The sequence below is a fragment of the Limnoraphis robusta BA-68 BA1 genome (genome assembly GCF_034932365.1).
GTDB classification, from domain to species: domain Bacteria; phylum Cyanobacteriota; class Cyanobacteriia; order Cyanobacteriales; family Microcoleaceae; genus Capilliphycus; species Capilliphycus robustus.
In genome coordinates, this window is sequence record NZ_JAYGHR010000065.1 from 1 (window position 1) to 115,343 (window position 115,343).

Here is a 115,343-nt window from a genome sequence, read left to right on the forward strand (position 1 = left end):
CTGGGGAGACTCACCCCTCTGGAGTAGGTTAGGAAACTAGCTTGCTGTAAGGGTTGTCAATGAATCAGTAATCCAAAGCCGTGAGGCTTGGAGAATCCCCTTTCTTTAGAAATGGGGAGTATGTCAACTCCGATGGTTCAACGGGTTCACAACAGGTCTTTAGGCCTCTAAATGTTCTGCCTGAACGGATCGACTTTGTGCGACAATGGGTAGGCATTCTTGTGTTGAACGATTTTTGTTCATAAAGACTTACCGGGCTACAGATTAGGGTGTAAAAAGTGCTGAAACTGCGCTAACACACCCCATTCATTCAGGCTTTGCGTAGGTTCTTTCAGTTCTACATCACTGACGAATCACTGTGTTTGCGATCGCTTTAGAACAGAAACAATACAAAACCTACTGCTTGTCTGACCTGGCTGCTCAGTCTCGGTTAGAGGTTGTACCCGAGCGAGGGGGGATGATTACCCGGTGGCAAGTCAAAGGAAAGGAACTCCTCTACCTGGATGCAGAACGGTTTGCCAATCCCAACTTGACGGTACGAGGCGGGATTCCGATTTTGTTTCCGATTTGCGGAAATTTGCCGGATGATGCCTACCGTTACAATGGTCGGCGCTACAGCCTCAAGCAGCATGGTTTTGCTCGGGATCTGCCTTGGACTGTCAGCGATCAAGTGGCCAGAGATCACGCGGCGATTACGCTGACGCTCACCAGCAATGGCGAGACTCGCTCTGTTTATCCGTTTGATTTTGAGCTGGAGTTTACCTATAAGCTCAAAGGCAATGAGTTGATTATCTTTCAGCGTTTCACAAACCTCTCGGGGACGATGGAGGGTTTACCCGCTCAAGTGATGCCGTTTTCGGCGGGGTTGCATCCCTATTTTTGGGTCTCGGATAAGAATCACTTGCATTTTGAGATTCCGGCGATGCAATATCGAGACCAGATGACCCAAAAACTCCACGATTTTACAGGTCGCTTCGATCCGAGTTTAGATGAAATTGATGGGATTTTTGGCCCGTTAACGGGGTTGGCTGCGATCGCAACGGATACCAGTCGCAACTTACGAATCGCCATGAGTTACAGTTCTGCCTACTCAAATGTGGTGTTTTGGATGGTCAAGGGCAAAAACTACTATTGTCTCGAACCTTGGACGGCTCCCCGAAATGCTTTGAATACAGGTCATTTACTCACCTATCTCAAGCCGGGAGCCAGTTGTGAGATGTTGGTTCATCTGAGTGCAACATTTTTTGGAAAATAGTGTTTACATTGATCAAGAAGCTGTGCTAGAATGATTAATCGTTGAGCAAAAATCAATGAAAGGGTCGCTAGCTCAGCGGTAGAGCACTCGGCTTTTAACCGATTGGTCCTGGGTTCGAATCCCAGGCGACCCATAAAAGTTAATGTCATTGCCTTAAGCTTCTTCCAGCTTTTGTGTCCCTGTAGAGAAAATCATGCTACAGATGATAAATCTCTAGAGAATAGGCGCATGAGGGGGCGGGAAAATGTAAGTTGTTGCTGAGAAGACATCAAATTTTGGCAGAGGCACGCATTTTTTACTCAACTTTCCAACTTGTTTGGTAGTGAGTAAAGGGTGAGGAACGTTAGAATAAGGGTTTCAAGTTACCTATTGATTATTATGTTTGCTCAATTTCGATCTCGCTACCCGACAGGCAGTTTAATCTCTGAGTTGCTGGCGATCGATCATGGCAAGTATGTAGTTCGGGTTTTGGTTGAAGTCGATAGTACCATTATTAGTTCGGGACTGGCGGCGGCGGATACGGTTGAATTAGCAGAAGACCAAGCCCGAGTTCGATCGCTTCAAGTTTTAGGCATTGAAACCTCTACAACCTTACCTCCTTTGTCGTCTACTCGTTCTTTTTCTGCCTCTGCGAGTACACCTCAATTTGAACTGAATTCAGCCCCCGAACAACCCCAGCTTTCCGCCTCTGTGGTAGAGTTTGAATCTGAGGCTGAGGCTTTTCCCCCTTTTCCTGAATTGGAAGATTCGCTTCGGAGTTCGACTGCAAGTTCATCGGAGGATTGGCTCTCAGCAACCTATATTAACCCCAGTTCTTCCCTTAAATCAACTCCAACGGATTCGAGTTCGACGTCCTCAACGAAGGGGCGAGGTGCTTCATTACCTCCTTTACCGGATCAGCCTTTAAATAGCAGTAATGATCTTTCCGCTTATCCTGAAGAGATTTCTCCGACTCCTGGGACTGCTAACAAGAAAAAGTCAAAAGCATCCCTAGAGTCTACAGATTATTCCCCGGAAATTGCTAAAACCGATCTGGAACTGAAACGTTTAGGTTGGACAAAAGAGCAGGGGATAGACCATTTACAAAAAACCTACGGAAAGCGATCGCGTCATTACTTGACAGAAGATGAGTTGCTGGACTTTCTACATTACCTCGAATGTCTTCCGACTCCCACACCCCACGCAGACAGTTAAACAGGGAGTGGGGAGTGAGGAATGGGCAATAATGGGGACAGGTTACTGAATAAAACCCGGTTTCTCAAAGAAGCCGGGGTTTTTAGGGCGTAACTGTTAACTGATTTTTATCCGCCGTTGTGAGAACTGGTGTGAGCAGCTAAGGCTTTGCGATCGTAAACTTGATCAATTAAGCCATAATCAACGGCTTCTTTAGCGGACATAAAGAAGTCCCGTTCGGTATCTTCTTCAATACGGGAAAGGGGTTGACCTGTGTGATCAGCCAAATGTTGGTTGAGGCGATTCTTCAAATAGAGAATTTCTCTAGCTTGAATTTCGATATCGGTGGCTTGTCCTTGGGCGCCGCCTAACGGTTGGTGAATCATTATCCGAGAATGGGGTAAACTCATCCGCTTTCCTTTGGCGCCCGCACTCAGCAAAAATGCTCCCATACTTGCAGCTAACCCGATACAAATGGTGCTAACATCGGGGCGAATATGGTTCATGGTGTCGAAAATCCCCATACCAGCCGAGACTGAACCCCCCGGAGAGTTGATATAGAGGTAAATATCCTTTTCGGGATCTTCTGCATCGAGGAACAGCATTTGAGCGACGATCAGGTTTGCTAAATCGGCGGTTACGGGTTGTCCGAGAAATATAATGCGATCGCGTAAAAGTCGGGAATATATATCAAAGGCGCGTTCACCGCGACCCGATTGTTCAATAACGGTTGGAATCATAAAAACCACCAATCAAGTTCACTGTTTTTGATTGTAGCGACTGTTGTGGGGTTAGAATCACGCAATAGGGAAATCACTACCTGTGAAGGGAAAGGCGATCGAGATCAAGATTTCGTTCAACTGAAGAAAAAAGGGTTTTCTCACCCTTTACCAAATCTCCAATTAAATAAATCTTGAAGATATAGAAAAAAATAAGCAGAGATCTCTAGAAAAGGTGTAAATTCTGGATTGTCACCCAGCCTACAGGGAAACTATGTTTTTTTAGGGTTTTAGGTTTTCTGAAGAAAAAAGTGGTGAAATGCTATCCCACGATAGGTTTTGGCGATACGCCTGACGGCACGCAAAATCTTAGAATGAAACAGCCCTGGGAGCCTTAAAAGAGGGGGTTTTTACTCATTTTTTTACTAATTTTATAGGTTTAATTAAAGTTCCGTAAATCTACGGAGGCTCGGCGATCATTTAACGGGTATCTTGGAGTTAGAAGTTCATCGCTCGGATTTTATCAATTTTCGTTTCGGGAGTTCAACTCATGCTTGGATGGATTTTTGGCGGCTTGGTGAAAAAGTTAGAACGTTCGGCGAAAAGAGTGGAACGGGATTTTGTTGATCGTTCTGCAAAAAAGTTAAATAAACTTGCAAATGACCTTGATTACATGGTTGCCAAACGAACGGACAAAGTAATGAACCGGATGGAACGCCTAGAAAATAAGACGGTTCAAGATATTAACGAAATCATAGATCAAACCACTAAAAAAGTTGATTACATGGTTGCCAAACGAACGGACAAAGTAATGAACCGGATGGAACGCCTAGAAAATAAGACGGTTCAAGATATTAACGAAATCATAGATCAAACCACTAAAAAAGTTGATTACATGGTCGCCAAACGAACGGACAAAGTAATAAGCGGGATGGAACGCCTAGAAAATAAAACAGTTAAAGATATTAACAAAATAATAGATCAAGCCGATGAAAAAGTCAAGGAAAACCTGCGGGAAATTGATCGCATTCGCAGGGAAACTATCGAAGAAGTCAACCAGACGATTCAAGAAACGGATTATTATCTTGAAAACCGCATTAACCAAATTTCATTGATCGTGATGGAATCAATCGTTGAAACCAAAGATTTAATCCGAGATCTAGAATTATTGGAAACTCAAGTTTTCGATGATGCTGGTTATTTAATCGATCAAATCGAAGAAATAGTCGATAAAACTATCGAACAAGTTCGCGGAGAATTGCGGCGACATAGTGCAGAATTAATTCCCAATCCTTTTGATCCCTGTCGCCAAAAACTGGGGTTGGGATTAAAGCTTGGTTTTCAGTTATCGGATATTGAATATTATCGGTTGATAGAATGTTATGAACTAAGCAAATTAACCCCAAACACTCCCGTACAAACCATCATTGAAACTTACGGTCAACTTCAACTGAATGCAGCCAGAATGGTTGCTTTAACTCGCAAAGCGCCGGAGTTAAGAAAATTCGCCGTTGAAGATTGGTTAAAGTATGGTGTTTTGTGTCAATTTTGGAGTAACACCATCAAAATTTATGATTCGACCGAGTTAGAAATAGAGTCTTCTCCCTCACCGCAGCAGTTCAATTATCAAGAGTTACAAACAAAACTGATCGAATCTATTTCTAGTTTGCAGCAAAAGTTTTCTAAACCGACGGATTAGCTTATAGTTTGTAGTAGTAGTCAGTAGTAGTCAGTAGTAGTCAGTAGTAGTCAGGGGTTGAAACCCCTGCCTAATAAATAAAGTCCTCTCAAGAGGACTAATAATTAAAATATTAGTCGGTTTTAACCGACTTTCACTATTAGCCGGGGAATTAATTCCCCGGTGCGATCAAATCTTAAACCCAGGATAAATCTAATGAACTCCAACGACAACAAAACCCCTCTCGAATATTACGAAAGAGCAATTCAAGAGTTAACCAATACTCGCGAACAGCTTCAAACCGAGTTGGAAAGTCTCAAAGAAATGCAGACTTCCTATCAAACCTTGAAGGATGAACTTGCAACAACCCAAGCTAAACTTGATGACACAGACAGACAATTATTAAATACAAAGCAAGAACTTCAACAAGAAACAGAACCTTTGAAAAAATCAAGTCAGAAAATTGAAGCACAGGTCAATTATTGCTATTCAGAAATCCAAAATGTCAAAAATCAGATGGATACTGAGTTAGAAACTCTCAGAAAAATGCAGGCTTCCTATCAAACCTTGAAGGATGAACTTGCAACAACCCAAGCCAAACTTTACCACACCCAAAGAGAATTATCAAAAACCAAACAAGAACTTCAAAATGAAAGCCAACTCTTGAAGGCTCAACTCAATCGTACTCAAGCAGAATTATCAAAAACCAAACAAGAACTTCAACAGGAAACAGAACCTTTGAAAAAATTGACTAATAAAATTGAAGCGCAGGTCAATTATTGTTATTCAGAAAATCAAAATATCAAAAGTCAGATCAATAGCTTAACTTCTGATATTTACGCAGGTTGTTTATCCTTGAACTATCGAAAGCTGAAGTATTTTCTAGAAAATAAAATGTGGAAAGAAGCCGACGAGGAAACATTTAAAAAACTGCTTGAGTTAACCGGGAGAGAAAAAGAAGGAAAATTACTGGAAACCGATCTTAATTTACTGTTCTCTGAAGATTTGAGAACTATTGATCGACTCTGGATAAAATATAGTAATGGAAATTTTGGCTTGAGTATACAAACTAAAATTTATCAAAGTTTGAAAAATACTCAACAACAAAAAGATGATCAAGTCTGGAATGCTTTTGGAGAAAAAGTTGGATGGTATGTAAACAATAGCTGGCTTTGGTACAAATCTGTAAATTTTTCGACTTCGGCTCCTTCTGGTCATTTACCTGCGAGAATATGGGATAACTGGAATCAAGGTGGTGTGGGTTCTTTTAAACCTCTTTTATCGAGACTGATTGATTGTGGAATTTGAAGTCTGTCGAGGAATGAATTCCCCGTCTAATAAACAAAGTCCTTTTCAAAGGACTAACAATTAAACTTTAGTCGGTTTTAACCAAGTTTCGCTATCACTAGAATTTGAATCAAGGATAAATCTAATGAACTCCAACGACAACAAAACCCCGCTAGAATATTACGAACGAGCAATTCAAGAGTTAATCAATACTCGCGAACAGCTTCAAACCGAGTTGGAAAGTCTAAAAGCGTTGAAGGATGAATTAAAATCCACACAGAATGAACTTGCAACAACCAAAGCGGAACTCAAAAAAGAAATGCAAGCCACAAACGCCGATCTACAAAAGCAAAAAGAAAAGTTATATAGAATAGAAAGCGGTATTTTTGAGGGAAGCGTTAACAAAACTAAGGGATGGAAAGGAACTCTGAGTGATGCAAAAGGAGATAATCGCTTTATTCGACAATACATTGAGTTTAAGAAAGCTTTCAACAACCCTCCAAAAGTTGTAGTGGGAATCTCTTATGCTAACGTTTCTAGAGAAGCTACTCATCGATTAAAAGTTAAAGCTGTTGATATTGACTGCAAAGGATTTTTCTTAGAAATTCAGACTTGGGGAAACACTGAAGTTTTTGGATGTGATGTTAACTGGTTGGCTTATGGTTTGTAGTTGCGCTTGAGTACCATCTTAGCTTGATTTTTCTGCGTGCATCGCAACAACGAGCTTAGTTAATTTTTTGTAGAGATCTCTAGAAAAGCTGTAGAGTGGGTGACATGAAAGATTTGTGAATTCTCCTGTAAACTCTCGACTGTCACCCACCCTACTTTTAAATTTTGATGAACCAACGCTTCTGATACATCCCATACAATACCACCCACCAGATTAAAATATTAGCGATCGCAAACGCTAAAGAACCGTTCATTTCACCCGCCCAAGACACAAAGATATTTTGATAAATCCAGGTTTTTAATGTCATTGGTTCGGGATATTGATCAATTTTAGTATAAATTAAAATTCTGGCTACAAATCCTGAAGCGACAAATAAAAATATAGGGTTTAGTCCCATTACTTCTAAGGTAAATGCCCACTTTCGTTTCTGACGAACTTCGATGATTTCATAACATCCTGCAAGTAATAATAACGCCCAACCTGCGGTAACGAGAACATAAGAACTTGTCCATAAAGCTTTATTGATGGGAAAGATTAATCCCCAAAAATGACCGATAATAATATTACATAAACCCATAACGACTAAATTGAAACTGGTGTGGCTGTTTGCGGGTTGTTTTTTCAGCCAGTCTCCAGTGAAATACCCGATTAAAACGGTGACAACTGCGGGAAATGTACTAAATATTCCTTCTGGATCGTATTTTCCCTTTCCTAAAAGATGATTTTCACTCAAGATTAGGCGATCAATATAAGCGGCTAAATTTCCTTCTGGAGTGAGATTTCCGACTCCATAACCGGGAACAGGAATCAGTTGCATGGCGATCGCATATCCCACTAAAATTATAACACATAAACCTGCTATTTGTTTGCGGGATAGGTGTAAAATTGCGATCGCGGAGAGTCCGTAAGCGAGGCTAATTCGTTGTAAAACTCCCATGATTCTAATATTGCTGAAATCATAGTTCGGATAACCATTAAGAAGCAATCCCAATAAAAACAAAATAAGACAACGACGTAGAATTCTCAGATAGAGTTGAGGAGAAATTGTCTTTTCAGACTCTCGATTTTCTGGGGTGTATTTAGCGAGGGAAAATGCGATCGCTACACCGACAATAAAGAGAAAACTGGGAAATATTAAGTCAGTTGGGGTGTAACCATGCCAGTCTGCGTGTTTTAAGATTGGATAGACATGATTCCAGCTTCCGGGATTATTGACTAAAATCATGCTTGTAATTGCAATTCCCCGGAAAACATCTAGAGAAGTGAGTCGCATTAGTTCAGGTTTATATTAACTTTTTATTTTGACTTGTCATCTTAAAAGTCTATAATATAGCGGTTTTTAATTTTTAGAGGAACAGTGGGGATTAAAAACCCGGTAACTGATACCATTTCTTTCTAATTATGCAACTTTTTTCGATCCCCCCGCCTGCGGCTTCCCCCCACCCCCCTTTTTAAGGGGGGATCAAGGGGGGATTGGGGGCTGGGGGGATAAATTAGATGCAGCTTCATAAAGAATTGGTATGAATAGAAACCGGGTTTTTGGCAGTGCTTTTGGCAATGGCACGACCCATCAATTGTTTTTGATGTTGAGTTAAAACTCGCCTAAAATTGAGAAGTTTTGGAGTTTTAACTGTGGATCAATTCATGGCAAATGCAAGCGGGAAGATTATTCTTCAATGTCGCTGAGTTCGCCAACTTTAACGGCTGAAACAGTAACGTCTCCGTCGTTATCTTCGAGATAAATATCGAAGAAAAAGGCACAAAGGGTGATGGGTTCTGATACAGCTAGAGTAACGGTATCATCAAAACCATTTAAAGTTGACCAACCTGCGGGAACAATTTTATTGGTTTTAAGGTTTTTAAACTTCCCACCGTACATCCAAAGCATAACTAAAGGTTCACCTTTTTGACCATTTGGATCATCTTTGATATAATCAAAAGAACCTTTACGAATGCGAACAACCCAAATTCCCTGCGTTAATTCTTGTTTAACGCCTGTCGTTTGAATCGCCTCAATATGATCTTTAAGCAAATAGCAATTGTCTTTACTGTTAACCACTAAATCGATCACTTCAGTGGGCCGAGTTTCAATGGACATAGTTTGACACTCCTTGTTTAAATTGAGGGTTCGGTTTTGAGGGTTCTAGGCTCTTGAGAGAGGGGATTCTTGGACATCAAGCCAAGATTTAACCTTCTCGTCAGGAACCGTTCAAACCCTTATTAAGTGTCTCACATTTTGAGTAAATTTAGTCTATTGCTGAAGTTGAAAATTATTCTCGACATCAAACAAATCATTCAGTATTGACAATAAATCATACTATCTCGAAAAAATCATGCGATCGCACCGTAAAAGGGAACAGACCTGTGTGTAGGGGCGCGCCTCCGCCGAGAACTGTTTTTCGCAGCAATAATTTAGATAAACCCGCCCTATTTTATACTCAAACTTCATACCATGTCCGGTTGATTAATGCGTGTTCTGAAAACGGGGCGGGTTTTTTAAATTTAGTAATAGGTGTTAGAGATGGTTTAGAACCCGCCCCTACATAATCATAATCGATTAACCGGACATGGTATCAACTATTCTTCGATCCAAACGGAAACTGATCCTCCCTTACAACGAAATTCAGCCCAACCTTCTTCGTTAGTGTAAATGGGTTCTTTAATGTGTTCAGTCAGATCGATAAACTTAGTATTCCGTTTACCGACTTCCATCCATTTCCAACCGGGAACACTATCACTCATAATCACAGCCATTGCTTTGGGATGTTCTTGATCTCCTAAACGAGTCCAACCAATGGTATTATAGTGATCAATATAATCATATTGTTCACCATAAGCGTAGTGTTTGCGAGCATAAAGAAGCTTGTCAATAATCCAACGATGAGAAGGTAAGAAAATCGGATAACGATTGCCATCACGCCCATAATCTTCGTATTCTGCCCCGTAATAATCGGCATGAAAAATACAAGGATATCCTTCTCGCCGCAGTAGAATGATGGCATAAGCAAGCGGTTTAAACCAAGGTTCAACGGGGGATTCTAACGCTTGCAAGGGCTGAGAATCATGGTTTTCGACAAAAGTCACCGCATGAGTCGGACGTTCCTTCATCAGCGTGCCATCAAAGATTTGTCGCATATCATAATGTCCCCCCGATTTACTGGCATAATAAAAGTTGTAATGCAGGGGTACATCAAACACAGACATTTTGCCTTGTACTGCGTTCACATACCAATGTAATGTCGAAATACTGTTCTGCCAATATTCCCCAACAACAAACAAATCTTTGCCGACATGACGTTCTAATTCGTCAATCCAAATAGGGAAAAACCAAGAAGAAATATGTTTAATTGCATCAAGGCGAAACCCATCAGCCCCGGTTGTATCAAGATACCATTTTCCCCAACGGATTGCTTCTAGTTGCACTTCGGGTTTTTGAAAATCGAGATCGCATCCCATTAAGTAAGCAAAGTTGCCTTTTTCTAGGGCAACATAATCATCAAATTGTTTTCCCTCAAACAAATAAACGACGTTTTGTTCTTTGCTATAATCATCATAATCAACCGCATCAAAATGCCACCAATGCCATTCAAAATTTGAATATTGGCCTTGACGTCCGGGAAAGGTAAAATGAGTATAGGCTTTAACGTCTCGTAACCCTCCGATTGGATAAACGCGATCATTTTGGTGAAAGGGAGTTGCTTTGGCAATTTCTGTAGATTCACCTCCCATTCGGTGATTGAGAACAACATCGGCATAAACTTGAATCCCGGAATTTTTCAGGGATTGAATGGCATCGATATATTGTTGATAAGTTCCGTATTTTGTACGAACTGAACCTTTTTGATCAAATTCACCCAAATCATACATATCGTAGACACCATACCCGACATCATTCCCTCCACCACTTCCTTTGTAAGCAGGAGGAAGCCAGAGGGCGGTAATTCCAGCATCGGCTAATTCTTGGGCTTTGTTTTTGACTTGTTCCCACAGAGTACCATCGCCAGGGAGGTACCAGTGGAAATATTGCATGATTACGCCGTTGATAGACATGAAAATTGCTCCTTGTTTTGATTTGAGAGTCAGAAATTGAGGACAAATTAGCCGCAATTTACCCTGACTTCATTAACTATTTCACAAAAACTGCTATCTCTTACAACAGTTCTACGGCCTAAACCGAATAATTTCACTATAACTTGCTTGACTTGAATTGACGATTCCCACTTTTGGGGTCGTTCAAGTGAGTTAGACAATCATTTTTCTTGAATAAATTTAACTAAATTATGAATGTAGAATTATCAATTATGAAAGTAACTTACGGATAGGATAACAAAGATCACAGTCCTCCAAGAATTAATCCTTTTTCTCATTCATAATTGATAATTCATAATTCCTCAACTGATATAATACCCTAATCAAAACGTTCTGCACCTGTAGGTTCTTGATAGTTGAGTCGTCGTTTTTGATGACGATATTCACCGACTAAAGAATAAACAACACTCCGCAGTCGATTTAATGCACCGACTGGACGATGAACGGCTAAACCATTCCAAGGAGAAAAACGTAAATTTTCACAAAAATCGCATTGTTTATCAAGGTTAATCTGTTAGTGTTTTTAAATTTATTGTTGTGATCGATGCGAAGAAATCCATCCGTAAACCACTGGACAAAATAAGGAAAGAGTAAGGTTGATTTTTTGGAATAACGGGTGATTGGGTTGCCGTTTGCATCCTTTTTTTTATGATACAAAATGGCTAAATCTTCAACGGGTGGGAGATTTCCTTCTGTGTTAAATTTGGGAGCGGGGGGTAAATGGCGTCCGACATAAGTGCGATCAGTGAGTGACTCCCAGGAGGTATAAGTATCTGTTTTCTTGGGAATATCCGTTCCGGGAATATGTTCCTCTAGCGTTATCATGCTAAAAGGATAGTGAGTTGCATTGTCAAAATTTTATGATCCTTATAATGAAGAGAGAAATGCTATACTAGAAATGATATAAATGACTGATAACTAGAAAGAGAAACTACTCGTGAAACGTCAGTTGAAGCCATTCCTAATCCTATTCTTATTGGCGATAACAGTATTAACTGATCCACATACAGGAATCGCTGAGTCTGAATCCCCACAAACCGAGTCGCCAACTGAACCCGAGTCAATCCCATCAGAAACCCCACCTTCAGAATCAGTTGAGAAAGATGATAGCTTCATGGACTGGTGTATCAATCGAGAGCAACTTCCTCCCTCGGCTCAACGAACCATGAGTGTTATTTTACAACGAGCCGGAACCTTTAACTGCGCCAGAGCCGCAGAAAATTTAATCACCTACTCTCAACTCGACTTGAGTACCAGTCAAATCTCTGATCTGAGTCCCTTACAATCTTTAACCAGCATTACCCGACTGAAGTTAATTAACAATCAAATCACTGATTTAACCCCCTTGCAATCTTTAAAAAATTTAACGGAAATCAACTTGAGTTATAACAAAGTTAAAGATGTTAGCCCCTTACGCTCCCTGGAAAATTTGAATTTCCTGAACCTCAGTTTCAATCAAGTCGAAGATGTCACCCCTTTACAGTCGTTGAAACAACTCAATGAACTGAATCTCAATAATAATCAAGTCACCGATATTAGTTCGCTTCAACCCTTAGAACGGTTAACCTATTTATTTGTTCGCAATAATCCAATTAAAGAGCCAACCTGTCCAGTCAGTCCTAAGTATATTTGTCAGTTTTAAATCCTGTCCAACGGTCTAACTACAGGTTGATCAATGCTGATTTCCGAAGGCCTTGAGTCGGTTAAACCGTCATTAAAAATCGGCATTCCCGCCTTAACTTGAACGGATAATTTACCGATACAATAGAGGCAATCTTAGCTAACTCCTGGTTTGAGATCCAAAGGAGAGAAACCCATGAACCTCTTAAAAACCGTTGCTTTATTAGGAATACTGAGTGCATTACTCGTGACAATTTGCTCTCAAGTGATTGGCGGAACAACAGGTTTAATGGTGGGCTTAGGTATAGCGGCGATCATGAACCTGGGTTCTTGGTTTTATTCCGATAAAATTGCTTTAGCCGCTTATCGCGCCCAACCTGTTAGCTACGAACAAGCACCCGAACTGCATAAGATGGTGAAGCGACTGTGCGATCGCGCTAATTTACCCATGCCAGGAGTCTACATCGTTCCGACTCAGGCGCCGAACGCCTTTGCCACAGGGCGCGATCCGAAAAATGCCGCAGTTGCCGTTACAGAAGGCATTCTGAAAATATTACCCCAAGATGAACTTGAAGGAGTGATTGCTCACGAACTCACCCACATCAGAAACCGTGATACCCTTACCCAAGCGGTAGCGGCGACGATAGGCGGTGCAATTTCGGCGATCGCTCAATTTGCAACTTATGCGTTATGGTTTGGAGGAAGTTCGCGCAATAATCAACAGGGTGGAAATCCGATTGGTATTCTATTAACGGTCATGTTGGCACCGATATCAGCGACTGTCATTCAAATGGCAATTTCTCGAACCCGAGAATATTCAGCCGATGCGGGCGCGGCGAAATTAACGCAAAATCCCAAAGCATTGGCTCGGGCGTTACAACGCTTAGATAGTATGGCGCGACAGGTTCCCCTCAGAGCCAACCCTTCGTTTGAACCACTTTTGATTATGAATGGATTTTCGGGTCAAAGAATGGCAAGTTTGTTCTCAACTCATCCTTCTACAGAAGCTCGGGTACAAGCGTTATTGAAGATTGAACAAGAAATGTCGAGTTTGCCATCCGATTAGTTTAGCGTTAAAGTAACAACTAGCTCGATTATTGATGGCAGCTCTTATTATTCCAAAACGATACCTTCTATCGTTTATCGATACAATACACTGGGAAAAAGATAGACTTTTCCCGAATTAACTTAGAAAAAACTGAAAGAGAGATTGATCAAACTCAGGAGAATAAAGAATGACTGAAGAACACAATGTACCGAAAGAGTCTGCACTGGTAGAAACATCTTCAAGTGAAATGACTTCAACCTCCGAAAATTCTTCTACAAGTGAACCCCAGAAAGAAACTGAAGCGTTATTGCAAGCGATTCAGAATTTGGTCAAAATAGAACTGCAAACCGCAGCAGAAATCAATCGTGATGCTTATACCGAAGCGGTGCGAAGTGTCCGAGAGAGAATTGAGCAAATTCGATTGATTGATAAAGATCAAATTGAGACTTCTTTCAAACAGTTTGAGACGGAAGCTGAAAGCAACTTGCAAGGAATTGTCAAAGATTTAGCCGATTTAGGGGAACGCTTAACAAAGGCGACTCAAGCATTTTGGGATGTCTTAACGGCTTCTAATAACTCAGAATCTAAATAAGTCAAATTCTGAGATAGAAAAACCCGGCTTCTCCAAAAAACCGGGTTTCTTATACAAAAGATTAACTTACTCTCGGAGAAGTTCCGCTTTAGAGACTCGACATCCCATATTAAAAAGACTCGAACCACATTCAAGCGGAAAAACTTTCTGCTCCATCTTGGCGCTACAACTAATATACTGATTATTGTCAGTATCACGCATCATACAATCAATCGATTGAGCGCCCGATTCTCTAGACCATCTCTCCAAACCAATCATCGCAATCTTATAGGGATAATAGAACCAAAAAAGCCCCGCCACTACTATTAATAAACCTGCAACGGCTAACCCAACTTTCAACTTCCAACCGTTGAGAAATCCTTGAACTCCAGTCGTAGAAGAATTCTTTTGGGGTGCTGGGGGTATAGTCGGGGTCTGTGGAACCGTTTCAATCTTTTTAGGGCTTTCGGGTTGAACTTCAGACATAAAATAGCTCCTCTGTATTGTTTTATCTACAAATCTCTACACTTTTTTTGTTAAAATTGCACTCGCTTCCCGAGTTTAATTTTAGCTGAATTGATCTCAGCTTACATCCGCTCTAGGACAGATATGCCTAAGAGGGATAATCCTAATTTTAACGTGCGTGCGGTCAGATCGCATAGCCCTAAACGAGAGATTCGTTGAGCGTCTTCTGCTTTCAACACGGGACACTGGTCATAAAATTGATTAAATTTTTGACTAAGTTCAAATAAGTATTGACACAAACGGTTTGGGAGTAAGTCTGTCGCTACTGCTTCAATCACTTCATTTAACTGTAATAAATGCTTGGCTAGGGTAAATTCAGCCTCTTCTTGAAGCTGCATTTTCGCCTCGGTTCCCACTTGTTTAAAGTCGATTTCTCCTTTGCGACGAATTCCTTGAATTCTCACATAAGCATAGAGTAAATAGGGCGCGGTATTTCCTTGCAATGACAGCATTTTATCAAAACTAAACACATAGTTACTGGTGCGATTTTGGCTGAGATCGGCATATTTAACCGCACTCATTCCTACAACTTTTGCCACATCATCAATAAACGCTTGGGACTCGGTTCTTTCTTCTTCTTTTATCCGCGTTTCTAAATCTTTTTCGGTGCGGTTAATCGCTTCATCTAATAACTCTCGCAGTCTAACCGTTTCCCCGGAACGAGTTTTTAACTTCTTCCCATCTTCCCCTAAAACTAACCCAAACGGAACATGAACCACCTCAACATTATCGGGTATCCAACCTGCTTTTCTCGCCACCTGCCAAACTTGTGTAAAATGATTCGCTTGACCTGCATCGGTCACATAAATCATTCGATCCGCTTCATCTTGATTAATTCTATATCGTAGTGCCGCTAAATCAGTTGTGGCGTAATTATATCCGCCATCAGACTTCTGTACAATTAACGGTAACGCTTCCCCTTCTTTATTTTGAAACCCATCTAAAAAGACACATTTCGCGCCTTGATTTTCTTCTAATAAGCCTGTTTTCTCTAAATCGGCTACAACTTCTGACAAGAAGGGATTATAAAACGATTCTCCTCGTTCTTCTAATTTAATATCCAACAAATCATAAATCACTTGAAATTCGCGCCGAGATTGTTCACACAACAGTTGCCAAGCCCGACGGCTATCTTCAGCGCCTGCTTGTAATTTGACCACTTCTTGACGGGCGGTTTCTTTGAAGTCTTCGTCTTCATCAAAGCGAACTTTAGCCTGACGGTAAAATGCGACTAAATCCCCGATATCTAAGGCATCGGCTGTGGTTAACGCTTCGGGATAAACTTCTCGTAAATAAGTAATTAACATTCCAAATTGCGTCCCCCAATCTCCCACATGATTGAGACGCAAAATATCATGTCCTAAAAATTCTAAAATCCTCGCGATCGAATCTCCAATAATCGTTGAACGTAAATGTCCGACGTGCATTTCTTTAGCAATATTCGGGCTAGAAAAATCAACAATCACTTTTTGGGGATGGTCAACACGGGGAATCCCTAAACGTTCATCTGTTAAAATGGTATTCAGTTTTGCTTCTAAATATTCGGGTTTCAGACGAAGATTGATAAACCCTGGCCCTGCAATTTCTGGCGGTTGACAAATTTCGCTGATATCCAGTTTTTCGATAATTTGAGTGGCGATCGCTTTAGGATTATTTTTTAATACCTTCGTCAGCGACATCGCCACATTACATTGATAATCCCCAAATTTCGGATTACTCGCCGGAACCAACATCGGGTCAATTCCCGCCATCTCCTCACCAAACGCGGCGATAATGGCGTTGTCAAATTTGGCTTTAAGTTGTTCGACGGTAGAAGGCATTGGACGTGATCCAGTTTTGATAGGGGATTACAAGCTTTATGATAAAGGAATATTACCCAAAGCGGCCTAGCAGGGAAGAAAACGGCGCATTTGAGTAATCAGATGGTCAAAATAAGGGGCGAGATCTTCTGGGTTCGTCTCCGGGAAACGCTTCAAACTTGCGGCTTTCAAGCCTTCTAGCCCAGAAACCATCGCCTGTAAAGGGACATTTAATTCTTCATACAACAATTCCATATAATCTAGCCCTTCTTCGCTGGTATATTCGCGGCCTCCAGCTATCCCATAGGTAATACAGCGCAAAAAATGCCAAAAATCTCGCCAGCAAGCGTTAGCGCGATCGCTCGGATAAAGATCACCCCCCGGATCGGTAATACCTGGATATTCAGACAAAACCGTTTCACGGGCTTCTGTGACGATCAGATCCGCCTGATCTCGCAGTAAACGCACAACACCGACTCGGGCGAGGGCGGCAGCTTTTTCGGGTTCAGGGAAGTCTTGGAAGGTAGCGACTAACGCTTCAAGATCGCTATCGCTGGGATAACGTCCCTCGTCGTCTGCGGCTTGAAACCGGGCTATCGTCGCCGAGGGATAGATTTGTTCCCAGTTAGCCAAGCTGACAATGCGGGCTTTGGGAATGAGTTGTTTGGCTCGTTCGGTGAGCATGGGTTTGAAGGTTTAGAGTTTTTAGGGGATTATGGTTCATTTTATTGTTAACACGTCCAGCCTGGTTTTGGGAAAAATACGGCTCAAACTGTACGGTAAATTAATATTTTTTACCAAAATAAAATTATTCTGATCCTAACAATGGCTTCACTTAGGTATGAATACAGTGATTCTGCCCCGGTATTGCCGTCAATCCAAAACCTTAAACTGTGAAACTCAGATTCCGGAAAGTTTAAGAAAATTAACACTTTATTCCGTAAAAATACTAATATCATAATCGGAACGCTATGATAGCTTTGAATTAAGCAAAATAACTTACAAAAGGCAGAAAACAATGACTTTCCCCAATACAAAAGAAAACGTTAAAACTTTAGATAAAGTAACGTCTGATACATCAGAACAAATAACTCACTCAAACTTAGCAGCGATTGGAGTGGGAGTTCTGGGGGGATTTGGAAGTGCATCAGTAAGTGCGCCTGTAACGGTTGCAGGAGCAGTGGTTTGTGTGGCGGCTTATGGCGCGAAAAAAGCGATTCAAGAAAAGGACTGTTGCGCCCTAATTTCTGTAGCTGGAGGTGCATTTACGGGTGCCGGAATTTCTGCCATTTTAAGTGGAATGAGCTTGGCTTTGGCTGAAACAGCCGTCGGTATAAGCATGGGTCCAATTGTCGCCGCAGGTGCAACGATTGGATTAGCAGGGTATGGTTTAACTCGGTTGGTTCAACGGGTGATGACTGTTCAAGCCAATTATGTTCCTTTAAAAAATATGGTTGCTCTTCCCCTTCGTTCTAAGCTATAAGCATATAAGGTTTGTGGGGCTAGATACTGAAAGCAAGACGTTAAATAGGGGTATACTCAACCAGTCAAATGAAAGATCTTCAACCGGGTGTTTTTCTGCGAGATTCTGTTTGGATAGTCCAGGCGATTGCTAAGAATTTATACTCAAATCTTAACTAGAATCCTCAAAAAAACATTACAAATTATTAAGAGTAGAGTCGGGTCATCCGTATATTCACGGAGAGAGAAAAAAGTAACGGAATCTCTTGATCAATTGCAGCGTTAATCGATTCCCCTCAACTGTATCTAATCAAACGGGTGAGCGTGAGGAACTTATGATAAAAGCAAGGGGTTAACTCTCAGTTTAGATTCAGCATGAAGTCAACCCCATCAAAAAGCGCTGCGTTTAAATTTGTCATTTTGCTGGGAATTGTCAGTCTGTGTGCGGATGCAACCTATGAAGGGGCGCGAAGTATCAATGGGCAATTTTTAGGATCTCTCGGCGCGACGGGTACGGTTGTCGGGCTGGTTGCGGGGTTCGGTGAATTAATTGCCTACGGGTTACGTTTATTTATTGGTTTTTTAAGCGATCGCACTCGTCAATATTGGCGGATTACGACGATTGGATATATTATTAATACCCTGGTTGTTCCCCTATTAGCTTTAGCCGGAAATTTACCTGTAGCGGCGGGACTGATGATGGCGGAACGAACCGGAAAAGCTATTCGCACTCCTCCGCGAGATGTGTTGTTATCTCATGCGGTGACGCAAGTGGGGACAGGGTTTGGCTTTGGTGTCCATGAAGCGTTGGATCAAATTGGGGCGGTATCTGGGCCATTAATGGTGGCGGTGGTTTTGTCTCTGCAAAATGATTATTCTGCGGGTTATACAACGTTAATGATTCCGGCGGTGATTGGGTTAATTGTACTACTCACTCTACAAAAAGTTTATCCAAATCCCCGTGAATTTGAACTCGCAAATCGACCAATTCTCAAAGCAGAAAAATTTCCCAAAGCCTTTTGGTTGTATTTGGGATCAGTGGTGTTAATCGCCGCCGGATATGCTGATTTTCCCTTGATTGCCTATCATTTTCAACAGGTGAATCTGAGTGATACTAATTCAATTCCGTTGCTGTATGCTTTAGCAATGGGCGTTGATGCGATCGCCGCTATTTTATTTGGACGACTCTTTGATCGAATTGGACTATTGAGTTTAGCGATCGCGGCTTTTTTGGCTTCAGTATTTGCACCGTTGGTTTTTTTAGGAACGCCTCAAGTGGCTATTGTTGGTATAATCCTTTGGGGAATTGGTATGGGGGCGCAAGAATCGATTATGAAAGCTGGAATTACCCGAATTGTTTCTGCGGATCAGCGAGGTTCTGCGTTTGGAGTTTTTGCAACAGGTTATGGTTTAGCCTGGTTTTTAGGGAGTGTGTTGATGGGGATTTTGTACGATCGCTCTCTCCTGGTTTTGGTGATTTTTTCTGTGATCATTCAACTGCTAGCATTACCGCTTTTGTTAGGCGTTCATCGCCAGATGAATACACCCAACCCTCAATAAGTTCTCGGCTTGTCTATTTAGGCATCTCCGGTGTTAATGATGCTCAAAGATATCTTTAAAATGCAGTAAATCTAAAGTCACCAAAGTCGGTAAACAGTCAAAACAGTTTTGGGCTAAATCTAAGCGTTCTTCTCGCTCTAACATCGCCATCAGTTTTTGTTGTACACTCAATAAATAGCGTACATCGTTGGCTGCATAGTTCAATTGATCTTTGGAAAGATTGCCGACATTTCCCCAGTCTGAACTTTGAGAAGTTTTATCGAGTTCGACTTGTTCGAGTTCTTGGACTAAATCTTTTAGCCCATGTTTTCCGGTGTAGGTTCGGGCTAATTTACTGGCAATTTTGGTACAGAAAACGGGATTGACATCGATATCTAAATAATACAACAATGTGGCCATGTCAAACCGCGCAAAATGAAAAATTTTCAGCACGTTACTGGCTTCTAATAGGGTTTTTAAATGGGGGGCTTCGGTTTGATCTTTTTCGATCCTCACCGCCGTTACTTGACCCTTAGCATCACAAATCTGCACCAAACACAAGCGATCACGCCAGGGTAGTAAACCCATCGTTTCGGTATCGATAGCTAACCGATCAGCCGTTAAGTAACTGGCTAGAATTTCCTCAGAAAGATCGCGATCGCAAACCTGAAAATTATTCATAAGAAAAGAGAAATTTAACTCCGAATCTGATCACCGACTGCGAACAAAAATCTGAGTAAAATAATACTCTCCCTTCGCATTTCTGGCAATCCCGATCCCCGTTAAATTAAAGTTTCCTTCCATATTGCGACGATGACCATCACTGGCGATCCAGCCTTCGACGGCTTTTCGACCCGGATCAGCATATCCCGAATTATACGCTAAATTTTCAGCAATCATCCGATATGGAATTTTTTGACCCACCGCCTGAAATCGTTGTTTTGATCCATCATGGCTAAATTTGACTTCTCCACTCGCCATCGCCTCGCTATGCTTCACAGCTTCCTCGCTAATACGCGGATCAAGTTGTAGGGGAGGTAAGTTTTTTGAGGCGCGATATTCATTGACTTGTTGATGAACAGACTGTTTTAACTCATCGAGATTATCAACACGTTTGGCGATCGGAAAAGATGACATTTCAGGAATAGAGAATGAAGGATCGATAGGAGTTTGAAAACCCCGTTCCTTTAAAAATAACACAACTGCTATGAATCCGGGTATAAGAAAGGGTAGGATATGCGATCGCTGTTTGGGCATTTCTTGATGATTAAAATAGATTTTGTACGCTACTTATGGCGATGGGGGATGGTTGGTAAGTACACCGCAAGCATTTATTCTAATTTAACTCATTTTTTAGAAAACAGGAAGAGGTGTAGGGTTTATCAAACGATCTTCTCGTGATGACTGAGGAAAATTACGGCAATTTATTGTCCGGTGTGATGTTTTTGAGGTTTATTTTATTTGTTTTATTAAATTTCCGTAAATCTACGGATGCTTGATGAGAATCAAACGAGTATATTTGAGTTATAAGTTCATTGATAAGATTTTATAAATTTTCACTCTAGGAGTTCAATTCATGCTTGGATGGATTTTTGGTGGCTTCGTTAAAAAGATAGAACGTTCCGCGAAAAAAGTAGAACGAGATTTTGTTGATCGTTCGGCCAAAAAGTTGAATAAACTGGCGAATGACCTTGATTACATGGTCGCAAAGCGAACGGACAAAGTAATGAACCGGATGGAAAGTCTAGAAAATAAGACGGTTCAAGATATTAACAAAATAATAGATCAAGCTACGGAAAAAGTTGATTACATGGTCGCCAAACGAACAGATAAAGTAATGAACCGGATGGAAAGGCTAGAAAATAATACGGTTCAAGATATTAACAAAATAATAGATCAAACCGATGAAAAAGTCAAGGAAAACCTGCGGGAAATTGATCGCATTCGCAGGGAAACTATCGAAGAAGTCAACCAGACCATTCAAGTCGAATTTGAAGTCTGTCGGGGAATGAATTCCCCGTCTAATAAACAAAGTCCTTTGAAAAAGACTAACAATTAAACTTGAGTCTGTTTTAACCGACTTTCACTATCAGACAGGGAATTAATTCCCTGGTAAAATGATATTTTTTTAGCAAAGGTTGAATTAAATCTTCCTAAATACACCTTCAGATAGAAGATGATTGAGGAAATAATTGTTAAATTAAGCGCGAATCTTTGTGTCTTTGTGGTGAGTTTCCCAAATAAAATTTATGGGTGAACTCCCGAGTTTTTAATTAAAATTCCTCTTTTTTCAAGACTTTCCGAAAACAAATAATCCGCTCTACTTCCAAGTATCCTAACGCTAAATGGGCTTGTAAACTTATCGAGTTATCTAACTCACAATCACTCGCCATTTCTTCAATTCCCTTCTGTTTTGCCCAATTTTCTGCTGCTAAGACTAACGCTTTCCCCCATCCTTGACGGCGTAAATCTGAGTCAACATACCATCCCTCAATATATCCAACCCGGGAAGATTTACACCCTTCAGCATAGCTACGAATATTCACTTCTAGAAATCCGCCTAATTTCCCGTTCGGTCTTTCGATCACAAACGTTTCTAAATGGGGGTCATTTGTGCTATAATATTGATCGATTTCTTGGGAATGTTCCTCTAAACTTTCAGGGGGAGAATACCATAACTGATTCCGCATTCTCAACCATTCAAAAGCATCGCTTTTTCGCACCTGACGAATTTTCATAGTCGTTAATATTCATAAGGATTTCTCGGTTCAGGAATAGGGGTTAATTTTGTGGCTTTTATCGTTAATCTTCGTTCCCCGTCAATAGTTTGCGTTATCATTTGACCAACCACCTCTAACCAACTATCTTGAGGATAATCTTGGCGGTTCGTATTAGCTGGAAGTAACACAGGTAAACCGACAGGATAAGCATCAGCCGCACAACAAGTAATCACAAACCGAGACAGCCATAAATATTCTGGAGGAAGGGAAGGCGGATAAATAATAAAACCCGTTACTTTAGCGTTTTGGCCGGTGTAGGAGTCTGGTTCTGGGTTAACATTCAACATCCTTACCCATTCTATCAACGATCGCTCCTCGGGTTTGGCTGCCGTCCGAAATTCTTGAGGTTGAGTGCGAGTCACAGGTAAAGATTCCGTTAGCCCCCGTTGTAAAGCCGTATGACTGCCGAAAGTTTTTGGGGTGATCCATAAACCCAAAATAGCCGCAGCGAGGAAAATCAGGCTACTCCAGCCGGGAGGAAACAGGCTAATATGTTGAAGAGTTTGGGATTTTTTGGGGATTTCCGACTCAAGACTATCGGTTTCTAGGACTTGGTAAAATTTCACAGTGCCAATTCCCAGTAAACCAATTCCGCCGATAATCGTCAATATGAAATAATTGGGATGAATGAGAATATTGAGTTTACCTGTTATCCAATATTTCAATAATAAAATTCCCCAAGCCAAAATCGCGATCGGATCAAGCCAGGGTTGAACCTTTTGCCATAGGGGAGTTAGGCGACGACGGACAGCAGTGAAGCGACGATCAATCATAGGTAAACGACTACCAACTGAAGTTTAAATTTACAATCAAAGTCAATAAAAAAGTCAGTTGAGCCGCTAATACAATTAAGTAAACCACAGCTCGTCCCTTAAATACAGATAACATCAAGCCAACGGTTTTAATGTCAATCATCGGCCCGAATACCAAAAATGCTAACAGTGATCCACTGGTAAAAGTTGAAGCGAAAGAAAGGGCAAAAAACGCATCAACGGTTGAACAAATCGAAACCACTCCCCCCAACAGTAACATCGCGACAATCGAGGAAACCGGCCCATGTCCTAAACTGAGAATAATTTCACGGGGCATCGCCACCTGAATAATAGCAGCGATCGCACTGCCAATCACCAAAATACCGCCTAACTCCCGCAATTCTTGTACCATATTTTCGACCATCAAGCCCAAACGTTCTTTTGAGGGGCGAAAAAACAGAGATCGCAAGTGAATTTTCGGGCGTTTATCGAGTTTTGAAGTCTTTTTGTCTGTTGTCCCCATGCCTTGTCCGGCTTGCCAAAACGGGATAGACTCTAATCTGACAGGTTGTTCAGCCGAACCTAACAAATAAGTCCCCGGTTGCAGCAAGGGTGAACTTTCACTCGCCTCAGTCGTTTTTTTGTTGGGGGGCGGGGACGGTAACAGACGGGCGAGAGTCGGTTGGAGGATGGGGCGTAGGTCTTTCTGGAAACTAAACACCCAACCGAGTAAGGTGGCAATCATCAACGATAATAGAACACGCAGAAAAACAATTTCCGGTTGGTCACGAAAAGCGATCCAAGTAGACCAGATAACAATAGGATTGATCGTGGGGGCGGCAAATAAAAATCCAATGGCGGCGGAAGCGGGTATTCCCTGAATGAGAAACCGACGGGCTACCGGAACGTTACCGCATTCACACACCGGAAACAAAAATCCCACCAAACTGCCGAATAATGCGGCTAATAGTGGATGAGTAGGAACCAATGACAGAAGTTTGCGTTCATCGACTAACTGATTGAGAACACTTGAGAATAAGACTCCTAATAGCAGAAACGGCAATGCCTCAACGAGTAAGCTGAGGAAAAGCGTAAACCCGCTATTAAGCTGATTAATAAAGGTTGATTCCATGCCTCATCAAGTTTGAACAGGGCGCATCCGGTTGGGAGTTGGCTTCAATGGTGTTAAAAACCTCTGTGCCTAACCCACTAGGATGTTGACGATCTTTGCAAAAATAGGCATTCCAAGGATAGAGGGCGGGTCAGATTAAGATGAAAATGCGATCACAATTTTCGCTCGAAACTTTTATTCTATCCGATGATACCATTTAGACGGCAATTGAGTTTTCAAACAACTCAAGCACTCAACCGGATGATTGCCCCTCAATAGCCCATAAAATTTAGCGTACTGTAACGGGTTCACCGACAATAACGCGATGATCGCCGGATAACCCAAACGCCCGATGAACTGCTTGTAAGGCTTGTATACTCTGTTCTTCATCCACGACGCAACTAATTTTAATTTCTGAGGTGGCAATCATGGAAATATTAATGTTTTCTTTTGCCAAAGCCTCAAACATTCGCGCCGCAACTCCGGGATGATCCACCATTCCCGCCCCGACTGCGCTTACTTTGGCGATCGCTTTATTGACGACAATTTCCCCACAGCCTAACTCGCTAGTTGCTTCTTCTAACACCCTTTGGGCGTCATCCGCATCGGCTTGTGAGAGTGTAAAAGCAATATCACGAGTTAACACACCATTGACTTGATGACAGCGTTGGGACTGAATAATCATATCGACGCTAATATTATGTTCAGCCAACAGGGCGAACACTTTCGCGGCCATTCCCGGACGATCGGGGATGTGACGAATGGCTAAACGGGCTTGATGGCGATCGAGGGCAACTCCCCGCACAGGCGGTAAAGGAGTCGTAGAGGTTGGAGTGGATAACGGCATTTCTGGGGTGCCTAAATTCACTTCAAACTGTTGACACAAGGCTTCAACGGCGCGATCGCAGTCAACGGCGGCGATCACACAACTCACCTTGACTTCCGAAGTGGAAATCATCTGAATATTAATTCCTGCTTCGGCTAAGGTGGTAAACATCCCCGATGCCACATTCGGACGGCCAATCATTCCCGCCCCGACAATACTGACTTTGGCAATAGGGGTTTGATCGCCTTTGACTTCGGGTTGTCCTAAATTCGCATCTTCGTTGTAGCCCAACGTTGGTAATAAAGCCTCTGCAACGGCGATCGCTTGATTGTAGGAATCCTTGCCAACGGTAAAGGTGATATCGTTAATATTGGCTTCGTGAATCGACTGAATAATCAAATCCACATTTAACTGTTGTAGGGCAATTCCCCCAAACAGTTTCGCCGCAATACCCGGACGATCCGGCACCCGCAACAGAGAAACCGCCGCTTGGTTGGTGTCAAATTCTACCGCATCAACCGGATGCGTTAATTCTAAGCCTTCTAGGGGTCGAGGTTGACGAGTCGCAGAGGTAACGCGAGTTCCCGGTTCATCACTCCAACTCGATCGCACCACCAACGGCATCCCATAGTTTCGGGCTATTTCCACCGCCCGAGGATGCAACACTTTCGCCCCCAAACTGGCTAATTCCAACATCTCGTCACAGGTAATTTCCGTCATTAACTGGGCTTCAGGAACCAAACGCGGATCAGTGGTTAAAATGCCGGGAACATCGGTATAAATTTCACATTGATCGGCTTGTAGGGCTGCCGCCAACGCCACCGCCGAAGTATCTGAACCGCCCCGCCCTAGCGTTGTGATTTCTAAATCTTCCCTGCCTGTAATCCCCTGGAAGCCTGCAACAACGACAACTTTACCTTTTTTGAGGTGACGTTCAATTCTATCGGTTTGAATGTGCAGAATTCGGGCGCGAGTATGTTCAGCTTCGGTCACAATTCCCACTTGGGCGCCGGTCATAGAAATGGCGGGTTGTCCGAGTTCTTGGATCGCCATACTCATCAGGGCGATGCTGACTTGTTCTCCGGTTGAGAGTAACATATCCATTTCTCGGCGGTTGGGTGTTGTAGAAATTTCCGTCGCCAGCTTGACGAGTTGATCCGTTGTTTTTCCCATCGCTGAAACAACGACAACCACCGAATGTTCGCGGGCTGTTTTCACGACTCGTTGAGCAACCGCTTGGATGCGTTCAACAGATCCGACAGAGGTACCACCGTATTTTTGGACTATCAGCATAGCAACTTGAGAATATTGGGAATGGAATGCGATCGCAAGTGAGTCTGGGACATTGGACATCTGTAGATGCCCTTAAGTTCCGAGCCGAATCCCTTCAAAAACGGATTTGACTCTATGGATGCCTCTCCATATTTTAGAGGACAGGATATCATACAGAACGTTGCATGACACCAATCCTGAAGCGACAAGAAGCTCAAAGTAGAAGTTTCAAGTTTAATAGAAGTGAGCGACTGCCATCAGGATAGACTGAAAAACCCGGTTTGGCCTTGATGTACGGGGAGCAACATACAAAATTCTACAAAATATAACAAATTGCATAACCTCTGATAAGCCAGACATATGTACTGACAAGTTAGTTAAAGTCAAACTTAGCAAATTCTACCCATTGAGGTAGGATTCTTCTGCAAAAGTTACAATTTTGGCCGATAAGTTAGTTATTTTAATCTAGAAATTGTGATTGCAGTTCGCCCAGTTAAAAAAGGAGTGTATTCGATGAAAAAGAACAGTAAATTTCTCAGCAGTTTTCAACGCAAGTACCTAGAAAAAAGTCTTGAAAAAGATCTTCCCAAGCAGTATTCCCAGCGAATTCAAATTATGCTGCTTGCTGATGAGGGTAAAACTCAAACTCAGATTTGTCAAGCTTTAGGATGTTCTCAAAGTACCGCACGCCATTGGATCGCTACAGCCAAGTCGGGTCAGGCTCATCAGTGGGATCATTCTACTTTGGGTAGACCTCAAGTGATGGATGAGCAATGCTTGCAGCGTTTAAAAGAATTAGTGACTCAAAGTCCCAGAGAGGTTAAGGTTCCCAACTGTGATTTTACTTATTCGGCTCGACATTGGACCGGAAAAAAACTCAGCGAACATATGAGCGCAGAATTCGGAATTAAAATTAGCGATCGTCACATTAACCGACTTTTGAAAAACATGGGTTTATCGACTCGTCCTCAACCCAGTTATGGGGAAACTAATCAGACTCAATCTCCTGAAAATAGCATTGTGATTGATGATATTAAAGGTGAGGCGTTAGCAGTTTCAGATGAGACGTTCCTCGCTCATTTCTTTAAAAAACAAGATTTTATGGAACTCAGCTTCTCTCATTGGAGTTACTAACCTCTGAAACCCCTCGACAAGAATGATTCTATGAATGTAAATTATTTCAATATTTAACTGAATTGCATAAAAATTTTTAAGCGTTTGCGTCATTAAAGCTAAGAAATATGTCAAAATCGATTGCGATTACGGGTGAGGATATTCTCAATCATCTTAAACTTTCGCTACAAATCCCTGAAGTTATTCAAGGGATTATGAGTCGTAAAATCATTATTAACGCAGCATTAGAAGCAGGGATAAAGGTAGAGACTCAGGAACTTCAGAAAGCAGCAAATACGATTCGTTTGCTTCAGGGTCTTCATACGGCTGAAGAAACATTTACTTGGTTAGAAAAACATTGCTTATCTGTAGATAAATTTGAAGAAACGGCTTATCTCAGTCTGATTTCCCAAAAGTTAATTTCTCATTTGTTTTCTGAAAAGGTTGAGCCTTATTTTAATCAAAATAAATGGGATTATGTGGGTGTAGTGATGTATGAGATCATGCTGGATGATCCAGATTTAGCGATGAAATTGTTCTCCGCAATTGAGAAGAAAAAAATCAGTTTCTATGAAGTCGCTCATCAATACATTCAGGATCAAGAGTTACGTCGTCGAGGGGGATATCGAGGTGTGCTGTATCGCCAGGATTTGAAACCAGAGATTGCTGCTGCTGTTTTTGCTGCTCGACCTCCCCAAATGATTAAACCCATTATCACTTCTGAGGGAATTTATTTAATTTTTGTAGAAGAAATTCTTCAAGCAGAGTTAGATTGTCAGTTGCGTTCTAAAATTTTATTGCGGTTGTTTGAGGAGTGGGTGAAGCAGCAAGTCAAGTCTGTTGAAGTTGTGAATAATTTCTGAATTGAATAGAGTCATGGAACCTGTTGAGAAGTTTGGGAAATTTATAGATATAGCGGTGTGCGCTCGTATGAGGTATCAACCAGAAACCCGGTTTCTATGAGAAACCGGGTTTCTACCCAATCGTTGAGAAGTTAGGGAAATTTATAGATAACCTCAGCAGGAGTTAAAAAAATCAGGGTTTAATTGATTTAATAGGAAATCCCCGTCATAGATTGCGGGGATAATCTTGAATAGAGTTAATCGATGAACTTCTATTAATTGAATGTTTGGATTTTCGCACCGACCAGTAAACAGGATTGCAACTTAGTCAAAATTGAAGTTTGATCATCCTTTCTTTTTCCTAAGCTTTCCACTGAAGAAAAAGGTTTAGGTAAACGATATTGATAATATCCCATTGTCCTTAATTCGGTGGCTAGACGATCAAAACATTGGCGAGCTTTTTGGTCTTGACCCACAACTTCTCGATCATAAACCAAAGAGGTCATCACATACATTTCCCTGGAATTAACGCCATCCAAAACAATCATTGGTTCAAAACCATAATCTGTAAAAAATTGTTCAATTACAGGAACAAGATTGAGCGCATCAGTACCCGAAGACGGTGCTGTTATCGCCATCCACAGAAAACCACATTGATCTTGATCTAGATCCATAACCTGTGGAATTGGGCTTTTCTTCCGCCAATAACTCATCGGAACACTTCCTTGAACTGGAATTCCAGCAAAGGTTAATAGACGACCTTTTAACACGCGATGAGTCACTTCAGGAACTTCTAATGTATGCTGAAATCGCAGGTTTTGAATTTGTGCTTTATCGACGGTGAATGATTGCAAACGACTGACTTTCTGACTCAGAACTTCGTGAATATCTGCTTTGACAGCTTCAGCGTGTCTTAACGTGGGAGAATAAACCGCAAAAACTCCGTTATAAATTCCTGACCAAACAGGGATTTCTTGTTCCCGCAACAGTTTCAGCATCAGATCGCGATCAAGGGTTTGTTTTTCATCCGCTTTTTGCCAAGGAAACTGACTGACTTCTGCTAGAATACGATAGCCATGTAACAATATCCAGTTACTTTCAATTAATCCACTTTGCTTCAAGTTTTGCAATTGATCAATGAGTTCATCTAACTGTTCTTCCTCATCGATAGAAAAATAGAACATTTGTAAATATTCCGGCAAGAGTCGTAATTCTATCGTCATTTCGGTGACAATTCCTAAATTTGATTGCCGAAATAAACCTTTCAAATCCGGCCCTACACCACAATGAGAAAGTCCAGCCGTTGAAGCATTAGATAAACCGTCAAATCCTGTTTTTAGGAATTCACCAGAGGGTAAAATTGCCTCAAGGGAAATAACATGATTCCAGCGAATTGAATTTAAACCATTGGCATAACCTGCGTCTAAAGCATTTCCAATTACACTAGAGTGAGGAGAACTCCCTGTCAGTGAGAACAGTAAGTGAGGATAGTTTGACCGCAAATATTCAAATAATTGTTGCTGACTGACTCCAGGGCCAACAGTAACGGTGGCATTTTTTCCATCGACTTTAATCTGATTAAGCCGACTTAAATCCATCACCACACTCCAGTTTTCATCAGGAACTTTAGAACCGTATCCCCAGTTATATCCTCGACTAATGGGGTAAATAGGTACTTCAAATTTTTGAGCCGCTTTCAGGCATTCTTGGACTTCTTTTGCAGAACCAGGTTGAACGATGAAACAAACTCGTTGTGAGGTTTCAAATGTTGCTGTTTCTAAAGCTCCGATGACATTTTCTTTGGTAATAACATATTCAGAGCCAACGATTTCTTTACAAAAATCTAGATAGTTCCATCTTGATTTCAGACTGGGATTAAATTTTAATGTTGATACCATGACTATTCTCCTTAGTTACTCATTTACTCGGTTAATTCATTCAGTTCAAAAGGATTAAGAGAAGATTTTAGATGGGGATTTACTTCTCTCAATCTGTTCTAGGAATCCTTCTAAAACTTGATATTAGATTGGGATTTATTTTTCTTCTGAGCCGCTAGTAAAGTCATTGCCAAAATTCCCAATCCAACCAACGAACTCGGTTCTGGTACGGTTTTGTAGTTGACATCATCACCTCCGATAATGCGAGTATCAACGACTCCTGTTTCAGCGTTAGGACCCCATAACGACCAAGCACCAGGTTCTCCGGGTTTAATTAACTCATCTCCTCCATCAATGAGAAGTACATACTCACTACTTTCTTGAGATTCACCTCGGTATTCAACCCCTAAAAATTCTCCGTCAAAGAAAACAGCATTTGCTTGTTCAATAGCTGTAAAAGAAAATGATTGAGAGTCATTTAAAGTCAGATTTGCTTCAAACTCACTCAGGGCTACTTTTTCCCATTCTGTCAACGGATTGGGTTCCGCCTCAAAGCTCACCGAACCCGTTCCAAGAATATTTTCAAAATCATCAATTAGAGGGAAATCGAAGTTGAAACGAGCAGCATGAGCCGGAGCTTCTGAAACAATAGTTAATAGAGTTAAAGCAGCAATTGTACCTGTTAATTGTTTGAAGATGTTGTTAGTAATCATAGTGATAGAGTGAATGTCTCGGTTGTCTTTACACTCAAATCATGGCATAGCTTTTTGAGTTAATGCAAGGGGTTGAACAACTTTAAAACTCAGCTAACTAACACAATTATGTCTCGATTTTTAGGGTGATCATCCTTCTCATAAAGTCAAATCAAGATTAATTCTAAATTTTTGAAGATATAACTAACATCTTTATGTCTTTTTAGATCTTTCCTGAGCTATTTTCTCCAAAAGTGCATAACCTGTCAGTATCCAGACATAGGTAAACTTGAGCAAGAATAAAGACTTTTTATCAGCAATCAAACAGTAAATCCATACAACAGGCTAGATGTAGAAGCTTGGAACGTTGAGCGCAAGCGAGATAGCCTTCTCGTTACTTTCTAGCTCTGTTCCTCATTTTTGTCAAGCCTTTGGCTCGTCTTTATCTTGCTGCTCTGAAGTTTAAGATTGATGCAATTTTTCAACAGGAAAGCTAAAAATATGATGACAACTGCTTCTCATTCTCCTATGGAAATTCAATCTCATTCTAACCGTTTCACTCGGTTTTGGAATCCTTTTAAAATAGTAATTTCTGACTATGCGATCGCTTTTCAACGTGATCCGGCAGCTCGCAATTGGTTAGAAGTCCTACTCTGTTATCCTGGCCCACAAGCCTTATTATTTTATCGCATTGCCCACTTTTTATATCAATTAAACCTCCCCGTTATTCCTCGACTTCTGTCTCATTTTGCTCGATTTTTAACCGGAATTGAGATTCATCCGGGTGCAACAATTGGTCATCATGTTTTTATCGATCATGGTATGGGAGTTGTCATTGGAGAAACCGCAATTGTCGGCGATTACTGTTTGATTTATCAAGGGGTAACACTGGGAGGAACGGGAAAAGAAACGGGTAAACGTCATCCCACTTTAGGCTGCGGTGTGATTGCAGGTGCTGGAAGTAAAATACTCGGTAATATCACCATCGGCGATCAAGTTCGTGTCGGTGCAGGTGCCGTTGTTTTAAAAGATGTTCCCCCCCATTCTACGGTTGTGGGTATACCTGGTCGCATTATTTCTCATTCTGTTTCTTCCTTAACAGCTAAAGTCGTCAATCTTGTTTAATCGGATCAAAAAAAGTTGAAATTAAAGTTGAAATCAAAATGGATACAATGCTTCAGTCTACGAATATTTCCAATTCAGGATCACTTCAAAAAGAGCAAAAGCCAATTGTAGAAGAAATGTTCTATTATTTTGCTTATGGATCATGTATGTGTCCGGTTGATTTGCAGCGAACAATGAAAGAACCCACTCATCATTATGTAGTTGGGCCTGCTCTAATCAAAGGATATCGATTAGGATTTTATTTGCAATATCGTCGCCGAAATTGTGGCGCATTAGATATTGTCAAAGATCCCAAGAGTCACGTTGAAGGGGTCTTGTATCACCTTCCGCAACGAATGATCAATCTTTTAGATCAGCGAGAAGAAGTGTGTTTCAATCATCATCAAGCTATTCATGTGGGGAGTTATCGACCGGAAAGAGTTGAGGTTTTTTGCAAAGGTCAACGTTATTCTGATGTTAGAACGTATACGGTCGTCAATAAATTACCCGAAGAACTTGCACCCAATGACTGGTATTTCAACGTTGTGATGCGAGGTGCTATCACCTGTGGTCTGACTGAAGAATATTGCTGGAAATTATTTCAACATATGTACAGTTTGCAGAAAGAACAACTTCAATATCATCTCGGTTCAATCCAAGCTTCAATCTCGCTCAAATCACTATCCAGTGATTAGGGATTTAAGACAAACTCATCAAATTTTATCACATCTGAGTCGGGTTGTCGTGTATCAAAATAGTAACTACTGACGGTTCCGGTGGCGGTGTCAAAAATACTAAAAGCGGTGATGTCATCACTGGCAATATAGGGTAAAGGTTCACCTTTTTCTGATAAAATAGGTTGTAGAGTTGGCATTACAGCTTCTAAGTTATTCGGATCGCCCACTGCACTATAATTTTGAGTTTGAAAACCGGGAGGAATAAACCGTCGTTTGTCTCCTAAATAAGCCCCATAAGTATTTCCGACATTGGATGATTCTAAAAAATGTATCCCGCTTTTACTGACAAAACGGTTCCACAGATGGGAATGTCCGTAATACACTAATTGTACTCCCGCTTGTTCTAATAAAGGGATAACATCTCGAATAATATAATCTTCAGACTTGGGATATTCATAACGAATCATTTGAATATTTCCTTGTTCATCTCGGTCAATGATTTGTACAGGATCAGTGTAGGGAGGAACAATATTATCTCCTAAAGAATGAGGCGGATGATGAAACATAACCACTTTATATTTGGCTTGTTTAAATTCAGGACTGTTTAATTCTTGCTGTAACCAATTATATTGTTCACTTCCTTTTTTGATCGGTTCAAAAATATGTTGTCCGTAGCCCCAATTTTCCGGTTGGTTAAAATCACGATCTCGTTCTCGATATTTACCCCGAATATTTTGACTTAAACCGGGATTTCGCCAAATATTGGTCACATACAAAACAACTAAACGAACATCTCCAAAAGTAACAGCATAATAGTTTTTATCTCCATTGGGTAAAGTGAAAATTTCATTGTAGGTATCGCTGTTAAAGCTATTATTTTTTAACCATTCTGTTTTGACTTCGGGATTATTATTGGGATTAATAGTTTGGATATTTTTCTGATAAACTGTTTCAGCCGCTTGGCGAGGATAGGGATTACCAAACTGTTCATTCAAATCAATCTCGGTTGAGAATTTACCCATAATTTCATGGTTGCCAATAGCGGTAAATAAAGGCATATTTTGAATAAGTTTACCGCCCTTATAGGTAGTGTTGACGCCATTTTTTTCGAGTTGATAATTTCCTCGACCTTGTAACAGTGGAAAAAATGCACCGCCTCGGTTATCATCAAACCATTCCGAAGCCCGATCAGGAATATTGATTAAATCTCCGGCTAAGAAAATTCCATCAATATTATCTATTGTTTCAACCACTTTTTGTAAGTTTGCAGCCGTCATCGGTTTTAACTGATGATCGGAAGTTAATAAGATTTTTAAAGGGGTTCCAGGTAGGGGTTTAGCCGCTAAAGAAAACACCTCACTCTTGACTGTTCCGCCTTGATTCGTTAGACTCGTAACTTGATAGGGAACTCGCACTCCTGGCGTTAAATTGGGAACTTCTGCTTCGTGTCGCCAAATGTCGCGCATTGTTGGTTTTTGATAAACGGTTCCCTCTGCGGTTTGTTCTCCGACTCGGGACTTTTGATCTTCTTGAGTGCGACTCAGTTTAGTGGTTTTAGCCGCTACGTTTTGTTCTAAATTTTCACCGTAACTAACGAAGTGACGAGAACCGGCAAACTCAGTAAACCACACAACTCTAACTGAGTTTTCTGTGGGAATCTGTAAAAATGGATCGGTTAAAAGTTTGGGTTGAGGAAATTGTAAAATCATTGCTAAAATGAGTAGAAATAGTGTAATAATTAGAACAGCTATAATCCAAAGATTACGCGGTGAGTCGGGAGTGATGGGAGTTGGATTTGAGGATGATGACATGGTGTAACTCTGCTTGTCACTTTTTAATTATAGAGTAGTACGGTGATTCAACACAAAGACACAAAGATTTGCTGTTAAGTTTTCTCTGTACATTGGTGGTTTTTCTTGTTTTAAAAATAGCTCTAAAAAATTAAAGAATTTTCAGCTTGCTTTGAATTTGAGTTGAATGTTTTATGATAAAATAAAGACAACAAGACATAAAAAACTTCCCTCACCTGTTTTTGATAGGTTAAGGGAAGTTAATGATTACTAATCGGTTAGACGAGAGGAACTGTCAAGTAAGCGGCGAGAACGAAAAATGAAAACAGGCATAAAGGAAAGAACATGACAATACCTCCTGAAGTTATAGGGTTATGATTAGAATTTATTCTTCTAATTATAAATATTACCTAAACTGGGATTTTCGTCAAGGTGGAAAGACCGTAATTTTTCTGGGGGAAAACCTCTCGAGTTGGACATCTAACCCGAGTACCCAAACTTCCGAAAAGGGGTTGAAGTGACAGGATCACGCTATCTTCTCAAGTTATCTATTTTTCTTCGTCAAAAAGTTCTCAATTTGTATAAGAATATAGAGGTAAAACACCTGATGCGAGTTCCCGCTAAATAATTATGGCCAGTTCAGACGAGCAGAAGCAGAAAATTCAAGAACACCTAGCCCGTAGTCTAGGACAGTTCACCCAAGCTTCATCCACCTCGTACAACCCCTTGAGTTCATCGGATGAACGCAAGCGTCGGGTGATGGAGCATCTTCGCCTCACTAAAGGCTAAACTCTAAACTGGGTGCAGTTTTCTGATCCCTGGTGTTGAGTGGTGAGGTGAAAAAATATCCCGATTCAACATTAGCGTTAATCAGGACTGTACCCCATTGATTGTATCTTAAAATTAACAGATATTAGTCTATGTCTTTTCACAGTCAAAACCTAAAAGCCTTTCTGCAACTTTTGAAAGAAAAACCTCAACTCTTCCCCGAGTCAAAACGTCAAGAACTACTTGAGTTAATAGAACCGTTAGAAGATGATATCGAAACCTTATCAGTTGCGATCGCCAAGTGGTATGAAAATTATGATGAAATTGTTGATGCTCAGTTAGAAATTCTGAATAATTTTATTTTACTCAATCCGAATTCGGAACAAACATCAACCTCAGCCGCCGCAATTGCTCGTTTTCCGGGAACTAAAGCAGCTTCTGCTTCTCAAGCCAAACCCCAGTTAAATAAAGAGACTTTATTATTATATTTATAACCTGTCAGAGATCCAGAGATCCAGAGATTAAAATCTCTGTCTAATACATAAAGTCCTCTTAAGAGGACTTAGGTGGGTTTTTAGACGGGGAATTTATTCCCCGCTTTTAAGCTTTCAAACTCCTCGTAGGAGACAGTAGGGAGAGGTCGTTGGGGGGTTAGTTAAAAAATAAACTCAACATTGAGTTTCCAGTTTTTTTCTTGTCGAATAATCTCAATTTTACGGATAAATTCTCGAAAATAAAAGCGCCGTTCAGTTTCCGATAAATCTAGCCAAAACTGCTGTATAGAAACGGCTTGGGCGGTTTCTTTTAAACTCACTGGGGGAAATTGAGCGAGTTTTCCTTGGAGTTGGGCGATTTCTGTTTTCACTTTGTAGGTTCGCAGTTGGGCGGTTTCTTCATCTAATATTCCCGTTGCGGTTAACTGGGGTAATTGAGAGAGAATTTCTTGTTTTATTGTTAGGGCTTGTTGAAGTTCTATTTTAATTCTATCTAAATTGGGTAGTTCTAACTCAGAAACCGCTCGGGGTAAATCCTCACAAATTTGTTGAATTGTTGCCTCTAAAATGTTATTATAGGATAAGGCTTTACACTTGGGTTGATCAGGGCAAGCGGTGGGGCGAAGATACAAATATTCGCGGCTTTTCCGATAGGTTGTGACTCGGCTAACCGTCATCAAACAGCTACATTCCCCACAAAACACTAAACCCGCTAAGGAACGAGGCGCACTTGCAGTTTTCGGAGACATTTGTTGGTTGCGGCGCAATAATCTATCAATTTGGGCGGCTTCTTCCCGAGATAAAATTGCCACATGAGTATTGAGAAGAACTTCCCCATTTTTATATTCTAAATCTCCTCGATAAACGGGATTTGTTAACCATCTTCTCCCCGTTGTGACTGAGATTTTCTTGCTATATCGCTTTTCTAAATATCGCACCGCACCCCGCAACGAACCGTAAATTAAAAACCGTTCAAAAAATTCTTTAACGACTGGGGCGGTGGTTCGATCTACAGTATAGCGCTCTTTTCCCCGACGATAACCGTAGGGGGCTTTTCCGGGGGGTGGTGTGGCATTGATGCGGTTGCGGGCGTGTCCCTGACGGATGCGGCGACTGCGTTGACTGGTTTGAATTTCGGCAATCAGTTTAATTAAATCAACTTGAGTCGCATCAGAAATTGCACGATTCAGATTAGATTCTATGGCAATAATTTTAACATTTAATGCTTCTAATTGCAAGAGGCGATCGCTAACTTGTTTTAGAGAGTCTCCTAATTCTTCAAAGCGTCGAATTAACAGATATTCTGTCGGTTCAGCTTCACAGTCTGCTAATAGTTTATCCAGTTGTTGACGTTCTCCCAAATCTTGATAAACCTGATCGATTTCCCAACCCCAAATCATCCGGTTCGGAGGTGTTTCTAGCAACGGATCGCTGTAGGAATAAGCAATAATTTTCATGGAATGATTTAAGCTTGACTGAGTTCGATAATATTACCATCAGGATCTTGCACAAATAACGCCGCCCTACCCGATGAACTCATTTGAAACGTGCAGTTATTTTCGGTGAGTTTTTGTTGGAATTCTTCTAAGTTATCTACAGAAAAGGCGAGATGTCTGTTTCGTCCCCATTTTTCGTTATTAACCACATCAGGAACTACCGCAGGGGCTTGAATTAAATGAATTTGAAAGTCTCCGACTTGATACCAAGTTCCGGGAAAATTAAGGGAACGTTCAACTTGAGGAAGTTCGAGAATATTTCCATAGAAATAATTGGCTTTTTCTAAATCAGCAACTAAAATCGCCGCATGGAGAGATTGAATAATTTTCATAATCTACACCTAAGTATTTTCAACACAGCAGTAACAAACAATCACTTAATTTCCGTGATATTACGGATTTTAATCTAAAATGACCTGGCATACAATATTAGATAGAAGGAGAATCTAAGCTGATGCAAATGTGAACAGCCTCAGTTAGTACCGTGAAAATCATGCCCAATTCTGTAGATTCAAAAATCAAAACTCGTCTGTTGCTGATGCTGTGGGACTTAGGCGGCGCAACTGACCAAATCAAAAAAAGTGATTTAATCAATTCGGTTAAACAAGGTAAAGAGAAAGTCGCCACCTATCAACCTGTACTAGACGAATTGGATGAAAAAGGTGCGATCGCGATCACAACGAAAAACCGATCTGTTAAAGTTTCTTTAACCGATATCGGTTTGCAGATTTTAGAGGACTGTCTGAAAAGTCCTGACTTTGAATATAACGCCAGACAACGGGTGAGAACGAAGGATTTTAACGCCGTTTTGCGGTGGCTGCGACAGAGCAATTATAACACAAAACAGGTCAATTCTCAACCCTCTATCTCAGAAAATAAGATTACATCTTATGATCAGTTTAAGTCCGTCGCCTTGGAGGTTTATGAGCGCCTCAACCGTGACTTTAATTATGACAATCTTGTGCCAATTTATCGCATTCGCCGGGAAATTGGGGAAAAAGTCACGCGATCGCAATTTAGTGATTGGATGTTGGAAATGCAAGCCAATGATATTTTTCAGCTTCAGGAAGGTAGTGTAGAAGATAGTGCGCCCGACAAAATTCAGGATTCTATTACTACGGAATTGGCGGGACTGCGATGCTATGCCAAGCTTCTGAAAAGTTAGCCTTTTTTTCCTTTATTTCATTCATTTTATCACCAAAATCCCATGAATACAAACTCATCTGCTATTAACGCTCTGATTCGAGAACACAATCCCTTTGAAGGCAATATGGTTGTCAGATCGTCTCAAATTTGGGGAAAGAGTTTTCCTGATGTTCCCTCTATTAATGCCCCTGCTTCTAATGCGGTACTTGAAGCCCTTTCTAAAATCAATCAGGGTAAACTGCAAATGGTTGGAGTTACAATTACTGGAGAAAAAGGTGTTGGAAAAAGTCAAGTCATTAGCCGAATTCGGCATCAACTGCAAAAGGATGAAAAAAGTTTATTCATCTACATGGGTAAATATGGTTCTTTAAATAAGATCAAGTTTGAATTTCTGAAAGCACTCGCGTCCAGCTTAAGAGTACATGGGAAAGATCCGGGGGTGATGCAGTGGCAAGAAATAGCAGCAAGTTTAATTAATAACGCCCGAAATTTAAAGTATACACCTCAGTGGTATATTGACAAGTTTCGCAAACCCTCAAGCAAACTTATTGAAGATCTGGTTAATCAGATCCTACAAACAAAACCAGAAATTAATAACCCCTATCTGATCAGAGCAATTTTATTAACACTGGCTCCTCAATCGTTGTCTATTTATGCAAATCATTGGCTTGCTGGCTCTGAATTAGCGGAAAAGCAAGCTAAGACTCTAGGTTTACCTAATCCGAAACAGGAAAACCGAGAAGCAGAAGCATTTGAAATGGCTTGTCAAATTCTTGAGGTGGTGAGTGACTACAAATTACCCGTCATTTGTTTTGATGAGTTGGATCGAACGGATATTGATGATAATGGTTTTACGACTGCTCAAGTTGTTGCCAGTTTATCCAAAGACTTTTACAACAATTTAAAGCGGGGAATTTTCTTACTATCCATGTATGAAAAGACCTGGATAGATCAAGTTAAAGTTCTACCCCAAGCGGAAGCAGTTATAGATCGAATTGCAAATTATCCCACTCCCAAACAAACTATCCAGTTGAGTTATTTAAACTCGGAGAGTGTAGTCACGGTTGTTAGTCACTGGTTGAAAGAGTTTTATGACTCTCATCAAGTTACACCGCCTTCCCCTCTATATCCTTTTGATGAAAATAAGCTTCGAGAATTTGGAACGCAAAAACCTTCTGTGAGACAGATTTTAAACTGGTGTTCTCATCATTGGACTGTTTCAGGCGATGAGCCATCTACAGTTTCTCATAAATCTCCTGTTGAACTGGCTTTTAATCGAGAATTACAAGAAATTGAAGGATCAATCAAAGATGCAATGGAAAATAATGATTGGATGGCTGCTGCTCTAATCACAACTTTCGAGAATTTAATTGGAAAAACTGTAAATGGGGTTGAAGTTGAAAAAGTTGATAATCTTTTGGGTCGTTGTCATGTGCAGTTTAAGATTTATGGTAAAGACAACGGAAAAGAGGTGAAAATTGGCGTCGCAGTGGTTCAACAGTCCAACGGTATCGGAGTACAAGCCCGATTAAATCAACTGATCGACTACGAACGATTTGATCTAACCCGAGGCTGTCTAGTTCGTTCTAAAAAAATTAGTCCAAATGCAAAATTAGCACAGCAGTATTTCCAGCAACTTTTGAATGAAAAGGGAGGCAAATTTGCGGTATTAAAACCCGAACATATTAAACCTATTTTAGCAATTTTTCAAGTCCATAAAAACTGTGAAAATTACGAACTTAATCCCGAAGATATTCGGAGTTATGTAAACGAAAAGGGACTGTTGATTAACAATCCACTCATTCAAGAAATTATCAGCAAACCCCTTCCTCGAAACAAAGCTTAATTTTGCCACCAATGACAAGATCTAGATGCCTTTTCCGAAAACCGGACTTGCATCTGATGCTTAATTAGAGTTAAATTAGTTTTGAACTAAAACAATCAACCTATGGTTTCATTATCAACAGCTTTGCGTCTACCCGCTCCCGATTTGGAAGCATTAAACCAAGGGCGAACTATCTTAATTATTGCTGGAATTTTTATTAATCCCGGTAGACAGTTCGCTCTTTATCCCGCAGATACATCATCCAATACCCTCCCAAACGAACAATATTATCGTCCGAATTTTTTACCAACAGTTCATCAGAGTTTAGCTGAATTGGGTTCGGAAACGGTAACGATAAAAAGTTGGGCAAAATGTGAACTTTGTCAAATCGTTAACGAAGCAGAACGGTTGGATTTGTTATCTCAGTTAACGGTTTGGACTGAGGAAGCTTTGCATCAAACTTTAGCCAAGCGAGGACATTTTTTTCTAACCTATTTGCGGGTTTATCAACTGAGTGAACCGTCAGAAATTGCGGTTAATTCTAGTCCCCGTTTTCTTCCTATTTCCCCCGCTTTAACGGTTAGTGAAAATAACCCAATTTTAAGTAATGACACCTTCGATCAACGATATCGTCAAATTCTCAACCGTCAGCCTCCATTACATCCCGAATTAGAAGAATTACAAACCGCAATTTCTCAGTTAGCAGTAACTCATTCTGCGGCGAAACAATTCGATGAGCAAATTCAACAATTTATAGGTTGGAAAATGGCAAAAACAACTAAACCTTTACCCGATTGGATTTCTACAATTAATGAAAAAGGAACAGCAGAAACAGGCGGAAAATATGAAAAAGGAACCGCCTTTGAAAATATCGTTCGTCAAAGTTTAGCGTATTTGGGTTTTGAGGTTGATACCAATGCAAAAGGGGGTGCAGGTGGGATGGATTTGTATTGTCATAAACCCTATCCAATGGTGGGGGAATGCAAAGCCGGAAAGGGTCTTGGAAATATGGCGGTTAAAGAATTAGTTGAACTCGGAGGTACTCATCTAGGACAAGAAACATTTATGAACTCAGTAAAGTTAGTTATTGGCCCTGGAAATCCAAGTCAAAATTTATTAAAAGCTTCCCAACAATGGAATGTTAGCATTATGAATCCGATGAGTTTACAAAAATTAGTCGAACTTCAAGCAAAATATCCCGGTTCAGTTAATCTGATTGAACTGAAAGAATATTTGACCGCCGGACAGATTGATGGTAAAATTGATGAATATATTGATAAAGTTAAACAAGACCTTCAACTGCGAAGCAAAATTATTGAAGCGGTTAAACATTGTCAAGAACAAACAAAGCATAACGCTGTAAAAGTAGATTTAATTTATGGTGCTTGTCTACAATTGAATATCTCTCAACAAAAATTATCAGAAATTTTGATAGAACTGTCATCACCGTTAACGGGTTATTTAGGTCGTGTTGACGGAACTGAGCAATTTTACTTTCTGCGGGAACTAGAAGTTAATTAAACCCCTGTAGGGGCGGGTTCCGCAATAACTTCTCGTACTCAGAAATAATTGTGATAAACCCGCCCCACCCCAACAATTATAGCGGTGTGTGTTCGGATGAGGTAGAAGCCAAAAACCCGGTTTCTTTAATCATACACATTATCTATTTGAGGAAGCCGTAGAAGAAACCGGGTTTTTTAGTCTCTACTGAATTCATACCGGGGAAGGGGCGAGTTTATTTAGATTAATTCTAGGTGACAAAATTCACGTCGAACCCGCCCCTACATTTATATAGATCGGTCTTATTTCTCAGTTAATTTCCTGCTTCTGTGGACGGGCTTTGCGGAAAATACCCAACATTTGAATACCTGTCACTAACATAGCAACTAAACTAACCCCAACTAATAAAACATAGATCGGTTTAAGCGCTGAACCCAGGTATGATCCCTGATGAATTTTCAGAAGAAAACCGATCTGATCAGAAGATAACCCAAACCAGGCTTTTCCGAGTCGATAACCAACGCCTGTAATTGCACTAATTGCAAGAGGAAGAAATGCAATAGGAGCGAGAATTTGGTGAAGTCTTCGTTCATTTAGCTTGACAGGTTTAGATTGTTTGCGTTGCTTGACCAGGACGAGACCACTTACAATCATTCCTAACAGTCCGAGTCCAACCAACAAAACATAAATAGGAACAATCGGTTTACCCAAAAAACGTCCTTCATGTAGGAACATCATTAAGTCACCAAATTCATCAGATAAACCAAACCAACTTCTACCAATTCGGTAAGCAACACCTGTTAAAGCAGAGATCAATAAAGGAATAAACAGAATCGGAGCAATTTTACGGTGAAGTTTTCGTAGATTCATAATCAAAAATATTCTATGTTTGTGTAAGATCTAGTAAACAGGGAAAAAGTAAAGAACTCGGAAAGAGACTGGGTATCTTTCAAGCTTGTGGTAGGTAAACCTGAAAACAACTACCGATTGAGGGTTTACTGGTAACAATGATTTTGCCGCCGTGACGTTGAGTGATAGTTTTGGCGATCGCTAGCCCTAACCCACAGCCGTCTTCGTATTGACTACGGGCCTGGTCAGCCCGCCAAAAGCGATCAAAAATATGCGGCAACTGATCGGGGGCAATGCCAATGCCAGTGTCTTCAATACTGACAAGGGCATGAGTTCCCATTCGTTGGAGTGAAACAATCACCGTCCCACCGGATGGTGTATATTGCAGAGCATTCGTTAAAAGATTAGTGAATAAGCGTTGTAGCTGGGATACATCTCCATAAACCTCAATATTAGAGATGAGTTGGGATTTTAGAGAAATCTGGGCTTGTTCGGCGCGATCGCAACAGATCAACTAAATCTTCCCACATCTCATCGAGGCTCAGAGCTTTATCTCCCCAAACAATTTAGCGATCGCCTGAGTAATTAGAGAATTGTCCTCCACGAGCAGAATTTTCATTTTCCTTATTGTTCAGGTTGTTCAAAATTCACTCGTTCGTAGATTTCCCCTAACGACATCTGTAACTCAACAGATTCTAATGTTAATACTGCATCTTCGCCTTCATAGTCTGTTAACACCCATTTATTATCGTAATTTTTAGCAAACTGTTTAATATAAAACCTATATTGATCAATTAAAATATATTCTTTAAAACAGGGAATTGAACGATAAAAATCAAACTTATCCCCTTGATCATAATCTTTGGTTGATTTTGATAATACCTCTACAATTAACAGGGGATTTGTGACAATATCTCGGCGATTGTCTTGATAAATCGGTTCTCCTTGTATTACCATGATATCAGGATAAGTGTAGGTTATATTCTGAGGAATCCATAACTTAACATCACCGATAAAGACCCGATAATCTTTTCCTCGCAGTGCAAACTTTAGGAATGCTAAAACATTACCTGCGATTTCATTATGATTTGTGCTTCCGCCAGCCATCGGTATAATTTCTCCATTTCGATATTCGTTTCTAAATTCTGCTTTTTCTTCTAATTCAAGATATTCTTCTGGGGTGTAAGTTTGTTTTTGAGTTTGTGTCACCATCAAACGAACCTCAGTGTTACTTTCTTTTATTATATACAGCTCGTGCCACAAATTGAACTTTTTGTCAAGCCGAAAAATGCGATCGCAATGTCGAGAAAACCTCACCCGATTTTGAGCAAAAATCACGTTATCTTAAACAGAAGAAGTCAACTCAATCAACCCATGAAAGGCAAACAAGTCTTACTAACTGGAGGAACAGGGGGTCTCGGCATGGGCGTTACTCCTCTTGTTATTCGCCAGGGGGCAAAAGTCACAATTCCTTATCGTAGCGAAGTAGAAGTCGAACGTTTAAAAGGCATTCTCACGCCGACTGAATTTGAAACGATTCGATTTGTTTCTGTTAATCTCACCGAAGAATCTGCCGTTAAACAACTGGTAGAAGATATGGGACGAGTCGATGTTTTAATTCATTTAGTCGGGGGATTTGCGATGGGAAAAGTTCACGAATATAGCTATGAAAACTGGAAAAAAGACTTTGATTTAAACCTACATACAACATTCTTGGTTTGCAAATATAGCCTCGCTAAAATGTTGCAAAATGGCTATGGGCGTATTGTCACTGTGGGTTCACGAGGCGCTGTACAACCGGGGGCGCAACTGGCATCCTATTGTGCATCAAAAGCGGGTGTTGTTGCTTTAACTCAGTCTATCGCCGAGGAAACCAAAGGCATGAATATCACCGCTAATACTGTCCTTCCCAGTGTTATTGATACGCCGACTAACCGAGAAGCAATGGGGGACGCCAACGCCAACCAATGGGTCAAACCCGAGTCCATTGGAGAAGTGATTTGTTTCCTGGCCTCCGTTGCCGCCCAAGATATTCGAGGCGCAACTGTTCCGGTTTATGGCAATATTTAAAATAGAGAAAAAATCGTCAAGATGCAAGATGTTGAAGAATGATATCGAGCAATTTCTATGATTGAAAACAGACCTTTGTCTATTCAATCCTCGATCATCAAAGCCTTTAAACAAATCTTGTTAAATTTATGCGATTTCTTCTCAGTCTAAAGATAGACGGATACGGTGCATCAAACCCATTAACCTTGTAGAAGTTGCCAAAACGTTGACAATTTCCAAACATAGCTAGGGTAGATTAAACCTAATTTTTTGAAAATTGCCAAAAGTTTAGCAATTGATACACCCAAAAAAATCGACCACACAACAGAAAAACTATGGCAGTCAAAGACGAAAAACCAAAATTTCCGAATAATATCCCCCTGGGAAGTATCTTGTTATGGTTAGCAGGTTTAGTCTTGCTAGTCAATACCTTTTTACCCAGTTTATTCGGACAAAATATTCCCCGTGTTCCCTATAGCCTATTCATTGAACAGGTCGAAGACGGAAAAGTAACTCAAGCTTACATTGACCAAACTCAAATTCGTTATCAACTCAAACCCCAAGGCGAGGAAGAAAAACCACAAGTTCTGTCTACAACGCCGATTTTTGACCTGGAACTTCCCAAACGTTTAGAAGCCAAAAACGTACAATTTGCAGCCGCCCCGCCTCCTCAGAGTAACTGGTTTACTACATTACTTGGTTGGGTGGTTCCCCCGTTAATTTTTGTGGGAATTTGGATTGGGATTGGCCGCTTTTTACAAAGTCGGGGAGGCGGTGGTTTTGGAGGGCCGCAAGGAGCGCTTTCGATTAGTAAAAGTAAGGCAAAAGTTTACGTTGAAAACGAATCAACCCGCGTCACCTTTAAAGATGTTGCAGGCGTAGAAGAAGCCAAAGCCGAACTCGAAGAAGTGGTCGAATTTTTGAAATCTCCCCAACGGTTTACTCAAATTGGGGCGCGTATTCCCAAAGGTGTGTTACTCGTTGGCCCGCCCGGAACAGGTAAAACCTTGATGGCGAAAGCCGTAGCCGGAGAAGCGGGAGTTCCCTTTTTTAGCATTTCCGGTTCTGAGTTTGTCGAATTATTTGTTGGGGCGGGTGCGGCGCGAGTTCGAGACTTATTTGAACAGGCGAAAAAGAAAGCCCCTTGTATTATTTTCATTGATGAATTAGACGCCATTGGTCGGTCTCGAAATGCCGGGGGTATGTACGGGGGAAATGATGAACGCGAACAAACCCTCAACCAATTATTAACTGAAATGGATGGGTTTGCTGCCGGACAAGCAACGGTTATTGTGTTAGCTGCAACCAACCGCCCGGAAATTCTTGACCCCGCTTTGTTACGTCCCGGACGTTTTGACCGACAAGTTTTAGTAGACCGCCCCGACTTGAGTGGACGTCTGCAAATTTTGGAAATTTACGCCCAGAAAGTGAAACTGGGTAGTGATGTTAACCTCAGAGCAACTGCCGCTAGAACTCCTGGTTTTTCTGGGGCTGACTTATCGAACCTCGTCAACGAAGCCGCCCTGTTAGCCGCCCGTCGTCGTCAGGAAACCGTCGCCCAAGAAGACTTTTCCGAAGCCATTGAACGAGTTGTCGCCGGGTTAGAGAAGAAAAGCCGGGTTCTCAACGAAAAAGAGAAGAAAATTGTTGCTTACCACGAAGTTGGTCATGCGTTAGTCGCGGCGGCTGTGGGTGACTCGAAGAAAATTGCTAAAATTTCCATTGTCCCTCGTGGGATGGCGGCTTTGGGTTATACGCTGCAACTGCCGACTGAAGACCGTTTCTTGATGAGTGCCGAAGAAATTCAAGCCGAAATTGCCACGCTATTGGGTGGACGTTCCGCCGAGGAAGTTGTGTTTGGCAGTATTACCACTGGGGCGGCTAATGACCTACAACGGGCAACAGACCTGGCTGAACGCATGGTGACAATGTACGGCATGAGTAAGGTGTTGGGGCCGCTTGCCTATGAAAAAGGACAACAAAATAGTTTTCTAGGCGATAATATGATGATGAACCCCCGTCGTAATGTCAGCGACGACACAGCAAAAGCGATTGATGCGGAAGTCAAAGGTATTGTTGAATCTGCCCATAACAAAGCCCTGAATATTCTCAAAAATAATCGGGATTTATTGGAAACCATTGCCCAAAAAATCCTGGATATTGAGGTGATTGAAGGGGATGAGTTGCAAAATTTCTTGAATCAGATTCAATTTGAACACAAAAAAACTGCAACGATTGCTTAGAATAATAAGAGTAGGGGTTTACATCTAGCCCCCCTTGAAAATTAGATCCCCCCTAGCCCCCCTTGAAAATTAGATCCCCCCTAGCCCCCCTTGAAAATTAGATCCCCCCTAGCCCCCCCTTCAAAAGGGGGGAACTGAACTTAAAAGTCACCCTTTTACCCCCATTATTGGGGGTCACGGGGGCGGGGGATTTAGGGGGATCTCACCTCCGATTAAAATCGAGGGAACTGAACTTAAAAGTCACCCTTTTTAATGGGGATTTAGGGGGATAAAACCCCTACTGATTCTCCGCTACCCCTAAACTTGCAATGAGTATTAAAAAAAAGAAATCTCGATTCCCAGACTCCCAACAAATTGGTAAAATATTATTAATTATTTCCGGTCTTTTATTTGCAGCTTATTTGATTTTACCTCGTCAACAACGAGTGCCGCGTGTTCCCTACAGTATTTTTATTCAACAACTCGAAAACAAGCAAGTTGCCGGGGTGCAGGTGGGGGATAATGAAATTCGCTATCGCCTCAAAGGAGAAAAGCAAGATGAGTTAGGGCCATTACTCTCAACTACGCCGATTTTTGACCCCGATTTAGCCAAACGTTTACAACAAAATAATGTTGTTTTTCAAGCGGCACCGCCTCCGAAAAATAGTGGCTTATATGTGCTGTTGAGTTGGATTATTCCGCCGTTAATTTTAGTCGCAGCCTTTCAGTTTTTAGGAAAACGGGATTCAGGAGGTTCCCTGTCAATTCGTAAAAGTAAGGCGAAAGTTTATGTTGAGGGGGCTTCTGATAAAATTACCTTTGCTGATGTTGCTGGCGTTGAAGAAGCCAAAACTGAACTCGCGGAAATTGTTGATTTCCTCAAAAATCCTAAACGATATACCGAAATTGGGGCAAGAATTCCTAAAGGTGTATTGTTAGTTGGGCCGCCCGGAACAGGTAAAACGTTGATGGCGAAAGCGGTAGCTGGAGAGGCGGGAGTTCCCTTTTTTAGTATTTCTGCTTCGGAGTTTGTAGAATTATTTGTCGGGACGGGCGCGGCACGGGTTAGAGATTTATTTGAACAGGCGAAAAAGAAGGCTCCTTGTATTATTTTTATTGATGAATTAGACGCTATTGGTAAGTCAAGAAGTAGTGGCGGGATGCAAAGTGGTAGCAGCGATGAACGGGAACAAACCCTCAATCAATTGTTAACAGAAATGGATGGGTTTACCGTTGGAGATCAGACAGTCATTGTACTCGCCGCAACCAACCGCCCAGAAGCATTAGATGCGGCGTTATTAAGACCGGGAAGGTTTGACCGACAGGTATTAGTTGACCGTCCAGATTTGGCGGGGCGTAAAGCCGTTTTAGAGATTTATGCGAAAAAAGTTAAACTGGGAGAAGATATTGATTTACATCAAATTGCTACCCAAACTCCCGGTTTTGGCGGTGCAGATTTAGCCAATTTAGTTAATGAAGCGGCATTATTAGCAGCCAGAAATCAACGTAAAACTGTTGCCCAAAAAGATTTTAAAGAAGCGATAGAACGAGTCGTTGCCGGGTTAGAAAAAAGAAGTCGGGTTCTCAATGAAAAAGAGAAGAAAATTGTTGCTTATCACGAAGTGGGTCATGCGATTATTGGGGCGTTAATGCCGGGTGGTGGAAAGGTGGCTAAAATTTCGATAGTTCCGCGTGGAATGGGGGCGTTAGGCTATACGTTAAAGCTGCCAACAGAAGACCGATTTTTGATGGATGAAACCGAATTTCGCGAACAAATTGCCACTTTATTAGGCGGACGGGCGGCTGAAGAAATAGTCTTTCAACGGGTCACAAACGGGGCTTCTGATGACCTGCAACGGGCGACAGACCTAGCCGAACGGATGGTAACAACCTACGGCATGAGTCAGGTTTTAGGGCCGTTAGCCTATGGGAAAGGGGGCAAAGCGAGTTTCTTAGGAAATGAATCCAATAGTCGTCGAAATATGAGTGAAAAAACAGCCGAAGCGATTGATTTAGAAGTTAAAGAAATTGTGAATGCTGCCCATCACTTGGCGTTGGATATTTTAAAGAAAAATCGCGCTTTGTTAGATGAAATAGCTAATCAGTTATTAGCAACAGAAGTCGTCGAAGGGGAAGAATTACAAGCTTGGCTGGATCGGGTTCAGCCCCTCAATTAAGAGAATTTGATTAATTTGTTTTCAGAGAAATTAACAAGGGGTAAAATAGTAGAAAAGAATAGGTTGAATTTGATGTCATGGGTAAAATCGCATCGGCATTAATTGGGTTATGTGTGGGAGATGCGTTAGGCGTTCCGGTTGAATTTCATGTGCGATCTGAACGACGTCTTCACCCCGTTACGACGATGACTGGCTACGGTACTTATAATCAACCGCCAGGAACTTGGTCTGATGATAGTTCTCTAACGCTTTGTTTGGCGGATGTATTATGTCATCAAGGCTATGATTTAGACGCGATCGCCGATTCGTTTTGTCGGTGGTATCGAGAGCGATTTTGGACGGCTAGAGGCGGTGTATTTGATATTGGGGTAACGACTCAAATTGCCATTAATCGTTTGCGAAAAGGAGTTCCCCCAACAGAAGCCGGAGAAACCAGCGATCGCAGTAATGGAAATGGATCTTTGATGCGAATTTTGCCCTTCGCTTTCCTCTACAAACAAGAGTCTTTTCCAGATTTAATTGCTAAAGTTCACGACTGTTCTAAAATCACTCATGCTCATGCGCGATCGCAAATGGCTTGCGGAATTTATATTAGCATCGCCATCAGCTTATTGGAAGGAATGACGCTCAAAGACGCTTATTTAACGGGTCTTGAACGGATTAAACCCTTGTATGAACAAGGAGAATTTGCCGAGCAATTAAGACATTTTAAACGAGTTTTCCCCGGAGATATTGAGACGTTAGACAGTAAACATATTGAATCGAGTGGTTATGTTTTACATACCTTAGAAGCATCCTTGTGGTGTTTGTTGACCACATCTTCCTATGCTGAAGCTGTTCTCAAAGCCGTTAATTTAGGCGATGATAGCGATACCACCGGAGCCGTAACCGGAGGATTAGCGGGGATTTATTATGGAGTCGAAAATATTCCCTCTGAATGGGTAGAGGTACTGGCGAGAAAAGACGATATTCTCAATTTAGCTCAACAGTTAGAAGACCGTTATCCTGTTTGAGTGAGGAGGTGATTATTCAATGGCTGTAAAGTAGTATCGCCAAATATAGCGCATAGCGCTATAGCCTTGACACCCGCTAAAAGTTAGAGATATTGATCAAGCTTTAATATTTAGGGCGCAAGCCTTATGCCTCTACAATGTGTTTTATTTCTGTGACTCAAATGAGTTAATTCACTTGTGTTACAGTTCGCAAAATTATCAAAAGTAACACAAAAAAGCGACTGTTAACACTTCGATCTCATCGATTAGATTAGATACATAAATCGAACAAGGGAAAACAACTTTAACTCTTGTTTATCAATCCAGGAGATCAACCATGAGTGCAATGACCAACATCGAAACCAACGGACAAGCAACTGCAACTGCTGCTGTTATCCCCGCTTCTGAACCGGTTCAATATGCTGCGGCTCAATCTCGGGGAATTGACTTACCTCTTTTAAAATTAGGTTTAGCAGGTGAGGCGGTTCGTTTCGCCCAACAACGTTTAATTGCTAACGCATATCCAATTAAGTTTAACGGACAATTTGGCCCCCAAATGAAAGCGGCTGTTGAGCATTTTCAAGGCAATTATGGTGGCTTAGTTGTTGATGGAGTTATCGGAGAAAATACCTGGCGGGCGCTGTGTAACGGTGACGCAGAATTTCGTCGCTTGGGTCGGAGTTTCTATTCTCCGTTTGTAGAGACACGGTACCGCTACGATGTGAATATGCCTGAACTTTATCAGGGTTCTGTCGGCGATGCGGTTGAATGTCTCCAATTGCGTCTGTCTGACATTGATTTCAAACTTTCCTATCCCTTGTATATTGATGGCATTTTTGGTCTAAAAACTCGCCAAGCAGTGGAAGCTTTTCAACGGTATAAAGGTTTAAAAGTTGACGGTGTGGTTGGGAAAGAAACTTGGCGTAAGTTGGGCGAATAATCACCTCGAAATGGTGGGAAATCCCCCGATTAAGCCCATTCGTTTGTAGAAGGGAACACACCCTAAAAACCCGTTTTCTCTTTGAAAGCGGGTTTCTGTATGGCGGCCCGGGTTAAAACACACAATTCATTCCAGTTTATCGATTTTATTTTTGAGTTTAATGATGTTGTTTTTACTGTAGTTTAGATGAGCTAAATCAATTGAATAACTGTTGATAACTCAACTAAAGTAACACAAAAAAGCGACTTTTAACCTGGCAATTATAGCGGCTATATTAGAGTTGTAAAGCAAACAAGACAAAACACAATTAACTCTTGTTTATTAGTCTAGGAGATCAACCATGAGTGCAACGACCAACATCGAAACCAACGGACAAGCAATTGCAACTGCTACTGCTATTCCCGCTTCTGAACCGATTCAATATGCTGCGGCTAAATCGAGCGGAATTGTCCTACCTCTTATAAAATTAGGTGCCGCAGGTGAGGCGGTTCGTTTCGCACAACAACGTTTAATCGCTTACAAATATAACATCGGTTTCAACGGACAATTTGGCCCCCAAATGAAAGAGGCTGTTAAGCATTTTCAAGCGAATTATGGTGGCTTAGTTGTTGATGGAATTATCGGGAAATATACCTGGCGGGCGCTGTGCGGACAAGAATTTCCTCTCGGTAAGAAGTTCTATTCTCCGTTTGTACCTACATCCTATCCCTACGATGTTCAGATGCCTGTCCTTTCCAAAGGTGATGTCGGTGATGCGGTTGAATGTCTTCAATTGCGTCTGTATGACCACGGTTTCTTTTGGCTGTATATTGATGGCATTTTTGGGCCACAAACTCTGGATGCCGTTAAAACTTTCCAAGCCAATAAAAGTTTAACAGTTGACGGTATTGTGGGTAAATACACTTGGCGGAAACTAGGTGAATAATCACCTGAGAGATGGGGGATTTTTCCCCACTCCCTAAAATTTCGTCGGTTAACATTCAAAGCTAAAAAACCCGGTTTCTCTTGAGAGATCGGGTTTTTCCGATCAACTTCAATTTATAGGCGCCTGAGAAAACCTGAGAAAACCTGAGAATCACTTCAGTTGAGAATTATCACTTCTAATTAAAGTTCAGAGATTTTCTGTAACGACAAATTAAAGTTTTGCCTTTACCGTAGTAAATACTGAACATTCACAGTCTACTTTAGCCGAAATTACCTGTAAAACTCTAGAAAAGGTTGGAAATTGAACGGGAGGGGAAATCAAATGTAACCCATTGAATTGTGTATTTTACTACTGGCGATCGCGATTTCCGATTAACTCTTTTTATTCCGCTTTCAGTAAGCGAATAAACTCTAAGGGTAAACCATCTGTATCAGCAATAAAAGCCACTTCATAAACCGAATTTCCAATCATTTGCTGAGTCGGTTCGAGTAGAATCTTCAACGGTTGGTATAAATCCGGTTGTTCTTGAGTTGCCTTCTGAAACTGTTCTTTGAGATGATTTAACCATTGAGGTAAATCGGGAGTAGCGGCACTCAAGTCAAAGGAAAGATGATAATATCCCACATAATGCTCATCGCCAAAAGCATCGGGTGGGGGTGAGGGCTGAGGAATTTGAATCAATTCAATTCGCCCATTTAATCCTTCCATCCAACAAGCCAACGTGTAACCTGTTGTAAACCGTTCACAAACCTGAAAACCGAGCTGTTGATAAAAAGCGATCGCCCGATGAATATCAGCAGTGCGAATAGAGGCATGGTGCATGAAAAATGGGGGGTTGAGTGTTTAGAGTGAGCTGAGAAACGGCGATCAATTTACCATGATTTATTCAAACAAGCGAAAATAAGGATAGGGAATCGGCACATCTTGTTCTTTTTCTAAATCAAAATTAATCACATTCCAACAAGGTTCATCTTGAGGATCAGGACTAAAATCAACAGGTAAACCATAGAGTTTGGGTTGAGCGGTATCCGACTGCTCTCGCCAAGGGGTACTGCGTTCGAGATAAGAACTAATCAACTCTCGATAGCGTTGGGCAATAATGACGCGAGTGGCACGATAGCCTTGAGTATAGAGCCGATCTAACGCCTCGTGAATTTCAAATCGAATCCCGTCAGGATGGGTGTGTTGTCGATACCACTCCCCATTCCACTCACGCCAATGCCGTCCTGACTGAAGATGGACTAATTCACTCGTTTCTGGATCAGCTTCAAAAGCGCCATGACGAGGACATAAGTAGGTATCTGTCAGCGTCAAAGCAGGAATCTTTTGACGACAGTGAGGACAGCGAATTTCCGGGCCGAATATAGGGTACTGCAAGGCAGAATTCATGGTGAATACGTTTCGCACCAGAGCTTGTAGACTCTATTATAGCGGGGGTGATTCTTTCCTCCCGGTGAATATTTGCCGAATTAGCCATCAATTAATGATTAAGCCATGAATAATCATGCCGATCAATCTTTCTGTAATCATCCTATAGACTGGCCTGTTCCTGATCTCTCACAAGCGGCTTTTATCGCCCCTAATGCGATGGTTATGGGTTGGGTAGAAGTGGCTTCAGGGGTGAGCATTTGGTACTCAGCAGTGGTTCGAGGAGATGTTGAACGGATTATTATCGGAGCGAGTACCAATATTCAGGATGGCGCAATTTTACACGGTGATCCAGGCCAGATGACAGTATTAGAAGATTTTGTCACCGTTGGACATCGAGCAGTCGTGCATTCAGCTTATATCGAACGAGGAAGCTTGATCGGCATTGGGGCGGTGATTTTAAATGGCGTGCGAGTCGGTAGTGGTAGTATTGTCGGAGCAGGCGCTGTTGTGACGAAAGATGTTCCTCCCCGAACGTTGGTGGCGGGTGTTCCTGCTAAATCTTTGCGAGAGGTGTCAGAAGCCGAAGCGGCTGACTTGATCGAACACGCCCAAAAGTATGAGCAATTAGCGTTGGTTCATCGGAGGAAGGCAAGCTAGCAATAAGCCGTTAGTCTAGGGGCGGGTTGATCTGAGTTATTTTTAGGAAAACATAGATCTGGGTAGAACCCGCCCCTACCCAACACCTGACACCTGACACCTGACACCCTATAAAACTTTTTAATTGAGCAAAAGCAAAAAATGAGATAAAAATAAAGTTATGAGAATTTTTTTAAGAAACTGGAGGAGAACAAATGGATTTCGATTTTCGTCTCGTTGTGGTTTTACTGCCGCTCTTGATTGCTGGAGGCTGGGCTTTGTTTAATGTTGGTGCCGCTGCCCTCAGACAAGCTCAAACCTTTTTGAGTAGCAAATAAGACTCAGACTCGCAAATAGCATCTGCCGACTGTTCTCTCATTTTTAGAGGATGGTCGGTTTTGAGTTTGGGGAGAATTCCCAGAGCTTGGTATGATGGGGAGTGTTTTTGGCTTTATTGTCCCCTAATTAATCCTATGACTCCAGAAACCGCCCTAAGTGAAATCGCCATCAAGCAAAACCTAGAGCAATTTTTATTGGTTCTACTGGTTTCTCTGAGTGTCGCAACAATATCCCGGCTGTTTGTTTGGTTTCGTCGGATTCCTTTTACCCTGCTGTTAGTCATTGTCGGATTAATTCTAGCATTTGGGGATATTCGCCTCGTCAACCTCTCCCCAGAATTGATTTTAGAAATTTTCCTCCCCCCGTTACTGTTTGAAGCGAGTTGGAATATGAAGTGGCGGGAGTTGCAACGAGATTTAATTCCCGTTACCTTGTTTGCCATTGTTGGGGTAATTATTTCGGTTGTTGGTATCGCTTTCGGGTTAAGTTGGTTTGCAGGAATTCCCGGAGCGATCGCTTTATTAGTCGGGGCGAGTCTATCTGCAACTGATCCGATTTCTGTTGTCGCGTTATTGAAGGAATTAGGCGCTAGCCAACGTCTAAAAACCTTAATGGAAGGAGAAAGTCTCTTTAACGATGGAGTGGCGGTTGTCGCTTTTAGTATATTAGTCGCGATACCGATGGGAACCTCTGAGTTTTCAGTGTCCCAAACCTTACTACAATTTTTTACTTTTGTTGGAATTGGGGCGGGAGTTGGATGTTTAATTGGATTTGGAATTTCTTACTTAACTCAACGGTTTGATTCTCCCTTAGTTGAACAGTCTTTAACTCTGGTTTCTGCTTATGGCACCTATGTTGTTACGGAGCAGTTGGGCGGTTCTGGTGTGATTGGAGTCGTTATTGTTGGTTTGATTTTAGGGAATTTTGGTTCTCGCATTGGCATGAATCCCCGAACTCGGATTATTGTGAGTGAATTTTGGGAATTTCTCGCGTTTTTTGTCAATTCAATTGTTTTTCTGTTGATTGGCGATCAGATTCAATTTCCCAGTTTAGCGGCTAATATTCAACCCATTCTCATTGCAATTGCGGGGATGATTATTACTCGAGCAATGAGTACCTATGGCTTAAGTGCGATCAGTAATGGGTTAGCCAATTCTAAAATCAATTTCAAAATTCAAACGATTTTGTGGTGGGGAGGTTTAAGGGGTTCGGTTTCTATCGCGTTGGCGTTGAGTGTCCCGACTGCGTTACAACAACGGGATGAAATTATTGCGACTGTCTTTGGAGTCGTATTATTTACGCTATTGGTTCAAGGCTTAACCACCCAACCTTTATTAAATATCTTAGGGTTAATTGGTGATCAACCCCTGCAACAAGAATATCAAGAATTACTCGCTCGTCGTGTGGCGTTAAACCGAGTCAGAAATCATTTATCAGATGTCATTCGCCGACAAGAAGTTGAACCAGAATTTTATCGATATCAAGCCGAATTAGTCAATTCAGAACTGACTCAAGTTCAAGAGAAACTTGATCAACTTCAAGAACAACATCCCCAACTCCAAGAAATAAGTCTCAAGTTGTTGTTAGAAGAAATGGTTGATATCGAAGCCAATACCTATGCAGAGTTAATTCGTTCAGGTCGTCTTGATAATAACATCTCGCCTATTCTTTGGGAGGTGTTTGAAGGACAGGAGGAAAAACAGCAAGAAGTTGAATTAACTTCGGAACAACAATCTACATAACCGGATTTATTCCCGACTTTTAAGCTGACGAAGTTTATAGTTTAAATTGTCAATTTTCTGATTTAAAAACTTAGAAACAGCTCGTTTTTTCTGTTCCAACCAACTCGGAGGTTTAAGTACAGGGCGTTCGTTTGGAGAGTTCAAATAGCGGTAATGCAAGAATAAATCTTTATAGGGGATACCTGTATCTTCCCCTTCACAGAGTTTCGTAAATTTAGAAGACGGAACGCTCATATAATGAAGATAAGTGATGGGTTTACCGTTGTCATACAATACATGATCAATCTCATCAAATTTTGAAGACCAATGACTTCCTGTTGCGGTTTCTATGCCATGATAAGCAAAATTATAGAAACGAATATTACTTCGTAACACCATATAATTAAACAAAGATTGATCAGGCCCAAATAAAGCCATCACATCAGCTTCACCGGATTTTAATTGATTGAGTAAATCATCGAGATTTTGTGAATTAAAAACTCCCTTTTTAGAAGCAAACCATCCTGCACAAAAAATATGAGAGGGTAACTTTTCCTGATCAAAGACCTGAAGGAGTTGATCTTGAGGACGATCAAAAATATACTTTATATCTGATTTATACTGAAAATCATTGGCAACCCAATCATACTCATCTAATTTTTCATAAACAGCATCCAAAGGACTCATTAATAGCGTATCTGCATCAAAATAAATAAACTTATCAAATGCTCCATTAATTCCACAAAGCTTGCGGTGCATTGCTAAACGATAAACAGAAGGTAAGCCTCGCACTTTCCAAACTTCCTGCGCTCTCTGGTGGGCTTTCCAGGCTTGAGTGACAAAATTTTCCCAGTATTCTATGACTGTTAAATCATCAAATAAGCTGACATTTTTTCGCCTTTCCACCTCGGCTTTAACTTTCTCTAAACGATGATCATAAGGAATAACACAAACGGGAATATCTCGACCTGCATTGACTTCAATACTATTGAGTAATGCAACTAATTGATCATAAACAACATCATTTGCCAGCGTATAAATACCCTCACTCATTTATTTCTCCTCATGTTAAGTCCGAGTTGCTAAAAAAGGGAAGAAACGGCTTAATTTTCTTTGCCAGGCGGGTTTTCCTTCGTGCAAATAGCGATAATGTTCCCAAATATTCCAGTAGGGACAACCGGGCTGCATTCGAGTCCCCGCCCAATGAATATATTGTAGACGTTTCCCGTGATCATAAAGAATATGATCTTTTTCTTGAAAATGAGTTGAACCCGCCCAACTTCCTGGCCCGCCTTCGGGTATTTTAACTAAATTTCCGCGTTTGGGAATGTTTTTGAGAACCAAATAATTGAGGATAGGTTGATCGGTAACACCTTCACTAAAATCAAAATATTCTCGATGTTGTGAACATTCTTTCAAGGTTGCATAGAGTTGTTCTAAGCTAATTATCCCTTTTTTAGAAGCCCAAAACCCACTATTAAAAACATCCTCTAGTTCTTTCTCGGTGAAAATATTCTGTTCGACTACAAATGGTGAAAAAATATTCCGCAATTTTTGACCGGAAAAATGATAGTCACAACAGAAAAAACCAACCTCAGAAAGATAGTCTAAATTCGCGACAATATCCTCAAAAATAACAATATCCGTATCAATATAGAGAAATTCATCTAACGGCCCAAACCAAACAGCTAGCTTTCGCATTTTGTTGGGAAGTTTAAGAAAATCTCGATCAAAAATTTCTCCGATTTGTTGCGTTAACTGTTCAAGAAAATCTAAATCAGGAAAAACTTTAACGTCATGTAAACGACCTAAAATTTCAGCAACTTGATGATAGTCTTCGTTAAACGGTATCAGAAAAATAGGCACAGTTTTATTATAACAGCGAATGCTATTGAGTAAAGCAATCGCATTTTCCATCACTCGATCATTGGCAACAATATAAATTCCACGCATGATGTTTGATCCTCATTGGGTTAATTTTAATTTTCTCAAAATTCGTTTCAATAAATTAGGTTTTGAACTGGATTTCGGCTCCGGGGGTGGACTGGTAAAAACCGGACGATTTTCGGGTTCGTGAAGATAGCGATAATACAGGAATAAATCACGGTAGGGAAAGGCTAAATTTTCGCCTTGACACACACTTTCAATCGTTTGAGGTTTGACTCCAATATAGTGTAAATAGGTGAGTCGATTTCCTTTGTCATATAAAATGTGATCTTGTTCTTGGAAATGTTTAGAAGTAACGCTACACCCTGTTTTCTCACCTTCTGGTAAGCTATAGGCAAAATTATAACTCGGAATGCCTGAACGCATCACCATATAATTCAATAAGGGCTGTTCTCCCGCACCATCATATAAGATGTCAGATTCTCCATTTTGCAAGTTTGATAATATAAAATCACGAACTTCTTGATTAAATAAGCCTCGTTTAGCACCATAAAAGCCCGAACAAAAAATCTCTGAATCAATCCGCTCTTTTTCAAAGACATTCAGAAGTTTGGGAGATTGTAAATTATAAACTTTTGTGGGATCAAGGAACTGAAAATCATAAACAATCCAATCATATTCATCTAGTTTTTGAAACACGGCATCCAAAGAGTTCATTACCAGTGTATCTGCATCCATATAGATGAACTGATCAAAAGGCCCATCAAACCCACAAAAACGCCGATGGGCGCCATAGAGTCGCAATTTGCGATTGAGTCGTTCGGGGGCTGCGGCTAACATAAATTCATCCCAACGTTGAATGGATTCAGCATCATCGTAAATGAAAACATTGGGTCGCTTTTCGATTTCTGCTGCCACTCGTTCCATGCGATCATCAAAAGGATGAATACAAACAGGCATCTCTGGGCCGAGAATCGCTTCAATACTATTCAATAAAGCGACCAGTTGATCGTAAACGACATCATTTCCGAGTGTACAAATTCCCTTTGTCATCTTTTTAGTCTCCTAATAGATTGATTAACAATTTTAGGCGGTTATGCGATCTTTGCTGCTTTGCTTTGATATTCTTTATATTTCTTGCGAATCCATTCATTAGCAGGTTGTTCAACCCAAAAGGTGATCAATGTTGCTAAGGTGATCGAAACGCATATTGCGAAAATAATGCTTAAGTTTGGGTTTATATTGTATTGGTAAAACTGACGAATAATCACATAACCAAGATTTTGATGAATCAGATAAATGGTATAAGAAACTGTTCCGATAAAAATTAAAGGTTTGAGATTGATAAAAGATAAATATCCTTGAATGGCTAAGTACAATAATCCGATAAACACTGCAACATAAACAGTTGTTTCCCAAGACGTTTCCCAAGAATAAGCGACTCGTTGAGCTAAAATACAAACCAGAAGAATAAACCCTCGACGCAGGGAAAACCCATATTGTTTAATGCGATAAAGAATTAAACCAGCCACGAAAAGATGAGCATATTTAATAATCAAAACTTCTCTAAATAAATCTCGAATGCCTTGAATTGAACCCGTTCCTTCTGTCATTCCCATCTGTATTACATTATAATCTAAGACAGGAAAGTTTAAAAAAAGGCTAGTTGTTTCCTCAACACCCGGAGAAAAAATTCCGTCTACACCCCAACGTGCGAGATACGTTTTCAGTGAATAAAACAAAGCCAGAACTAACCAACCTGTCATCACAGCTTCAACGTGTTTTAGAAGTCTGAGTTGAAAGATAACAAGCATAATAATATAGAAGAAAATCTCAACTTTTAGTGTCCAATATACCGGATCAACATGAGGAATACCGAAGAATTCTTGTAGCATGGTTAAGTTACCTAAAGCTTCCCATAGACTCACTTGTTGTCCTGGAAGTTTAGCAATAGCCACGATGATAAATGTCAGGGCGATCGCCACCCAATAGGCCGGATAAAGACGAGCAAACCGCTTAATGATAAAATCCCAACAGCTTTTGGTTCGTTCTAATGTAATCAGAATTACAAAGCCACTGAGAAGAAAGAAAACCTCAACCCCATGTCGCCCCATCCCAAAATAATATTTAACTTCAGGTGAGTGTTGAAATAGGGTACTATATTGACTGGTATAATGAAAGAATACCACTCCTAATGCCGCTAAACCTCGAAAAACATCGAGTTCTAAAAGTCGGTCTGAGGTTCGATTAATCATAGGAAAATTTAGAGCATCAATGCTTCTATAAAAATTTACTAACGTAGCCATCTAACCAAGCCATTAAATTCAGCTTGTGTAGAATAATTTGTCGAGCTTCTGCGATCGCCTCTTTCGCCGCATACCAGTGTTCTGGGGTAGAAATTACTTCTTTAATAAAAGCAATTCCTTTTTCATCAATACTCGGTAAACGCAAGAAACTTCCGGGGGGTAAAAGTTTATCTGCGGCTGGCCCTCCATAATAAATGGGTAAACACCAAGCTAATAAAGCATCCCAAAGTTTTTCACTGACATATAAATCATTTTCGGCATAATTTTCAATCGATAGATTGTAATAATATGGAGCCATACCATACCATTTATTATTGAGAGAACCTTGAGCATTTGACCAGCTTGGTAAATTGCGACCATAGATATCAACCTCAAACTTTTGTTCGACAATTTGTTTTAAAAAATTGAGTCTTCTTTGATGATTTTGAGAACGATTAACGCCGGATGTAATCCAAGAACAGGTTCTAATTTTTTCAGGGGATGCCATCTCATTGAGTTCTCTAAAAGAGTTACCATGATACCAAATGGCAGGCATATAATCAGGAACGGGAGCCAACTTATCCGGCCCTGAAACATAATCACAATACAGTTGAGCTTGCTGATAGTTATGTTGATTAATTTCTAATATTTCCTCAAGAGGAGGTTCTCTTAGTAGATAAATCATTCGTTCTTTAGGAACACCCCGAAATTTTTCTTGAAGATTGGGTTCGGGTGGTTTAGGTTGACGCAGTTGACGAAGACGTTCTCGCAGAGATATCTTTTTTTTGGGGGTTGATTTGCGGGGAAAATCAAACTGATAGAGGAGCAGAAAATCCGGCTGAGGAGCATTAGCTCGGATGATAATATTACCCCATTTTCCAAAGCTCTCAGGGGTTTGTTGCCACAACCAATCACTTTGATTTGCTCCGGGATAACTGGTAATCATACCAACAGTTTTAGGGTTCATGTTTTACCTGTCTAAACATTGAATCATGTGGGCTTTTAAGTTGATGAGATGTTGCGATTCATCCGCAGTTTAACACTGTCTTCTATAAATTCCAAACTTTCTAGAATATGAGTTGCAGACCGATAAGACTCATTAATCAATTCAGAACGTTCGTCTGGATCATCAATTAAATCATCTGATAATAACTGTAGGAAACCAATCATGGGATTGAGACGAGAACGAACGTCATAGGAACTTCTAATAATGGCTTGATCACGTTCAGCTTCATCGGCAAATTGCATCGTATACAATTTAGCATATTGACCTCCTTTTGCGAGAAGTTCATCGTGGGTTCCGAGTTCTACTAATCGTCCTTTCTCTAACACTGCAATTTGATCAGCTTTTTGAACAGTAGAAAGACGGTGAGCAATTACAATGGTTGTGCGATCGCGACTCAGTTCATCAATGGCTTCTTGAACTAATCGCTCTGAAACCGTATCTAAAGCAGAAGTTGCTTCATCTAAAATTAAAATTTCTGGATTTTTTAAGAGCGCTCTGGCAATTGAAATCCGTTGACGTTGACCTCCAGATAATAATAAACCGCGATCGCCGATTTTTGTATGAAATCCGTCAGGTAATTGAGCAATAAATTCATAAGCATTAGCTCGTTCGGCGGCTTGAATGACTTCTTCATTTGTCGCATCGGGTTTAGCATAGGCAATATTATCCCGAACGGAAGTATTAAAGAGGAAGGTATCTTGACTGACAATTCCCATCGCTTGTCTGAGACTTTGTAAATCAAACTCTCGCAAGTCTTGACCATCAATGCTAATTCTACCTTGAGTTGGATCGTAAAATCTCGGAACCAGATCTGCTAAAGTTGATTTTCCGGCACCTGAACCGCCCACTAAAGCCAGGGTTGTCCCTTTCGGAACAAAGACACTAATTTCCTTAAGAACGAGGCTATCCTGCCCCGGATAACCAAAGGAAATCTGCTCAAAACGAATTCCCTCTTGTAAGCTTGTAAATTGAATCGTTCCCCGACTCATAATCGGTTTATTTTTGCGGTTGAGGAAATCTTTAACAATTTCCACCCCTGCATAAGCATTCGCAAAACGACTGCGAGCGCCATTTAAGTTAGAAAGGAGGGGTAGAGTTCTAAATAAAATGAATAAATAAGTCAAAATAACCGTTGATAAACTATCAATTCGCTCGGCAAAAAATAGGCGTCCGAGGACAACAATTAAGAGAATTACAATCATACTGGTAATTTCATTAATCGGCGCAATTGCCGACTCATTAATTTGATTTTGAAAGCTGACTCTCTCTCGATCAATAATTAACTTCTGCAAGCGTTTATATTCTCGATCTTCACTGGCGACTGATTTAACCAGTCGTATTCCGCCTAATGCTTCTAAAGTTGCAATCGAATAAGCTCGAGTGACTTCTGTTAGTTTTTCTCCTAAAACTTTTGATCGTCTAATAAACAACTGATTCGATAAAACAACAATTCCCACTAAGAAGGTTGAGGCGAGGGTGAGTTCCCAAGAGATAGAAATTAAAATAATTAGATAAACTAAAATTGTAATCGATAACGTTAAAATTTGAATAATAATACTCACCGCACTGGATGTTCTGCCAATTTCTCCTGACAAGCGATTCAGAATATCTCCGACTCTGGTTTTTGAGTAATAATCTAAATCAACTTCTAGTAAAAGTTTTATTCCATCTTCTCTCATGTCAGACACTAAACTGCGTCCGAGCGAACCCGAAACCAAACCGCCAATATAATTCGTTAAATTTTTCAAGGCAACTGCCAAAATAATGCTGGCTGCCATTACCCCCAGTCGATAGCTTTCTGGAATATTTTCAAAGGGGGACAGCAAAACTTTCAGAATGGCTGCATCAGCCGATAATTGCTGTTCTTGACCCAAAAACGTGAGAACAACTGGAACAATTAACGTGGTACTAATCCCATTAAAAATTGCTCCTGAAAACCCGAGGAGAACCGTCAGAAAAATCTTGAGTGGATAACGCCTAGCACGCTTGAAGAGAAACGGGAGATTAGAAGACATAAAACGACCATCCTTGACGGAAAAACATTAACCGAGAACCCCACTCAAACCGATAAACCTGCAATCACTTTTGATAGAATCACAGCCATTGCTTCTAAGCTATAGTTCTCCACACATTTTTGTCTAGCCTGACTCCCTTTTATTTGTGCGTCTTCCCAGTTTGAAAAAATCTGGCGAATACTTTCCGCAAGCTGTTGGGGGGAGTTGGGCTTGACAACATAACCCGTATCCCCTAAAATTTCGGGAATATCTCCAACACAGGTCGATAAAACTGGTTTAGCCATTGCCATCCCATCCGTTAGTTTAAGGGGAAACTGGGCTTGAGCGGTGACGGTATCTCGTTGAGGAACAACTACCACATGAGCCGCAGCCACAACTTCCGGCATCTTCTCAACGGGACAAGGCGGTAATTTAATCATCCACTCCCCCCATTTTTCCATGAGTTGTTGATCATAATCATCATAGGGACTTCCTCCAACAATCACCAGTCGTAGATCGGGTTCATTTAATAGATCCAAGGCCATTAACACATCTTCAACGCCCTTGTGAGGTCGCGGAGCGCCGGGAAACATCAAAACTCGATATCCTCTTAACCCATAGCGTTCTCGACTGATTTCGGGGTCGTATTGTTGGGGATTAAACATCTCGGTGTCTTTGCCATTGGGAAGATAAACCCCACCAAACCGCTTTTTCAAGAACTCTGTATCAACCGTAATGGCATCAGCACGGGACACCAAACGTTCCATCCATTGCAGATAAATCGGATGATCTGACTGTCTCAATTGACCGTCTTTTTTAAAGACATCCCGATAAAACTGCTTGAGCGAGGGTGGACGATATCTCCAGTTTTCTCCGCCACACCAGCTTAATTCCCAATCATCAATGTCAAGTATAACAGGCTTTCGAGTTAATACTTTTTTCAGTAAAGCCACACCAAAGCTCGTCGGTTTGGGTTTAACAGCCAGGACAATATCGCCATCAATTTTATTTAACAATTGTTGAGCAGAAATAAACAGTTGGGGGTAAATTCCTCCTGGCACTGAGTCTACGGGTAAATTGGGAGGTGGAAGCGGATAAATTCGCTCAGTGAATAAACATCCCAAAATAGCAACATCATAATTGAGCGTTTGCAGAGCTTGACCCAAGATATAGGCTCGATCTAAACCCCCTTTCGACAATGTGGGTGAAAGGATAGAAATTTTTAACTTTCCCGCAGTCGTTTTAGGCTTCATAAAAATTAAAATTTGGGAAGCAGAGGGTGATCGGAAACTTGTTAATCGAGTTTAGTCAATTCTAGGAACATTGTCGTTATCTTATCATACTCAACAACTCATAAATTCTCGCAAGGGAATTAGAGAGTATTCATAACCTTATTGTAAAACCAACGGTTGCGATCGCGACACTCTTCTAAACTATTAGGATAAGATTGGCAAAGATCTAGATGCGATCGCCAGTCCTCTGTACTGCACAAAAATTTAGTTTGATCGAACTGCTGATACAGTGTTTTTCCAAAGAGTTGAAAACGTCGTTGAGGTTGTCGCCATTTTTCTACTGGATAGAGTGCGACGGGGTGCTTAAGCGTAAAAAACTTGCTGGTAAACGGAAATGCTAAAACTTTTCGACCCAGTAGTGTTCCCCAGTATGCTCCATGAAAAGAACTTGTCAGAATGGTTTCACCTGATGCCAAAAAACTAATAATTTCCTCGAAGTTCTGAGACTCATTCGTTTTCCGAGGAAATTTATCTATGGTAATTTGAAATTTTTTGTGAGAAAAAACTACAAACTCATGTTGAATGGAATATTGGCGATCAAACGCTTCGTGCATACAGCTTACACAAGGAACCCAATCATATCCTGACTCAAAATCTCGAACGCCAACACAATCAAACTGTTCTAAATAAGGAGTATAATTAAACTGAACAGAACGATCAACTTGATAAATTTGCTGTCCGGCTCCCCAAAGAATTAAACGATAACCATTTTTACGCGCTTGTAGACGTTTAAAATGATTGATAAATCGCTCAAACATTAACCCACCCCCACCCAGAATTGCGTGATGCGTTAATTGAAATTGATCATCATCTTGAGCCAGAGCTTCATCTAGAGTCCGAATATCGATCTTGCTGACTTCATACCCGGGAAACTCAAAGTAATTTAAGGGAGAAGATAGTAAATCTCCAATATTTGTGGGATCGATAACGTGATAGTTAGCAATGGTTTTCATTATAGAGCGATTCTAAATAATTGATGAAAAAAACAGCCGCCTGGTAAAATAATATCATAAAATCAGCCAAGGGGTAAAAATGATGACGATAGATTCTCAAGAAGTCGAAGATTCCATAAAGATTCTTGAAGAGTTTATTAAAGGCAATCCAAAAGCTCAAGAACTGAAGAGAGCATTGGCGGTAAAATTGGTGTTCAAAAAATATCGGTATGAAAAAATCAAGCAAATCTTATCACTGTCATTAGGGTTTATTAGCAAATGGTCTACAGCCTATACATCTGGGGGACTAGAAGCGTTAAAATCTGCATATAAAGGAAAAAGAGGATATTGAAGTCCAGGTTAAAGGAAAGAAACAATTAAGTGGTTGATTCAGCAAAAAGCTTGGGATATTTCTGATTTAGAGATGTATTTAATTCGGCAATATGATGTGGTTTTTAAGTCTCGTCAATTGCGTAAATTTACTGAAGTGAGTTAACCTGTAGGTTGGGTTGAGCGAATCAAGACTTGGGATAAAATTGATTAACTGAGTAGCAGAGCGAAACCCAACGAAGCTTTTAATAGCTAGAAATAAACTTGATAAAAGTGAGTTAACCTGTAGGTTGGGTTGAGCGAATCAAGACTTGGGATAAAATTGATTAACTGAGTAGCAGAGCGAAACCCAACGAAGCTTTTAATCGCTAGAAATAAACTTGATAAAAGAGCCATAAATTATTTTTTGTAAAAGCTTGCTTCCCTCCGAAAAAGGGACAAGCTGTAAACTGAATTGGGTATGATGTTGGGTTTCGTTCCTCAACCTAACCTACTGGGAGAGGTTAACAAAATTAGTTGCCCAGTTAAGATTAAAGGAAGGAACAGCGAGTTTCAGATTTAAAATAAATAGAGTATACTTAGTCAGATCCGTTTGGGATTTTAACCAAATAATTGATATGGCTGATTTTACCTTCAAACGTTCTCCTAATTTCTTGGGGTTGATTTTATGTGTTACAGTGAGTTTAATGAGTAAACCAATCTGCTTGGCTACTTGTCGGGCAAATCATCTCAATAATTAGACAGAAGTTTTAATCTTTTTGGGGATCAATGATTGAAGGGGGGATTTGATCGGGGGTTAAAGTGACGACTTTTCCATCTTTCCAAATACTAATTGATTCCCCCAGTTTGCGATGTCTTTCGATAGCGTTTGCGATCGCTTGTTTTACCCCGGCGTCAATTTGGGTAGATAATTTATCAGGAATGGGTTTATTCATCGTTATTAGTTGTGATTTGTGTCCAAAATTGAGGTTGATAAATAATCGCTTCTTGATTGAAAGGACGTTCGGCGATAATTTGTAAATTAGGGCTAGAATTATCATAAACAATCCAGCGATCGCATAAAGGCAAATACAAATCAGTGAGGTTTTTTCGTCCCCGTTGATAGCGACGGCGAATGGTGTCTTCTGGGATATTGTGACCACCACTTTCTACCCGTCTGCGTACCCGTGCGATCGCCAATTCGGGACTTTGTAACCAAAAGTAAATTAAGTTTATTCTGTACCCTTTACTTTTACATTTTCTCAAAAAACGGACAAAACTGCGAGTTGCTAGGGTAGTTTCAAAAGCAAAATCAATTTCAGCGTTAACTAAGGTTTCCAGTCTTTCTAACATTAATCGTCCGGCTTGAATCACCACAGATTCCGGATTAAAAGGAGAAAGACCCGCAGCAATTTCATCGGCGTTGACATATTCAAGCACTCCCAGAATATTCGGGAGTATTTGCAAAGATGCGGTCGTTTTTCCCGAACCGTTTGCACCTCCAATCACATATAAATCCGGCATGATTCTGTTTATAACTTATAGCAACTTGCTTAACAAAAAAATAAATTTATTATCTAATATATCATCAAAAAGTTTGTAGGATGAGCAATACCCATCCTACTACTGATTACTACCTTAAAACGTCCATTCGTGATTCGGATCGTTCAAAGCCGCATGATTGACCTGAGTACCCCTGCTTATACTCCTTAAAGATAACCATATTTTTCGCGCAGATTTTTAATGATGGGATTTGGATGTCCTTGATTATCTAAAACTGGAGTTTTCATAATTTCTAACATCGCTTTCACCAACAATCCTAGTTTTTGAAACTTGGCAGCATCTCGGTCACGATCAAAGGGTTTAGATTCTAGTTCTTTCAAGGCTAAAACAGCACGGTTGTTCAAAGGTTCCAACAAATTTTTAAACTCTTTTATTTGTTTTTGTACCTTTTTTATATACTCCTGAGCTTCTTCAATTTTGGCGATATCAACATCAATTTTAGACTCATATTCTCGCGTTTTTGTAAGTTTTTTCTTGCCTTCACTTGCTAATACAAATCCTATGACTGCTAAAGCAGGGCCAGCTAAAATTCCTCCCGATACTGCTGTGCCGATAGCCATTCCTCCGACTCCTGCTGCTTTGACGCCTCCCGTCACTTTTTTGTAAGCTTCTACTTTGTACTTCTTTATGTCTTCAATAGAAAAGCCTTCTAAATCTTCTAAAAATCGTTTGTTTTGGGAAGCTTTTTGACCATTCCGTTCAATAAAAGCAATAAACCGACCAATTGTGCGGCTTTTAACGTCAAATTGAAGTTGAACATATTCTTCTGCAAGCTGTTCAGTTGTTTTCCATTCCTGTTCCGCACGTTCTCTCGCTACATCGTGTCGTTGTTGTGCATTCTTGACAATTTTATCGGCTTTCTGCTTTTTAGAAATGCCTGATACACCCTTTCCCACACCCAGAGCCGCACTACCAACAGCCGCCGCTCCCAAAACAATCGGGATAATAAAAATCATAGATGTTGTGTCCTCTGTTTGTTGCGTGATCAATCCTTGATAATCAAGATTCAAAGTTTTGTAGGATGAGCAATACCCATCCTACTGCTGATTATTACCTTAAAACGTCCATTCGTGATTCGGATCGTTCAAAGCTGCTTTCACCGAAGTTAAATTGGCTAAATCTTTAAACGGGCTAGACTTTGCCAATTCAGTGATTGAATGTAAAGCCAAAGCTAATTGTTCGTTATCACCGTTATCAATAGCTTTATCCACCACATTAAACAGTAGACGAAAATTGTTAGCCCGTTCATCAAACGAATGGTCTAAATATTTAATCAAGAAATCCCGTTGGGCGTTAATTTGAGCGATGGTTGTTTTTTCCCAGGCTTTGATTTCCTGTCTTTTGGTGCGTTCCTCCTCAGCAATTTTTAGATAGTCTGTGCAAGCTGTCACAACTTCACGCACACATTCAAGCGGATCTGTAAAACCGTTAAGAACATCTACATGATTTACCTTAGTACCCATGTTTATACTCCTTAAAGACAACCATATTTTTCGCGAAAATTTTCCGTCGCCGGATTCAAGTTCCCCTCACTATCTAAAATTGGGGTTTTCATAATTTCCGACATCGCTTTGATCAATAATGCTAGTTGCTGAAACTTGCCAGCATCTCGGTCACGATCAAAGGGTTTAGATTCTAGTTCATTCAAGGCTAAAACAGCACGGTTATTCAAATTTTCAACCAATTTTTTCAACTCAATCACTCGTTTTTGTACCTGTTTTAGCAAGTCCTGAGCCGCTTCCATTTTGGCAATTTCAGCGTTAGCTTTAGACTCATATTCCCGCGCATTTGTGAGGGCTTTTTCACCTTCACCTGTTAATACAAATCCTACAACTGCTAAAGCAGGGCCAGCCATAATCCCTCCCAGGACTACTGTACCGAGAGCCATTCCCCCTCCACCTACAGCCAGAGAACCACCCCCCAACCAGGCTAAGGTTGCGTTCCAAGCCGCAGCGCCACTGAGTCCAGAAATAGCAGTTCCGGTACTCGCAGTACCAAAAAGTCCTACCATTGTTAATGTTCCCTGACCTGCGGCGGCTCCGGCTGCTGCTGCTGCTGCTGCTCCGGCTCCTACTGTATTGAAACCTCCTGTATTGAAACCTGCGGTTCCTTGAGCTTGTGAACCTTGTGCGTATGCCTTGCTATCTTCAGTAGAAAAGCCCTTAAAACCTTCAAAAAATCGTTTGTCTTGGGAACCTTTTTGACCATTGCGTTCAATAAAAGCAATAAACCGAGCAATTGTGCGGATTTTAACGTCAATTTGCAGTTGACCATATTCTTCTGCAAGCTGTTCAGTTATTTTCCATTCCTGTTCTGCACGTTCTTTAGCTTTTTCATACCGTTTTTCTGCATTCTTGCCAATTTTCTCCGCTTCCTGCATATTAGAAACGCCTGATACACCTGATCCTACGCCAAAAGCCGCAGCACCAAGAGCAACCGCTCCCAACACAATCGGGATAATAAAAATCATAGATGTTGTGTCCTCAGTTTGTTGCGTATTCAATCCTTTATAATCAGGATTATAAGCGCAAAATCGGGTTCAGCGAATCCGTTGATTTACGGATTTTTAATGTTTTTTTCCGACTCAAAAATTGCGTAAATTTACTGAAGCGAGTTAACCTGTAGGTTGGGTTGAGCGAATCAACACTTGGGAGAAAATTGATTAACTCCGTAGCAGAGCGAAACCCAACTAAGCTTTTAATAGTTAACCTGTAGGTTGGGTTGAGCGAATCAAGACTTGGGAGAAAATTGATTAACTGAGTAGCAGAGCGAAACCCAACGAAGCTTTTAATAGCTAGAAATAAACTTGATAAAAGAGCCATAAATTATTTTTTGTAAAAGCTTGCTTCCCTCCGAAAAAGTAGTAGGTTGGGTTGAGGTCAATAAAGTTCCCCCCAAATTTGGGGGGCGGAGGGGGGCAGAGGCTAAATTTGAGGGCAGAGGAGGTAAATAAAATTAGATGTCTTTATGGGTAAAAGGTTTGGCATTTTCGCCGGAATAAGTCGCTGCAATATGACCATTTCCGACAACTTTATACTTATAGGTAACTAACCCTTCTAAACCCACTGGCCCACGCGGAGGCATTTGTTGAGTGCTAATACCAACTTCCGCCCCAAACCCATAGCGAAAACCATCGGCAAACCGAGTTGAACAGTTGTGAAAAACGCCCGCAGCATCAACAAAATCAAGGAATGTTTGGGCGGTTTCTGCGTCTTCCGTTACAATGGCTTCCGTATGTTTAGAACCGTAGGTGTTGATATGAGTAATTGCATCTTCTAAGGAGTCTACAATTTTAATGGATAAGATTAAATCGCAATATTCTGTAGACCAATCTTCGGCTGTAGCCGCTTTCATTGGGGTAATATTTTGAGTGCGTTCATCGCCCCGCAATTCAACGTTATGCTGTTGTAATTTCCCCACAACTTTAGGCAGAAATTCGGCTGCAATATCAGCATGAACTAACAGCGTTTCGACGGCGTTACAGGCTGCGGGATAATTTGTTTTGGCGTCAACAGTGATGTTAACCGCTTTCTCAAGTTCCGCTAATTTATCGATGTAAAAATGACAAATTCCGTCGGCGTGACCCAACACGGGAATTCGGGTATTTTCCTGAATAAATCTCACAAAAGCGTTGGAACCTCTGGGAATAATTAAGTCAACATATTCATCGAGTTTCAACAGTTCGATAATTTCTTCTCTAGTTGTTAACAGTTGAACTGCATTCGGATGAATAGCCGTTTTAGCGAGTCCGGCTTGAATGGCTTTTACCAACACCTGACAGGTATTTGTTGCTTCTTTTCCGCCTTTTAAAATCACACCATTTCCCGATTTTATTGCTAAAGCTGAAATTTGAATTACCGCATCAGGACGGGCTTCAAAAACCACCCCTAAAACCCCTAACGGACAAGTGACTCGTTTGAGAATTAATCCTTCATCTAGTTCTCTATGAATTTGAATATTACCAACAGGATCGGGTAATTTTCCCACATTTCTTAAACCCGTTATTGCACTTTTTAGCTTCGTTGCATCCATCTTCAACCGATGATATAATGGTTTAGGAATGGCATCAATTTCTGCTTGCTGACAGTCGGTTTTGTTGGCGGCGATAATATCCGCAGTAGCCGCTTCTAAGGCTTCGGCTATGGCTTCAATGGCCTGATTTTTTGCTTCTGTAGAAACAACCGCTAATTTTTGGGCGGCTTGACGGGTTTGTTGGGCGAGATCGGTTAGAGAGTGAGAAGTCATCATCTTTGTTGTTGATTCTTAATATTAGGTGAGAAAATTTGCGGTATTATAAATTTTAACTGAGTCGGTTGATTCATCAAACAATACATTTAAGACTTGAACTCAAACCCAGTAGAATTACTTATTATTTTAACAGATTTAGGAGAGTCAATCTAAGTCTAAAAAAAATCTAAAGTTTACTCTAATTGTTCAATCTGCTCATCAAAATAGAACTAACTCTCAATTTTCAACTCAATTTAGGATAAACTTATGGTAACGACGGCACGACCTCAAGAAAAAGTTAAAGTCAGCCAGACGAAACTGTTAATTAATAATGAATGGGTAGACAGCGTTTCTGGGAAGCGGTTTGAGACTATTAATCCCGCGACAGGAGAGGTGATTTGTGATGTCGCTGAAGCCGATGCTGCGGATGTGGAAAAAGCGGTAACAGCCGCCCGCAAAGCCTTTAATTCTGGAGATTGGCCGAATATGTCGGCAAGAAAACGGGGTGAACTTCTGTATAAATTAGCCGATTTAATCGAACAAAATAAGGAAGAACTCGCTTTTTTAGAAACCCTTGATAATGGGAAACCTATCGGCGAGTCGATGACAATAGATTTACCGTTTGCGATCGCTTGTTATCGGTATTATGCAGGTTGGGCGGATAAAATTCAAGGCAAAACCATTCCGGTTGACGGCCCTCATTTATGCTACACTCGCCATGAACCTGTGGGGGTTGTGGGTCAAATTATTCCCTGGAATTTCCCTCTCGTCATGCAAGCCTGGAAACTCGGCCCTGCGTTGGCTGCGGGAAATACTGTGATTCTAAAAACGGCGGAACAAACGCCACTTTCTGCCTTACGAATTGGGGAATTAATATTAGAAGCAGGCTTCCCGCCCGGAGTTGTAAATATTCTATCCGGTTACGGGCCTACTGCGGGTGCTGCGATTTCTCATCACATGGATATTGATAAAGTTGCGTTTACAGGTTCAACAGAAGTCGGACATTTAATTATGGAAGCGGCTGCTAAAAGTAACCTGAAACGAGTGACTTTAGAATTGGGTGGAAAGAGTCCGAATATTGTGTTTGCGGATGCTGATTTTGATGCTGCTATTGCCGGGGTTCATCTGGGTTTATTTTTCAATCAAGGGCAATGTTGTAATGCGGGTTCACGGGTGTTTGTGGAAGAAAGTTGTTATGATGAATTTGTGCAGAAATGTGCAGAAAAAGCCCAACAGCGCCGAGTCGGAGATCCCTTTGATGAAAACACTCAACAAGGCCCACAAGTTGATGATGTTCAGTTTGAAAGAGTGATGAGTTATATTGAGTCGGGAATACATGAAGGGGCTAAAGTTTTATGTGGTGGAAAACGTGTCGGCGATCGCGGTTATTTTATTGAACCGACGGTTTTTGCTGATGTTCAAGATCACATGAAAATCGCCCGTGAAGAAATTTTCGGCCCGGTAATGAGTGTGATCAAATTCAAAGATATTGAGGAAGTCATTCAACGGGCAAATGATACAATCTATGGTTTAGCCGCAGGAATTTGGACGAAAGATATCACAAAAGCCCATAAAGTTGCTCACAGTGTTCGGGCGGGAACGGTTTGGATTAATACTTACCATGCGTTTGATGTAGCGGCGCCTTTTGGGGGCTTTAAACAGTCAGGAATTGGCCGTGAATTGGGTGAGTATGGGTTGCAGCAATACACCGAAATTAAGACGGTAAATATTCGATTGTAAGTAGTATCAGAAACTGGGTTTCTTACAACTGCTTTTAGCTTGTCGCCTAGATTTTGAGTTGAGAAACCCGGTTTCTCCGTCTAAACTAAATCCTAAAAACCCGGTTTCTGATAGAAACCGGGTTTTTAATCCCCACTAAAAAAGAAAGATGGGTTAAACTTTCGCTAACCCATCCTACAGTTTTTTAGGTGTTATTTTAGGTGATTTCTAGATATTCCAAAGGGCTAAATAAGTATCATTTCCGCCTAAAGGATTGGGATTAATTGCACCGGGAGTAGTCGCAACTGCGGGTTTAGTAATGGTTGCAAAAATCGCTGCTGTACCATTGCCAACAGCAAAGCCATTAATACTTCCTGATGAACCATCGGTATCACCTGTTTGAGTTAACGGAGTCCAGAATTTTCGCACAGTATAATCAGGGGTTAATCCTAACACTGCGATTTCACCCAAAGTATAGTTTCCAACTGTTTCACCGTTAATTTGTTGAGTATCTCGGTTTTGAAGTTGAAAAGCAGATGAACCGCCAATATAGACATTTCCAACTTCATCGGCAGTGATAGAATTGGGGGTGAAACTATTCGGTTTTGTTCCGTTGTTGGTTAAGATAAATTGACCTCGTTCGATACTTCCATTTGTTGGATTAATTTTAGCATGGAAGGTGAATGAACCGGAACCTGCGCCGGAAAAATTGTTGTATTTATCGACATCAACTTTAGTGGCTAATGCTTGGCTAATATCTTCACCATCCCGTTGATAAACGTTATTTCCGCCGTCTGTTTTCCCCAAGAAATAGAGTCCGCCATTTTGTCCAAAAGTAATGCGTTCTCCGCGTGTATCTGCCCCTAAATTCTGTCCGGTAACTTGGGCTGCACTATAATCCCAAGTGTTCCAAATTTGGGTTAAATTGGTATCAAATGCGCGAATAAATGGTGTTTGTAAATCGGCACTGACTTGATTAAATCCGGTTAAATAGACTTGTTTTGTTGTGGGATTAATTGCAATATCAGCCGGACGAATATCGGTTCCGGTTAAGGTTGTTGTGGCTAATTGGGTTCCGGTTGAACTCCACAATGTAACGGTATCATTGCTATTTGTTAGTGTGGCAATGGTGCCATCATTTGCAACTGCAACTCGGTCAAATGTTCCTGTTTGTGACCATAAAACAGTTCCGGCATTTTGATTATAAACTTTAATCCCAAAACTGCCGACTGTGACAATTTCACCGCTATCTCGATCAACGTCCATATCGTTAACGACACCGCCTAAAGCTGTTGTTGAAAGGGGTGCTGTATTCCCATCTGTTAGGCGACGAATTTCACCTGCACCATTGAAATTTCCGGCAATAATAATCGCTTGATCGGTTGGAGAAATTTCAACCGCACTGGCTACATCATTATTAGCTGTTCCTAAGTAAGTTGCACTACTGAGTTGAAGATTATTGCTTGGATCATTATCAACAATTTGCAAGGTGGCTGTATTTTGAGTTCCCAAAATTACACCGCCTGTTGGTGCTTCTAATACCAAATTTAGGGATTCTATGGGTTCAAATGTGGTATCATTGATAATGGGAATTATCACGGTTTTTGCTGTACTATCCCCATCAGCAAAGTTAACAGTTATTGGTGCATTGGTATAATCTGATGGAGAAGTTGCTGTTCCGTTTGTTTGTGTGAGATTAACACTAACAGCGCCTTGACTTCCTTCGGTTCGGGTAACGGTAATTGCTGTTATTGGTGTGCCGTTTTCGTTAACACTAAATATAGGAGAACTAAAGTTAATTGTTCCTGCCATCAACACATCATTATCAACAATATTAACCGTAGAAATCGCTGTTCCTAAACTCGCGCCACCTGTAGCATTGGTTAACGTTAAATTAAACAATTCATTGCCTTCAACTAAGGTGTCATCAAGAATTGGAACGGTGAAAGTTTTACTGAGTTCAGCATCAGCAAATGTGAGGGTTCCTGATGTAGCAGTGTAGTCAATTCCCGCTAAAGCTGTGTTATTTTCGGTAGCATAATCAACAGTTACAGTTCCATCACTTCCCCCGGTTCTATTAACAGTAATTGTGGCGGTTGTTGCATTTTCATTCACGTCAATATTCGCCAGAGAAAAACCTAATGTTCCCGCAATAGGAGTAGGTGTTGGCGTCGGTTGAGGAGTAGGTTCGGGTGTTGGCGTCGGTTCAGGAATGGGTGAGGGAGTAGGTTCAGGAACAGGTTCGGGTGTTGGCGTCGGTTCAGGAATGGGTGAGGGAACAGGTTCGGGAGTAGGTTCAGGAACAGGTTCGGGAATGGGTGAGGGTGTTGGTGTCGGTTGATTATCTGAATCTGGTGATATAAAATCATCAGAATTCAAGGTGTTACTATTAACATTTTTGAGAATTGCCAAGAATTCATTTGTATTTTTATTTTGAATGATAGTATCACTGGAAAATTCATCGGTACCTTGATAGATATTCAAATCATCAAAGCTGAGTAAATTTAGTAACCCAATCGAATCTTGTTCGGAGTTGAAGTCATTGATAATATCGGCTTCAGTAATACTAAATCCTCCAGTTCCTTCACCCATATAAAATGTATCGTTTCCTTCTCCACCTGTAATTGTATCCGATCCGCGATCGCCAAATAGAGTATCATTTCCTAAGTCACCAAAAAGCAAATCGTTTCCCGCTCCTCCAGCAACGAGATCGCTTTCTTTTCCACCATAAAGAATATCATTACCATTGTTTCCGAGTACCTCATCTGAACCGCGATCGCCAAATAAGATATCATTACCAATATCACCAAATAGGATATCATTATTTTGACCTCCGGTTAAAGTATCATCCCCTTTTCCGGCATAAAGAGTATCATTTCCTTGATTTCCAACCAAAAAGTCATTCCCTTCATTTCCGCCTAAAATATCATCCCCACCTAAACCAAAAACGGTATCATCTCCTGCTAAACTAAATATTATATCGTTTGCTTCTGTTCCTAGAATGCTATCTGATCCTTGACTGGGAACTAAAGAGTTTATACTCAAAATTAAGTCAGATTCATTAGAGGAGGGAATAGTAACTGTATTAAATGTTTGTAAATCATTAGCAAAAGAAGTATCAAGGCTGTTTATAACTACAGCATCTAGATGATCATTACTGAGAATCATATAGATTCGTCTCCTAAAAGAAGGATAATTTGTTCTAACTTCTTTTTCGAGAATGACGAGATAGATCCGGAGATTTTAAAGTTGAAAAATAAAAATAAACTTGAACTTAAATAAGAGGTTTATACGGATAAAAATAGAATAAGAGATCATTTAAGATTGAGATTTTAAGTAAAATTAACGAGAAGCCGATGTGATTTAAAATACTAAGAGCAAAAATTATTTTCCTCCGATAAACTTTGAGGATTTATGAGCGGTTTTTATCTCCACTTTCTTCGAGAAGTGGGGGAGGGGGAAAAATCCGGTTTCTGAAGAAAACTACAGTTGATTTTAGAGTGAAAGTGCTTTCAATCTGATCACCTTTGTTTTAAAATAGATTTAGCTGAATGATAATAGGATAAAAATGACGATTTTGGGTAGCACTCAACCGGAACCAGACGAAAAAAGTTGGCAATATCAGTTAGATCGATTTGTTGACAATAATCAGCAAGAATTAGCAGCGTTAGCTTGGGGATTTTATCAAGAACAAACTGAACATGACAATACACTAGGAATTGATATCATACCAACCCCTCATTTTATTTCCTGTTCACGAGAAGCTCTTGAAAAATTGAATAACAGCGTGAATAATAAGCTGCAAGAAATCTTAGGATTAATCGATGGCTACCAACCTGAACAAGAGGTTTTAATGATTGGTTTTGCAAATAATGGCGTTAAACTGATCTATTTTGAACCGGAATTAAATCCGCCCGAATGTTTTGAAAAATCAGGTCAAAATATTGCGAGTTTATTAGAAAAACTAGAAGCCAAAATGCTTGCACAGATTCAAGTTTAGTTTTCAATAATGATTTCGTTGATCTCCCAGTCCAAACAGAACAAATCAATCGGCCCATTTGGATGAACAGCACAGTTAATTCCGTCCTGACCATGATAATATAAACAAACTTGGCAAGGTCGGGTTTGATCAAGTTGTTGCTGTAAATTTTCCCATTTATTTTGGGTAATCTTCAGGGTTCGACTTGCTAATAAATGATCGGGGTTAATTTCTAAGCTTTGCTGAAAGGCATTTAAAGCCGTTTTGTATAACTTGAGAATTTGATCACCTGATTTTTGCCAAGCAGAAGTTCGATTTTCGTAGAATTTAATGAGTTTTAGCGTTAAAATACCATATCTAAACCAAGCATCAGCCGAGAAGGTTGTTGTAGAACCTTTAGCCTCGAGTAAGACTCGTTTAATGGTTTGTAAAAGTTCGCGAGTTTGCCAAGGCTTACTCACATAAGCTTCGGCGTGTTTGATACCTTCATAAATTGCCAGTTGTTGTTCTTTTCCGGTGATAAAAACAACGGGTATATTCTGTGTTTTGGGGTTGGCTTTAATTAAACGACAAAGGCGATAGCCATCAATTCGAGGCATGACAACATCCAACAAAACCAAATCAGGACAAGTCGCTTGCAGTTTATTCAAAGCATCAATCCCATCATAAGCTTGAATGACATTCATTCCATTCCAAGCTAACTGATAGGAAATACATTCTCGCTGACTGTGAGAATCTTCGACAATTAAAACAGTGTTCATGGGTTCAAGGGCAGGATCACGATTAGGCACAAATCATCAACTCTTGTTATGAGTTTACCCAGTTTGACTCCTATTGTTGTCGCCCTTCCTAAAAATTTTACATAAAATTTTGCTCAATGACTGCAACCAAATTTTATGATAGAAAGTTTAAAATATGCTGTGCAGTGATTTGGGGCTGTTCTAGATGGGGGACATGACCACAGTTTTTAATCCAGATTAATTGAGAATTAGCGATCGCTTTTTGGAATTTTTGGGCATCTGCTGTCCCTAAAATTCGATCATTTTCCCCCCATAAAATTAATGTTTGCTGCTGAATTTCACTTAACTTTTTACCAAAAGCCCCATATCCGCCACTTTTAGTAAAGCTAATTAAAGAACGATTCCAAACAGGCATTTCTAAATGCAAGGCTGCACAAACTTGGGCATCGGGAGAAGCAAAGGTTTGATCAAAATAAGCCGTTTCACTAATTCCCTGTCTGACTTTAGGATTGCGTAAAAATTCAGTCGCCAGATTGTCTAAAGGAGGAAACAAAAACTTTCCTAAAATCGGCCCAGAACTCATTCCGGCACTTCCAATTAAAACTAAAGATTGAACCGCTTCGGGATAAGTTAGCGTAAAATCAAGGGCTGCTGCACCGCCCATTGAAGTGCCAACTAACATCACAGGCTGATTAATTAAAGTCTTCCAAAAATAGTATAAATGAGTCGAGATTGCTTGAGGATTGATGATGATATTAACATCTCGTTCAGTAAACCCAAATCCTAATAAATCAACCGCCCAAGTCTCATTGTTAGCTGCTAGTCGCGGCAATAATCGTCTAAACTCTAGTACCGAACTATCGAAACCATGCAACAGTAAAATCGGCGTTCCTTGACTCCCTTGATGAACATAACGGGTGAGAATGGGTTCTTTTCTCAAGGGCGTAGAAATGGGGTGAGATTCGATTTGTTGGGCGAGGGTAATTGAAGTTAATTCAGTCAGTTTTTGGACTGGGGCCGGAAGAAAACTAGGAAACATGATAGAGTCTAAAAAGAGTTAACCTTTGATGCCTGTGACTAGAGCTATCATACCAAATCCTAAGATAATTACACCAGAAATTTGGTTAACCGCTTTCAGGGTGCGATCGCTAAATTTTTCTCGAAATAAACTCACCCCACTCGCCAACAACAACCACCAAGATGCTGATCCGATAAACACGCCCAAGACTAAAATAACAGCATCTAGATAATGATTTGCAGTGGCGAGTCCCAATCCCGCAAAGATAGCTAAAAAAGATAAAATCGTCATAGGATTGGTAATCGTCAAGAAAAAAGTTGAAGCAAAAGCCCCAGCAATTTGATTGGATGTTGCGGCTTCCGTTGCGGGTTTTTCTAAAAAAGTTTTCCAGCCCAAATAACAGAGAAATAATCCGCCAAAAATCTTGAATAAAACCTGTTGACTGACTAAAAAATTAGACACTAAACTCAACCCAAATCCCGCAATACAGCCATACATTGCATCCGCCGTCGCCGCCCCTAAACCGGAGATAAACCCCGTTTTTTTTCCATAGGTTAAAGAACGACGAATACATAAAACACCAATCGGCCCGACTGGGGCTGCAATAGAGAAACCCACCAACAAACCTTTTAAGAAAAAACTAATTTCCATAAACCTACTCAACTTCACGTTCAAAGGGAGGTAGCGGAATTGCTGAAGTCTCTTTTGATGTCGATAAAACAACCGTTGTGCGAGTTCTTAAAATGCCCGAAATACCTTTAATTTGTTCACTGACAATTCGTTCTAAATGACGAGTATTCTGACAGCGAACCTTCAATAAATAGTCATCATCCCCGGTGACGTGATGACATTCCATCACTTCGGATATTTCCTGAATTCGTTGCAAAAAAGCGTCGCGATATTGCGGTTGTTGTAGAGTAACAGCAATAAAAGCCATGAGTTCACAACCGACAGCTTCAGGGTTAATACGGGCGTTGTACCCTTGAATGATACCTCGTTCCTCTAGGCGCCTGACTCGTTCGGCGGTTGCAGGTGCAGACAGCCCCAAGAGGGTGGCCAGTTCAGACCAGGTGATGCGACCCTGAACCATAAGATGCTGAATCACCTTATTATCTATTGCATCCACAGTAATTTACCTTTTTTTCGTAAGTATATATTTAATATACCATATAAAACATTGAGAAAAAATCAAAGCTACCCTAGAATCTCCTAGAGTAGCCTGATTAAGATTAAGTTTCTCAGATGAGAACGATCAACTAGGCGATCGCAGCGACTCGAACATCATTATTTCCTAAGAGTTCTTGCAGCTCCTCCGAGTCAACCGTCTCTTTCTCGATCAACATTTCTGCCAATTTATCCAGAACGTGGCGATTTTCCATCAACACATTTTTAGCACGAACGTAAGCTTCATCAACTAACTTACGAACTTCATCATCAATGGTTGCGGCTGTTTCTTCGGAGAAATCCCGCTCAGACATGATATCACGACCGAGGAACACATTCCCCTGTTGACGACCCAAAGCCACAGGCCCCAAACGGTTACTCATCCCATAACGGGTAATCATTTGACGCGCCACACGAGTCACCTGTTGCAAGTCGTTAGAAGCGCCAGTGGTGACTTCTTCTTCGCCGAAAACAATTTCTTCCGCCAGACGTCCGCCTAAAGCAACGGCCATCTGATTTTGCAAATAAGAACGACTGAACAACCCAGAGTCCATGCGATCTTCACTGGGCATAAACCAGGTTAACCCACCCGCACGACCACGAGGAATAATGCTGATTTTTTGTACCGGGTCGTAGTCTGGCATCAACGCACCGACTAACGCATGACCCGCTTCGTGGAAGGCGACTAAAGTTTTGCGTTTTTCGCTCATTACCCGATCTTTCTTCTCGGGGCCTGCGAGTACGCGGTCAATGGCGTCGTTCACCTCATCCATTGAAATTTCGGTTAAGTTGCGACGGGCCGCCAAAATAGCCGCTTCGTTGAGTAAGTTCGACAGGTCAGCCCCGGTAAACCCAGGAGTCCGACGGGCAATTTTTTCGAGATCTACGTCTTTAGCGAGGGTTTTGCCGCGTGCATGAACCCGCAGAATTTCCAGACGACCCGCGTAGTCAGGACGATCAACAACAACCTGACGGTCAAAACGACCCGGACGCATTAACGCTGCATCCAAGACATCAGGACGGTTGGTGGCGGCAATAATGATAATTCCGGTATTGCCTTCAAAACCATCCATTTCGGTGAGTAACTGGTTGAGGGTTTGTTCCCGTTCATCGTTACCACCACCTAAACCCGCACCCCGTTGACGACCAACGGCGTCAATTTCATCGATGAATACAATACAGGGAGCGTTGGCTTTGGCTTGTTCAAACAGGTCACGGACGCGGGACGCACCCACACCGACGAACATTTCTACAAATTCTGAACCGGAGATACTGAAGAAAGGAACACCTGCTTCACCCGCGACGGCTTTGGCGAGGAGGGTTTTACCGGTTCCAGGAGGGCCGACTAACAGCACGCCTTTGGGAATTTTCGCACCAACGGCGGTAAAGCGATCGGCGTTTTTCAGGAAGTCTACCACTTCGCTGAGTTCGAGTTTGGCTTGTTCAATTCCGGCTACATCCCCAAAGGTGACTTGAGTTTGGGGTTCCATTTGAACTCGCGCTTTAGACTTGCCAAAGTTCATGGCTTGGCTTCCGGGGCCGCTTTGGGCGCGACGCAACAGGAAAAATAAGCCAACTAACAGTAAAATAGGGAAGAATAAGCTGCTGAGAGCTTTGAACCAGAAACCCTCATCACTTTGAGGCATCACGGAAATGTCAACGTTATTCTGACTCAGAATATCGATCAAGCCGGGATCGGGAGGAAGGTTAACCATGACTTTGGAACCATCTTCAGCCGTAACCAGGGCTTTAGAGCGATCAGCACTCAGGCTAACCCGCTCAACTTGCTTATTTTCGACTTCCTGAATGAAGGTACTATATTTCCAAGTTTCCCGTGTTTGAGGTTGTTTATCAAAGAAGGCGGTTGCCAGGGCGATGACAACGATTGCTAAAAGTGCGTATAAGCCTGCGTTTCTCCAGCGTTTGTTCACCGGGGTCTATCCTCCTAATGTTGCTCCGAGTCCTGTGGACTCTGGTATCTTTTTTATTATGTTTACCAATCTTAACGTATTTTTCACCAATCCTGGGGATCGCGATCGCAAGTTCGACGTTCGGTGTAAGGTTGTACGGTGAGATTGACTCGTTATCGGTTACGACAGGAGCAATTACAATGAAGACCCACAGATTTTAGATGCTGCTGTAATCCATACTTCAACAGACATCTACTCATTAACAAGGATGATTCTCTGATAGGTTTATAAGAGAAATGAGAATTCAATCCAATTTCGTTAGAGCATACACGGCAAAAGACCAATTTATTATTCAGAATCATCGGCGAGAACCAAACTGTGAATAACTCTAATTCCTCAAGCACTAGGTTTTGCAAAATTTGTGAAAACACTTCTTCAAAGTTTTCTGAAGCTACAATTTTAAATCGCTATGATATTAGTTATTTTCAGTGTTCGGTCTGTGGATTTGTGCAGACTGAAGATCCATTTTGGCTGCAAGAAGCTTATTCTAGTCCGATTGCTGCCAGTGATGTTGGATTGGTTTCTCGAAACTTACAACTTTCTCAAGTTACTGAAAAGTTAATCTTATCGAATTTTCACCCCCAGGGAAAGTTTTTGGACTATGGTTGTGGTTATGGTTTGTTAGTGCGGTTAATGCGTGATTCAGGACTCGATTTTTACGGTTATGATAAATATTGCCAGAATCTATTTGTTAAAGGGTTTGAGGGAACCGTGAAAGAAAGATATGAATTGGTCACTGCTTTTGAGGTTTTTGAACATTTTGTCGATCCGATTCAAGAAATTGAAGAACTGTTGAAAATTTCTAGAAATATATTCTTTAGCACGCAACTATTACCAGGGCATAATCCCCAGCCAAATGAATGGTGGTACTACGCCCTTAACGAAGGTCAACATATTGCCATCTATACTCAACAATCATTGGCTGAAATTGCCAAACGATTTGATCTAAATTTGTACTCTGATGGGAATAGTTTACATTTATTAACCGAAAAAAAATTAACGGAATTTTCTTGGATAAACTCTATATCTATTCATCAATCAAAGTCACAGCTTCCATCTTTAATTGAAAAGGATTTTTCCAAAGCAGTGGAAGGCTCTAAAATTAAACAAAAACTAAATGATACTTTAAAAATTATTATTGATGGAGCATTTTTTCAAATTACAAAAACGGGAATTTATCAAGTTTGGGTTTCCTTGCTCAAAGAATGGAAAAACTATGGATTTGCTAAAAATATTATCGTTTTAGATCGAGCGGGAACGGCTCCGAAAATTCCGGGAATTGAGTATCGAACGATTCCGGCTTATGACTATAGTAAAACCAACGAAGATCGACAAATGCTTCAGGAAATTTGCGATCAAGAACAAGCGGATTTATTTATCTCTACTTATTATACAACGCCACTAACAACACCCTCAGTATTCATGGCTTATGACATGATTCCTGAACGTTTGGGATTAAATCTCAATGATCCGATGTGGCGAGAAAAACATTATGCAATTCGACAGGCTTGTGCTGCAATTTCTATTTCTGAAAATACAGCTCGTGATTTAACACATTATTTTCCTCAATTTTCTTCTGATAAAATTACTGTTGCTCATTGTGGAACGAAACCCATCTTTACTCCAGCATCAACGGAAGAAATTCAAAACTTTCAATCAAAATATGGGATTGCAAAACCTTACTTTATTTTAGTTGGGGAGCGAGTGGGAGCCGGAGGATATAAAAATACAATCTTGTTTTTTCAAGCCTTTGCTCAACTTGCGAATAAATTGGACAGAGAAATTGTTTGTGTGGGTGGAAGTGCTGAAATAGAACCCGAGTTAAAAGCTTATGTTCAAGATAGTCAGGTTCATCAACTGCGGCTCAGTGATCAGGAGTTAAAAGCTGCCTATTCCGGTGCAATTGCTTTAGTTTATCCCTCAAAATATGAAGGCTTTGGAATTCCAATTATTGAGGCGATGGCTTGTGGTTGTCCAGTCATAACCTGTAGAAATGGTGCAATTCCAGAAGTAGCGGGAACTGCTGCAATTTATGTCAAAGATGATGATGTTGAAGAATTAGTTCTGGCTTTAGAGACTGTTCAAGAATTAGAAAGGCGTCAGTCTTTAATATCGGCAGGTTTAACCCAATGTCAAGGCTTTAATTGGTCAACAATGGCAAATATTGTCAGTTCAACTTTGGTTAAAATAGCTCAAAAAATAAAGACATCAAATATAAATAAAAAAACGCACTTTCAGAAGTTTACCTATTCCAAACGCAGTCATTTTAATGAATTTCGTCGCTTTGGATATTATACAACTCTCAATCCTAATCAGTGCGATCTTAAAGCCTATCAAGATTTATTAATTTATAATCTGATTATCGAACATCTCCCTCCCGCATCTAAACTCTTAGAAATTGGGGGTGGAAATTCCCGAGTGATTCAAGCGTTAAAACAGGATTATGAGTGCTGGAATCTGGATAAATTAGAAGGTGCTGGAAATGGCCCAACTCAAGTTGATAATCAGTTAGGTTATCGTTTGATCAAAGATTATATTGGGAATTTTAACTCAGAACTTCCTTCAGAATATTTTGATGGTGTCTTCAGTATTTCTACTTTAGAACATATTCCTGAAGATGAAACAAACTATCAAAGAATTTGTCAGGATATAGATAGAGTATTAAAGCCAGGAGGATGGTCTTTTCATTGCTTTGATATTGTGATCAAGCCTCAAGAAGTTTGGACAAATAAACTTTTAACCTACCTATTTAATCAGCTTAAAACTCTGAATCCTTTAATTCCTTTTGAACAAATGCGGCAGGATTCAGATTTATATGTCATGCCTGAATTAGCTTATAATCACTACTGGCAGCATATAACCCAAAAATCTTATCAAGAATTTGGTAAACCTGCTTCCTACAATATTTTCTGGCAAAAACAATCCCAGCATAAACAAGTTTCATCTCCACAGATCAGGATACATCAGTCTTTACCTAAAATTTCAATTGTTACTCCTTCTCTCAATCAAGCTGAGTTTTTAGAAGCCTGTATTGACTCAGTTTTAAGTCAGAACTACCCGAACTTAGAATATATTATTATGGATGGGGGAAGTGTAGATGGTTCGGTGGAAATTATCAAAAAATATGAAAAGTATTTAACTCATTGGCAAAGTCAATCCGATGGGGGTCATTATGCTGCAATCAATAGGGGATTTAGCCAAACAACAGGGAATATTATGGCTTGGTTAAACTCTGATGACAAATACCATCCAGATGCTTTGTTCAAAGTCGCGGCTGTTTTTACTCAATATCAACAGGTTGAATGGATAACAGGAATTCCAACAGAATGGAATCAACAAGGAAAAGGAATTCAACATCCAAGCTATCAGCTTCCTTGGTCAAGAAAACTCTTATTAGAAAAGCAAAATGTTCGAGATAATCCTCAACTTCAACATCTATGGATTCAACAAGAAAGTACATTCTGGAAAAGATCGTTATGGGAAAAAGCAGGAGAGAAGTTACAAAATAATCTGCAATTAGCGGCAGATTTTGAACTGTGGTTACGTTTTTCTCGTTATGCTCCTTTGTATCGAGTTCAGGCGTTAATTGGAGGTTTTCGTGTTTATAATAATCAACGTTCAAACCTCTATAAACAGCAGTATTTTCAAGAAGTTGAACAGGTGGCAACAGCCGAATTACAATTGATTCAGCAAGGATTGTATAAGGCTGAAATTCCTACACCGGAAGTTCTTCGACTCAATGAAGAAGATATCATTGAGCTGAAAAAAATGGCTAATATGATCAGTTCATCTCTTTTAAATATAGTTCAAGACATCAAAGAAAAAATAACAATTGTTACCAGCATCGCACCGAACAACCTAGAAAAACAAAAAACTGCGATCGCCAGTTGGAAATCACTAGGCTTTTCTGTCGTATCCCTCAATACTTCTTCGGAAATTAAACAGCTTCAAACTTTGTATGAGAATGTAACTTTTCATCCCGTTACTCGTGATGCTGAAGCAGAAGTTGGAAAACCCTTAATCTATCTCGATGATATTCTTAGTTTTTTACAGGGTCAAAACTCTAAAGTTTGTGGAATTGTTAATTCAGACGTGCAGCTAAAAGCCGATGAAAAATTTTATTCTTGGGTTCTAGAACAAGCTGAAAATGCCGTTGTTTTTGGTTCTCGCATCGATATTGAGTCTTCTAATGAATTGCCAGGAGAAATTTATGATAAAGGGTTTGATTTCTTCTTCTTTAACCAGCAATTTTTAACAGCATTTCCCAAGACTTCATTTTGCTTGGGTTTACCTTGGTGGGATTTTTGGGTTCCTTTAATCGCTTTACAACGAGGATGGACGTTAAAACGCCTGGTGACACCGATTGCTTATCACCTTAAACATTCTGTGAATTACAGTAATGAAAATTGGCAAAAATATGGTATTTTGTTTGTTGAGTTTTTCAATAGTCAATTATCAAGCCAACTTCGAGAACAGCAGAAAATTAATCCCGTTCAATTGCAAGGAAACTTAATTAAAATTGCTAATCAATTTATTGAACAAGTTCTCACACAATCTATCACTCTAGAATATCAACCTTTTGTGAGTGAATCTGATGTCAGTCATAGCAGTCAGCAACACAACCCGTTACTATCTGTAGAACCCCAAAATCAGATCATTGCCGAAAATAGAAAGAGAATATTTCCGAGTATTGAACTTTTAAATCCTCATCTTCAAAGACCCTTATTTTCGGTAATGATTCCCACCTTTAATAAAATTAAATATCTCGAACAAACCCTGAAAAGTGTTCTAGAACAAGCATTCACTCCAGAGGAAATGCAGATAGAAGTGATTAATGATCATCCAGATGCGACAATACAATCAGAACTAGAAGCAATTGTCAATCGAGTTAGCAACCGAGTTAAATTTTATCGTCATCCTGAACAAAATATTGGTCAAACTGCAATCTTTAATTTGTGTTTACAACGCGCTCAAGGATATTGGATTCATTTATTACATGATGATGACTTTGTGTTACCCGGATTTTATCAAAGTTTCCGAACTGCAATTGAACAAAATCAAAAGATTGGTGCTGCATTTTGTCGTCACTTTTATGTTGATGAAAACAATCGTCAGCGATCTCTATCATTTTTGGAACGAGAAACACCCGGTTTACTCGAAAATTGGCTAGAAAAAATTGCAACGTCTCAACGTATTCAACCCTCTTCAATTGTTGTTAAACGAAGTACCTACGAACGTTTAGGAGGTTTCTGTAAAGAAGCTGGATCAGCAGCAGATTGGGAAATGTGGAAGCGAATTGCAGCTTATTTTCCCATTTGGTATGAACCTAAAGCACTCGCTTGTTACCGCTTACATTCGACTTCTTGGACATCTCGCTTATTGCAAACGGGAGGGAATATTTTAGATACCCTCCAATCTATTGAAATTTCACAGTCTTATCTTCCACCAGAAAAAGCAGAAACACTCTCTAAACAAGCCCGAGAACATTATGCGTTTTATGCGTTAAATACGGCGAAACAAATGTTAGGAGTGGGGGAAGAAAAAACAGCGATCGCACAAATTAAAGCAGCAGTACAATGTAGTCAGTCTCAGCCTGTCAAAGATGCGATTATTCAGCTATTCAGTTCAGAAATATGGGGTTCTCAAGACTTAAATGGTATTTTGAAAGAAGTAACAACTCTATCAGAACAATATCGCCAAAATCCCAAAAATATAACTGTTTTAGATAAACTGCGAAAAATCCGCCAAACATTAGGACAATTTTGGCTGAATACATCCTTGGAAAAATTAGATAATTTTTATACAGAAGATTGCGGAAAAATTCACCAAACCTTACTCAATACTGGGATAAAAAATGAACCGTTAACTGAAGATGAACAGTTAGCTGTTAATCAATGGATAGCCTATCTTTCTCAGGGTTTAAATCAACCTAATGCTATCCCACATCTCCTCGCCACAATGTTGTATTGCTATCCCCATCAACTCCCCTCTCAATGGTACAAAAACGCTCCTATTCCCAACTGGTTTGTGAATGATTATCTGACATTTATGCTGACACCACCTCATTTCTTTCAGCAAACCGGAGAAGTTGAACGTTATTATTCTTATCTGAAAGGATGGGTTGACTATCTTCATAGTCGAATCTTTAGTGATAAAACCTCAAAAACTTGGCAAGATATCGCTAATGTGTTTCTGCTTAGAATGAACGCGATTCCGCTTTATTTTAGTTCTGAAAATCTCAAAGATATCTATATAAAACGAGCGGAAATTATGGAGTTAGCGCTCTTAAGTCAGGGTAATAAACTAGATTATACCTTTCCGAAACGCTCTGAAAGCCTAGATAAAATTCGTTTAGGAATTCTCAGCACTCACTGGAACCCCCAAACGGAAACCTATTCAACGTTACCTGTTTTTGAACATCTTGATAGAAATCAGTTTGAAATTATTCTCTACACTTGTCAAATCAACAATCATCCTCTGGAAAAATATTGTCAGAGTCGTGCGGATCGTTGGATCAAACTTCCTCAAAAATTAAGCGATCAAGTAAAAACCATTCGTGCTGATGATTTAGACATCCTTTTAATTGGTACAAATGTAACCGCAGTCACCCATTCTATTACCCTGTTAGCGTTACATCGACTCGCAAGAATTCAAGTCACTTCGACTTCTTCTTGTGTGACAACGGGAATGCGAAATATTGATTATTATATCTCTGGAAATTTAACGGAATCTCCCCAAGCACCCCAACAATATAGTGAAAAATTAGCCGTCATTGAAGGAACTGCACATTGTTTTAATTACTACGCTATCCCACCTGCTCAACCAACAGTTCATCCTCAACGTTCTGATTTTAAACTTGATGAAAATACGGTTGTTTTTATCTCGGGTGCGAACTTTTATAAAATTATACCGGAGTTGAGAGAAACTTGGGCAAAAATTCTGGCAAAAGTTCCGAATTCTGTTTTAATTCTCTATCCCTTTAACCCCAACTGGACATCTAATTATGCTCGAATTCCTTTTCTCAATACCCTCAAAACCGCTTTTGAACGTTACAATGTTAAACCGAGTCGTCTGATGATTTTAGACACTCAACCCAGTCGAACGGATATTAAACAATATCTAAAATTAGCAGATGTTTATTTAGATTCCTATCCCTTTTCTGGGGTGAATTCTTTGGTTGATCCATTAGAAGTTGGTTTAGTAACCATTACTCAAGAGGGTGATTCTTTCCGTTCAAAAATGGGATCATCTTTATTAAAATACCTAGCTTTAAATGACTTAATTGTTGACAGCGAAGATGCTTATATTAACTTAGCAGTTCAGTTGGCGACAGATGCTAAACTCCGACAAAAATATAGTCAAAATATTGCAGAAAAAATGCAGAAAAATCCTCCATTTTTAGATAGCTATCGTTATTCTAAAAAGATGGAGTCGCTATTTAAGCAACTGTTCAATACTTTGAAACAACAGCAAGAATTTCCTGAAATTCCTCTCAACACAGCGATCGCCAGACGAGACTATTTATCGGAGTTAGTTCATCATATTAATCTCTACACACTTAATCCCTCTGAGGAAGCTATTATCGAACGTTTACGGCAACTTCGTAAAGTGATGGCGGAATATTGGTTAAAAATTTCTCCTGATCAATTAGAAGAAGTTTACAAAGGACATATGGGAAATGGTTATCAAGTGTTACTCAGTCGCGGAATTCAGCATGAAGCTTTAATCGAAGCTGAACGTCAATTTGTCGATGAACTTACTCAAGTCGCAACGGGTTTAAAACATCCAAATTCACTCAACTGTTTAATGGCGGCTATGTTGTATTATGTCCCCGGAAAAATGTTAGTTCGAGATGCAGAGAAACGTTTACCCAGTTGGTTAATAAAAGACTATCAAACGGTATTTGAAAATCAACAAGCTTTGCAGAAAGTTGAACAGACATTAGCCGCAGCACAGGTAAAACTCACACCGGAAACCTTAACTCAAAATACTCTTGATCTTCAAAATAAACAATATCAGAATCGCCTACAAGGTTGTCTAAACTTATATCGTATTGATCCGTCCAATCAATCTGTTGTAGAAGAATTACGTCAAATTCGGCGACAACTAGCAGATTTTTGGTTAACTCTAGCAGAAACGGAGTTAGAATCAGTTGAGCAAAGTTCTATCGGAAAATGTTCTCAACTTTTCTATAGAAGTGATTTTATCGGCGAACCGTTAACGGAAACCGAACAGGAATTTTATCAACAATTAATAACTCAGTTGAGTCAGAGATCAAAAGCTCAAAAAACTGTCAATTTTATCTTAGCTGCAAGGCTTTATTCCCCTCTTGAACCATTGCAAATTCCCGAACTTTTAGCTTTACCTTCATGGCTACACTAGGGAGAATTCATCAATATCCCTACCAATGTAGGGGCGGGTTCAGTCGAGATTTATGTCTCTCACAAACCAGCTTAATAAACCCGCCCAACCCCTCACGAGTTTTTTCAGTGTAAGGGTGGGTTCAACCGAGATTGAGCTCTGTAGCCCAAAAATCAACGGACAGACTGAGTTTTTAAAGAATTTTTGGGGAAAGTTTGAAATTTCAGTGCGCTTATTTAATAATAAGATCTGTACTACGACATCATCATCAAAAATGCCTTTACCCACTGAGCTAAAAACCTTAGAAGGACATCCCCTTTCACCCGAGAGACTGGCCAATAAAGTCATCCTTTTTGTCAACGTTGCGAGCAAATGTGGCTTAACACCTCAGTATAAAGGTCTAGTGGCACTACATAATGAATTTGCAGCTCGTGGCTTTGAAATTGTTGGCGTTCCTTGCAACCAGTTTGGCGCTCAAGAACCCGGTACTCCCGAAGAAATAAAAACCTTTACTCAAAGCAAGTACGAAGTAGATTTTACCCTACTGGAAAAGCAAGATGTTAACGGAGCAAAGCGCAGTTCTTTATATCAATTTCTCATCGGTGAAGGGCCAGATATTGCCTGGAACTTTGGTAAGTTTTTGGTGGGGCGAACAGGTGAAGTCGTCGCTCGTTTTGAACCTCAAATTGCTCCAGATGATCCGAGTTTACGGGCTGAAATCGAAAAAGCTCTCTCATAGTTTTGAGCGGTATCGCCAGCTAAACAAAGCTTAGAACAGATCCTCGTCTTCAGCGCAAGCAAGACGGGGAAAATGTAAAATCATCAGTCAGTTTGAAGTGACTCCGATGTAAAATATTAACAGACGAAAAACCACTAAGACACAAGGAACACCAAGAGCGAGTTTTAGAGTCTTTGTGTCGTGGGGGTGAATTTACCCATCCCAAAAATCCCATCAGTATAACACATTTTTTGCATTAGTATTAGTGTAAAATAGAGTTAAGTTTTAATCTTCCTAATGAAGATAAATTTTCATTGAGTTTATATCAAAGGTGAGAGAACCTATAATTTTTAGATCTTCTTTTCTCAGTCTCCTCTCTCTTGAGTTATAAAACCCGTTGAACTTCTATCCTCAAAAATATTTCTTAAGCCAGAGGTAAATAATTAGCTATTTTTTTACAGTATTAAACAGCAAGTTAAATTGCAAAATAACAGCCATAAAATCTACAGGAGAGTTTGCATGATTAGAAGATTAATAGGCGCTATCAAATCTACTTCTTTGAAAAGTGTTTTAACTATTGTTTTAGCGGGGATTTTAGTCGTTGTTACAACGGCTTGTAATGCTAAACCTCCGGCTCCTAATATTACAGGTTCGGGAGAATATCACAGCAGTAAAGGACAGCAGAAAGAGCTTTATGCACCTGTTCAGAAGAAGAAATCAGGTGGAATGTATCCTTATGAAGATATGGATACAGAACCGAGCAATTACACAAAACGCAAGGCTAATGAGTTAGTAGAAAATGCAAAGAGAAATGTTAGCAAAGTGAATGGCCCTGAAGAATTTGCCGAAAATTACAGACAGGGAACCCCACTGAATGAACGAGTGCAAAATATCTCCGAAGATGTCGGTCAGTCTGCTAAACAGTTCACAGAAGATGTAGCATCTGGAGCAAAACGCAACGTTCAGAAGTTGAAAGAAAATACTCAAAACGCTATCGAACACCCGGAAACTTTTGTTGATCACTTACAACGGTAAGTTTGAGAAAAAATAGAATCTTTACAAGGGGCTTAAGCCCCTTGTTTTTAACTGATCTAAACCTTAAAAACTTGCATAACCAAATGTCACATCAAATTTACGACACCAAATCCCAACAGACTTATATTGACTGATATCCAGATTATCCGGAAGTAGATACCGTTGCGCTCCCTCAAAACTTTGTAGAGAGGTCAGTGTCATATATTCTTCTTTTTTAGGTTTAACTGGAATTGTGCTATTTCGATGTAAAATGACATTAACATCAGGGCCTTGAGCTGTGGTAAATGCACCATCAAATTCTAAATACCGTTTACCATTTTCAGTAACAATCCGAGCCATTCCTTTCGTGGGATGATCCTGTTCAACTGTTACAAAAGAACCCGTTGCAATAATATTATTATTTTGAGCGATCAATGGAGTTGCAGCCGAGGCGGGAAGCGTCGAAGCGACAGAGGTCAAAGCCACTTCACCGATCACTGTATTTAAGAGAATAACAGAAGCGATACTAACCGTTTTTAAAGTGTTGATGAGCATAAACTTATCTCCGTTTCCGATTTCCTTACATTCACTAAGATAGAAGCTAAACTTGGGAAACAGATGATATGTAAAATAGAAAATGCTGAAAATTAATGAAATTGACCTCAGACCCTTCTCAGGGTTTTCTCACATTTTGTCTCTATTTCCAAGAGAACTCGCTACAATAGAAGGTTGAATATAGAAGATTGCCAGTGACGAGCTGCTCTAAACCCCATGCCCTTACCGATTGTCGCAATTATTGGACGCCCAAATGTAGGTAAATCTACCCTGGTAAACCGCCTCACTGAAAGCCAAGAAGCCATTGTTCACGATCAACCGGGGATGACTCGCGATCGCACCTATCGCCACGCCTATTGGCAAGATCGAGAGTTTTCGGTGGTCGATACCGGAGGCTTGATTTTTGATGATGATACCGAATTTTTGCCCCTGATTCGTGAACAGGTGATGGTCGCTTTAGCAGAAGCCACAGTCGCGATTTTTGTAGTAGATGGACAAGTCGGGCTAACGGGGGGAGATGAAGCGATCGCCAGTTGGTTGCGTGAACATTCGGTTCCGGTACTCTTAGCCGTGAATAAATGCGAATCTCCCACAGCCGGCTTAATGCAATCGATGCAATTTTGGGAACTTGGCTTAGGAAATCCTTTCCCCATTTCCAGCATACATGGCAGTGGGACAGGCGAGTTACTCGATGAATTAATCCAATATATTCCCCGCCGTGATGAAATCGAAGAATCCACCGAAATTCGAGTGGCAATTGTCGGGCGTCCGAATGTTGGAAAATCCAGTTTATTGAATGCCTTTTTAGGAGAAAATCGCGCCATTGTTAGCCCGATTTCTGGTACAACTCGGGATGCGATCGATACCGTCGTTGAACGCAACGAAAAGACTTACCGTTTAATTGATACAGCCGGAATTCGTCGCAAAAAAAATGTCGAATATGGGGCGGAATTTTTTGGCATTAATCGTGCCTTTAAAGCCATTCGTCGAGCCGATGTTGTGCTGTTAGTGCTTGATGCCGTTGATCGCGTCACCGAACAGGATCTCAAGTTAGCAAATCGCATCGTAGAAGAAGGTCGCGCTTGTGTAATTGTCGTCAATAAATGGGATACCGTTGAGAAAGATACCTACACCATTTTAGAATACGAACGAGAAGTCAAATCAAGACTGTATTTCATCGAATGGGCGAAAACCATTTTTGTCAGTGCCTTAACCGGACAACGAGTAGAAAAAATTATCGATTTAGTCGATCAAGCCGTCGCCGAACATCAACGCCGCGTTAGTACCGCCGTGATTAATGACGTGATCGAAGAAGCCGTCAGGTGGCATTCTCCCCCCACCACTCGCCAGGGTAAACAAGGGAAAATTTATTATGGGACTCAAGTCAGTAGCCAACCGCCAACACTGGTATTATTTGTCAATGATCCCAAACGATTTAATGAAAATTACCGTCGTTATATGGAAAGTCAATTTCGCCAACAATTGGGCTTTTTAGGCACACCTATTCGGTTAATTTGGCGCGGGAAACCAGCCCGAGAAGTCGAACGCAATACAGCCAACCGAGCCACAAAAGTTTAACTCTCACCAGTCTTTGCAGTTGACAGTTGTAGGGGCAATTGATGAATTACCCGTACCAGTTCTTTTCCTTGTCCGGCAGTCGTAACCTATTCTTTGTTCACTGTTCACTGTAGCCTATTGACTACAACCTCTTTACTGGTCACTGATAACTCTCTTACGAACTTCGCTCTCGGCGGAAACCGCCGGGCCGCGAGTTCGCGCTGTTCACTGATAACTGTCCCCTGTTCCCTGCTGGATTGAAATCATGGATTTATTGCGATCGCTGCCGATCGGTTTATATTTAGAAGAACCAATCACCTGGCTACATCGACTGGATGCGCGAGTCAAACTAGCCTGGTTGATGAGTTTTTTGTTAGCGCCGTTGTTAGCTAACGCCATTTGGCGACTCGCGTTGGTGGGGTTACTGATTATTATTACTCTTGGTGCGAGAATTCCTTTGCGAGTCTGGAAACGACAAATGGGCTGGCTGCTGATGTTTTGTAGTTTGCTGTTTGTCGTCAGTTGTATAATGCCCGATGGAATTATCGCCGAACATCAACCCCGTCTCCCCTCTGATGAGATTAGCTTTGCACTCCCTCAACCCCCAGAACAGATCACTACACCTTTACCCCAACCCACTTCTTATCGCTATGTGTTAGTCGAGCAAGGGCCATTAAAAATTACTCGCTACTCGGTTGATTTAGGAATTCGCGTCAGTACATTACTGTTTACACTGGTCTACAGCACCAACTTATATTTGCTGACAACAGCTTCCGAAGAAATCGCCACCGCCATTCAAAATGTGATGGAACCCTTGCGACGATTTAACTTACCCGTCACCGAAATCGCCTTAACGTTGACGCTTTCCCTGCGGTTTTTTCCCTTAGTTTTAGAAGAAATTCAAAATTTAGTCCGCTCTGTGCGAACCCGAGCGATTAACTGGAAAAAACTCGGATTTCGCCGAGCCACTCAAGTTTGGTTGATGATTGCGGAACGCTTGTTAGAAAATTTATTACTACGAGCCGAACAGATGGCGAGTGCGATGACGGTGAGGGGTTTCACCACTCCTAATCAACATCATGTCAAATGGTATCAACTGCAAATCCGATGGGTTGATCGGTTCGCACTGGCTGCTTTAACTGTATTCTGGACGCTGCGGTTTATTTTGGGAGCGCAAGCTTAAGACGATTTCGGAAAAATTTCAGTCAAACCGATTGAAGATTAGTAAATTTTCCAGTACACTTTAACTTTTCAGCCAATTTCAACATTGATCAGTGACCCCGACCCTTCTATAATTGTAAATCTCAGATAGCTCTATCCTAGAGACTACCTCGGACTGGTTTTCTGAGTATCCTCAAAGCACTGGGGATGAGGGGGATGTTTTACAGAATCTATAAAGGTAAAGTTTACATTAACAGCAAACCCATAAGCGATGATGCAATTTATAATGATTCGAGCCTGGTCTGATCCCAAATTTTAAGTTCTCAAGTCCTGCTATCAAGGATCTGAGAATCCGCTCAGTTGAACCTCAGAAACTCACTCTAGTAACCCTAGAAAACAGTCAAAAACAACAGAGATCATCTTACAGGAGAAAGAATTTATTGGAGGGGAGGATGTCAACAACCTTGTTCAGTATCCTGTCTAGATATCTGGATCTTTATGACTGCCAATAGATGGTAGAGTTAGATTTCATAACTTGCTCAATCTGACTGCTATCGACTGTTTTAGAGAGCTACTTATTTGCTAAATTTTAGGCTGAATGACAACTGAAACTTACATGAATCACCCCAACTTTGGCTTACTGTTTAGAGTATGTCAAGTTGAGGATAATCAAGAACTGTTTACCACGCTGTACGCCCAACGACTGTTTTTTTTAGTCACTCACGGGCCAAGCGGTTTGAAATTTGAACCCGTTAGCCGTTCAGACGCCCGACTGGTTGTAGAAATCCGTCTGAGAATGTTGCGCCGAACAGGCCAGGTTGAAGAACATAAAAATCTACAAGTCATTCATCAACGCACATTTCAATAACTTTGGGGTGTTTATTGTTTGTGGTTTCACGAGAGAATAAGAAAGGGAAAAGAAGACAGAGAGAACCCAGGTTTTCCTGACATCCGACTTTCCCTCCCTTCTCGAACCACGCATCACGAAATTATGACCCATTCCATCGCCGAACGTATTGCTGAAATTCGCTCCCAAGTCCCCGATTCTGTGCGAATCGTTGCTGTCACCAAAACAGTATCGGCTGATGTGATTCGTATCGCCTACGCAGCCGGAATCCGGGATTTTGGCGAAAATCGCATTCAAGAGGCGATGGAAAAACAAGAGCAACTGCAAGATTTGTCCGATATCACCTGGCATTTAATTGGTCATATCCAAACCAACAAAGCGATAAAAGCTGTGCAGCACTTTCAATGGATTCACTCCGTTGATAGCCTCAAACTCGCTCAACGCCTAGACAGACTCGCTGAAGAATCGGGTTGTCAGCCTCAAGTCTGCCTACAAGTTAAGATTTTAAGCGATCCCAATAAATATGGTTGGAGTGTTTCTCAACTTTTAGACGACTTAGCGGAACTTAATCAATGCCAGCACATTCAAATTCAAGGTCTAATGACTATTCCCCCATTAGGATTAAATGATTCGGAAACGTTGAATGTCTTTCAGCAAACGGCAGAGTTGGCCCAAAAAATTCAGCAGCAAGGATGGTCAAATTTAGACCTAAAACATCTGTCAATGGGAATGTCTGGGGATTATACTTTAGCTATACAAGCAGGTGCAACAATGATTCGGCCTGGACAAATTCTCTTTGGTGCGCGTACAACCTAAACAAGATAGTATATTTTCTGGTAAAGCTATCGAGTTCGAGAAAAACTGACTATAGTCAATCCCTGCTAGCTCCCCTAAAATGGGTGTCTAGTCGGGAGAAAGAGTCGTTATGGAGAAGAAACCGTGAACTCTATTTTTGGTAAGCTACGGGATTTTGTAGGACTCAATGACTCTGTTGAGTACGATTATGAATACGATGAAATGGAGGGGGATCAATATCAAAATGTTTATCAGCCTCCCCAAGAACTCGCTTCCCCTGCACCCGTAGAGGAAGAACGTCGGAGCGTCCGTCGCCCTAGAGAACGGACAGTTGGGGCTACTAACCCTACAGCAAGTACGGTAACATCAGAAGGATTGGGGTCAACCATGAACAATGTGATCGGTATGCCAGGAGCGTTAAACGGAATTTCAGAAGTCGTGGTCATGGAACCTCGTACTTTTGAAGAAATGCCTGCGGCTATTAGAGCGCTCAAAGAAAGAAAGTCTGTCGTTCTCAATCTCACCATGATGGACCCAGACCAAGCCCAAAGAGCAGTAGACTTCGTAGCTGGAGGAACCTACGCCCTTGATGGTCATCAAGAACGAATTGGTGAAAGCATTTTCCTGTTTACGCCCAGTTGTGTTCAAGTTAGAACTCAGTCAGGCGTGATGAACGAAATGCCCAGCCAAGGACGCACTCGCATTCCTTCCCCGATGACTTCGATGTGGCAATCCGAGAAACAAGCGGTGCAGTAGTAGCGTTATCCAAGTCAGAGATCAGAAATCAGACTTTACAATTGCTGACCACTGACTCTGACATTTTACACTCAACAAGTAAACTACCCATCGCCAACGCAAAGCTTTTGGCAGAGGCTCTATCCCTAACCCACCCCATCAGGAAACAACAAAAGTTGCCCCTCTAATTGACAAGAATAGGTCGAGATTTCAGACTGGTTTACAACAGCCCCTAACTGAGCAATATTCAACGCTCCATTAACGTCAGCGTCATGTTCAAAACCGCAAAAACCACACTTAAACACTTTTCCCTGACGGTAAGACTTTCCCGGTTCGGGGTGGATGTGGTGGCATATCGAACAGGTCTGAGATGTGTACCTTGGAGCAACCAAAATCACGTCAACTCCGGCAATACAAGCTTTGTACTCGGTAAACAAGCGCAACTGATAAAAAGCCCATCGGTTGATTTCGGTGAGGGTTTTCTTTCTAACTTTTGTTCTCAGCCGAATGCCCGACAAATCTTCAAAAGCAATTGCAGAATTAAGCTGTTGAGCAACTTCAACAAGCTGTTTGCTGATGTTGTGATTGACCCATTTTTGAAACCTCGATTCCTTCCCAGAGAGCCTCCTGAGCAGGCGTTTACTGCTTTTGGTGCGTTTGGATTGTATCGAGGCGCGAACGCGAACAAACCTACTTCGGGTTTCCCTCAACTGCGTTCCATCCCAGGATTTTCCGGTGGAAGTAGTTGCAATATCTCTCAGTCCCAAATCTACCCCCAAAACCTTCGGCGTTTTATTTTTGGGTTGAGTGGGAACTTCTACAACGATATTGATGTAATAGTTGCCATTTCTGCTCTTAGAAAGAGTGGCACTTGTGGGAGATTGACCCCGAAGCAAAGCGATTTGATATCCACCAATTTTCAGGCTAAAATTAACCCGTCCAGACTTCAGCGTTACTCCAACTTTTTGCGAGGATTCAATATATTTAAACGTCCGAGCGTCAAGGTTGATGCTGGTGGGTCGAAACTTGTGAATTTGTTTGGTGGCTTTGCGCTGATTAATCACCCTTCTGATTGCCTGACAGACGTGATTGGCTTTCAGTCCCGTCGCCTCTCTGACTGGCTTGTAAACCAGATGGTGCAGTTTGGTGGTGTTCCAACAGTTGTTTTCTTTTGCTACTTGGAATATGCGGTTGCAGGCATCGGAAAATCCCACCAGAGTTTCGTTGACCCGCTCGGTAAAGTCTGGTGGGGCTATCAGCTTGCATTTAACCGTAATTACTTGTGTCATGGCTCTATTATACTCATCTGAGTGTAGCAGAGTTGTAAATTTTAGTGGAGCGGCATTCCTCCTATCGCGAACGTAAACTTATGGCGGGGGTCTCCTGCCGATTTAAAGATGACAGGATTCAAATTCGGTTTAATTGGTGGCGGGGTGATGGGAGAAGCGCTTCTCTCCCGTTTAATTGCTCAGAATATCTATCACCCAACAGATGTAATCGTTAGCGAACCCCAGGAGCCGCGTAGAGCGGTTCTTCAGCAACAGTATGGGGTAGAGGTCACAGAGGATAATAGCCAAGCCGCACAGGTCACAGAGGTGCTGATGTTGGCGGTTAAACCTCAAATCTTAGACACTGTAATTTCAGATTTAGCAGCCCTCAGTTTAGGAGATTCTCCGAACCCTGAATCTGAGGTGACGATTATTTCGATTTTAGCAGGAGTACCGTTAAGTAAGTTAGAAGCGGCTTTCATTCATCGTCCCGTGATTCGGGTGATGCCCAATACTCCCGCTACAGTCGGCGCTGGAATTAGTGCGATCGCTCCCGGTAAAGCTGTTCAACCCCATCATCTCAAACTGGCTGAACAAATTCTAGCAGCAGTTGGGGACGTTGTGGAAGTACCAGAATATTTGATGGATGCGGTAACAGGGTTATCCGGTTCTGGGCCTGCTTATGTTGCCCTGATGGTTGAGGCTCTAAGCGATGGCGGTGTAGCAGCAGGACTCCCGAGAGCGATCGCTTCAAAACTGGCTTTACAGACCGTTCTAGGCACCGCAGAATTATTAAAACAGACAGGTATGCACCCCGCAGAATTGAAAGATCGCGTCACCAGTCCAGGCGGAACTACAATAGCAGGCGTCGGCAAACTCGAACAGGCGGCTTTTCGTTCCGCATTAATAGAAGCAGTAAAAGCGGCTTGTGAACGTTCAAAACAGTTAGGAAAGTAACAGAAAAAGGAGAAAAAAACACCAAGACACAAAGAAATCAAATCTTCGTGACTTTGTGCCTTTGTGGTAATTTTAGGAGGATAAACCACCAAGACACTAAGACACTAAGCAAGCATCTCTTTCTGCCTTTGTGGTAATTTTAGGAGGATAAACCACTATAGCGGTGTGCGCTCGTATGAGGTACAAACCAGAAACCCGGTTTCTAGCAGAAACCGGGTTTCTACCCAATCGGTGCTGTACCTCACAGAACTGAAAACTGCTATAAGACACTAAGACACTAAGAAATCAAATATTTTGGCTTTTGTGATCATTTGTAGGAGGATAAACCACCAAGACACTAAGAAATCAAATCTTCGTGACTTTGTGCCTTTGTGGTAATTTGTCGGAGGATAAACCACTAAGACACTAAGACACTAAGAAATAAAATCTTTTGGCTTTTGTGGTAATTTTCGCGATCGCTTTAAAAACTGATGAATGAGTAATAGATTAACAAAATACAATTTCACGTTTATTGATTTATTTGCGGGAATTGGGGGAATTCGTATTCCTTTTGAGGAACTGGGGGGAAAATGTGTGTTTTCTTCTGAATGGAATGAAGCCGCCCAAAAAACCTATCAAGCAAATTTTGGTGAATGTCCTTTAGGTGATATTACCACCATTGATCCTTGTTTGATTCCTCAACATGATATTTTATTGGCGGGGTTTCCCTGTCAAGCGTTTAGTATTATTGGCAAAATGGCAGGGTTTAATGAAGCCAGAGGAACGTTATTTTATAATATTGAGATGATTTTAAGAGAACATCTTCCTCAAGCGTTTTTATTGGAAAATGTCAAACAGCTTAGAACTCACGACAAGGGAAAAACGTTTAAAGTTATTACCGAACTCCTGCAAAATCTAGGTTATCACATTTATACAGAAGTTCTCAATGCGCTAGATTTTGGTTTACCGCAAAAGCGAGAACGAACTTATATTGTTGGATTTTTAGATAACATCAATTTTGACTTTCCCAAACCCGTAAAAAAAAGAATGAGTTTATCCGATATATTAGAACCCGATGAAAAAGTTGATCAAAGTTTGTTTGCTTCTGAGTTTATCCAACAAAAGAGAATTAACAAATTGAAAGTTAAGCCCTTTTATCCATCAATTTGGCATGAAAATAAATCGGGAAATATTTCTGTGCTTCCCTATTCCTGCGCTTTGAGAAGTGGGGCTTCTTATAACTATCTTTTAGTGAATGGAATTCGACGTCTATCGTCACGGGAACTTTTACGTTTGCAAGGCTTTCCAGAATCGTTTAAAATCGTTGTATCTCACGCTGAAATCAGAAAACAAACGGGTAATAGTGTTCCGGTTCCAGTCGTTAGAGCGATCGCCAAACAGATGTTAAAAGCCTGAAAGAAACAACAAAAAGCCCATCTTTGTGTCTTTGTATCTTTGTGGTTTTTCTTCTTTATCGTCAATGAATTTATTGCTGTTCTGTCGATAAAGTTTGACCAATGCGGGGTTCGGTTCCTTTTAATAACCGTTCAATATTCGTTCGATGACGCCAGATGACGTAAATTCCGCCAACAATCGCAAAAATTTGATAAGGTAAAGGTTGATTTGTAATCACCATTAAACTGGCAATTCCTATCGCTCCTGCAATAGAACTCAGAGAAACAATGCGAGAAATTGCTAGAAATAAGCCAAAAATCCCCAAGGTGGCTAAACCCAATTGCCAATTTAAAGCGAGTAAAATCCCTAAACTGGTTGCCACCGCTTTTCCGCCTTGAAAGCCAATCCAAACGGGTTTAGTATGACCTAAAAGAGCCATTAAACCCGCTCCTGTTGCTATCCAATATAAGAACAGATTAACATCTTGAATATTCGCAGAAGCAGCAATTTGAGGGGTAATTTCTAAAGCATAAACAAAGAAAACCAATGCGATCGCCAAAACCCCTTTAAGGACATCAACCAACAACACAAACGACGCCGGAGACTTGCCACAACTTCTTAAAACATTCGTCGCACCCGTTGAACCCGAACCCACAGATCGCAAATCAATTCCATAGAATGTTCTAGCCACTAGATAGCCAGTGGGAATAGAACCTAACAAATAACCCGCTACTAACAACCCAAAATTTAATCCAGTCCACTCAAGCATCTTTCTCTACCCAATGCGCCATACTCACTTTTAAACAATAATGCAAAATCAGCCCGCCCCTACAAAACTGTTCCCTGTTAAAGTTCACGGTAAAGGGGTTGCTGTTGTTGAGATTGAGGTTCGGGTGCAAAGGCTAACCAGAGGGGATATTGCAGCAACGACAGACTAATTTTTTCTTCGCTATCATCCACCACAATAAACGGCAGTTTTCCATCTTGAACAAGTCTATCTGCTTTAATTGCCACAATATTGGCATCTTCAAACAAAGCAATACCCCGCTCCGGGCTAAAATCGCGTCGATCGAGGCCTAGACAGTCCTGTAAGCCACGCCGCCACTCGCCCAGACGTTCGGGGCTATTTGCTAAAATTAAAGTGCGTAGACGGCGATCATAGAGGGTTCTGAGAACAGAAGTAATCGCCGAGGCGATCAAAATATTTTGTAACCGACTTCCCATCGTGCGTAATGCACCCCGTCCCCCTTGGTTAAAGAACCAAGTCGAAACTCGTTTAGCGTGGATGGGTTCAAAGGTGCGTCGCAACTGCCAGGGCGGGCCATAATAGTCTGGCATGGTGCGATATTGATCAAGAATGCGGCGAATTTGTTGGGATTGTTCCTGAAATCCTTGTTCAGCAAACTGAGGCGTTAAACTCCGCTCGGGTTCGATCTCTCGTTTGGGAAGGGGGCGATCGCTTTCAATGGGTGATTCTGGATATTGGGGGATCAGTTCCAACTGTTCGGCGGTACTGACTAAATCCTGCAAACTTCCGACGAGATAATCTTTGAACCCCTGAACCCGAATAGCTAAATCCTGAGAAACTCCTGCAAAACTGGTTCGCATTTCATTTTGAATGCGTTCTCGACGGCGTTCAAGCTTTTCGACTTCAATTTGTAGAGTTTGGCGGCGTTGTTCGAGTTGGCTTAACGTTTCAGAGACTAAATTCCCCATTGTCTCTGTCAAAGCCATCTGTTCATGCTGCATTTTGGCTTTAGCAGCTTGTAAATCAGCGATTTCCTTTCTGAGTTGCTGAATTTGGTCTTTTAAAATCGTCGCGGTTTGGAAGTCTGTCGCAGCTTGCGTAGACACGAACAATTCGTCCGATACAGGGTTTTCATCCGGTTCGGATACTTCTTTTGAGCGATCGTTTTGCTCTTGATTTTGAGGTTCGTCTAAATTCATGGAATCAACAGAGGTTCAATTCGGGTCAGACGAGTTCGACAACATACACTGAAACTGAAGCCAGGGATGCCCAAACGCGATTTGATAGAGGGGGGTTGTCTTTATATTATGCTCAACAACTGTCGAACTGATAAAAAGTTTCCCATCAAAGTTAATTTTAACAACAGGATGGGATTTACAGTTATCAGTTGTAGGAGTAATTGATCAATTACCCCTACCAGCCACTCCTAACTTCTAAGTCCTACGCCTGGGGATTTGATATTACCACACTTAGTTTCTAAACAGCCTTTTAGGGTTTTGGGATCAAAAATAATCGGCAGAAAGTGAATGCTGTTCACTTCTTTGAAGTAAAACAAGATCGGTACACCGGGCCAGAAAATTTCCCAGTTGATCCAATCTGCGTAGGGAAAATGTCGAAGTAATTTACCCGAACGGGAGACATCGAGTGCTGTTTCGGTAAACTGGAGACGAATGGTTGTCGTCTGTACCAGTAGAAACAGTCCCAGTAAGGCAATAATCAATCCTAGTGCTTTCTGAACGAAAATTAACGGTATTCCCGTCAACAGCAGTACAGCCGGGATGATAAAATTGGGCCTCAGTTCAACACTTGAGGGAATGGTTGTCGTTGATGGAGTTGTGGTCATCGTTCATGCTCCAATGCGTCAGGTGTGCGTCATGTAAACAAATGTTACCAAAATAGGGGTAAGGCGAAACTCCGTAAAAAGGAAGGGATTTACAGTTGGTTCCCTGTAACCTGTTCCCTAACTACAGTACGGAATTTCCGACTCCCTGAAACATCAACCAAGACAGGAAGAAGTCAAGGATAAAGATCGAAAGTAAAGCCGTCACAACCGCCGTTGTTGTTGATTGTCCAACACCTTTGGCGCCGCCTGTTGTTGTCAGTCCCCAATTCGTCCCAATCACTGCAATGACTCCCCCAAACACCGCCGCTTTGATTTCACCACTGATTAAATCCCAAAGGGTGAGAAAATTATTCACAGAGTCTAGAAACAAATTCGGAGGAATGTTATATAAGTTACTAGAAATTAGTAAGCCACCTGCTAAACCTGTAATTAGACAAATTATATTGAGTAAAGGTAACATCAAACAACAAGCAATCACACGGGGGATCACCAAATAATCAACGGGATCAGTTTTTAATACATAAAGCGCATCAATTTGTTCCGTAACTTGCATCGTTCCAATCTCTGCCGCAAATGCAGAACCCACTCGTCCAGCAATAATCACAGAAGTTAAAACCGGACTCAATTCTCGTGCTAGAGAAAGAGCAAGAACACCCCCCACTAAATTTCCTGCACCCAATGTGATAAACTCACGGGAAACTTGAATAGTAAACACCATTCCGACGAAACCTGCCGTGATTAAGGCAATTAGCAAGGACTCCGGCCCGACAGTTGCCATTTGTTCTAAAGTGTTACGACGATGAATTTTACCCTGAAATAAATGAACAATCACCTGTCCGCCCAAAAATAAAGCAGCAATGAAGCGGCGCGTCCAAAGTCCGAGGCTGGAATTAATTTGCATCTGGCTTAAATGAATCCTAACGGTAAAATGACAAAGAAACATAACAACTATCTACAAATCTTAACCAAGATTTTTGAACATTAATTTAAGTTTTCTGACAGAGTGGAACGAAACGAGAAATTACCTTTATCTTAGAAGTTATATCGTCTAGATTAACTTGCCTCTCTTGTGGCGGTAAGCGAATTCAATTCTCAATTCTTCTAACTATGGGTATATTTCCTGATTTTCTGCGTTCTGTATTACTGACGATGACACTGAGCTTTTTTACTCCCATTCTGGTGATCAGTTTAGGATTAACTAGCTCGGTGATTATCGGTTGTCTTCCCTATCTCGAAACTATCGGTCAATTTTCCAGTAGGCAAATTTTACAATTTCTGGCAACCTTTGGCAGTGGACACCCCTTACAAGGCAGTATGATCATTGCTATAACCTGTAGTCTCGTTGGTGCTTTATTTGATACCTATGCCTCCTATCAAAGTCCTCGAAGTCAGTAAAATGACTCAATCAAACTGTTCTCATTACACTTAGCCTCCATCGGGAGGCTTTCGCTTAATGCTACAGAAAAGACAAGCAAATTGTTCACCTATTACCTCTGTTTAAATTGAAATTTCATCAAGTTCAAGCTGTGAACTTCAAAAATATCTCGTCGTTTTGAGGAAACAATCATGTTAAACTAGAGCCACACAATAGGATTCCCAAGAACAATCGAGTTAAATAAAATCAATGGCTGATATTGTTGATATTGCAGTTGGTGCAGGCTCATTTACTACGCTGGTACAAGCGGTTCAAGCCGCAGGTTTAGTGGAAACCCTCAAAAGTCCTGGCCCTTTTACCGTTTTTGCTCCCAATGATGATGCGTTTGCGAAACTTCCTCCCGGAACGATACAAACTTTAGTTCAAAATATCCCTCAACTGACTCGGATTTTAACTTATCACGTTGTTTCCGGTAAGCTAATGAAAGCGGATTTAGAACAACTTCAAACCCTCACTTCTATTGAAGGTTCTCCTCTTCCCCTGATATTTACTGAAGGATTTGAAGTCAAAAATGCCACCGTCGTCGCTGCTGATATTGAAGCCGATAACGGTGTAATTCATGTAATTGATACGGTACTTTTAATGGGTTAAAGTTTCAATAAATTTAGGGGTTCTATCAAGTCCAGTTCAATACTCATCATCAAAAACAGGCTGTTTGTAGCTTTTTGTAGGTTGGGTTAAAGAAACCCAACCGCGTGATTATTCTTGAGTTGCGACTCACGCTTAACCCAACCTACAAGTTGATACAATTCTTTCAATAACAGTCTCTATCACAGAAAATGATGCCATGATTCAATCAAAACCCCAATTCCTCAGCTTTGATGAATTCATCGCTTGGTATCCCGAGAATTCAGAACACCGCTACGAACTGCACAACGGGGTTATTATTGAGATGCCGAAACCCAGAGGTAAACATTCGGAAATTGCTGGATTTCTCAGTTTGGAATTAGGTCTTCAGTGTCGTAACCGCCAATTGCCTTACTTAATTCCTAAAGAATGCGTTGTTAAACCCTTGCGTGAGGAGTCTGGATACGAACCAGACGTTATTATCCTCGATCGCCTTTCTGTTGTCAACGAACCCCGTTGGGAGACTGGATCTATCATTACAATGGGTTCATCCATTCGTTTAATTGTTGAGGTTGTCAGTAGCAATTGGCGGGATGACTACGCTTTAAAAGCAAGTGATTATGAAGAAATGGGAATTGCAGAATATTGGATTGTAGATTATCTCGGTTTGGGAGGTAAGCGGTTTATTGGCAACCCTAAACAACCAACAATTTCGGTTTATCATTTAGTTGATGGCGAATACCAAGTTAATCAATTTCGAGGGAATAATCCTATTGAATCAGTCGCTTTTCCCGAACTTAATCTAACAGCAGAAAAAATATTTCAAGGTATTCGTTGAAGTGGCGAAAGAAAAAGAATCCCCCTAAATCCCCCTTGAAAGAATCCCCCTAAATCCCCCAATAATGGGGGACTTTGAGAAATGGGGGACTTTAACATTCCGGTTCCCCCCAGAATTGGTAGGGGGGATTCACTCTCTATCCCCTCTAAACGCAAAATATGTAACCTTCCTGAAAGTTCACCCGCTACAATTGTCCTCCCATCCGGTGCAACAGTACAGCAGAATAAATCACTCTCGCCAGTAAAACTGACAATTTCTTCCCCGGTTTGGAGATTCCAAACTTTCAGCGTATTGTCATCTGAAGCGGAAATCACCCAACCCTTTGACATGGCTTTTATGATATACTCATCATTATTAACTTATAAGGTAAAAAATATGGATCTACGACCTGGCCAACATCTAAATCTAAGGTATAAAAATCGCCAGTTTGAAGCTATCATTATTAATCCTCACGCTTTTGGCAAGAATAAACCCAGTATAGGTTTGAATTTCGGAATGTCAGAAAAGTACGCTGGCATTACTTATGATAAATTAGCAAAGTGGACACGTCAGACCCGAGATAAAAACCCTGATGACTTTAACACTATTGATATAGTTCACTATTTTGAATTGCCCTCGAATAAGAAGCGATTTGCAGTTTATCACTTGCCATTTGATGAAGACTATAACAAACGAGGTTATGGTAATCTTACAAACTCCTATCATAAAGTCATAGAGGTATCCGAGTTCTTTGATTTTACTCTTGAACTTCTTACAGAAAGGGGTTTACCTCGAGGAACTCAAGAGAAGATTAAAGATTTTGTTAAATGGTTTGCCACCGAAGGTTTTTATGCTCAGGCATACACTGTTATTCAAGGAGTTTACACAAAAGCTGATAGTGAGGCACTACATCAATGGTTAGAGGCACGTTTGAGGAATAAGCATGAAAGGTTGCCTTATGCTCGGTTTATTGCCGAGCTTCGAGAGTCACCTGCCTACTGGACTGACTATACTTACATAAAACTATTCGGTAAACTTGCTTCTGAAATGCGTTTAGAGTGGCAAACAATAGATGGCACTCCACGCATTGCTCGTAATCATATTCCTGAAGCTTTAGGGCTTGAAGCTGTCGGTTATGTTGAGCGTATGACAACTGAGCTTTATACAGGTGATTTGCAAGAAGCACATGATATTTCTATCAACGCTGCCAAACGCAAATTCAAGTTGCCTGAGCCAGAAGATGTAAATGTTGAGAGGTTGTTTGAATCAAAAACTAGAAAACTTAACCCCCAACAAATCCAACAAATTACAAATGATTATGCAAGAGGCATATCTGCAAGAGAACTTGCCGAGCGTTTTGAGGTAACAGTACCAGCAATTAATTATCACTGTAAAAATATGAAGCGAACAATCTAACATTAATACTAAGCCCTGCTGCGTGTAGGGTGGGTGACAACCGATCAATTAACGTTAAAATTCTTAAGTTTTTTCCGTCACCCACCCTACTGTATTTAACAGCCAAATCCATTTTTTTAATGATTCACTTCCACTTCTGCTTCGGCTGAGGTATGTCCTAACCCATTCCTATTTACTCCCCATAATAGTATAAAAACTAAAAAACCCGGTTTCTGTGAGAAACCGGGTTTTTTGAATCAAACCGGGTTTAAACACTCTAACGATAATTTTGAGTTTGGATATTTCTCAAACGCGCTTCAGGACGTTTAAACCGATCTAATTGCATCTCAAAAAAGTCGCGATTTGCTTGTAAATGTCGAGGATTCGGATCATCTAAAGGATACAATAACGCCGTCCGTAACGCTTGAATTACCGCAGAGGTTACGCAATACATTGAACGTTGGAAACTATTGGCAAGCTGAATCAACATATCATCTTCACCCCGACAATGTTTTTGGTAATATTCCACCAAATAAGGCGGTAAGAAATGAAACATATCTTGCATTAACAAAGTCGGCGGAATTCCCGCAGTTCCCACCGGGAAAATATCAGCGTATAAAATGCCATAATGGAAGTCTTTTTGATCTTGGGGAACTTCTTGGGCTTGGGCGTTGTAAGACTTCGTTCCTCGGAAGGGTGCAGTCCGATAAAATACCGCTTCAACATAGGGAAGTGCAGCCTCATATAACCACATAAATCCCTTCGACTTGGGAATAATTTCGTAACATTCCCCATCGATATAAACATGATGATAAATGGGGCGTCCTGCGATGGCAAAAATTCCATTGACCAAGAAGTTCATCGCTTCGGGAACTGTGGTAATTTTTCCCTCATCATACAAATCGCTCATTTCAAAGAAAACAGGCGCCATTACTTCCCAGAATAGCCCCAAATTACTGTAATAGGAAAGTTGGCGAACTTGTTCAAGAAACAGATCGGGAAATAGCTTATATAAGCCTAACATCACCGGATTGTTTTTAAAGTAAGCTTTAATCGCTCTATCTGCATTAGCCTTGTATTCATCCGTATCGAGATAAGGATCAAATCTTCCGCCCATTTCTCGATGCCAAAACATCGCCCGCATACAAGCTTCGGCAAACTCCATGTTAATCCTATCATGCCACAAATGATGCAGTAATTTCGGGATTTTTGACGTTTCTCCTTTTTCAATAAACGCCAATAATTCCGGGTGTACTGTTGCTTCTCCTCGCCAAATTCTTAAATCTGCATCATCGCCTGCATAATGATTAGGCAAGTCTAAATACTCTTGAGGAAGGAAGTATTTAAAAAAGGGTAAAGGGTCTAAAAATACCCGTTCAGCGATATACAGCAAATCCCGCCAATAAAAATCCATTGGCACGGCATAAGCTTTATAAATCCCGATAATTTGCATTAAATTCTCAGGCGTATCGGGAAGCATCGCCCCTCCCGCTTCTAAACGATGAATAATCTCAGAAAATTCGTGAGTTGAAGGGGGTAGTTTTGCAGGTTTAGTTTGAGTTTTCATTTCAGTTGTGATTGTCATAATTTTTTAAAATCTGAAGTTAAACGGGTAGAAAAATTAAGGCTGTAAGTTAATTGAAACTTGAGTCGGGGCGTTATTTTTTAACACAACAACTATGGCTTCAGCCGTCGGTTCACTCCAACGTAATAACCAACTCGGTTGTACGCCCAAGAAGAAAATCAAAACCGCTAAAATTAAAGCGGGTGCTTGTTCTGAAAATTGAACTTTGGGATAATAAGCTAACTCATTATTCAGTTTACCAAAACAAGTTCGGTTGAGCAGAATCACGAAATAAACGGCTGTTAAACCGGAGGCGATAATACAGAGTAAACTTTGGATGGGGAAAACCGGAAAGGTGCCTTGAAAGACCAAAAATTCAGCCACAAAACCCACTAATCCCGGAATTCCAGCACTCGCCATTCCCGACATAATTAACAACCCACTCACAAGCGGTAAACCGCGAATGGGGTTCATCAAACCGTTGAGAATTTGTAAGTCACGAGTTCCGGCTTTAGCTTCTACAACTCCCACTAAATGAAACAGAATCGCGAGAATTAAACCATGAGCAAACATTTGAGAAATTGCCCCAATTAAACTAATAGAAGTTCCGGCGGCGGCTGCTACCATAATATAGCCCATGTGACCAATTGAGCTATAGGCAACCATGCGTTTAATATCCTGTTGAGCGATAGCGGTTAACGCCCCATACATGACACTAAAAACGCCAATAATTGAGAGTCCGGGTGCGATTAATTGCCACGTTTCAGGAAACAGTTGCAAGCCAAAACGAATTAAACCATAGGCTCCTAATTTAGCTAGAATTCCTCCCAATAAAATAGTGACAGGAGCGGAAGATTCAACGTAAGCATCGGGGAGCCAAGTATGGAGGGGAACTATGGGAATTTTGATGCCAAACCCAATCAGTAAAACACTTAATAAAATTAGTTGAGTCGTTTGAGATAAGGTTTGAGTATTGATAGTGTTGTAATCAAAATTTGTTGAACCACTCAACCAAGTGATGCCTAAGAATCCTGCTAATATTAGGATTCCTGACAAAGCGGTATAAATCAAGAATTTGGTTGCTGCATAACCCCGTTTTTCGCTTCCCCAAATCGCAATTAATAGATAAAGGGGAATCAGTTCTAACTCGTAAAAGAGAACAAACAACAACAAGTTTTGCGCGAGAAATGCGCCTGCAATTCCAGCATTTACTAGCAAAATCATCGAATAATACAGGCGTGGGCGTTCCAGTTCGGGGCGAGTGCTAGCAATGGCAATAATCGTCAAAATGGCATTTAATCCCATCAACGGTAACGATAAACCATCCACTCCTAAACTGTAGGATAAACCCAATTGAGGAATCCAAGAAAGGTATTCATAAAATTGAAAAGTGGGGTCAGTTAAATCAAAATCTATTGCTAGTTTAATCGTGAAAGTGAAAATAGCGATCGCAATAATTAACGCAACAGAACGAACTTGACGGCTGATTAAATTTGCGGGTAGTATCCCCACAATCATCGCCCCAATCACCGGAATTAAAATGAATAAACTGAGCATAGGTTGTTTATTAAAGGCTGTGTATGTGATCAAAAAAAGAGGATTTGGGGCCAAATTAATTTAAGCTGACCCCAAAATAATTGATTAGGAAACTAACTCGATTTTGCCTGTATCTAGATTATAGTATCCGCCAACGATTTTCAGTTTTCCCTCTTGAATGAGTTGGGAGAGAACCGGAGAAGTTTGCAAGTTTTTAATTTGAAACTTGACGTTGGCTTTGGTTGCTTCTTCTAAGCTTTGATTGGCTTGAATTGCGGGCTTGATCGCATCGATAATACTGCTAATACTACCCGGAACCGCTTTGCCTTCAATAGTCGCTTTAACCGCTCCACAGCTTTGATGTCCGATGACCATTAAAACTTTTGCTCCTAAAACTAAAGTCCCAAATTCTAAGCTACCAATTTCTTCAGGAGTGGCAATGTTTCCAGCATCTCGAACGACAAAAATATCTCCCAATCCCTGATCAAAAATCATCTCTACAGGAACTCGTGAATCTGCACAACTGAGAACCGCAGCAAAGGGAGTTTGACCTTTAGCCACTTCTGTGAGTCGCACTAAACTTTGGTTGGGATTTTGACGTTTGTTATTCACAAAACGCTGATTCCCATCCATCAATTTTTGCAACGCTTCATCAGGAGTCATGTTTTGATTTTCAACAGCAGATTTCGGTTGTTCTAAATCACAACCAACTCCTGCTATTAAAGTTGCTGTTCCTAATGCACCCGCTCCAAACTTTAATAATTTACGACGAGAAAATTCATTAGACTGATAAACTGTATTCACTGTTTGAGTTACCCTAAAAAAATTGATTCTTCGACATTAATTGAAGTCAAACTTCATTCTCACTAAAACAAACCGTAAGCCAGTATTGCTAAAATTGCAGCAATTCCAAGCACAATCGTTAGAGCATAAAACTGGGTTTGACCTGTAACATTATACCGCAAACTTTGACCACTAAAAAGAGTTGCAAAACCCACTAAATTGACAACACCATCCACCAGATAACGATCCACCCAAGACATCACTTGAGAAACTGAAGCAACAACGGCAATAATGGTCAAGCGATAGAGTTTTGCGGTGTAAAAATCGTAAGCAAAAAAGTCTTGAACGGCTTTTGAACCCAATTGAACAGGTTTTTGCCAATTGTCATTGACATAAATTAAACAACCAAGTCCACAACCTGCCAAACTTGACAACAGCAATACACCCGCAACTGTTTGATCTAAACTGGCAAATTCTGGTAATAAATTCCAGTTAGCTAACAGTAAAGGAATGTGTAAACAAAATCCCGCTAAAAACGTCATGGGTAGCACTAAAGCCCAAAGTCCTTCAGGAGATCGCACCGTCATTTGTTTAGGTTTTCCTGCAAAAATCAAACCAAATTCTCGCGTTAAACTAAACGCCGTTAAACTATTAATCATTAACAACACAACAACAATTGCAGGTTCAGTTGTCCAGAGATTTTCAATTAGGGCTTGTAGGGTCCAAAATCCCCCGAAAGGTGGCATGGCAATTAAAGCAAAAATCCCCACAATAAAACACAATCCAGAAATCGGACGACGTGACCACAAACCGCCATATTGGGTTAAATCTTGGGTAATATTATTGAGGATAATTCCGCCCGTACTCATCACCAATAACGCCATCGCAAACGAGTAGGTTAATAGCAACAGTAAAGTGATGTCAGCATGACCCGTTCCCACTGCTACAAATGCGATTCCCATATAGGAACTCACCGAATAAGAAATCGCCCGTTTAATGTCAATTTGAGCCATCGCAATTAAACTTGCACCCAAAGCCGTTGCTAACCCCACAAACACCGCCGTTGACATCACCGTTGGCGACAGGGCTAAAACAGGTTCAAGCTTTACTAATACCCAAGCACCAGACGCCACAACAACAGCATTCCGCAAAATCGTACTTGGAACCGGGCCTTCCATCGCTTCATCTAACCACAAATGTAGGGGAAATTGAGCGCATTTACCCATCGGCCCGGCTAATAATGTTAAACCTAATAATGTGGCAATTTTGGGGTCAATATTAGCAGTTTGCGCCCATTCTGCGAGTTCTGAAAAGTTCCAAGTTCCCGCTAAAGGATACAACGCCACCACACCCATTAAGAGGAATAAATCCCCCACCCGTTTGGTAAGAAAGGCATCTCTCGCCCCCGTTACAACTAAAGACTGGTTAAACCAAAAACCGACGAGCAAATAGGTTCCCAGCGTTAATATTTCCAGGACAATGTAGCTGTAAAAGAGAGAATCACACAGCACTAATGCTGAAAGTCCGCCTTCAAATAAACCGAGAAGACAATAAAATCTCGCCCATCCCCAATCCATTTCCATGTAACCAATGGCATAAATTTGGGCGAGTAAGTTTAAGCCAGTAATGACTAATGTTGCCCCCAAAGTTACGGTTGAAATTTCTAAGGGAATTGAAAAATCAAGATCAACGACTTGTAGATAAGGAATGATCAATTTTTGAGCGGGTTGACCCCAAATGGCATTGAGGGCAAATAAACCATGTAAAAAGGCAATGAAGGTCATCAAAATATTTAGATAACCTGCGGGTCTTGGCCCCGTTTTACGGATAATTCCAGGCGACCAAGGAATTGATAGTATCGCCCCCATTAACGGATAAAGGGGTATCCACCAAATTGTTTTTAGGAAAAATTCTGACATCAAGGTTTTCTTAACTTCCTGCTTAAGTTGTTAACAAGTGAGCAAATTCACGAAACAAAACCCAGAGTATTGAGCGAATCAACCTCTAAGTTGTCTATATTAACCAGTTGCGACACTGGCAATATTGTTTTCTGACATTGTGAACAAATCGATCCTTCCCAATCGATTCATCCAGTCTGGTCAGAAAAGTTACATAGACTTTTTATAAAGATATCATGGTTTTGTATAGATTTTCATCTATAGTTTATCCCGCAGTGAACATGAGACTGAGAAATATGTATGATGGATTGGTTAATGAAAACTTATCAGTTATCGCCGTTGAAGGGGTGGCATTGACATCGACTAATTCTAAATCCTCGACGGTGAAGTGATTTTCTCACTGTTCCAGCGATCCTCTGTTGCCTGTTCCCCACTATATATTTGGATCAAGGGACAAGCCGATCAGACTGTGCTGCGATCGCATCTGAGGGATGAACCTATTTTACCTGAAACAGAGCGATCAATCTCCAGATAGAATTGGCAAAAAAACTGTGCTAGTGCAGGAAAGTCAATCTTATATAAGAAGCCTTAGATTCTGTAACTCTATAAGTTCATGGTGTAGATGCTCAATAGAACGTTTTCAACAAAAAATCCATGTCCTACTTGAAGCATCAATCCTTATTAACTGCGAGCATCTTACTGACACTACTATTTCCTCTTATAAACATAAAATCAGCTTACTCTTTCCACAATCCTACACTTTTCGCTCAAACCCAAACCGACCAACAGTCCAAAGCAGATGAGTTAGTTCTACAAGGTGGTCAACAGGTTATGGCGAAGAAATATCAAGAAGCTCAAGAATCTTACCAGAAAGCTTTGGAACTATATCGTCAGATGGGAAATCGAAAAAGTGAGGCAGGTACTTTAGTTAATTTAGCTTTTGTATATGGACACTTAAACCAACATCAAAAAGCTTTAGAACTTCATCATCAAGCTTTGTCCATTGTTCAGAAAATGGACGATAAAAACCAAGAAGTAGAAGTACAACAAGCAGTTATTTTTATGGGTATAGGCGATTCATATAAAGCACTGGGTCAAGAGCAACAAGCGATAGAAGCCTATCAGCAAGCTTTACCAATATTGAGTCAAATTGGAGATCAATTTAGTCAAATTGGAGATTTATTTAGTCAAATTGGATATTTGAATGTCAAAGCTCGAATTCTTCGTAACTTAGGAGAAATTTATGTAGCTAACAACCAACCAACCGAAGCAATTCAGTATCTTGAACAGTCCGTTCAAGCTTCAGAAACCCTTCGCTCTGGAATAAATGGTTGGAAAATGACTGCTGAGTCCGAACAAGATTATTTGCAAGTCGTGAGTAAGACATACCGTACTTTGGCACAATTATTGAAAGCTAATGGACAAAACGCTAGAGCAGAAGAAATACTAAAGTTGCTAGAAATTCAACATAGTAGTGAGGAATAGAATTTTGACTGAAGCTTTCACTGAAATCACCATGCCATCAAAAGCCCCTATAACGGTCAAACAAAATTGCGATCACTGTGGGGGTGCGTCCACAATACGGCCTTGCCAGAGCAAATGGACAAAAA

Annotated in this window: 101 protein-coding genes, 1 tRNA gene and 1 pseudogene; 48 read left to right on the top strand and 55 right to left on the bottom strand. The window is 40.8% G+C overall.

The features are described 5' to 3' along the window. The first annotated feature begins 358 nt into the window (after positions 1-358). From VB836_RS16490 to VB836_RS16500, 3 genes are all read left to right on the top strand, one after another. On the top strand, positions 359-1,255 hold the full coding sequence (locus tag VB836_RS16490) for an aldose epimerase family protein (RefSeq protein WP_323220764.1): 897 nt from the start codon (positions 359-361) through the stop codon (positions 1,253-1,255). 61 nt (positions 1,256-1,316) lie between these two features. Then, positions 1,317-1,388: transfer RNA gene (locus VB836_RS16495), tRNA-Lys, on the top strand. A 245-nt stretch (positions 1,389-1,633) separates the two neighbouring features. After that, positions 1,634-2,449 (top strand): hypothetical protein, encoded by an 816-nt coding sequence (locus VB836_RS16500; protein ID WP_323220767.1) that lies wholly within the window; start codon positions 1,634-1,636, stop codon positions 2,447-2,449. A 107-nt stretch (positions 2,450-2,556) separates the two neighbouring features. On the opposite strand, the gene clpP is transcribed toward VB836_RS16500, so the two are convergent. Further along, positions 2,557-3,168 carry an ATP-dependent Clp endopeptidase proteolytic subunit ClpP gene (clpP, locus tag VB836_RS16505; protein ID WP_046277312.1) on the bottom strand — a complete coding sequence of 204 codons (612 nt, stop codon included), beginning with the start codon at positions 3,166-3,168 and terminating at the stop codon, positions 2,557-2,559. Between the two features lie 529 nt (positions 3,169-3,697). On the opposite strand from clpP, the gene VB836_RS16510 reads away from it, so the two are divergent. The 3 genes from VB836_RS16510 (at position 3,698) to VB836_RS16520 (ending at position 6,782) form a co-directional block, all read left to right on the top strand. Beyond that, positions 3,698-4,846, top strand: coding sequence for a hypothetical protein (locus tag VB836_RS16510; RefSeq protein ID WP_323220769.1), 1,149 nt, complete (start codon positions 3,698-3,700; stop codon positions 4,844-4,846). Between the two features lie 195 nt (positions 4,847-5,041). After that, on the top strand, positions 5,042-6,133 hold the full coding sequence (locus VB836_RS16515; protein ID WP_323220771.1) for a GUN4 domain-containing protein: 1,092 nt from the start codon (positions 5,042-5,044) through the stop codon (positions 6,131-6,133). Between the two features lie 124 nt (positions 6,134-6,257). Then, positions 6,258-6,782: an H-type lectin domain-containing protein gene (locus VB836_RS16520; protein WP_323220773.1), complete on the top strand. Its 525-nt coding sequence runs from the start codon at positions 6,258-6,260 to the stop codon at positions 6,780-6,782. 157 nt (positions 6,783-6,939) lie between these two features. Here VB836_RS16520 and VB836_RS16525 read toward each other — a convergent pair whose 3' ends face one another. The 4 genes from VB836_RS16525 to VB836_RS16540 all read right to left on the bottom strand — a co-directional run bounded on the left by VB836_RS16525 (position 6,940) and on the right by VB836_RS16540 (position 11,696). Further along, positions 6,940-8,055 (bottom strand): acyltransferase family protein, encoded by a 1,116-nt coding sequence (locus tag VB836_RS16525; protein ID WP_323220775.1) that lies wholly within the window; start codon positions 8,053-8,055, stop codon positions 6,940-6,942. A gap of 393 nt (positions 8,056-8,448) precedes the next feature. Beyond that, on the bottom strand, positions 8,449-8,880 hold the full coding sequence (locus VB836_RS16530) for a hypothetical protein (protein ID WP_323220777.1): 432 nt from the start codon (positions 8,878-8,880) through the stop codon (positions 8,449-8,451). A 479-nt stretch (positions 8,881-9,359) separates the two neighbouring features. Beyond that, the gene (locus tag VB836_RS16535; RefSeq protein WP_323220779.1) at positions 9,360-10,832 is read right to left on the bottom strand and encodes an alpha-amylase; all 1,473 of its coding nucleotides are present in this window, start codon (positions 10,830-10,832) and stop codon (positions 9,360-9,362) included. A 486-nt stretch (positions 10,833-11,318) separates the two neighbouring features. Then, complete coding sequence (locus VB836_RS16540) at positions 11,319-11,696, bottom strand: hypothetical protein (protein ID WP_323220781.1); 378 nt, start codon at positions 11,694-11,696, stop codon at positions 11,319-11,321. Between the two features lie 112 nt (positions 11,697-11,808). Here VB836_RS16540 and VB836_RS16545 point away from each other — a divergent pair, with 112 nt between their 5' ends. The 3 genes from VB836_RS16545 (at position 11,809) to VB836_RS16555 (ending at position 14,131) form a co-directional block, all read left to right on the top strand. Next, on the top strand, positions 11,809-12,513 hold the full coding sequence (locus tag VB836_RS16545; RefSeq protein WP_046276805.1) for a leucine-rich repeat domain-containing protein: 705 nt from the start codon (positions 11,809-11,811) through the stop codon (positions 12,511-12,513). A gap of 174 nt (positions 12,514-12,687) precedes the next feature. Beyond that, a complete protein-coding gene (locus VB836_RS16550) occupies positions 12,688-13,557 on the top strand; it encodes a zinc metalloprotease HtpX (RefSeq protein WP_323220783.1) in 870 nt (289 codons plus the stop codon). 169 nt (positions 13,558-13,726) lie between these two features. Further along, positions 13,727-14,131, top strand: a complete 405-nt coding sequence (locus tag VB836_RS16555; protein ID WP_323220785.1) for a hypothetical protein — start codon at positions 13,727-13,729, stop codon at positions 14,129-14,131. 66 nt (positions 14,132-14,197) lie between these two features. Here the strand turns inward: VB836_RS16555 and VB836_RS16560 are convergent, their stop codons facing one another. The 3 genes from VB836_RS16560 to VB836_RS16570 form a co-directional block, all read right to left on the bottom strand. Then, positions 14,198-14,596, bottom strand: a complete 399-nt coding sequence (locus tag VB836_RS16560; protein ID WP_323220786.1) for a hypothetical protein — start codon at positions 14,594-14,596, stop codon at positions 14,198-14,200. Positions 14,597-14,697: 101 nt separating this feature from the next. Further along, entirely contained in the window at positions 14,698-16,455 is a 1,758-nt protein-coding gene (argS, locus tag VB836_RS16565; RefSeq protein WP_323220788.1) for an arginine--tRNA ligase, read from the bottom strand. A gap of 66 nt (positions 16,456-16,521) precedes the next feature. Continuing rightward, complete coding sequence (locus VB836_RS16570) at positions 16,522-17,118, bottom strand: globin family protein (RefSeq protein WP_323220790.1); 597 nt, start codon at positions 17,116-17,118, stop codon at positions 16,522-16,524. A gap of 334 nt (positions 17,119-17,452) precedes the next feature. Here VB836_RS16570 and VB836_RS16575 point away from each other — a divergent pair, with 334 nt between their 5' ends. Both VB836_RS16575 and VB836_RS16580 read left to right on the top strand, forming a co-directional pair. Further along, positions 17,453-17,917, top strand: a complete 465-nt coding sequence (locus VB836_RS16575) for a hypothetical protein (RefSeq protein WP_323220792.1) — start codon at positions 17,453-17,455, stop codon at positions 17,915-17,917. Between the two features lie 353 nt (positions 17,918-18,270). Next, the gene (locus VB836_RS16580; RefSeq protein WP_323220794.1) at positions 18,271-19,455 is read left to right on the top strand and encodes an MFS transporter; all 1,185 of its coding nucleotides are present in this window, start codon (positions 18,271-18,273) and stop codon (positions 19,453-19,455) included. Between the two features lie 33 nt (positions 19,456-19,488). Here VB836_RS16580 and VB836_RS16585 read toward each other — a convergent pair whose 3' ends face one another. After that, positions 19,489-20,115 carry a ribonuclease H-like domain-containing protein gene (locus tag VB836_RS16585; protein WP_046276797.1) on the bottom strand — a complete coding sequence of 209 codons (627 nt, stop codon included), beginning with the start codon at positions 20,113-20,115 and terminating at the stop codon, positions 19,489-19,491. A gap of 30 nt (positions 20,116-20,145) precedes the next feature. Further along, positions 20,146-20,691, bottom strand: a complete 546-nt coding sequence (locus VB836_RS16590; RefSeq protein WP_407659684.1) for a CAP domain-containing protein — start codon at positions 20,689-20,691, stop codon at positions 20,146-20,148. A gap of 319 nt (positions 20,692-21,010) precedes the next feature. Here VB836_RS16590 and VB836_RS16595 point away from each other — a divergent pair, with 319 nt between their 5' ends. Beyond that, positions 21,011-21,493 carry a hypothetical protein gene (locus tag VB836_RS16595; RefSeq protein WP_323220798.1) on the top strand — a complete coding sequence of 161 codons (483 nt, stop codon included), beginning with the start codon at positions 21,011-21,013 and terminating at the stop codon, positions 21,491-21,493. 214 nt (positions 21,494-21,707) lie between these two features. On the opposite strand, the gene aac(6') is transcribed toward VB836_RS16595, so the two are convergent. The 4 genes from aac(6') to VB836_RS16615 form a co-directional block, all read right to left on the bottom strand. Then, on the bottom strand, positions 21,708-22,172 hold the full coding sequence (aac(6'), locus tag VB836_RS16600) for an aminoglycoside 6'-N-acetyltransferase (RefSeq protein WP_323220800.1): 465 nt from the start codon (positions 22,170-22,172) through the stop codon (positions 21,708-21,710). Between the two features lie 5 nt (positions 22,173-22,177). After that, entirely contained in the window at positions 22,178-22,987 is an 810-nt protein-coding gene (locus VB836_RS16605) for a TIGR03943 family putative permease subunit (protein WP_323220802.1), read from the bottom strand. Between the two features lie 10 nt (positions 22,988-22,997). Then, positions 22,998-24,098, bottom strand: coding sequence for a permease (locus VB836_RS16610; RefSeq protein ID WP_323220804.1), 1,101 nt, complete (start codon positions 24,096-24,098; stop codon positions 22,998-23,000). Between the two features lie 268 nt (positions 24,099-24,366). Beyond that, positions 24,367-26,196 (bottom strand): aspartate kinase, encoded by a 1,830-nt coding sequence (locus VB836_RS16615; RefSeq protein WP_323220957.1) that lies wholly within the window; start codon positions 26,194-26,196, stop codon positions 24,367-24,369. A gap of 492 nt (positions 26,197-26,688) precedes the next feature. Between VB836_RS16615 and VB836_RS16620 the strand changes: the two genes are divergently transcribed. Beyond that, positions 26,689-27,309, top strand: coding sequence for a helix-turn-helix domain-containing protein (locus VB836_RS16620; protein WP_323220806.1), 621 nt, complete (start codon positions 26,689-26,691; stop codon positions 27,307-27,309). Positions 27,310-27,416: 107 nt separating this feature from the next. After that, complete coding sequence (locus VB836_RS16625; protein WP_323220808.1) at positions 27,417-28,151, top strand: peptidylprolyl isomerase; 735 nt, start codon at positions 27,417-27,419, stop codon at positions 28,149-28,151. A 254-nt stretch (positions 28,152-28,405) separates the two neighbouring features. On the opposite strand, the gene VB836_RS16630 is transcribed toward VB836_RS16625, so the two are convergent. Both VB836_RS16630 and VB836_RS16635 read right to left on the bottom strand, forming a co-directional pair. After that, entirely contained in the window at positions 28,406-30,028 is a 1,623-nt protein-coding gene (locus VB836_RS16630) for an FAD-binding oxidoreductase (protein WP_323220810.1), read from the bottom strand. Between the two features lie 110 nt (positions 30,029-30,138). Further along, the gene (locus VB836_RS16635; protein ID WP_323220812.1) at positions 30,139-30,720 is read right to left on the bottom strand and encodes a PEP-CTERM sorting domain-containing protein; all 582 of its coding nucleotides are present in this window, start codon (positions 30,718-30,720) and stop codon (positions 30,139-30,141) included. A 450-nt stretch (positions 30,721-31,170) separates the two neighbouring features. Here VB836_RS16635 and cysE point away from each other — a divergent pair. Together cysE and VB836_RS16645 are read left to right on the top strand one after the other, a co-directional pair. After that, positions 31,171-31,785: pseudogene (cysE, locus tag VB836_RS16640) on the top strand (serine O-acetyltransferase); the annotation flags it as partial. 77 nt (positions 31,786-31,862) lie between these two features. Beyond that, positions 31,863-32,498 carry a gamma-glutamylcyclotransferase gene (locus VB836_RS16645; RefSeq protein ID WP_456085764.1) on the top strand — a complete coding sequence of 212 codons (636 nt, stop codon included), beginning with the start codon at positions 31,863-31,865 and terminating at the stop codon, positions 32,496-32,498. On the opposite strand, the gene VB836_RS16650 is transcribed toward VB836_RS16645, so the two are convergent. Continuing rightward, complete coding sequence (locus VB836_RS16650; RefSeq protein WP_407659685.1) at positions 32,495-34,291, bottom strand: metallophosphoesterase; 1,797 nt, start codon at positions 34,289-34,291, stop codon at positions 32,495-32,497. The two genes, VB836_RS16645 and VB836_RS16650, sit on opposite strands and share 4 nt — an antisense overlap. A 609-nt stretch (positions 34,292-34,900) precedes the next feature. Between VB836_RS16650 and VB836_RS16655 the strand changes: the two genes are divergently transcribed. Together VB836_RS16655 and VB836_RS16660 are read left to right on the top strand one after the other, a co-directional pair. Then, positions 34,901-35,059, top strand: coding sequence for a hypothetical protein (locus VB836_RS16655; protein ID WP_200906290.1), 159 nt, complete (start codon positions 34,901-34,903; stop codon positions 35,057-35,059). 131 nt (positions 35,060-35,190) lie between these two features. Then, positions 35,191-35,532 carry a hypothetical protein gene (locus VB836_RS16660; protein WP_323220814.1) on the top strand — a complete coding sequence of 114 codons (342 nt, stop codon included), beginning with the start codon at positions 35,191-35,193 and terminating at the stop codon, positions 35,530-35,532. 161 nt (positions 35,533-35,693) lie between these two features. Here the strand turns inward: VB836_RS16660 and VB836_RS16665 are convergent, their stop codons facing one another. Next, the gene (locus VB836_RS16665; protein ID WP_323220816.1) at positions 35,694-36,989 is read right to left on the bottom strand and encodes a recombinase family protein; all 1,296 of its coding nucleotides are present in this window, start codon (positions 36,987-36,989) and stop codon (positions 35,694-35,696) included. 8 nt (positions 36,990-36,997) lie between these two features. Then, positions 36,998-37,360, bottom strand: a complete 363-nt coding sequence (locus VB836_RS16670; protein WP_323220818.1) for a VOC family protein — start codon at positions 37,358-37,360, stop codon at positions 36,998-37,000. A 161-nt stretch (positions 37,361-37,521) separates the two neighbouring features. Between VB836_RS16670 and VB836_RS16675 the strand changes: the two genes are divergently transcribed. From VB836_RS16675 to VB836_RS16685, 3 genes are all read left to right on the top strand, one after another. Next, positions 37,522-38,193, top strand: a complete 672-nt coding sequence (locus tag VB836_RS16675; protein ID WP_323220820.1) for a hypothetical protein — start codon at positions 37,522-37,524, stop codon at positions 38,191-38,193. Positions 38,194-38,235: 42 nt separating this feature from the next. After that, the gene (locus VB836_RS16680) at positions 38,236-40,020 is read left to right on the top strand and encodes a P-loop NTPase fold protein (protein WP_323220822.1); all 1,785 of its coding nucleotides are present in this window, start codon (positions 38,236-38,238) and stop codon (positions 40,018-40,020) included. A gap of 102 nt (positions 40,021-40,122) precedes the next feature. Then, positions 40,123-41,520, top strand: a complete 1,398-nt coding sequence (locus VB836_RS16685) for a DUF1802 family protein (RefSeq protein ID WP_323220824.1) — start codon at positions 40,123-40,125, stop codon at positions 41,518-41,520. A gap of 288 nt (positions 41,521-41,808) precedes the next feature. Here the strand turns inward: VB836_RS16685 and VB836_RS16690 are convergent, their stop codons facing one another. The 3 genes from VB836_RS16690 to VB836_RS16700 all read right to left on the bottom strand — a co-directional run bounded on the left by VB836_RS16690 (position 41,809) and on the right by VB836_RS16700 (position 43,560). Beyond that, positions 41,809-42,369: a PepSY domain-containing protein gene (locus tag VB836_RS16690; RefSeq protein WP_323220826.1), complete on the bottom strand. Its 561-nt coding sequence runs from the start codon at positions 42,367-42,369 to the stop codon at positions 41,809-41,811. A gap of 79 nt (positions 42,370-42,448) precedes the next feature. Continuing rightward, complete coding sequence (locus VB836_RS16695; protein ID WP_323220828.1) at positions 42,449-42,862, bottom strand: sensor histidine kinase; 414 nt, start codon at positions 42,860-42,862, stop codon at positions 42,449-42,451. Positions 42,863-42,972: 110 nt separating this feature from the next. Beyond that, the gene (locus VB836_RS16700) at positions 42,973-43,560 is read right to left on the bottom strand and encodes a Uma2 family endonuclease (protein ID WP_323220830.1); all 588 of its coding nucleotides are present in this window, start codon (positions 43,558-43,560) and stop codon (positions 42,973-42,975) included. 42 nt (positions 43,561-43,602) lie between these two features. Between VB836_RS16700 and fabG the strand changes: the two genes are divergently transcribed. The 6 genes from fabG to VB836_RS16730 all read left to right on the top strand — a co-directional run bounded on the left by fabG (position 43,603) and on the right by VB836_RS16730 (position 51,653). After that, on the top strand, positions 43,603-44,418 hold the full coding sequence (gene fabG / locus VB836_RS16705) for a 3-oxoacyl-ACP reductase FabG (protein ID WP_323220832.1): 816 nt from the start codon (positions 43,603-43,605) through the stop codon (positions 44,416-44,418). A 314-nt stretch (positions 44,419-44,732) separates the two neighbouring features. After that, entirely contained in the window at positions 44,733-46,640 is a 1,908-nt protein-coding gene (gene ftsH, locus VB836_RS16710; RefSeq protein WP_323220834.1) for an ATP-dependent zinc metalloprotease FtsH, read from the top strand. 308 nt (positions 46,641-46,948) lie between these two features. Then, positions 46,949-48,796 (top strand): ATP-dependent zinc metalloprotease FtsH, encoded by a 1,848-nt coding sequence (ftsH, locus tag VB836_RS16715; protein ID WP_323220836.1) that lies wholly within the window; start codon positions 46,949-46,951, stop codon positions 48,794-48,796. A 77-nt stretch (positions 48,797-48,873) separates the two neighbouring features. Next, positions 48,874-49,809: an ADP-ribosylglycohydrolase family protein gene (locus VB836_RS16720; RefSeq protein ID WP_323220838.1), complete on the top strand. Its 936-nt coding sequence runs from the start codon at positions 48,874-48,876 to the stop codon at positions 49,807-49,809. A gap of 316 nt (positions 49,810-50,125) precedes the next feature. Beyond that, on the top strand, positions 50,126-50,728 hold the full coding sequence (locus tag VB836_RS16725) for a peptidoglycan-binding domain-containing protein (RefSeq protein WP_049557846.1): 603 nt from the start codon (positions 50,126-50,128) through the stop codon (positions 50,726-50,728). A gap of 340 nt (positions 50,729-51,068) precedes the next feature. Then, on the top strand, positions 51,069-51,653 hold the full coding sequence (locus tag VB836_RS16730; RefSeq protein ID WP_049557844.1) for a peptidoglycan-binding domain-containing protein: 585 nt from the start codon (positions 51,069-51,071) through the stop codon (positions 51,651-51,653). 381 nt (positions 51,654-52,034) lie between these two features. On the opposite strand, the gene VB836_RS16735 is transcribed toward VB836_RS16730, so the two are convergent. After that, on the bottom strand, positions 52,035-52,475 hold the full coding sequence (locus VB836_RS16735) for a VOC family protein (RefSeq protein ID WP_046279243.1): 441 nt from the start codon (positions 52,473-52,475) through the stop codon (positions 52,035-52,037). A gap of 60 nt (positions 52,476-52,535) precedes the next feature. Beyond that, the gene (locus VB836_RS16740) at positions 52,536-53,042 is read right to left on the bottom strand and encodes a TIGR02652 family protein (RefSeq protein ID WP_046279244.1); all 507 of its coding nucleotides are present in this window, start codon (positions 53,040-53,042) and stop codon (positions 52,536-52,538) included. A gap of 105 nt (positions 53,043-53,147) precedes the next feature. On the opposite strand from VB836_RS16740, the gene VB836_RS16745 reads away from it, so the two are divergent. From VB836_RS16745 to VB836_RS16755, 3 genes are all read left to right on the top strand, one after another. Next, the gene (locus VB836_RS16745) at positions 53,148-53,681 is read left to right on the top strand and encodes a gamma carbonic anhydrase family protein (protein WP_046279245.1); all 534 of its coding nucleotides are present in this window, start codon (positions 53,148-53,150) and stop codon (positions 53,679-53,681) included. Between the two features lie 194 nt (positions 53,682-53,875). Beyond that, on the top strand, positions 53,876-53,998 hold the full coding sequence (locus tag VB836_RS16750) for a photosystem II protein Y (protein ID WP_046279788.1): 123 nt from the start codon (positions 53,876-53,878) through the stop codon (positions 53,996-53,998). A gap of 135 nt (positions 53,999-54,133) precedes the next feature. Next, the gene (locus VB836_RS16755; protein WP_323220840.1) at positions 54,134-55,741 is read left to right on the top strand and encodes a Na+/H+ antiporter; all 1,608 of its coding nucleotides are present in this window, start codon (positions 54,134-54,136) and stop codon (positions 55,739-55,741) included. A gap of 6 nt (positions 55,742-55,747) precedes the next feature. Here VB836_RS16755 and VB836_RS16760 read toward each other — a convergent pair whose 3' ends face one another. From VB836_RS16760 to VB836_RS16795, 8 genes are all read right to left on the bottom strand, one after another. Beyond that, the gene (locus VB836_RS16760; RefSeq protein ID WP_323220842.1) at positions 55,748-56,773 is read right to left on the bottom strand and encodes an Npun_R2821/Npun_R2822 family protein; all 1,026 of its coding nucleotides are present in this window, start codon (positions 56,771-56,773) and stop codon (positions 55,748-55,750) included. A gap of 15 nt (positions 56,774-56,788) precedes the next feature. After that, a complete protein-coding gene (locus VB836_RS16765) occupies positions 56,789-57,676 on the bottom strand; it encodes an Npun_R2821/Npun_R2822 family protein (protein WP_323220962.1) in 888 nt (295 codons plus the stop codon). Between the two features lie 9 nt (positions 57,677-57,685). Further along, entirely contained in the window at positions 57,686-58,660 is a 975-nt protein-coding gene (locus VB836_RS16770) for an Npun_R2821/Npun_R2822 family protein (RefSeq protein WP_323220844.1), read from the bottom strand. A gap of 41 nt (positions 58,661-58,701) precedes the next feature. Next, positions 58,702-59,862 (bottom strand): acyltransferase family protein, encoded by a 1,161-nt coding sequence (locus VB836_RS16775; RefSeq protein ID WP_323220846.1) that lies wholly within the window; start codon positions 59,860-59,862, stop codon positions 58,702-58,704. 25 nt (positions 59,863-59,887) lie between these two features. After that, complete coding sequence (locus VB836_RS16780; protein WP_323220849.1) at positions 59,888-60,859, bottom strand: glycosyltransferase family 10 domain-containing protein; 972 nt, start codon at positions 60,857-60,859, stop codon at positions 59,888-59,890. Between the two features lie 35 nt (positions 60,860-60,894). Beyond that, positions 60,895-62,913 carry an ABC transporter ATP-binding protein gene (locus tag VB836_RS16785; RefSeq protein WP_323220850.1) on the bottom strand — a complete coding sequence of 673 codons (2,019 nt, stop codon included), beginning with the start codon at positions 62,911-62,913 and terminating at the stop codon, positions 60,895-60,897. A 44-nt stretch (positions 62,914-62,957) separates the two neighbouring features. Next, positions 62,958-64,145 (bottom strand): glycosyltransferase, encoded by a 1,188-nt coding sequence (locus tag VB836_RS16790; protein ID WP_323220852.1) that lies wholly within the window; start codon positions 64,143-64,145, stop codon positions 62,958-62,960. Positions 64,146-64,264: 119 nt separating this feature from the next. Next, entirely contained in the window at positions 64,265-65,137 is an 873-nt protein-coding gene (locus VB836_RS16795; RefSeq protein WP_323220854.1) for a glycosyltransferase family protein, read from the bottom strand. Positions 65,138-65,216: 79 nt separating this feature from the next. Between VB836_RS16795 and VB836_RS16800 the strand changes: the two genes are divergently transcribed. Continuing rightward, the gene (locus VB836_RS16800) at positions 65,217-65,468 is read left to right on the top strand and encodes a helix-turn-helix domain-containing protein (protein ID WP_323220856.1); all 252 of its coding nucleotides are present in this window, start codon (positions 65,217-65,219) and stop codon (positions 65,466-65,468) included. Positions 65,469-66,195: 727 nt separating this feature from the next. Here the strand turns inward: VB836_RS16800 and VB836_RS16805 are convergent. The 6 genes from VB836_RS16805 to VB836_RS16830 all read right to left on the bottom strand — a co-directional run bounded on the left by VB836_RS16805 (position 66,196) and on the right by VB836_RS16830 (position 71,236). Beyond that, positions 66,196-66,381, bottom strand: coding sequence for a hypothetical protein (locus tag VB836_RS16805; protein ID WP_323220858.1), 186 nt, complete (start codon positions 66,379-66,381; stop codon positions 66,196-66,198). Next, positions 66,374-66,949: a zeta toxin family protein gene (locus VB836_RS16810; RefSeq protein WP_323220860.1), complete on the bottom strand. Its 576-nt coding sequence runs from the start codon at positions 66,947-66,949 to the stop codon at positions 66,374-66,376. Before VB836_RS16810 ends, VB836_RS16805 begins: the two co-directional genes overlap by 8 nt. 185 nt (positions 66,950-67,134) lie before the next feature. Then, positions 67,135-67,944, bottom strand: a complete 810-nt coding sequence (locus VB836_RS16815) for a hypothetical protein (protein WP_323220862.1) — start codon at positions 67,942-67,944, stop codon at positions 67,135-67,137. 99 nt (positions 67,945-68,043) lie between these two features. Further along, positions 68,044-68,451: a hypothetical protein gene (locus tag VB836_RS16820; protein ID WP_323220864.1), complete on the bottom strand. Its 408-nt coding sequence runs from the start codon at positions 68,449-68,451 to the stop codon at positions 68,044-68,046. An 11-nt stretch (positions 68,452-68,462) separates the two neighbouring features. After that, positions 68,463-69,458, bottom strand: a complete 996-nt coding sequence (locus VB836_RS16825) for a hypothetical protein (protein WP_323220866.1) — start codon at positions 69,456-69,458, stop codon at positions 68,463-68,465. A gap of 485 nt (positions 69,459-69,943) precedes the next feature. Further along, positions 69,944-71,236 carry a glutamate-5-semialdehyde dehydrogenase gene (locus VB836_RS16830; protein WP_407659687.1) on the bottom strand — a complete coding sequence of 431 codons (1,293 nt, stop codon included), beginning with the start codon at positions 71,234-71,236 and terminating at the stop codon, positions 69,944-69,946. A 246-nt stretch (positions 71,237-71,482) separates the two neighbouring features. Here VB836_RS16830 and VB836_RS16835 point away from each other — a divergent pair, with 246 nt between their 5' ends. Then, positions 71,483-72,955 (top strand): aldehyde dehydrogenase family protein, encoded by a 1,473-nt coding sequence (locus VB836_RS16835; protein WP_323220867.1) that lies wholly within the window; start codon positions 71,483-71,485, stop codon positions 72,953-72,955. Positions 72,956-73,162: 207 nt separating this feature from the next. On the opposite strand, the gene VB836_RS16840 is transcribed toward VB836_RS16835, so the two are convergent. Beyond that, positions 73,163-76,102 (bottom strand): Calx-beta domain-containing protein, encoded by a 2,940-nt coding sequence (locus tag VB836_RS16840; protein WP_323220869.1) that lies wholly within the window; start codon positions 76,100-76,102, stop codon positions 73,163-73,165. 400 nt (positions 76,103-76,502) lie between these two features. Here VB836_RS16840 and ccmS point away from each other — a divergent pair, with 400 nt between their 5' ends. Continuing rightward, positions 76,503-76,934 carry a beta-carboxysome assembly chaperone CcmS gene (gene ccmS / locus VB836_RS16845; RefSeq protein WP_323220871.1) on the top strand — a complete coding sequence of 144 codons (432 nt, stop codon included), beginning with the start codon at positions 76,503-76,505 and terminating at the stop codon, positions 76,932-76,934. On the opposite strand, the gene VB836_RS16850 is transcribed toward ccmS, so the two are convergent. The 5 genes from VB836_RS16850 to ftsH3 form a co-directional block, all read right to left on the bottom strand. Continuing rightward, positions 76,931-77,674 (bottom strand): response regulator, encoded by a 744-nt coding sequence (locus VB836_RS16850; RefSeq protein WP_323220873.1) that lies wholly within the window; start codon positions 77,672-77,674, stop codon positions 76,931-76,933. The two genes, ccmS and VB836_RS16850, sit on opposite strands and share 4 nt — an antisense overlap. Positions 77,675-77,807: 133 nt before the next feature. Next, positions 77,808-78,692, bottom strand: coding sequence for an alpha/beta fold hydrolase (locus VB836_RS16855; RefSeq protein ID WP_323220875.1), 885 nt, complete (start codon positions 78,690-78,692; stop codon positions 77,808-77,810). Positions 78,693-78,710: 18 nt separating this feature from the next. Then, positions 78,711-79,322 carry a LysE family translocator gene (locus VB836_RS16860; RefSeq protein WP_323220876.1) on the bottom strand — a complete coding sequence of 204 codons (612 nt, stop codon included), beginning with the start codon at positions 79,320-79,322 and terminating at the stop codon, positions 78,711-78,713. A gap of 4 nt (positions 79,323-79,326) precedes the next feature. Next, a complete protein-coding gene (locus VB836_RS16865) occupies positions 79,327-79,797 on the bottom strand; it encodes an Lrp/AsnC family transcriptional regulator (RefSeq protein ID WP_323220878.1) in 471 nt (156 codons plus the stop codon). A gap of 130 nt (positions 79,798-79,927) precedes the next feature. Then, a complete protein-coding gene (gene ftsH3 / locus VB836_RS16870) occupies positions 79,928-81,766 on the bottom strand; it encodes an ATP-dependent zinc metalloprotease FtsH3 (RefSeq protein WP_046280289.1) in 1,839 nt (612 codons plus the stop codon). 486 nt (positions 81,767-82,252) lie between these two features. Between ftsH3 and VB836_RS16875 the strand changes: the two genes are divergently transcribed. The 3 genes from VB836_RS16875 (at position 82,253) to VB836_RS16885 (ending at position 91,919) form a co-directional block, all read left to right on the top strand. Further along, complete coding sequence (locus VB836_RS16875) at positions 82,253-90,187, top strand: glycosyltransferase (RefSeq protein ID WP_323220880.1); 7,935 nt, start codon at positions 82,253-82,255, stop codon at positions 90,185-90,187. Positions 90,188-90,440: 253 nt separating this feature from the next. Then, positions 90,441-90,905, top strand: coding sequence for a glutathione peroxidase (locus VB836_RS16880; protein ID WP_323220881.1), 465 nt, complete (start codon positions 90,441-90,443; stop codon positions 90,903-90,905). Between the two features lie 498 nt (positions 90,906-91,403). After that, a complete protein-coding gene (locus tag VB836_RS16885) occupies positions 91,404-91,919 on the top strand; it encodes a hypothetical protein (protein ID WP_323220882.1) in 516 nt (171 codons plus the stop codon). 63 nt (positions 91,920-91,982) lie between these two features. Here VB836_RS16885 and VB836_RS16890 read toward each other — a convergent pair whose 3' ends face one another. Then, positions 91,983-92,453 carry a DM13 domain-containing protein gene (locus tag VB836_RS16890; protein WP_049560112.1) on the bottom strand — a complete coding sequence of 157 codons (471 nt, stop codon included), beginning with the start codon at positions 92,451-92,453 and terminating at the stop codon, positions 91,983-91,985. A gap of 216 nt (positions 92,454-92,669) precedes the next feature. Here VB836_RS16890 and der point away from each other — a divergent pair, with 216 nt between their 5' ends. From der to VB836_RS16915, 5 genes are all read left to right on the top strand, one after another. Next, positions 92,670-94,031, top strand: a complete 1,362-nt coding sequence (gene der, locus VB836_RS16895; protein ID WP_323220884.1) for a ribosome biogenesis GTPase Der — start codon at positions 92,670-92,672, stop codon at positions 94,029-94,031. Between the two features lie 244 nt (positions 94,032-94,275). Beyond that, positions 94,276-95,193, top strand: a complete 918-nt coding sequence (locus tag VB836_RS16900) for an energy-coupling factor transporter transmembrane component T family protein (RefSeq protein WP_046278981.1) — start codon at positions 94,276-94,278, stop codon at positions 95,191-95,193. A 576-nt stretch (positions 95,194-95,769) separates the two neighbouring features. Continuing rightward, on the top strand, positions 95,770-96,039 hold the full coding sequence (gene pipX / locus VB836_RS16905) for a transcriptional coactivator PipX (RefSeq protein WP_046278979.1): 270 nt from the start codon (positions 95,770-95,772) through the stop codon (positions 96,037-96,039). A gap of 123 nt (positions 96,040-96,162) precedes the next feature. Further along, positions 96,163-96,834, top strand: a complete 672-nt coding sequence (locus VB836_RS16910) for a YggS family pyridoxal phosphate-dependent enzyme (RefSeq protein WP_323220886.1) — start codon at positions 96,163-96,165, stop codon at positions 96,832-96,834. Positions 96,835-96,957: 123 nt separating this feature from the next. Further along, complete coding sequence (locus VB836_RS16915) at positions 96,958-97,569, top strand: cell division protein SepF (RefSeq protein WP_046278977.1); 612 nt, start codon at positions 96,958-96,960, stop codon at positions 97,567-97,569. A gap of 125 nt (positions 97,570-97,694) precedes the next feature. Here the strand turns inward: VB836_RS16915 and VB836_RS16920 are convergent, their stop codons facing one another. Continuing rightward, on the bottom strand, positions 97,695-98,837 hold the full coding sequence (locus tag VB836_RS16920; protein ID WP_323220888.1) for an RNA-guided endonuclease InsQ/TnpB family protein: 1,143 nt from the start codon (positions 98,835-98,837) through the stop codon (positions 97,695-97,697). A gap of 108 nt (positions 98,838-98,945) precedes the next feature. Between VB836_RS16920 and proC the strand changes: the two genes are divergently transcribed. Both proC and dcm read left to right on the top strand, forming a co-directional pair. Next, positions 98,946-99,773: a pyrroline-5-carboxylate reductase gene (gene proC / locus VB836_RS16925; RefSeq protein WP_323220890.1), complete on the top strand. Its 828-nt coding sequence runs from the start codon at positions 98,946-98,948 to the stop codon at positions 99,771-99,773. A 474-nt stretch (positions 99,774-100,247) separates the two neighbouring features. Then, positions 100,248-101,168 carry a DNA (cytosine-5-)-methyltransferase gene (dcm, locus tag VB836_RS16930; RefSeq protein WP_323220892.1) on the top strand — a complete coding sequence of 307 codons (921 nt, stop codon included), beginning with the start codon at positions 100,248-100,250 and terminating at the stop codon, positions 101,166-101,168. Positions 101,169-101,238: 70 nt separating this feature from the next. On the opposite strand, the gene plsY is transcribed toward dcm, so the two are convergent. The 4 genes from plsY to VB836_RS16950 all read right to left on the bottom strand — a co-directional run bounded on the left by plsY (position 101,239) and on the right by VB836_RS16950 (position 104,639). Beyond that, entirely contained in the window at positions 101,239-101,916 is a 678-nt protein-coding gene (plsY, locus tag VB836_RS16935; RefSeq protein ID WP_323220894.1) for a glycerol-3-phosphate 1-O-acyltransferase PlsY, read from the bottom strand. A gap of 77 nt (positions 101,917-101,993) precedes the next feature. Then, positions 101,994-103,094 (bottom strand): DUF3086 domain-containing protein, encoded by a 1,101-nt coding sequence (locus tag VB836_RS16940; protein WP_323220895.1) that lies wholly within the window; start codon positions 103,092-103,094, stop codon positions 101,994-101,996. 227 nt (positions 103,095-103,321) lie between these two features. After that, positions 103,322-103,738: a DUF3119 family protein gene (locus tag VB836_RS16945; RefSeq protein ID WP_046277746.1), complete on the bottom strand. Its 417-nt coding sequence runs from the start codon at positions 103,736-103,738 to the stop codon at positions 103,322-103,324. A gap of 121 nt (positions 103,739-103,859) precedes the next feature. Further along, positions 103,860-104,639 (bottom strand): MlaE family lipid ABC transporter permease subunit, encoded by a 780-nt coding sequence (locus VB836_RS16950; RefSeq protein ID WP_323220897.1) that lies wholly within the window; start codon positions 104,637-104,639, stop codon positions 103,860-103,862. A gap of 206 nt (positions 104,640-104,845) precedes the next feature. Between VB836_RS16950 and VB836_RS16955 the strand changes: the two genes are divergently transcribed. From VB836_RS16955 to VB836_RS16965, 3 genes are all read left to right on the top strand, one after another. Next, complete coding sequence (locus VB836_RS16955) at positions 104,846-105,133, top strand: hypothetical protein (protein WP_323220899.1); 288 nt, start codon at positions 104,846-104,848, stop codon at positions 105,131-105,133. Positions 105,134-105,362: 229 nt separating this feature from the next. Next, positions 105,363-105,764, top strand: a complete 402-nt coding sequence (locus VB836_RS16960; RefSeq protein WP_046277749.1) for a fasciclin domain-containing protein — start codon at positions 105,363-105,365, stop codon at positions 105,762-105,764. Between the two features lie 196 nt (positions 105,765-105,960). After that, a complete protein-coding gene (locus VB836_RS16965) occupies positions 105,961-106,578 on the top strand; it encodes a Uma2 family endonuclease (RefSeq protein ID WP_323220901.1) in 618 nt (205 codons plus the stop codon). On the opposite strand, the gene VB836_RS16970 is transcribed toward VB836_RS16965, so the two are convergent. Beyond that, a complete protein-coding gene (locus VB836_RS16970) occupies positions 106,563-106,907 on the bottom strand; it encodes a WD40 repeat domain-containing protein (RefSeq protein ID WP_323220903.1) in 345 nt (114 codons plus the stop codon). The two genes, VB836_RS16965 and VB836_RS16970, sit on opposite strands and share 16 nt — an antisense overlap. A 46-nt stretch (positions 106,908-106,953) precedes the next feature. On the opposite strand from VB836_RS16970, the gene VB836_RS16975 reads away from it, so the two are divergent. Next, a complete protein-coding gene (locus tag VB836_RS16975; protein ID WP_152964776.1) occupies positions 106,954-107,973 on the top strand; it encodes a hypothetical protein in 1,020 nt (339 codons plus the stop codon). A gap of 256 nt (positions 107,974-108,229) precedes the next feature. Here VB836_RS16975 and VB836_RS16980 read toward each other — a convergent pair whose 3' ends face one another. The 4 genes from VB836_RS16980 to VB836_RS16995 form a co-directional block, all read right to left on the bottom strand. Beyond that, positions 108,230-109,537 carry a CO2 hydration protein gene (locus VB836_RS16980; RefSeq protein ID WP_407659689.1) on the bottom strand — a complete coding sequence of 436 codons (1,308 nt, stop codon included), beginning with the start codon at positions 109,535-109,537 and terminating at the stop codon, positions 108,230-108,232. Between the two features lie 36 nt (positions 109,538-109,573). Beyond that, positions 109,574-111,073 carry an NADH-quinone oxidoreductase subunit M gene (locus VB836_RS16985; protein ID WP_046277752.1) on the bottom strand — a complete coding sequence of 500 codons (1,500 nt, stop codon included), beginning with the start codon at positions 111,071-111,073 and terminating at the stop codon, positions 109,574-109,576. 84 nt (positions 111,074-111,157) lie between these two features. Continuing rightward, on the bottom strand, positions 111,158-111,856 hold the full coding sequence (locus VB836_RS16990; protein ID WP_046277753.1) for a carbonic anhydrase: 699 nt from the start codon (positions 111,854-111,856) through the stop codon (positions 111,158-111,160). A gap of 62 nt (positions 111,857-111,918) precedes the next feature. Continuing rightward, positions 111,919-113,754, bottom strand: a complete 1,836-nt coding sequence (locus tag VB836_RS16995) for an NAD(P)H-quinone oxidoreductase subunit F (protein ID WP_046277754.1) — start codon at positions 113,752-113,754, stop codon at positions 111,919-111,921. Between the two features lie 633 nt (positions 113,755-114,387). On the opposite strand from VB836_RS16995, the gene VB836_RS17000 reads away from it, so the two are divergent. Beyond that, entirely contained in the window at positions 114,388-115,218 is an 831-nt protein-coding gene (locus VB836_RS17000; protein WP_323220906.1) for a tetratricopeptide repeat protein, read from the top strand. Positions 115,219-115,343: the final 125 nt, after the last annotated feature.

Excerpts from the sequence above, each read along its gene's own strand:
- VB836_RS16805 (WP_323220858.1), bottom strand. The coding sequence starts at position 66,381 with ATGAATAAACCCATTCCTGATAAATTATCTACCCAAATTGACGCCGGG.
- VB836_RS16605 (WP_323220802.1), bottom strand. The coding sequence starts at position 22,987 with ATGATTGATCGTCGCTTCACTGCTGTCCGTCGTCGCCTAACTCCCCTA.
- VB836_RS16750 (WP_046279788.1), top strand. The coding sequence starts at position 53,876 with ATGGATTTCGATTTTCGTCTCGTTGTGGTTTTACTGCCGCTCTTGATT.
- VB836_RS16720 (WP_323220838.1), top strand. The coding sequence starts at position 48,874 with ATGGGTAAAATCGCATCGGCATTAATTGGGTTATGTGTGGGAGATGCG.
- VB836_RS16665 (WP_323220816.1), bottom strand. The coding sequence starts at position 36,989 with ATGAAAATTATTGCTTATTCCTACAGCGATCCGTTGCTAGAAACACCT.
- VB836_RS16555 (WP_323220785.1), top strand. The coding sequence starts at position 13,727 with ATGACTGAAGAACACAATGTACCGAAAGAGTCTGCACTGGTAGAAACA.
- VB836_RS16855 (WP_323220875.1), bottom strand. The coding sequence starts at position 78,692 with ATGTTTCCTAGTTTTCTTCCGGCCCCAGTCCAAAAACTGACTGAATTA.
- VB836_RS16885 (WP_323220882.1), top strand. The coding sequence starts at position 91,404 with ATGATTAGAAGATTAATAGGCGCTATCAAATCTACTTCTTTGAAAAGT.
- der (WP_323220884.1), top strand. The coding sequence starts at position 92,670 with ATGCCCTTACCGATTGTCGCAATTATTGGACGCCCAAATGTAGGTAAA.
- VB836_RS16950 (WP_323220897.1), bottom strand. The coding sequence starts at position 104,639 with ATGCAAATTAATTCCAGCCTCGGACTTTGGACGCGCCGCTTCATTGCT.
- VB836_RS16535 (WP_323220779.1), bottom strand. The coding sequence starts at position 10,832 with ATGTCTATCAACGGCGTAATCATGCAATATTTCCACTGGTACCTCCCT.
- pipX (WP_046278979.1), top strand. The coding sequence starts at position 95,770 with ATGACAACTGAAACTTACATGAATCACCCCAACTTTGGCTTACTGTTT.
- VB836_RS16725 (WP_049557846.1), top strand. The coding sequence starts at position 50,126 with ATGAGTGCAATGACCAACATCGAAACCAACGGACAAGCAACTGCAACT.
- VB836_RS16680 (WP_323220822.1), top strand. The coding sequence starts at position 38,236 with ATGAATACAAACTCATCTGCTATTAACGCTCTGATTCGAGAACACAAT.
- VB836_RS16510 (WP_323220769.1), top strand. The coding sequence starts at position 3,698 with ATGCTTGGATGGATTTTTGGCGGCTTGGTGAAAAAGTTAGAACGTTCG.
- VB836_RS16830 (WP_407659687.1), bottom strand. The coding sequence starts at position 71,236 with ATGATGACTTCTCACTCTCTAACCGATCTCGCCCAACAAACCCGTCAA.
- VB836_RS16940 (WP_323220895.1), bottom strand. The coding sequence starts at position 103,094 with ATGAATTTAGACGAACCTCAAAATCAAGAGCAAAACGATCGCTCAAAA.
- plsY (WP_323220894.1), bottom strand. The coding sequence starts at position 101,916 with ATGCTTGAGTGGACTGGATTAAATTTTGGGTTGTTAGTAGCGGGTTAT.
- VB836_RS16740 (WP_046279244.1), bottom strand. The coding sequence starts at position 53,042 with ATGAATTCTGCCTTGCAGTACCCTATATTCGGCCCGGAAATTCGCTGT.
- VB836_RS16745 (WP_046279245.1), top strand. The coding sequence starts at position 53,148 with ATGAATAATCATGCCGATCAATCTTTCTGTAATCATCCTATAGACTGG.
- VB836_RS16530 (WP_323220777.1), bottom strand. The coding sequence starts at position 8,880 with ATGTCCATTGAAACTCGGCCCACTGAAGTGATCGATTTAGTGGTTAAC.
- VB836_RS16540 (WP_323220781.1), bottom strand. The coding sequence starts at position 11,696 with ATGATAACGCTAGAGGAACATATTCCCGGAACGGATATTCCCAAGAAA.
- VB836_RS16795 (WP_323220854.1), bottom strand. The coding sequence starts at position 65,137 with ATGAAAACCATTGCTAACTATCACGTTATCGATCCCACAAATATTGGA.
- VB836_RS16970 (WP_323220903.1), bottom strand. The coding sequence starts at position 106,907 with ATGTCAAAGGGTTGGGTGATTTCCGCTTCAGATGACAATACGCTGAAA.
- VB836_RS16685 (WP_323220824.1), top strand. The coding sequence starts at position 40,123 with ATGGTTTCATTATCAACAGCTTTGCGTCTACCCGCTCCCGATTTGGAA.
- VB836_RS16920 (WP_323220888.1), bottom strand. The coding sequence starts at position 98,837 with ATGACACAAGTAATTACGGTTAAATGCAAGCTGATAGCCCCACCAGAC.
- ccmS (WP_323220871.1), top strand. The coding sequence starts at position 76,503 with ATGACGATTTTGGGTAGCACTCAACCGGAACCAGACGAAAAAAGTTGG.
- VB836_RS16520 (WP_323220773.1), top strand. The coding sequence starts at position 6,258 with ATGAACTCCAACGACAACAAAACCCCGCTAGAATATTACGAACGAGCA.
- VB836_RS16800 (WP_323220856.1), top strand. The coding sequence starts at position 65,217 with ATGATGACGATAGATTCTCAAGAAGTCGAAGATTCCATAAAGATTCTT.
- VB836_RS16955 (WP_323220899.1), top strand. The coding sequence starts at position 104,846 with ATGGGTATATTTCCTGATTTTCTGCGTTCTGTATTACTGACGATGACA.
- VB836_RS16550 (WP_323220783.1), top strand. The coding sequence starts at position 12,688 with ATGAACCTCTTAAAAACCGTTGCTTTATTAGGAATACTGAGTGCATTA.
- VB836_RS16655 (WP_200906290.1), top strand. The coding sequence starts at position 34,901 with ATGGCCAGTTCAGACGAGCAGAAGCAGAAAATTCAAGAACACCTAGCC.
- ftsH (WP_323220836.1), top strand. The coding sequence starts at position 46,949 with ATGAGTATTAAAAAAAAGAAATCTCGATTCCCAGACTCCCAACAAATT.
- VB836_RS16730 (WP_049557844.1), top strand. The coding sequence starts at position 51,069 with ATGAGTGCAACGACCAACATCGAAACCAACGGACAAGCAATTGCAACT.
- VB836_RS16660 (WP_323220814.1), top strand. The coding sequence starts at position 35,191 with ATGTCTTTTCACAGTCAAAACCTAAAAGCCTTTCTGCAACTTTTGAAA.
- dcm (WP_323220892.1), top strand. The coding sequence starts at position 100,248 with ATGAGTAATAGATTAACAAAATACAATTTCACGTTTATTGATTTATTT.
- VB836_RS16840 (WP_323220869.1), bottom strand. The coding sequence starts at position 76,102 with ATGATTCTCAGTAATGATCATCTAGATGCTGTAGTTATAAACAGCCTT.
- VB836_RS16625 (WP_323220808.1), top strand. The coding sequence starts at position 27,417 with ATGTCAAAATCGATTGCGATTACGGGTGAGGATATTCTCAATCATCTT.
- VB836_RS16700 (WP_323220830.1), bottom strand. The coding sequence starts at position 43,560 with ATGGTGACACAAACTCAAAAACAAACTTACACCCCAGAAGAATATCTT.
- VB836_RS16995 (WP_046277754.1), bottom strand. The coding sequence starts at position 113,754 with ATGTCAGAATTTTTCCTAAAAACAATTTGGTGGATACCCCTTTATCCG.
- VB836_RS16620 (WP_323220806.1), top strand. The coding sequence starts at position 26,689 with ATGAAAAAGAACAGTAAATTTCTCAGCAGTTTTCAACGCAAGTACCTA.
- VB836_RS16635 (WP_323220812.1), bottom strand. The coding sequence starts at position 30,720 with ATGATTACTAACAACATCTTCAAACAATTAACAGGTACAATTGCTGCT.
- VB836_RS16825 (WP_323220866.1), bottom strand. The coding sequence starts at position 69,458 with ATGATTTTTATTATCCCGATTGTGTTGGGAGCGGTTGCTCTTGGTGCT.
- VB836_RS16910 (WP_323220886.1), top strand. The coding sequence starts at position 96,163 with ATGACCCATTCCATCGCCGAACGTATTGCTGAAATTCGCTCCCAAGTC.
- VB836_RS16560 (WP_323220786.1), bottom strand. The coding sequence starts at position 14,596 with ATGTCTGAAGTTCAACCCGAAAGCCCTAAAAAGATTGAAACGGTTCCA.
- clpP (WP_046277312.1), bottom strand. The coding sequence starts at position 3,168 with ATGATTCCAACCGTTATTGAACAATCGGGTCGCGGTGAACGCGCCTTT.
- VB836_RS17000 (WP_323220906.1), top strand. The coding sequence starts at position 114,388 with ATGTCCTACTTGAAGCATCAATCCTTATTAACTGCGAGCATCTTACTG.
- VB836_RS16575 (WP_323220792.1), top strand. The coding sequence starts at position 17,453 with ATGACTTTCCCCAATACAAAAGAAAACGTTAAAACTTTAGATAAAGTA.
- VB836_RS16980 (WP_407659689.1), bottom strand. The coding sequence starts at position 109,537 with ATGACAATCACAACTGAAATGAAAACTCAAACTAAACCTGCAAAACTA.
- VB836_RS16670 (WP_323220818.1), bottom strand. The coding sequence starts at position 37,360 with ATGAAAATTATTCAATCTCTCCATGCGGCGATTTTAGTTGCTGATTTA.
- VB836_RS16595 (WP_323220798.1), top strand. The coding sequence starts at position 21,011 with ATGCTTGGATGGATTTTTGGTGGCTTCGTTAAAAAGATAGAACGTTCC.
- VB836_RS16770 (WP_323220844.1), bottom strand. The coding sequence starts at position 58,660 with ATGACAAAGGGAATTTGTACACTCGGAAATGATGTCGTTTACGATCAA.
- VB836_RS16985 (WP_046277752.1), bottom strand. The coding sequence starts at position 111,073 with ATGCTCAGTTTATTCATTTTAATTCCGGTGATTGGGGCGATGATTGTG.
- VB836_RS16590 (WP_407659684.1), bottom strand. The coding sequence starts at position 20,691 with ATGCCCAAACAGCGATCGCATATCCTACCCTTTCTTATACCCGGATTC.
- VB836_RS16615 (WP_323220957.1), bottom strand. The coding sequence starts at position 26,196 with ATGCTGATAGTCCAAAAATACGGTGGTACCTCTGTCGGATCTGTTGAA.
- VB836_RS16690 (WP_323220826.1), bottom strand. The coding sequence starts at position 42,369 with ATGAATCTACGAAAACTTCACCGTAAAATTGCTCCGATTCTGTTTATT.
- VB836_RS16755 (WP_323220840.1), top strand. The coding sequence starts at position 54,134 with ATGACTCCAGAAACCGCCCTAAGTGAAATCGCCATCAAGCAAAACCTA.
- VB836_RS16900 (WP_046278981.1), top strand. The coding sequence starts at position 94,276 with ATGGATTTATTGCGATCGCTGCCGATCGGTTTATATTTAGAAGAACCA.
- VB836_RS16880 (WP_323220881.1), top strand. The coding sequence starts at position 90,441 with ATGCCTTTACCCACTGAGCTAAAAACCTTAGAAGGACATCCCCTTTCA.
- proC (WP_323220890.1), top strand. The coding sequence starts at position 98,946 with ATGACAGGATTCAAATTCGGTTTAATTGGTGGCGGGGTGATGGGAGAA.
- VB836_RS16630 (WP_323220810.1), bottom strand. The coding sequence starts at position 30,028 with ATGGTATCAACATTAAAATTTAATCCCAGTCTGAAATCAAGATGGAAC.
- VB836_RS16760 (WP_323220842.1), bottom strand. The coding sequence starts at position 56,773 with ATGAGTGAGGGTATTTATACGCTGGCAAATGATGTTGTTTATGATCAA.
- VB836_RS16975 (WP_152964776.1), top strand. The coding sequence starts at position 106,954 with ATGGATCTACGACCTGGCCAACATCTAAATCTAAGGTATAAAAATCGC.
- VB836_RS16790 (WP_323220852.1), bottom strand. The coding sequence starts at position 64,145 with ATGAAGCCTAAAACGACTGCGGGAAAGTTAAAAATTTCTATCCTTTCA.
- VB836_RS16525 (WP_323220775.1), bottom strand. The coding sequence starts at position 8,055 with ATGCGACTCACTTCTCTAGATGTTTTCCGGGGAATTGCAATTACAAGC.
- VB836_RS16810 (WP_323220860.1), bottom strand. The coding sequence starts at position 66,949 with ATGCCGGATTTATATGTGATTGGAGGTGCAAACGGTTCGGGAAAAACG.
- VB836_RS16585 (WP_046276797.1), bottom strand. The coding sequence starts at position 20,115 with ATGAATAATTTTCAGGTTTGCGATCGCGATCTTTCTGAGGAAATTCTA.
- VB836_RS16785 (WP_323220850.1), bottom strand. The coding sequence starts at position 62,913 with ATGTCTTCTAATCTCCCGTTTCTCTTCAAGCGTGCTAGGCGTTATCCA.
- VB836_RS16645 (WP_456085764.1), top strand. The coding sequence starts at position 31,863 with ATGGATACAATGCTTCAGTCTACGAATATTTCCAATTCAGGATCACTT.
- VB836_RS16675 (WP_323220820.1), top strand. The coding sequence starts at position 37,522 with ATGCCCAATTCTGTAGATTCAAAAATCAAAACTCGTCTGTTGCTGATG.
- VB836_RS16960 (WP_046277749.1), top strand. The coding sequence starts at position 105,363 with ATGGCTGATATTGTTGATATTGCAGTTGGTGCAGGCTCATTTACTACG.
- VB836_RS16835 (WP_323220867.1), top strand. The coding sequence starts at position 71,483 with ATGGTAACGACGGCACGACCTCAAGAAAAAGTTAAAGTCAGCCAGACG.
- VB836_RS16515 (WP_323220771.1), top strand. The coding sequence starts at position 5,042 with ATGAACTCCAACGACAACAAAACCCCTCTCGAATATTACGAAAGAGCA.
- VB836_RS16570 (WP_323220790.1), bottom strand. The coding sequence starts at position 17,118 with ATGCTCACCGAACGAGCCAAACAACTCATTCCCAAAGCCCGCATTGTC.
- VB836_RS16860 (WP_323220876.1), bottom strand. The coding sequence starts at position 79,322 with ATGGAAATTAGTTTTTTCTTAAAAGGTTTGTTGGTGGGTTTCTCTATT.
- VB836_RS16890 (WP_049560112.1), bottom strand. The coding sequence starts at position 92,453 with ATGCTCATCAACACTTTAAAAACGGTTAGTATCGCTTCTGTTATTCTC.
- VB836_RS16580 (WP_323220794.1), top strand. The coding sequence starts at position 18,271 with ATGAAGTCAACCCCATCAAAAAGCGCTGCGTTTAAATTTGTCATTTTG.
- ftsH (WP_323220834.1), top strand. The coding sequence starts at position 44,733 with ATGGCAGTCAAAGACGAAAAACCAAAATTTCCGAATAATATCCCCCTG.
- VB836_RS16780 (WP_323220849.1), bottom strand. The coding sequence starts at position 60,859 with ATGAACCCTAAAACTGTTGGTATGATTACCAGTTATCCCGGAGCAAAT.
- VB836_RS16610 (WP_323220804.1), bottom strand. The coding sequence starts at position 24,098 with ATGGAATCAACCTTTATTAATCAGCTTAATAGCGGGTTTACGCTTTTC.
- VB836_RS16815 (WP_323220862.1), bottom strand. The coding sequence starts at position 67,944 with ATGATTTTTATTATCCCGATTGTTTTGGGAGCGGCGGCTGTTGGTAGT.
- VB836_RS16850 (WP_323220873.1), bottom strand. The coding sequence starts at position 77,674 with ATGAACACTGTTTTAATTGTCGAAGATTCTCACAGTCAGCGAGAATGT.
- VB836_RS16820 (WP_323220864.1), bottom strand. The coding sequence starts at position 68,451 with ATGGGTACTAAGGTAAATCATGTAGATGTTCTTAACGGTTTTACAGAT.
- VB836_RS16650 (WP_407659685.1), bottom strand. The coding sequence starts at position 34,291 with ATGTCATCATCCTCAAATCCAACTCCCATCACTCCCGACTCACCGCGT.
- argS (WP_323220788.1), bottom strand. The coding sequence starts at position 16,455 with ATGCCTTCTACCGTCGAACAACTTAAAGCCAAATTTGACAACGCCATT.
- VB836_RS16500 (WP_323220767.1), top strand. The coding sequence starts at position 1,634 with ATGTTTGCTCAATTTCGATCTCGCTACCCGACAGGCAGTTTAATCTCT.
- VB836_RS16775 (WP_323220846.1), bottom strand. The coding sequence starts at position 59,862 with ATGATTAATCGAACCTCAGACCGACTTTTAGAACTCGATGTTTTTCGA.
- VB836_RS16735 (WP_046279243.1), bottom strand. The coding sequence starts at position 52,475 with ATGCACCATGCCTCTATTCGCACTGCTGATATTCATCGGGCGATCGCT.
- VB836_RS16965 (WP_323220901.1), top strand. The coding sequence starts at position 105,961 with ATGATTCAATCAAAACCCCAATTCCTCAGCTTTGATGAATTCATCGCT.
- VB836_RS16945 (WP_046277746.1), bottom strand. The coding sequence starts at position 103,738 with ATGACCACAACTCCATCAACGACAACCATTCCCTCAAGTGTTGAACTG.